At 70.4% G+C, this 114,520-nt stretch carries 96 protein-coding genes, 1 rRNA gene and 3 pseudogenes; 60 read left to right on the forward strand and 40 right to left on the reverse strand.

Features of this window, described 5'->3' with window-relative positions:
* The 3 genes and pseudogenes from rrf to ACFYPC_RS31330 all read left to right on the forward strand — a co-directional run.
* Positions 1-95: ribosomal RNA gene (rrf, locus tag ACFYPC_RS31320) — 5S ribosomal RNA — on the forward strand; the annotation flags it as partial.
* Positions 96-219: 124 nt separating this feature from the next.
* Positions 220-1,437 (forward strand): annotated as a pseudogene (locus ACFYPC_RS31325) (hypothetical protein); the annotation flags it as partial.
* Positions 1,438-1,704: 267 nt separating this feature from the next.
* Positions 1,705-2,520: a hypothetical protein gene (locus tag ACFYPC_RS31330; protein WP_391889739.1), complete on the forward strand. Its 816-nt coding sequence runs from the start codon at positions 1,705-1,707 to the stop codon at positions 2,518-2,520.
* Between the two features lie 80 nt (positions 2,521-2,600).
* Here the strand turns inward: ACFYPC_RS31330 and ACFYPC_RS31335 are convergent, their stop codons facing one another.
* On the reverse strand, positions 2,601-3,890 hold the full coding sequence (locus tag ACFYPC_RS31335) for a DUF1015 domain-containing protein (RefSeq protein WP_391889467.1): 1,290 nt from the start codon (positions 3,888-3,890) through the stop codon (positions 2,601-2,603).
* A gap of 72 nt (positions 3,891-3,962) precedes the next feature.
* On the opposite strand from ACFYPC_RS31335, the gene ACFYPC_RS31340 reads away from it, so the two are divergent.
* The 4 genes from ACFYPC_RS31340 to ACFYPC_RS31355 all read left to right on the forward strand — a co-directional run bounded on the left by ACFYPC_RS31340 (position 3,963) and on the right by ACFYPC_RS31355 (position 8,426).
* Positions 3,963-4,991, forward strand: a complete 1,029-nt coding sequence (locus tag ACFYPC_RS31340) for an HAD hydrolase-like protein (protein WP_391889469.1) — start codon at positions 3,963-3,965, stop codon at positions 4,989-4,991.
* Between the two features lie 251 nt (positions 4,992-5,242).
* Entirely contained in the window at positions 5,243-6,286 is a 1,044-nt protein-coding gene (locus tag ACFYPC_RS31345; protein ID WP_391889472.1) for a FecCD family ABC transporter permease, read from the forward strand.
* The gene (locus ACFYPC_RS31350) at positions 6,283-7,398 is read left to right on the forward strand and encodes a FecCD family ABC transporter permease (RefSeq protein ID WP_391889475.1); all 1,116 of its coding nucleotides are present in this window, start codon (positions 6,283-6,285) and stop codon (positions 7,396-7,398) included. The genes ACFYPC_RS31345 and ACFYPC_RS31350 overlap by 4 nt, the downstream gene beginning before the upstream one ends.
* A gap of 134 nt (positions 7,399-7,532) precedes the next feature.
* Positions 7,533-8,426: an ABC transporter ATP-binding protein gene (locus tag ACFYPC_RS31355; RefSeq protein WP_391889741.1), complete on the forward strand. Its 894-nt coding sequence runs from the start codon at positions 7,533-7,535 to the stop codon at positions 8,424-8,426.
* Here the strand turns inward: ACFYPC_RS31355 and ACFYPC_RS31360 are convergent.
* Positions 8,410-8,757: an SCP2 sterol-binding domain-containing protein gene (locus ACFYPC_RS31360; protein ID WP_391889477.1), complete on the reverse strand. Its 348-nt coding sequence runs from the start codon at positions 8,755-8,757 to the stop codon at positions 8,410-8,412. The two genes, ACFYPC_RS31355 and ACFYPC_RS31360, sit on opposite strands and share 17 nt — an antisense overlap.
* A gap of 42 nt (positions 8,758-8,799) precedes the next feature.
* Here ACFYPC_RS31360 and ACFYPC_RS31365 point away from each other — a divergent pair, with 42 nt between their 5' ends.
* The 5 genes from ACFYPC_RS31365 to ACFYPC_RS31385 all read left to right on the forward strand — a co-directional run bounded on the left by ACFYPC_RS31365 (position 8,800) and on the right by ACFYPC_RS31385 (position 14,260).
* Positions 8,800-9,105, forward strand: a complete 306-nt coding sequence (locus tag ACFYPC_RS31365; RefSeq protein ID WP_391889480.1) for a hypothetical protein — start codon at positions 8,800-8,802, stop codon at positions 9,103-9,105.
* Positions 9,106-9,112: 7 nt separating this feature from the next.
* Entirely contained in the window at positions 9,113-9,928 is an 816-nt protein-coding gene (locus ACFYPC_RS31370; RefSeq protein WP_391889482.1) for a TlyA family RNA methyltransferase, read from the forward strand.
* A complete protein-coding gene (locus tag ACFYPC_RS31375) occupies positions 9,925-10,830 on the forward strand; it encodes an NAD kinase (RefSeq protein WP_391889485.1) in 906 nt (301 codons plus the stop codon). The genes ACFYPC_RS31370 and ACFYPC_RS31375 overlap by 4 nt, the downstream gene beginning before the upstream one ends.
* Before the next feature lie 158 nt (positions 10,831-10,988).
* Positions 10,989-12,719: a DNA repair protein RecN gene (recN, locus tag ACFYPC_RS31380; protein WP_391889488.1), complete on the forward strand. Its 1,731-nt coding sequence runs from the start codon at positions 10,989-10,991 to the stop codon at positions 12,717-12,719.
* 413 nt (positions 12,720-13,132) lie between these two features.
* Positions 13,133-14,260: a glycosyltransferase family 4 protein gene (locus ACFYPC_RS31385; protein ID WP_391889491.1), complete on the forward strand. Its 1,128-nt coding sequence runs from the start codon at positions 13,133-13,135 to the stop codon at positions 14,258-14,260.
* A gap of 13 nt (positions 14,261-14,273) precedes the next feature.
* Here the strand turns inward: ACFYPC_RS31385 and ACFYPC_RS31390 are convergent, their stop codons facing one another.
* The 3 genes from ACFYPC_RS31390 to ACFYPC_RS31400 form a co-directional block, all read right to left on the reverse strand.
* Positions 14,274-15,908 carry a PucR family transcriptional regulator gene (locus ACFYPC_RS31390; protein ID WP_391889493.1) on the reverse strand — a complete coding sequence of 545 codons (1,635 nt, stop codon included), beginning with the start codon at positions 15,906-15,908 and terminating at the stop codon, positions 14,274-14,276.
* A gap of 74 nt (positions 15,909-15,982) precedes the next feature.
* On the reverse strand, positions 15,983-17,371 hold the full coding sequence (locus ACFYPC_RS31395; RefSeq protein ID WP_391889495.1) for an FAD-binding oxidoreductase: 1,389 nt from the start codon (positions 17,369-17,371) through the stop codon (positions 15,983-15,985).
* Between the two features lie 87 nt (positions 17,372-17,458).
* On the reverse strand, positions 17,459-19,261 hold the full coding sequence (locus ACFYPC_RS31400; protein WP_391889743.1) for a glycoside hydrolase family 15 protein: 1,803 nt from the start codon (positions 19,259-19,261) through the stop codon (positions 17,459-17,461).
* A gap of 463 nt (positions 19,262-19,724) precedes the next feature.
* On the opposite strand from ACFYPC_RS31400, the gene ACFYPC_RS31405 reads away from it, so the two are divergent.
* The 12 genes from ACFYPC_RS31405 (at position 19,725) to ACFYPC_RS31460 (ending at position 34,162) form a co-directional block, all read left to right on the forward strand.
* Complete coding sequence (locus ACFYPC_RS31405; RefSeq protein WP_391889745.1) at positions 19,725-21,401, forward strand: CTP synthase; 1,677 nt, start codon at positions 19,725-19,727, stop codon at positions 21,399-21,401.
* A gap of 127 nt (positions 21,402-21,528) precedes the next feature.
* Positions 21,529-22,155, forward strand: coding sequence for an NUDIX domain-containing protein (locus ACFYPC_RS31410; protein WP_391889498.1), 627 nt, complete (start codon positions 21,529-21,531; stop codon positions 22,153-22,155).
* A 183-nt stretch (positions 22,156-22,338) separates the two neighbouring features.
* Positions 22,339-24,420 carry a tetratricopeptide repeat protein gene (locus ACFYPC_RS31415; RefSeq protein WP_391889501.1) on the forward strand — a complete coding sequence of 694 codons (2,082 nt, stop codon included), beginning with the start codon at positions 22,339-22,341 and terminating at the stop codon, positions 24,418-24,420.
* Positions 24,421-24,592: 172 nt separating this feature from the next.
* Positions 24,593-25,708, forward strand: a complete 1,116-nt coding sequence (ald, locus tag ACFYPC_RS31420; protein ID WP_391889747.1) for an alanine dehydrogenase — start codon at positions 24,593-24,595, stop codon at positions 25,706-25,708.
* A 389-nt stretch (positions 25,709-26,097) separates the two neighbouring features.
* The gene (locus tag ACFYPC_RS31425) at positions 26,098-27,225 is read left to right on the forward strand and encodes a ParA family protein (protein ID WP_391889503.1); all 1,128 of its coding nucleotides are present in this window, start codon (positions 26,098-26,100) and stop codon (positions 27,223-27,225) included.
* A complete protein-coding gene (locus ACFYPC_RS31430) occupies positions 27,210-27,776 on the forward strand; it encodes a hypothetical protein (RefSeq protein ID WP_391889506.1) in 567 nt (188 codons plus the stop codon). The genes ACFYPC_RS31425 and ACFYPC_RS31430 overlap by 16 nt, the downstream gene beginning before the upstream one ends.
* A gap of 19 nt (positions 27,777-27,795) precedes the next feature.
* Positions 27,796-28,881 carry a segregation and condensation protein A gene (locus tag ACFYPC_RS31435; protein WP_391889509.1) on the forward strand — a complete coding sequence of 362 codons (1,086 nt, stop codon included), beginning with the start codon at positions 27,796-27,798 and terminating at the stop codon, positions 28,879-28,881.
* Entirely contained in the window at positions 28,878-29,534 is a 657-nt protein-coding gene (gene scpB, locus ACFYPC_RS31440; protein ID WP_391889511.1) for an SMC-Scp complex subunit ScpB, read from the forward strand. Before ACFYPC_RS31435 ends, scpB begins: the two co-directional genes overlap by 4 nt.
* Complete coding sequence (locus tag ACFYPC_RS31445) at positions 29,534-30,811, forward strand: pseudouridine synthase (RefSeq protein WP_391889514.1); 1,278 nt, start codon at positions 29,534-29,536, stop codon at positions 30,809-30,811. The genes scpB and ACFYPC_RS31445 overlap by 1 nt, the downstream gene beginning before the upstream one ends.
* Positions 30,812-31,610: 799 nt before the next feature.
* On the forward strand, positions 31,611-32,390 hold the full coding sequence (locus ACFYPC_RS31450; RefSeq protein WP_391889749.1) for an NUDIX domain-containing protein: 780 nt from the start codon (positions 31,611-31,613) through the stop codon (positions 32,388-32,390).
* Entirely contained in the window at positions 32,387-33,409 is a 1,023-nt protein-coding gene (locus tag ACFYPC_RS31455; protein WP_391889517.1) for an ADP-ribosylglycohydrolase family protein, read from the forward strand. Before ACFYPC_RS31450 ends, ACFYPC_RS31455 begins: the two co-directional genes overlap by 4 nt.
* 3 nt (positions 33,410-33,412) lie before the next feature.
* Positions 33,413-34,162: a DNA polymerase beta superfamily protein gene (locus ACFYPC_RS31460; protein ID WP_391889520.1), complete on the forward strand. Its 750-nt coding sequence runs from the start codon at positions 33,413-33,415 to the stop codon at positions 34,160-34,162.
* Here ACFYPC_RS31460 and ACFYPC_RS31465 read toward each other — a convergent pair.
* From ACFYPC_RS31465 to ACFYPC_RS31480, 4 genes are read right to left on the reverse strand one after another with little or no spacing between them, the layout of a single operon-like run.
* Positions 34,088-34,831 carry a DNA polymerase beta superfamily protein gene (locus tag ACFYPC_RS31465; RefSeq protein WP_391889523.1) on the reverse strand — a complete coding sequence of 248 codons (744 nt, stop codon included), beginning with the start codon at positions 34,829-34,831 and terminating at the stop codon, positions 34,088-34,090. The two genes, ACFYPC_RS31460 and ACFYPC_RS31465, sit on opposite strands and share 75 nt — an antisense overlap.
* 22 nt (positions 34,832-34,853) lie before the next feature.
* Positions 34,854-35,267, reverse strand: a complete 414-nt coding sequence (locus ACFYPC_RS31470; RefSeq protein ID WP_391889525.1) for a Rieske (2Fe-2S) protein — start codon at positions 35,265-35,267, stop codon at positions 34,854-34,856.
* On the reverse strand, positions 35,264-35,848 hold the full coding sequence (locus ACFYPC_RS31475) for a DUF6529 family protein (protein ID WP_391889527.1): 585 nt from the start codon (positions 35,846-35,848) through the stop codon (positions 35,264-35,266). Before ACFYPC_RS31475 ends, ACFYPC_RS31470 begins: the two co-directional genes overlap by 4 nt.
* Positions 35,849-35,894: 46 nt before the next feature.
* Positions 35,895-36,581 (reverse strand): hypothetical protein, encoded by a 687-nt coding sequence (locus ACFYPC_RS31480; RefSeq protein WP_391889751.1) that lies wholly within the window; start codon positions 36,579-36,581, stop codon positions 35,895-35,897.
* A gap of 288 nt (positions 36,582-36,869) precedes the next feature.
* Here ACFYPC_RS31480 and aroH point away from each other — a divergent pair, with 288 nt between their 5' ends.
* From aroH to der, 5 genes are all read left to right on the forward strand, one after another.
* Entirely contained in the window at positions 36,870-37,232 is a 363-nt protein-coding gene (aroH, locus tag ACFYPC_RS31485; protein WP_391889530.1) for a chorismate mutase, read from the forward strand.
* Entirely contained in the window at positions 37,229-38,314 is a 1,086-nt protein-coding gene (locus ACFYPC_RS31490) for a prephenate dehydrogenase (protein ID WP_391889533.1), read from the forward strand. The genes aroH and ACFYPC_RS31490 overlap by 4 nt, the downstream gene beginning before the upstream one ends.
* A 149-nt stretch (positions 38,315-38,463) precedes the next feature.
* Entirely contained in the window at positions 38,464-39,159 is a 696-nt protein-coding gene (gene cmk, locus ACFYPC_RS31495; RefSeq protein WP_391889536.1) for a (d)CMP kinase, read from the forward strand.
* Positions 39,156-39,833, forward strand: a complete 678-nt coding sequence (locus tag ACFYPC_RS31500) for a lysophospholipid acyltransferase family protein (RefSeq protein ID WP_391889539.1) — start codon at positions 39,156-39,158, stop codon at positions 39,831-39,833. Before cmk ends, ACFYPC_RS31500 begins: the two co-directional genes overlap by 4 nt.
* A gap of 76 nt (positions 39,834-39,909) precedes the next feature.
* A complete protein-coding gene (der, locus tag ACFYPC_RS31505; protein ID WP_391889542.1) occupies positions 39,910-41,385 on the forward strand; it encodes a ribosome biogenesis GTPase Der in 1,476 nt (491 codons plus the stop codon).
* Between the two features lie 71 nt (positions 41,386-41,456).
* On the opposite strand, the gene ACFYPC_RS31510 is transcribed toward der, so the two are convergent.
* The gene (locus ACFYPC_RS31510; protein WP_391889544.1) at positions 41,457-41,888 is read right to left on the reverse strand and encodes a hypothetical protein; all 432 of its coding nucleotides are present in this window, start codon (positions 41,886-41,888) and stop codon (positions 41,457-41,459) included.
* Between the two features lie 298 nt (positions 41,889-42,186).
* Positions 42,187-42,960, reverse strand: coding sequence for a hypothetical protein (locus tag ACFYPC_RS31515; RefSeq protein ID WP_391889546.1), 774 nt, complete (start codon positions 42,958-42,960; stop codon positions 42,187-42,189).
* A 534-nt stretch (positions 42,961-43,494) separates the two neighbouring features.
* On the opposite strand from ACFYPC_RS31515, the gene ACFYPC_RS31520 reads away from it, so the two are divergent.
* Together ACFYPC_RS31520 and ACFYPC_RS31525 are read left to right on the forward strand one after the other, a co-directional pair.
* Positions 43,495-44,172 (forward strand): transglycosylase family protein, encoded by a 678-nt coding sequence (locus ACFYPC_RS31520; RefSeq protein WP_391889548.1) that lies wholly within the window; start codon positions 43,495-43,497, stop codon positions 44,170-44,172.
* Between the two features lie 185 nt (positions 44,173-44,357).
* Positions 44,358-44,837, forward strand: a pseudogene (locus ACFYPC_RS31525) (transglycosylase family protein); the annotation flags it as partial.
* Between the two features lie 52 nt (positions 44,838-44,889).
* Here ACFYPC_RS31525 and ACFYPC_RS31530 read toward each other — a convergent pair.
* The 3 genes from ACFYPC_RS31530 to ACFYPC_RS31540 are packed head-to-tail and all read right to left on the reverse strand — an operon-like array spanning position 44,890 to position 48,829.
* On the reverse strand, positions 44,890-45,639 hold the full coding sequence (locus ACFYPC_RS31530; RefSeq protein WP_391889551.1) for an ABC transporter ATP-binding protein: 750 nt from the start codon (positions 45,637-45,639) through the stop codon (positions 44,890-44,892).
* Positions 45,636-48,347 carry an ATP-binding cassette domain-containing protein gene (locus tag ACFYPC_RS31535; protein ID WP_391889753.1) on the reverse strand — a complete coding sequence of 904 codons (2,712 nt, stop codon included), beginning with the start codon at positions 48,345-48,347 and terminating at the stop codon, positions 45,636-45,638. Before ACFYPC_RS31535 ends, ACFYPC_RS31530 begins: the two co-directional genes overlap by 4 nt.
* Positions 48,347-48,829 (reverse strand): hypothetical protein, encoded by a 483-nt coding sequence (locus ACFYPC_RS31540; protein ID WP_391889553.1) that lies wholly within the window; start codon positions 48,827-48,829, stop codon positions 48,347-48,349. Before ACFYPC_RS31540 ends, ACFYPC_RS31535 begins: the two co-directional genes overlap by 1 nt.
* 136 nt (positions 48,830-48,965) lie before the next feature.
* Here ACFYPC_RS31540 and ACFYPC_RS31545 point away from each other — a divergent pair, with 136 nt between their 5' ends.
* The 3 genes from ACFYPC_RS31545 to ACFYPC_RS31555 all read left to right on the forward strand — a co-directional run bounded on the left by ACFYPC_RS31545 (position 48,966) and on the right by ACFYPC_RS31555 (position 51,910).
* Positions 48,966-49,502: a hypothetical protein gene (locus tag ACFYPC_RS31545; RefSeq protein ID WP_391889554.1), complete on the forward strand. Its 537-nt coding sequence runs from the start codon at positions 48,966-48,968 to the stop codon at positions 49,500-49,502.
* Entirely contained in the window at positions 49,477-50,763 is a 1,287-nt protein-coding gene (locus tag ACFYPC_RS31550) for an ABC transporter substrate-binding protein (protein ID WP_391889556.1), read from the forward strand. The genes ACFYPC_RS31545 and ACFYPC_RS31550 overlap by 26 nt, the downstream gene beginning before the upstream one ends.
* Before the next feature lie 94 nt (positions 50,764-50,857).
* Positions 50,858-51,910 carry a helix-turn-helix transcriptional regulator gene (locus tag ACFYPC_RS31555; protein ID WP_391889557.1) on the forward strand — a complete coding sequence of 351 codons (1,053 nt, stop codon included), beginning with the start codon at positions 50,858-50,860 and terminating at the stop codon, positions 51,908-51,910.
* 43 nt (positions 51,911-51,953) lie between these two features.
* Here the strand turns inward: ACFYPC_RS31555 and ctaD are convergent.
* Positions 51,954-53,696, reverse strand: a pseudogene (gene ctaD, locus ACFYPC_RS31560) (cytochrome c oxidase subunit I); the annotation flags it as partial.
* 185 nt (positions 53,697-53,881) lie between these two features.
* Between ctaD and ACFYPC_RS31565 the strand changes: the two are divergent.
* The gene (locus ACFYPC_RS31565; RefSeq protein WP_391889560.1) at positions 53,882-54,097 is read left to right on the forward strand and encodes an I78 family peptidase inhibitor; all 216 of its coding nucleotides are present in this window, start codon (positions 53,882-53,884) and stop codon (positions 54,095-54,097) included.
* A gap of 109 nt (positions 54,098-54,206) precedes the next feature.
* Here the strand turns inward: ACFYPC_RS31565 and ACFYPC_RS31570 are convergent, their stop codons facing one another.
* Entirely contained in the window at positions 54,207-55,244 is a 1,038-nt protein-coding gene (locus tag ACFYPC_RS31570; RefSeq protein WP_391889563.1) for a phosphatase PAP2 family protein, read from the reverse strand.
* Between the two features lie 518 nt (positions 55,245-55,762).
* Here ACFYPC_RS31570 and ACFYPC_RS31575 point away from each other — a divergent pair.
* Together ACFYPC_RS31575 and ACFYPC_RS31580 are read left to right on the forward strand one after the other, a co-directional pair.
* Positions 55,763-57,370 (forward strand): MFS transporter, encoded by a 1,608-nt coding sequence (locus tag ACFYPC_RS31575; protein ID WP_391889565.1) that lies wholly within the window; start codon positions 55,763-55,765, stop codon positions 57,368-57,370.
* Between the two features lie 180 nt (positions 57,371-57,550).
* Entirely contained in the window at positions 57,551-58,741 is a 1,191-nt protein-coding gene (locus tag ACFYPC_RS31580) for an acyl-CoA dehydrogenase family protein (RefSeq protein ID WP_391889567.1), read from the forward strand.
* 65 nt (positions 58,742-58,806) lie between these two features.
* Here the strand turns inward: ACFYPC_RS31580 and ACFYPC_RS31585 are convergent, their stop codons facing one another.
* Entirely contained in the window at positions 58,807-59,247 is a 441-nt protein-coding gene (locus ACFYPC_RS31585) for a cell division protein SepF (RefSeq protein WP_391889570.1), read from the reverse strand.
* Between the two features lie 290 nt (positions 59,248-59,537).
* Between ACFYPC_RS31585 and ACFYPC_RS31590 the strand changes: the two genes are divergently transcribed.
* The 12 genes from ACFYPC_RS31590 (at position 59,538) to ACFYPC_RS31645 (ending at position 76,046) form a co-directional block, all read left to right on the forward strand.
* The gene (locus ACFYPC_RS31590) at positions 59,538-60,746 is read left to right on the forward strand and encodes a DUF5685 family protein (RefSeq protein WP_391889572.1); all 1,209 of its coding nucleotides are present in this window, start codon (positions 59,538-59,540) and stop codon (positions 60,744-60,746) included.
* A 595-nt stretch (positions 60,747-61,341) separates the two neighbouring features.
* Entirely contained in the window at positions 61,342-61,470 is a 129-nt protein-coding gene (locus ACFYPC_RS31595; RefSeq protein WP_391889575.1) for a hypothetical protein, read from the forward strand.
* A 269-nt stretch (positions 61,471-61,739) separates the two neighbouring features.
* Positions 61,740-63,410 (forward strand): FAD/NAD(P)-binding protein, encoded by a 1,671-nt coding sequence (locus tag ACFYPC_RS31600; RefSeq protein WP_391889755.1) that lies wholly within the window; start codon positions 61,740-61,742, stop codon positions 63,408-63,410.
* An 86-nt stretch (positions 63,411-63,496) separates the two neighbouring features.
* A complete protein-coding gene (locus ACFYPC_RS31605; RefSeq protein WP_391889577.1) occupies positions 63,497-64,378 on the forward strand; it encodes an amino acid ABC transporter permease in 882 nt (293 codons plus the stop codon).
* A 92-nt stretch (positions 64,379-64,470) separates the two neighbouring features.
* Positions 64,471-65,223, forward strand: coding sequence for an amino acid ABC transporter ATP-binding protein (locus ACFYPC_RS31610; RefSeq protein ID WP_391889757.1), 753 nt, complete (start codon positions 64,471-64,473; stop codon positions 65,221-65,223).
* Positions 65,224-65,337: 114 nt separating this feature from the next.
* On the forward strand, positions 65,338-66,315 hold the full coding sequence (locus ACFYPC_RS31615; protein WP_391889580.1) for an ABC transporter substrate-binding protein: 978 nt from the start codon (positions 65,338-65,340) through the stop codon (positions 66,313-66,315).
* Between the two features lie 169 nt (positions 66,316-66,484).
* Positions 66,485-67,267 carry a DUF1684 domain-containing protein gene (locus ACFYPC_RS31620; RefSeq protein WP_391889582.1) on the forward strand — a complete coding sequence of 261 codons (783 nt, stop codon included), beginning with the start codon at positions 66,485-66,487 and terminating at the stop codon, positions 67,265-67,267.
* A 439-nt stretch (positions 67,268-67,706) separates the two neighbouring features.
* Positions 67,707-68,609 (forward strand): S1 family peptidase, encoded by a 903-nt coding sequence (locus ACFYPC_RS31625; RefSeq protein WP_391889759.1) that lies wholly within the window; start codon positions 67,707-67,709, stop codon positions 68,607-68,609.
* A 164-nt stretch (positions 68,610-68,773) separates the two neighbouring features.
* A complete protein-coding gene (locus tag ACFYPC_RS31630; RefSeq protein WP_391889761.1) occupies positions 68,774-69,652 on the forward strand; it encodes a slipin family protein in 879 nt (292 codons plus the stop codon).
* Positions 69,653-69,930: 278 nt separating this feature from the next.
* The gene (locus ACFYPC_RS31635) at positions 69,931-71,004 is read left to right on the forward strand and encodes a S1 family peptidase (protein ID WP_391889585.1); all 1,074 of its coding nucleotides are present in this window, start codon (positions 69,931-69,933) and stop codon (positions 71,002-71,004) included.
* A gap of 402 nt (positions 71,005-71,406) precedes the next feature.
* Positions 71,407-74,949: a DNA polymerase III subunit alpha gene (locus ACFYPC_RS31640; RefSeq protein WP_391889587.1), complete on the forward strand. Its 3,543-nt coding sequence runs from the start codon at positions 71,407-71,409 to the stop codon at positions 74,947-74,949.
* 5 nt (positions 74,950-74,954) lie between these two features.
* On the forward strand, positions 74,955-76,046 hold the full coding sequence (locus ACFYPC_RS31645) for an ImpB/MucB/SamB family protein (protein WP_391889763.1): 1,092 nt from the start codon (positions 74,955-74,957) through the stop codon (positions 76,044-76,046).
* 21 nt (positions 76,047-76,067) lie between these two features.
* Here ACFYPC_RS31645 and ACFYPC_RS31650 read toward each other — a convergent pair whose 3' ends face one another.
* Positions 76,068-76,442 carry a cupin domain-containing protein gene (locus ACFYPC_RS31650; protein WP_391889590.1) on the reverse strand — a complete coding sequence of 125 codons (375 nt, stop codon included), beginning with the start codon at positions 76,440-76,442 and terminating at the stop codon, positions 76,068-76,070.
* Between the two features lie 82 nt (positions 76,443-76,524).
* On the opposite strand from ACFYPC_RS31650, the gene ACFYPC_RS31655 reads away from it, so the two are divergent.
* On the forward strand, positions 76,525-76,971 hold the full coding sequence (locus ACFYPC_RS31655; RefSeq protein WP_391889593.1) for a MarR family winged helix-turn-helix transcriptional regulator: 447 nt from the start codon (positions 76,525-76,527) through the stop codon (positions 76,969-76,971).
* A gap of 172 nt (positions 76,972-77,143) precedes the next feature.
* A complete protein-coding gene (locus ACFYPC_RS31660) occupies positions 77,144-78,001 on the forward strand; it encodes an esterase/lipase family protein (protein ID WP_391889596.1) in 858 nt (285 codons plus the stop codon).
* Between the two features lie 97 nt (positions 78,002-78,098).
* Here ACFYPC_RS31660 and ACFYPC_RS31665 read toward each other — a convergent pair whose 3' ends face one another.
* A complete protein-coding gene (locus ACFYPC_RS31665) occupies positions 78,099-79,139 on the reverse strand; it encodes a lytic polysaccharide monooxygenase (RefSeq protein WP_391889765.1) in 1,041 nt (346 codons plus the stop codon).
* Positions 79,140-79,387: 248 nt separating this feature from the next.
* Positions 79,388-79,522 (reverse strand): hypothetical protein, encoded by a 135-nt coding sequence (locus tag ACFYPC_RS31670; protein ID WP_391889599.1) that lies wholly within the window; start codon positions 79,520-79,522, stop codon positions 79,388-79,390.
* Between the two features lie 137 nt (positions 79,523-79,659).
* Here ACFYPC_RS31670 and ACFYPC_RS31675 point away from each other — a divergent pair, with 137 nt between their 5' ends.
* Entirely contained in the window at positions 79,660-80,295 is a 636-nt protein-coding gene (locus ACFYPC_RS31675; protein WP_391889602.1) for a class I SAM-dependent methyltransferase, read from the forward strand.
* On the opposite strand, the gene ACFYPC_RS31680 is transcribed toward ACFYPC_RS31675, so the two are convergent.
* On the reverse strand, positions 80,292-80,792 hold the full coding sequence (locus tag ACFYPC_RS31680) for a DUF402 domain-containing protein (protein WP_391889767.1): 501 nt from the start codon (positions 80,790-80,792) through the stop codon (positions 80,292-80,294). The genes ACFYPC_RS31675 and ACFYPC_RS31680 overlap by 4 nt on opposite strands.
* On the reverse strand, positions 80,773-81,702 hold the full coding sequence (locus ACFYPC_RS31685; RefSeq protein ID WP_391889605.1) for a GNAT family N-acetyltransferase: 930 nt from the start codon (positions 81,700-81,702) through the stop codon (positions 80,773-80,775). The genes ACFYPC_RS31680 and ACFYPC_RS31685 overlap by 20 nt, the downstream gene beginning before the upstream one ends.
* A gap of 73 nt (positions 81,703-81,775) precedes the next feature.
* Here ACFYPC_RS31685 and ACFYPC_RS31690 point away from each other — a divergent pair, with 73 nt between their 5' ends.
* Positions 81,776-82,144 (forward strand): GntR family transcriptional regulator, encoded by a 369-nt coding sequence (locus tag ACFYPC_RS31690; protein WP_391889608.1) that lies wholly within the window; start codon positions 81,776-81,778, stop codon positions 82,142-82,144.
* Positions 82,145-82,249: 105 nt separating this feature from the next.
* Here the strand turns inward: ACFYPC_RS31690 and ACFYPC_RS31695 are convergent, their stop codons facing one another.
* Entirely contained in the window at positions 82,250-83,344 is a 1,095-nt protein-coding gene (locus tag ACFYPC_RS31695) for a DUF5925 domain-containing protein (RefSeq protein WP_391889610.1), read from the reverse strand.
* 214 nt (positions 83,345-83,558) lie between these two features.
* Between ACFYPC_RS31695 and ACFYPC_RS31700 the strand changes: the two genes are divergently transcribed.
* Positions 83,559-84,971, forward strand: a complete 1,413-nt coding sequence (locus ACFYPC_RS31700) for a xylan 1,4-beta-xylosidase (protein WP_391889612.1) — start codon at positions 83,559-83,561, stop codon at positions 84,969-84,971.
* A gap of 59 nt (positions 84,972-85,030) precedes the next feature.
* Here the strand turns inward: ACFYPC_RS31700 and ACFYPC_RS31705 are convergent, their stop codons facing one another.
* The 7 genes from ACFYPC_RS31705 to ACFYPC_RS31735 form a co-directional block, all read right to left on the reverse strand.
* Positions 85,031-88,879: a lipopolysaccharide biosynthesis protein gene (locus tag ACFYPC_RS31705; protein WP_391889615.1), complete on the reverse strand. Its 3,849-nt coding sequence runs from the start codon at positions 88,877-88,879 to the stop codon at positions 85,031-85,033.
* Positions 88,872-89,669, reverse strand: coding sequence for a polysaccharide deacetylase family protein (locus ACFYPC_RS31710; RefSeq protein WP_391889619.1), 798 nt, complete (start codon positions 89,667-89,669; stop codon positions 88,872-88,874). Before ACFYPC_RS31710 ends, ACFYPC_RS31705 begins: the two co-directional genes overlap by 8 nt.
* A complete protein-coding gene (locus ACFYPC_RS31715) occupies positions 89,666-90,688 on the reverse strand; it encodes a glycosyltransferase family 2 protein (RefSeq protein ID WP_391889621.1) in 1,023 nt (340 codons plus the stop codon). The genes ACFYPC_RS31710 and ACFYPC_RS31715 overlap by 4 nt, the downstream gene beginning before the upstream one ends.
* Positions 90,685-91,503 carry a glycosyltransferase family 2 protein gene (locus tag ACFYPC_RS31720; RefSeq protein WP_391889624.1) on the reverse strand — a complete coding sequence of 273 codons (819 nt, stop codon included), beginning with the start codon at positions 91,501-91,503 and terminating at the stop codon, positions 90,685-90,687. Before ACFYPC_RS31720 ends, ACFYPC_RS31715 begins: the two co-directional genes overlap by 4 nt.
* 371 nt (positions 91,504-91,874) lie before the next feature.
* Positions 91,875-92,969 carry a GNAT family N-acetyltransferase gene (locus tag ACFYPC_RS31725; RefSeq protein ID WP_391889626.1) on the reverse strand — a complete coding sequence of 365 codons (1,095 nt, stop codon included), beginning with the start codon at positions 92,967-92,969 and terminating at the stop codon, positions 91,875-91,877.
* Between the two features lies 1 nt (position 92,970).
* Positions 92,971-93,399 carry a hypothetical protein gene (locus ACFYPC_RS31730; RefSeq protein WP_391889628.1) on the reverse strand — a complete coding sequence of 143 codons (429 nt, stop codon included), beginning with the start codon at positions 93,397-93,399 and terminating at the stop codon, positions 92,971-92,973.
* A 193-nt stretch (positions 93,400-93,592) separates the two neighbouring features.
* Complete coding sequence (locus ACFYPC_RS31735; RefSeq protein WP_391889630.1) at positions 93,593-94,801, reverse strand: S8 family peptidase; 1,209 nt, start codon at positions 94,799-94,801, stop codon at positions 93,593-93,595.
* A 309-nt stretch (positions 94,802-95,110) separates the two neighbouring features.
* On the opposite strand from ACFYPC_RS31735, the gene ACFYPC_RS31740 reads away from it, so the two are divergent.
* Positions 95,111-95,920 carry an SGNH/GDSL hydrolase family protein gene (locus tag ACFYPC_RS31740; RefSeq protein ID WP_391889633.1) on the forward strand — a complete coding sequence of 270 codons (810 nt, stop codon included), beginning with the start codon at positions 95,111-95,113 and terminating at the stop codon, positions 95,918-95,920.
* 34 nt (positions 95,921-95,954) lie between these two features.
* On the opposite strand, the gene ACFYPC_RS31745 is transcribed toward ACFYPC_RS31740, so the two are convergent.
* From ACFYPC_RS31745 to ACFYPC_RS31760, 4 genes are all read right to left on the reverse strand, one after another.
* A complete protein-coding gene (locus ACFYPC_RS31745) occupies positions 95,955-97,571 on the reverse strand; it encodes a serine/threonine-protein kinase (RefSeq protein WP_391889636.1) in 1,617 nt (538 codons plus the stop codon).
* Between the two features lie 57 nt (positions 97,572-97,628).
* On the reverse strand, positions 97,629-99,416 hold the full coding sequence (locus ACFYPC_RS31750; RefSeq protein ID WP_391889637.1) for a sulfite exporter TauE/SafE family protein: 1,788 nt from the start codon (positions 99,414-99,416) through the stop codon (positions 97,629-97,631).
* A complete protein-coding gene (locus ACFYPC_RS31755; protein WP_391889640.1) occupies positions 99,413-100,960 on the reverse strand; it encodes a tetratricopeptide repeat protein in 1,548 nt (515 codons plus the stop codon). Before ACFYPC_RS31755 ends, ACFYPC_RS31750 begins: the two co-directional genes overlap by 4 nt.
* Positions 100,961-101,142: 182 nt before the next feature.
* Positions 101,143-102,678 carry a DUF4331 domain-containing protein gene (locus ACFYPC_RS31760; protein ID WP_391889642.1) on the reverse strand — a complete coding sequence of 512 codons (1,536 nt, stop codon included), beginning with the start codon at positions 102,676-102,678 and terminating at the stop codon, positions 101,143-101,145.
* A 364-nt stretch (positions 102,679-103,042) separates the two neighbouring features.
* Between ACFYPC_RS31760 and ACFYPC_RS31765 the strand changes: the two genes are divergently transcribed.
* The 3 genes from ACFYPC_RS31765 (at position 103,043) to ACFYPC_RS31775 (ending at position 104,922) form a co-directional block, all read left to right on the forward strand.
* Positions 103,043-103,585 carry a sigma-70 family RNA polymerase sigma factor gene (locus ACFYPC_RS31765; RefSeq protein ID WP_391889645.1) on the forward strand — a complete coding sequence of 181 codons (543 nt, stop codon included), beginning with the start codon at positions 103,043-103,045 and terminating at the stop codon, positions 103,583-103,585.
* 151 nt (positions 103,586-103,736) lie between these two features.
* Entirely contained in the window at positions 103,737-104,537 is an 801-nt protein-coding gene (locus tag ACFYPC_RS31770) for an anti-sigma factor domain-containing protein (RefSeq protein WP_391889647.1), read from the forward strand.
* Positions 104,538-104,652: 115 nt separating this feature from the next.
* Entirely contained in the window at positions 104,653-104,922 is a 270-nt protein-coding gene (locus ACFYPC_RS31775) for a hypothetical protein (RefSeq protein ID WP_384387264.1), read from the forward strand.
* Positions 104,923-105,210: 288 nt separating this feature from the next.
* On the opposite strand, the gene ACFYPC_RS31780 is transcribed toward ACFYPC_RS31775, so the two are convergent.
* Entirely contained in the window at positions 105,211-106,419 is a 1,209-nt protein-coding gene (locus ACFYPC_RS31780) for a CaiB/BaiF CoA transferase family protein (RefSeq protein ID WP_391889650.1), read from the reverse strand.
* Positions 106,420-106,538: 119 nt separating this feature from the next.
* Here ACFYPC_RS31780 and ACFYPC_RS31785 point away from each other — a divergent pair, with 119 nt between their 5' ends.
* A complete protein-coding gene (locus tag ACFYPC_RS31785; RefSeq protein WP_391889653.1) occupies positions 106,539-108,272 on the forward strand; it encodes an amidohydrolase in 1,734 nt (577 codons plus the stop codon).
* A 37-nt stretch (positions 108,273-108,309) separates the two neighbouring features.
* Here ACFYPC_RS31785 and ACFYPC_RS31790 read toward each other — a convergent pair whose 3' ends face one another.
* Both ACFYPC_RS31790 and ACFYPC_RS31795 read right to left on the reverse strand, forming a co-directional pair.
* On the reverse strand, positions 108,310-109,092 hold the full coding sequence (locus ACFYPC_RS31790) for an ABC transporter permease (RefSeq protein ID WP_391889656.1): 783 nt from the start codon (positions 109,090-109,092) through the stop codon (positions 108,310-108,312).
* A complete protein-coding gene (locus ACFYPC_RS31795) occupies positions 109,089-110,057 on the reverse strand; it encodes an ATP-binding cassette domain-containing protein (RefSeq protein ID WP_391889658.1) in 969 nt (322 codons plus the stop codon). The genes ACFYPC_RS31790 and ACFYPC_RS31795 overlap by 4 nt, the downstream gene beginning before the upstream one ends.
* A gap of 63 nt (positions 110,058-110,120) precedes the next feature.
* On the opposite strand from ACFYPC_RS31795, the gene ACFYPC_RS31800 reads away from it, so the two are divergent.
* Positions 110,121-110,837: a TetR/AcrR family transcriptional regulator C-terminal domain-containing protein gene (locus ACFYPC_RS31800; RefSeq protein ID WP_391889661.1), complete on the forward strand. Its 717-nt coding sequence runs from the start codon at positions 110,121-110,123 to the stop codon at positions 110,835-110,837.
* A gap of 6 nt (positions 110,838-110,843) precedes the next feature.
* On the opposite strand, the gene ACFYPC_RS31805 is transcribed toward ACFYPC_RS31800, so the two are convergent.
* The 3 genes from ACFYPC_RS31805 to hmgA form a co-directional block, all read right to left on the reverse strand.
* Positions 110,844-112,025 carry a type ISP restriction/modification enzyme gene (locus ACFYPC_RS31805; protein ID WP_391889662.1) on the reverse strand — a complete coding sequence of 394 codons (1,182 nt, stop codon included), beginning with the start codon at positions 112,023-112,025 and terminating at the stop codon, positions 110,844-110,846.
* 24 nt (positions 112,026-112,049) lie between these two features.
* Complete coding sequence (locus tag ACFYPC_RS31810; protein ID WP_391889665.1) at positions 112,050-112,799, reverse strand: GntR family transcriptional regulator; 750 nt, start codon at positions 112,797-112,799, stop codon at positions 112,050-112,052.
* A 162-nt stretch (positions 112,800-112,961) separates the two neighbouring features.
* Entirely contained in the window at positions 112,962-114,299 is a 1,338-nt protein-coding gene (gene hmgA, locus ACFYPC_RS31815; protein ID WP_391889668.1) for a homogentisate 1,2-dioxygenase, read from the reverse strand.
* Positions 114,300-114,520 lie beyond the last annotated feature (221 nt).

Consider the following 114,520-nt stretch of genomic DNA (forward strand, 5'->3'; position numbering starts at 1 on the left):
AAACGCCCGGTTACATTCCGAACCCGGAAGCTAAGCCTTACAGCGCCGATGGTACTGCAGGGGGGACCCTGTGGGAGAGTAGGACGCCGCCGAACAAATCTTGAGGACCTTTGGTCCCAGCGACTCGCTGGGACCAAAGGTCCTTTTTTTGTTTTTCCGAAGCGCGCCGGGTACCTGGCTGCGCGAGAATGACTTGCGGTACCGAAGACAGGAGTCACCATGTCCACCAACTCTCCCGATGAGCGACCGGAGCGCGACCAGCGAGGCCGGGACAGTGGTGACCGCGGCGGCTACCGCGGGGGCCCGCGCCGCGACAATGAACGCCGTGACAGCGACCGCGGCGGCAGTCAGGGCCGGCGCGACGACAGGGGCGGCGGTGACCGCGGCGGTTTCCGTCGGGACGACCGTCCCAGCGCCCCGCGCAGTGACGACAATCGTCGTGATGACAACCGCGGCGGCGGCTTCCGCGGCCGTGACGACAGGCGCGAGGGCGACCGCGGTGGTCGCCCGCCGTTCCGTCGTGATGAGCGTCCCAGTAGTGGTCCGCGCCGCGATGACCGTGGAAGTGGTGGCGGTGGCGGTCGCGAGGGGGATCGTCCGGCGTTCCGCCGTGACGACCGTCCTGCAAGTGGTCCGCGTCGCGATGACAACCGTGGCGGCAGCAGCTTCCGTCGCGATGACAATCGTCGTGACGACAACCGTGGCGGCGGGTTCCGCCGTGACGACCGTCCTGCCGGCGGGCCCCGCCGTGACGACCGTCCTGCAAGTGGTCCGCGTCGCGATGACGACCGTGGGGGCAGCGGTTTCCGTCGGGACGATCGGCGTGACAGCGGCGGTGACCGTGGCGGCAGCAGCTTCCGTCGCGATGACAATCGTCGTGACGACAACCGTGGCGGCGGGTTCCGCCGTGACGAGCGCCCCAGCAGTGGCCCGCGCCGTGACGACGACCGTGGCGGTGCCCGTCGTGACGACCGCAGGGACGACAACCGAGGCGGTGGATTCCGTCGCGAGGGGGATCGTCCGGCGTTCCGTCGTGATGAGCGTCCCAGCAGTGGTCCGCGCCGTGATGACAACCGTGACAACCGTGGCGGCAGCAGCTTCCGTCGCGATGACAATCGTCGTGACGACAACCGTGGCGGCGGGTTCCGCCGTGATGACCGTCCCGTCGGCGGGCCCCGCCGTGACGACCGTCCTGCAAGTGGTCCGCGTCGCGATGACGACCGTGGGGGCAGCGGTTTCCGTCGGGACGATCGGCGTGACAGCGGCGGTGACCGTGGCGGCAGCAGCTTCCGTCGCGATGACAATCGTCGTGACGACAACCGTGGCGGCGGGTTCCGCCGTGACGAGCGCCCCAGCAGTGGCCCGCGCCGTGACGACGACCGCGGTGGTGCCCGTCGTGACGACCGCAGGGACGACCGTCCGGCCTTCCGGCGTGACGAGCGGCCCAGCAGTGGCCCGCGCCGTGACGACAACCGAGGCGGCGGATTCCGTGGGCGCGACGACAGGGGAGCCGGCCCGCGTCGTGACGACCGGGGCGGTCGCCCCGGTGGCTTCGGAGGCCGTGACGACCGGCGTGGCGACGACCGCCGCGGTGGTGGAAGCTTCCGTGACGACCGTGACCGGGACCGTGAGCCGATCAAGCGGCTGCCGATTCCCGAGGACGTCACTGGTGACGAGATCGACAAGGACGTACGGCAGGAATTGATGAGCCTCCCGAAGGGGCTTGCCGAGGATGTCGCCAAGAACCTCGTGATGGTCGCCCGGCTCATCGACGAGGACCCCGAGGGGGCGTACGCCTACTCGAAGATCGCCCTGCGTCTGGCGTCGCGTGTCGCCGCCGTACGGGAGGCGGCTGGGTTCGCCGCGTACGCGAGCCAGAAGTACAGCGAGGCGCTGGCTGAATTCCGGGCCGCTCGGCGTATGACCGGCGGCGTGGACCTCTGGCCCGTCATGGCGGACTGCGAGCGTGGTCTTGGCCGGCCCGAGAAGGCACTGGACATGGCCGGGGCGCCTGAGGTCCAGAAGCTGGACAAGGCCGGGCAGGTCGAGATGCGCCTCGTGGCCGCCGGTGCGCGGCGGGACATCGGGCAGATCGATGCCGCCATCGTGACCCTCCAGAGCCCTGAGCTCGCCTCGAACTCCGTGCAGCCCTGGACCGCACGACTGCGTTACGCCTACGCGGACGCGCTGCTCTCCGCCGGTCGGGAAGCGGAGGCACGCGAGTGGTTCGCGAAGGCCATCGAGTCCGACAAGGACGGCAGCACGGACGCCTCCGACCGGCTCGCCGAGCTGGACGGCGTCGAGTTCCTCGACGCGCTCGTCGAGGATGAGGACGAGACGGACGTGGACACAGGGACAGACGGCGTGGTGAAAGTGCAGCTGCCCGACGAGATCGAGGTCGACACAGTGCCTGAGCCCGAGGACGAAGTCGACCTTCTGGATAGCGAACAGACGCCCGACGAGGACGACGAGGACGACGAGAACGACGAGGACGACTCCAAGGGCGCGCCCCAAGGCTGACGCCATGCAGGAGACGTAGAACAAGCGAAGTAGCAGCGGACGGGTGGGACTCCGGAAGGGGTTCCGCCCGTCCGTGTCTGCTAGCCCGCGAGTGCCCGCAGTACCAGGCCGGAAGCCGGTTTCGGACCGAACGACGTCGACTTGCGGGGCATCGTGACGCCCTGGCGGGCCAGGTCGCGTACGACCTCCTCGCGGACGGGATGCATCAGGACGGCCGTGCCGTTGTCACGCTCGGCCTTGGCGACCGTGGCCGCCGTGTCGTGGATGTACGCGATGTGCTCGGGCGAGTCCTCCGGGATGCCCCAGACGTGTTCGAGGAGGGTGGCGTGCAGGACCGTCGCGTCCAGAGTGCGCCAGGCCTCGGGGTGGTCACCCGGGACCGTGCGGGCGAGGAGATCCGGGGAGGGACGGTCGACGAGGTGGAAGGCGCCGTCGCCGGCAAGAAGAAAGGCGTTTCCGTTCGCGGCCGCTGTGGCCAGGGCTTCCATGGCCTCGGGGAGGGGGACGTCGAGATGGCGTACGCGGAAGGAGTCCGAGAGGGCGGCCAGCGCTTCGGTGACCGGCAGGCGGTGCAGGAGGCGGTGGATCGCCCGGACGCGGAGCGGGTAGCGCGTGGTGTCGACCAGCAGGACCAGGCCGTAGTCCCAGGGGCTCGGGGAAGGGTGCTCCGCGCGTAGACGCAGATACGTCGCCCAGCGGTGGTGGCCGTCGGCGATGAGGGCTTGGTGGTGGCCGAGGTCTGTCTGGATCTCGGCCAGGTCGGCGGGGCCGGTGATCGCCCACAGGCGGTGGGTGAAGCCGTCCTCTGTGGTGGTGGACAGGAGCGGTGGCTGCTGGGTGGTGCGTTCGATGACGGCGGCGGTGCCCACCAGGGAACCGTTGCCGCGATAGGTCAGCAGCAGGGGCTCGAGATTGGCGGATGTGGCACGCATCAGGGCTGCGCGGTCCGCGATGACATGCGGCATCACGTCCTCGTGGGGGAGGACGACACCGTCCGACGGCTCCGACAGGCGCAGGGCGCCGATGATGCCGCGTTGCAGCATGCCGCCGTCGCGCTGTTCGTAGACGTACAGGCCTGGCTCGGTGTCGGTGGTGAGGACGCCCTCGGACAGCCAGCGGTGCAGGGTTTCGGCCGCCTGCTCGTTGCGTGCGGTGGGGGTGGTGTCCTGCGGGAGGATCAGCCGGACGATGTTGTGCGGATCGGCGGACTCCAGATGGAGCAGACCGTCCGGCCGTACGACGACGTCGTACGGCGGCGAGGTCACGGCGGCCAGACTGCCGACCCGGTCGGGGTCGTAGCGCAGGCCCCGGAAGGGGTTCAGATCAAGGCCCATGCGTGCGGGTACGTGCGTGGGACCTGCATAGTTCATTGAGGCATCGTAAGTGTGTCAGTGGCATGCGCGATGATCGGGGCAAAGGGATCGAATGAGGAGCGATGCGGAATGAGCCAGACCGTCAGGACGCGGCCCGAGGGCAGTGCGCAGGCCCTGAGTGAGGCGTACGACACGGCTCTGCTCGACTTGGACGGAGTGGTGTACGCGGGCGGGAACGCGATCGCGCACGCCGTTGAGTCCCTCGGCACAGCCCACTCGGGCGGGATGCGTCTCGCGTACGTCACGAACAACGCGCTGCGTACGCCGGACGCGGTGGCCGAGCACCTCACGGAGCTGGGGATACCGACCGGGGCCTCCGACGTCATCACCTCGGCGCAGGCCGCGGCCCGGCTCATCAGTGAGCAGGTGCCCGTCGGCGCGCGCGTTCTGGTCATCGGCGGCGAGGGGCTGCGGGTCGCGCTGCGTGAGCGCGGGCTGGAACCGGTCGAGTCGGCGGACGACGATCCGGCGGCGGTCGTCCAGGGGTTCGGCGGACCGGATCTGCCCTGGGGTCGCTTCGCGGAGGCGTCCTACGCCATCGCGCGTGGGGTGCCGTGGTTCGCGTCCAACACCGATCTGACGATCCCCAGCGCACGTGGGATCGCCCCGGGGAACGGCGCGGCGGTGGAGGTCGTACGCATAGCCACGGGCGCCGAGCCCCAGGTGGCGGGCAAGCCGCTGCCTCCGATGCACCGGGAGACGATTCTGCGGACCGGGGCCAAGCGGCCGCTGGTCGTCGGTGACCGGCTGGACACCGACATCGAGGGCGCGTTCAACGGGGAAGTGGACTCGCTGCTCGTGCTGACCGGCGTCACGGACGGCGCGCAGCTTCTCGCCGCCCCGCCGCAGCACCGGCCGACGTATGTCGATGCCGATCTGCGCGGGCTGCTCACCGGCCAGCCGGAGGTCAGCGAGGCGGACGGGGGCTTCCGCTGCGGTGGCTGGACGGCTACGGCTGGGAGCGAGCGGCTGGAGCTGGAAGGTGACGGCGAGGTACTCGACGGCCTGCGGGCGCTGTGTGCGTCGGCGTGGTCGGCGGCCGGGGAGGGGACCTGCGAGCTGGACGGGGGGAAGGCGCTGGCGCGGCTGGGGCTCTGAGAGCAGCAAGCCCGCGGTGCGGGGGTCAACCGCGCAGGCCACAGGACCCAGGTGGCACAGAGCAGGCAGGGCCCAGAACAGGTAGGGCGCAGAACAGCAGGCAGGGCACAGAACAGGTAGGGCGCAGAGCGTAGAAGCGAGGCACAGAGCAGCGCGCAGGCACAGGGGGCACAGGGCAGCGCACACGGCGCAGGGCTCATCTGCCGTGACACGGGATCGAGCCGCATGGGAGGGTAGGCTAACCTAACCGAGTGTTGGTTGACAGTCCTCCCGAAGAGCGCGCGGCGACCGCCCCCGCGCCCCCAGCCCGTCGGGCGATACGTACCTTTGGGCTTCTCGCGTCCCTGGGCGTGCTGGTGCTCGTCGCGCTGGCGAGTATCGCGATCGGTGCGAAAGCGCTGCCGCTGGATCAGGTCTGGCACGGTCTGTTCCACGACTCGGGGACGTACGCGGATGTCGTGGTCGGTGACCGGCTCTCGCGTACCGTCCTCGGGCTGCTGGTGGGCGCCGCGTTGGGGCTGGCGGGGGCTGTTCTCCAGGCGCTCACGCGTAATCCGCTGGCCGACCCCGGACTGCTCGGGATCAACGCGGGTGCGTCCGCCGCGGTCGTCACCGCCATCACCTTCTTCGGCGTCACCAGTCCGAACGGCTACATCTGGTTCGCCTTCTTCGGGGCTGCCGCGGTGGGCGCCCTTGTCTGGTTTCTCGGCGGCAGCCGGGGGGCGACTCCGGTGCGGCTCGCGCTCGCGGGTACGGCGATCACCGCCGCGCTCTACGGCTATCTGCAAGCTGTGATGATCATGGACGACGCCGCGCTCGGCAAGATGCGTTTCTGGACGGTCGGTTCGCTGGCCTCGGCCACCGACTCCACCATCAAGCAGGTGCTGCCGTTCCTGGCGGTCGGCACGGTCCTCGCGCTCGCCCTCGCCCGCCCGCTGAACGCCGTGACCATGGGTGACGACACCGCCCGCGCGCTCGGCGCCAACCTGAACCGCACCCGCGCGTTGTCCATGGCCGCCGCGACAGTATTGTGCGGCGCCGCGACCGCCGCCTGCGGGCCGATCGTGTTCGTCGGCCTGATGGTCCCGCACGTCGTCCGCTCCTTCACCGGACCCGACCTGCGCTGGATCCTGCCGTACGCGACCGTGCTGTCACCCGTGCTGCTGCTCGGCGCCGATGTCATCGGCCGGATGATCGTGCGGCCCGCGGAACTGCAGGTCGGTATCGTCACCGCGGTGCTCGGCGGCCCGGTCTTCATCTATCTCGTACGACGGCGGAGGACGGCGCAGCTGTGACGACCACACGCAAACCGGCCACACGCGATTCGGCCACACGTGAGCCGGCAACGCCCCGCCCCCCGGGCCTCCGCGTCTCCGGCACCCGAGCCGTCCGGACGGGCGGCGGGCTGTCGGTCCGGTTCGACGTCAGGGCGTTCGCCGTCGTCGTCCTGCTGCTGGCCGCCGCGCTCACCGCGAGCGTTGTGCTGATCGGTACGGGCGACTTCCCGATCTCGGCTCCGGACGTCCTCAAGACGGTGTTCGGCGACGGGACCACGATCCAGGAGTACATCGTCGACGACCTGCGGCTGCCGCGGGTCATCGTCGGTCTGCTGGTAGGGGCCTCGCTCGGTCTCGGCGGGGCGATCTTCCAGTCCGTCTCCCGTAATCCGCTGGGCAGTCCGGACGTGCTCGGCCTCGCGCAGGGCGCCACGGCCGGCGCGCTCATCATGATCGTGCTGTTCTCCGGGAGCGCGAACCAGGTCGCCCTCGGGGCGCTCGCCGGCGGACTCGTGACCGGGATCGCCATCTATCTGCTCGCGTGGAAGCGAGGTGTGCACGGTTATCGACTGGTTCTGGTCGGTATCGGTGTCTCCGCGATCGTCACCGCGATCAACGGCTATCTGATCACCAAGGCCGACATCGTCGACGCGGCCCGTGCCGTGGTCTGGATGACCGGCTCGCTCAACGGCCGTGACTGGACCCAGGTATGGCCGCTGCTCATCATGTGCGCCGTCCTCGTGCCCCTGGTCCTCGGCAACGCGCGCGGGCTGCGCATGATGGAGATGGGCGACGACGTCTCGTACGCGCTCGGAGTGCGGGTCGAGCGGACGCGGCTGCTGCTGATGCTGGCCGCCGTACTGCTCACCGCCGGCGCCACCGCAGCGGCGGGCCCGGTCGGTTTCGTGGCGCTCACCTCGCCGCAGCTCGCCCGGCGGCTGACCCGCTCGCCGGGCCCGAACCTGGTGCCCTCCATGTGCATGGGCGCGACCCTGCTGATCGTCGCGGACTGGGCCTCGCAGCGGGCCTTCGGGGCCGACCAACTGCCCGTGGGCGTGGTGACCGGAGTCCTCGGCGGTGTCTATCTGCTGTGGCTGCTGGTCACCGAGCGGAAGGCGGGCCGGATATGAGTACGGAGCGGAGGACGGCTCAGTCGGGATTGGGCGCCGAGCAGGAGGCGGATCGGCCGGAAATGGGCGCCGCCGAGCGGCAGAAGGCGGGTCGGCCCGAATCGGGCGCCGAGCGGAGGGCGGGCCAGTCGGGAATGGGCGCCGAGCGGAGGACGGCTCAGTCGGAATTGGGCGCCGCAGCCAACGAAAAGATCAAGAGGAGCACCAGCACCGTGAACCGCCTGTCCGCCGAGAACGTCACCCTCGCCTACGACCAGCGCGTCATCACGGAGAAGCTGTCGGTGGAGATACCCGACAACTCCTTCACCGTGATCGTCGGCCCGAACGCCTGCGGCAAGTCGACACTGCTGCGCGCCCTCTCACGGATGCTCAAGCCCTCCCAGGGGCGGGTACTGCTCGACGGGCAGGTCATCCAATCCATGCCCGCGAAGAAGGTCGCCAGGACGCTCGGCCTGCTGCCGCAGTCCTCGATCGCGCCGGACGGGATCACCGTCGGCGACCTGGTCGGCCGGGGCCGCTACCCGCACCAGGGGCTGCTGCGCCAGTGGTCCACGGAGGACGAGCGGGTCGTCCAGGAGTCGATGGCCTCGACCGGCGTCGCCGAACTCGCCGATCGCTATGTCGATGAACTGTCGGGCGGCCAGCGACAGCGCGTGTGGATCGCGATGGCGCTCGCCCAGCAGACACCACTGCTGCTCCTCGACGAGCCCACGACCTACCTCGACATCCAGCACCAGATCGACGTCCTCGACCTGTGCGCCGAACTCCACGAGGAACAGGGCCGCACCCTGGTCGCCGTACTCCACGACCTCAACCACGCCGCCCGGTACGCCACCCACCTCATCGCCCTGCGCGAGGGCTCGGTCATCGCCGAGGGCGCGCCCGGTGACATCGTCACGGCCGCCTTGGTCGAGGAGGTCTTCGGACTGCGCTGCCAGGTCATCGAGGACCCGGAGACGGGGACACCGCTGGTGGTGCCGGCGGCGCGCAAGGCACGCGCGCGGGTGGCCGCTACAGAAGCTTCCTGAGACGGAACAGATCGAGGACGCTCGCTTCCAGCTTCACCCGGCCCGAACCCCATGCCTTGGCGAAGTGCAGTTCTCCGTCGACCATGGCGACCAGATCGGCGCCGGACATGGTGAGCCTGATCTGGGCCTTCTCGCGCGGAGGCCCCGGCAGGGTGTCCAGCACCCTGATCCTGCCGTCCTCGAGGCGGCCGACGAAGGTGACGTCCAGATCGGTGATTCGGCAGCTCAGCGAGCGATCCAGGGCTGCCGCCTCGCGTACGTCCCCGTCGGCGCCCGCCATGTTGTCCGCAAGTCTCTCGAGCGCGCTGCGGCACTCCTCAATCGTCGCCATCGTGATCGACGGTACCGCAGCGCTTCGGGGTAGCGTCGGGGCATGAGCGACTCAGTGCCCCAGACCCCGTCTCCGCAGGGCGAGGTCCCGGAGCCGGAGGTTCCGGCCGATGCCGGCCCGGTGTTCGACCCTGCCGCCCCCGCCCCGTTGAACGTGCCCCGCACCCCCACCGGCAACGCGGACATCGATGCGCAGCTCGACCGGCTGGCCGACGCCGACCACCTCGCCGCCGACGGACACGTCCAGGTGTACGAGGATGTACACCGGGGGCTGCGCGACGCGCTCACCGCGCTCGACGCCCGCCCGGGACCTCCGGCGCCCCCGACGCCGTACGACCGCAGGAGCTGAACCGAACGTGGCAGGAGTGGCACGCCGCCGCCTGGATGCCGAGCTGGTCCGCCGGAAGCTGGCCCGCTCGCGTGAGCACGCCGGACAGCTGATCGCCGCGGGAAGGGTCACCGTCGGCAAGACCCTCGCGGTCAAGCCCGCCACCCAGGTGGAGACGGCGGCCGCGATCGTGGTGACCCAGGACGACAGCGACCCCGACTACGTCTCGCGCGGCGGACACAAGCTCGCCGGCGCGCTGGAAGCCTTCGTCCCGCAGGGGCTCAGGATCGAGGGCCGGCGGGCGCTGGACGCCGGAGCCTCCACCGGCGGCTTCACCGACGTACTGCTGCGCGCGGGAGCCGCCCATGTGCTCGCCGTCGACGTCGGCTACGGTCAACTTGCTTGGTCTCTGCAGAGCGATGAACGCGTCACCGTCAAGGACCGTACGAACGTACGCGAGTTGACGTTGGACGCGATCGATGGGGAGCCCGTGGATCTTGTTGTCGGGGATCTGTCCTTCATCCCGCTCGGCCTGGTGCTGCCCGCCCTCGCGCGGTGCACGGCACCCGACGCCGATCTGGTGATGATGGTCAAACCACAGTTCGAAGTGGGGAAGGAACGGCTGGGCAGCGGCGGTGTCGTGCGCAGCCCGGAACTGAGGGCCGAGGCAGTACGCGGTGTGGCCGCGCGTGCCTGGGGGCTGGGGCTCGGAGTGCAGGGGGTCACGGCCAGTCCGTTGCCCGGCCCTTCGGGCAATGTCGAGTACTTTCTGTGGCTGCGTGCCGGGGCACCCGAACTCGACCCGGCCGACGTTGACCGTGCAGTGGCGGAGGGGCCGCGTTGACACAGACCCGAGCTCGTACTGTTTTCCTGCTCGCCCACACCGGGCGGCCCGCTGCGATCCGCAGCGCCGAACTCGTCGTCCAGGGGCTACTACGTTCTGGGATCGGCGTACGTGTCCTTGAGGCGGAGGCCGCCGACCTGCCGCTGCCGTCGGCCGTGGAGCTGGTGAAGGAGGCCACACCGCAGTGCCTCGACGGGTGCGAGCTGCTGATCGTGCTGGGCGGTGACGGGACCCTGCTGCGCGGCGCCGAGTTCGCCCGGGCATCCGGCGTTCCGATGCTCGGCGTCAACCTCGGCCGCGTCGGCTTCCTCGCGGAGGCCGAGCGGGACGACCTCGACAAGGTCGTCGACCGGGTGGTGACCAAGGCGTACGAGGTCGAGGAGCGGATGACCGTCGATGTCGTCGTGCACCAGAACGGCGACATCGTGCACACCGACTGGGCGCTGAACGAGGCCGCCGTGCAGAAGGTGTCAGCCGAGAAGCTCCTTGAAGTCGTGCTGGAGATCGACGGGCGGCCCGTGACCGGCTTCGGCTGCGACGGGATTGTGTGCGCCACGCCGACCGGTTCCACGGCGTACGCGTTCTCCGCGGGCGGGCCCGTGGTGTGGCCGGAGGTCGAGGCGCTGCTGATGGTGCCGATCAGTGCGCACGCGCTGTTCGCGAAGCCGCTGGTGACCTCGCCGGATTCGGTGCTCGCGATCGAGGTGCTGCCACACATTCCGCCGGGGGTGCTGTGGTGCGACGGGCGCCGGTCGGTGGACTTGCCGCCGGGGGCGCGGGTGGAGGTCCGGCGGGGGGCCGTGCCGGTACGGCTCGCCCGGCTGCATCACGCGTCGTTCACGGACCGGCTGGTGGCGAAGTTCGCGTTGCCGGTCTCCGGGTGGCGTGGGGCGCCGCACTAGTCGTACGGCTGCGGGCACCCTCTGCATGCGGAGTTCGTACGGTGGCCCACTCCGGCGGGTGACAACGGGCCCTTTGTGGGTCCTTGTCACCTGCGCCTTCGCACCAGGGGGGTGGGGGCCGTCGCACATCCGGTCCCTGACCTCGTAAGGTCGGGGGCGTGTTGGAGGAGATGCGGATACGGTCGCTCGGAGTCATCGACGACGCGGTGGTCGAGCTGTCGCCAGGCTTCACCGCTGTCACCGGTGAGACCGGTGCGGGCAAGACGATGGTGGTCACCAGCCTCGGGCTGCTGTTGGGTGGGCGCGCCGACCCGGCCCTCGTACGGATCGGCGCCAAGAACGCGGTCGTGGAGGGGCGGATCACCGTGCCCCCGGGCGGGACCGCGGTCCTGCGGGCCGAGGAGGCCGGCGCCGAACTCGACGACGGGGCGCTGCTGATCAGCCGTACCGTTTCCGCCGAGGGGCGCTCGCGGGCTCACCTGGGCGGGCGTTCCGTGCCCGTGGGGGTGCTCGCCGAACTCGCCGACGAGCTCGTCGCCGTGCACGGACAGACCGACCAGCAGGGGCTGCTCAAACTGTCCCGGCAGCGGCAGGCGCTCGACCGGTACGCGGGGGACGCGGTCGCCGTGCCGCTCGCCAAGTACGCGGGCGCCTACCGTCGACTGCGCGCGATCTCGGCCGAGCTGGACGAGATCACCACGCGCGCGCGGGAGCGGGCCCAGGAAGCCGACCTGCTGCGCTTCGGACTCGACGAGATCGCCGGGGTCGAGCCGCGGGAGGGCGAGGACGTCGAGCTGGCCGCCGAGGCCGAACGGCTCGGCCACGCGGAGGCGCTCGCGTCGGCCGCCACGGTCGCGCACGCGGCGCTCGCGGGCAATCCCGAGGACCCGGAGGGCATCGATGCGGCGACACTCGTCGCGGGGGCGCACCGGGCCCTTGAGGCCGTACGCTCGCACGACTCCTCGCTCGGTGCGCTGTCCGGGCGGATCGGGGAGATCAACATCCTGCTGCGGGATGTGGCCGGGGAGCTGGCCGGGTACGCCGACGATCTCGACGCCGATCCGCTGCGGCTCGCGGCGGTCGAGGAGCGCCGCGCCGCACTCACCCAGCTCACCCGGAAGTACGGCGAGGACATCAACGCCGTCCTCGCCTGGGCCGAGCAGGGCGCCGCGCGCCTCCTCGAACTCGACGGCGACGACGAGCGGATCGACGAGCTGACCGCCGAGCGGGACGCGTTGCGCGCCGAACTGGGCGGACTGGCCCAGGGCCTGACGGAGGCCCGTACGGAGGCCGCCGAGCGGTTCGCCGCCGCCGTGACCGCCGAGCTGGCCTCGCTCGCCATGCCGCACGCGCGCGTGTCGTTCGAGATCCGGCAGACCGACGACCCGGAGGGCGTCGAACTCGGCGGCCGCAGGGTCGCGTACGGACCCGCGGGCGTCGACGAGGTCGAGCTGCTGCTCGCCCCGCACCCCGGCGCGCCGCCCCGGCCCATCGCCAAGGGCGCCTCCGGCGGTGAGCTCTCGCGCGTGATGCTCGCGGTGGAGGTCGTCTTCGCGGGTACGGACCCGGTGCCGACGTATCTGTTCGACGAGGTCGACGCGGGTGTCGGTGGCAAGGCGGCGGTCGAGATCGGGCGGCGGCTCGCCCGCCTCGCGAAGACCGCGCAGGTCGTGGTCGTCACGCATCTTCCGCAGGTCGCCGCGTTCGCCGACCGGCAGTTGCTCGTCGAGAAGACCAACGACGGGTCCGTGACCCGGTCCGGGGTCAAGATCCTGGAGGGCGAGGACCGCATCCGCGAGCTGTCCCGCATGCTTGCCGGGCAGGAACACTCGGAGACGGCCCGAGCGCACGCGGAGGAGCTGCTGGCGACGGCCCGAGCGGACGGGTAGCCACCGGCGGGCGGGGTGTCTCTCCGCCGCTCCCCGTACCCGTGCCCCGCTCCGCGGTTGCCTAGCCCCGCTCCGCGGCGTGGCTACGGACCGCTCCGCTGCTCCGATCTCCGCTGCTCCGATCTCCGCCGCTCCGCGGCGGTTTCCCGCCCGCCCTTTTGACCGCTCCGCGGTTCTTCCCGCATCCGGGCCGCGCCGCGGGCCTCACTCATGTGAGTGACTCAAGTCCTCGAGTTGGCCAGGCCGTCGTGATCCGGTTCCGGCGGCGGTGTCGGAACGCTCCCGCGGCCTGGCATCCTTGGTGTCGGGTGCGGAGCGCGACGTGCGGTACACCCCCTCTGTACGTTTCTCCGCAGGATTTTTCTGTACGTTTCCTCGTGACCGTCCGACGCCGAACCAGGAGCCCCGGCCACGTGAGCAGCCACTCACCGCACGGCCAGTCGCCGCTGCGCACCGTGCAGGTGCTCGGCGGTGGGAGCGCGCGCAGCGGTGCGCATGTGCGGTCGCTGGCCTCGGGTCTCGTTGCCCGGGGCGTGCGGGTGACCGTGTGCGCCCCCGCCGATGCCGATCACGCCTACGGGTTCACTGGTGTGGGCGCGCGGCATGTTCCCGTGCCGCGCAGCAACGACCCCGCCTCTGTGGCAGCGCTGCGGACGGCCTGCGCGGACGCCGATCTGGTGCACGCGCACGGCCTGCACGCCGCCCTGAGAGCCGTGTTGGCGCTGAGCGGGCGGCGTGTCCCGCTCGTCGTCACCTGGCACACGCGTCCGCATGCCGAGGGGGCGCGGGCGCATCTGCTGCGCATGCTGGAGCGGCGGGTCGCCAGGGCCGCCGCTGTCGTTCTCGGCACGTCGTCCGACCTGGTGGACCGCGCCCGCAGCAGAGGAGCTCGCGACGCGCGGCTGGCCGCCGTCGCGTCCCCGGTGCCGCGTGGCACCGTCGAGGACGGGGACCCCGACCGGCTGCGGCACAAGGCGCGGGCCGAACTCGGCGCCACCGACCGCCCGTTGCTCATGGCCGTCGGCTCCCTCGACCGGCACCGCGGGTACGACATCCTGCTGGACGCCGCCCGCGCGTGGCGCGACCTCGATCCGCTGCCGCTCCTCGTGATCGCGGGGGAAGGGCCGCTCCGGACAGTGCTTCAGCGCCGTATCGAGGACGAAGGCCTGCCCGTCCGCCTGGTCGGGCTGCGCGACGACATCACGGAGCTCCTCACGGCGGCCGATCTCGCGTTGCTGCCGAGCAGTTGGGAATCCCGGTCCGTGCTCGCGCAGGAGGCCCTCCACGCGCGCGTGCCGCTCATCGCGACCGCTGTCGGCGGCATCCCCGATCTGGTCGGCGACGCGGCCGAACTCGTCCCGTACGGGGACGCGGAGGCGTTCGCCGAAGCCGTCGTACGCCTTCTTCGGGATCCCGACCGCCGGGAGCTCCTCAAGGAGAAGGGCGTCCTGCAGGCGGCGACCTGGCCGACCGAGGACGAGACGGTCGCCCAGGTGCTCAGCGTCTACGACGAGTTGACCCAGCCAAGGCCTCTCGGCTGAGGAGTGTGCCCGGTCAGGACACATGCCTCCGCGCCCGCAGCGCCAGACTCAACGCGAGTACCGTCTGCGGGTCGTCCAGGTCGGTGCCCAGCAACTCCCCGATCCGGGCCAGGCGGTTGTAGAGCGTCTGGCGGTTGAGGTGCAGTTCGCGGGCCGTCTCCGCCTTGCGGCCCGCGTGGGCGAGGTACGTCTCCAGGGTGGGGAGAAGCGGCGGCCTGGAGCGGTTGTCGTGCTCGCGGAGGGGGCCGATGGCGCGGTCCACGAAGGCCGCCAGGTCCGGGTGGTCGCGCAGGCGCCACAGGAGCAGGTCGATGTCCAGACGGCGGGCGTCGTACCAGGGGCGGTCGATCAGGCCCTGCGCGGCCGTCGCCGTCTCCGCCGCGTGCCGCAGCCCCGCTGAGGCCGCCGCCCAGCCGCCCGCCACGCCGACGACCACCACCGGCGGTTGCGCGCCGGGCCGCTGCACGCCCGCGCGCTCCACGCCGGCCCGGAGCGCCGTCGCGACCCGGTCCGCGACGGCCGGGCGTTCGGATTCCGAGCGCAGGCCCAGCAGAAGCGGAACGCGGCCCTCGACAGGTCGTACGCCGAGCAGGACGGGCACCCCGACCGAGGCGAGCTCCTCGGCGACCGCGCGGGCCAGGACCGCCCAGCCGCCGCCGGGGGAGAGGCCGTCGGTGAGCCGCATCACGACCGGCAGGAGCGGGCTGTTGCCGGGCTTGAAGCCGAGCACCCGGGCCTGCGCCGGCGCGTCCTCCGCCTCGATACGGCCCTCGGCGAGGTCGGTGAGGAAGTCGCCGCGTCCGCGCGCCGCGAGCTCCTCCTCCTGGCGGGCCTGCATCAGCACAACGGCCAGGATCCCGGCGGCCCGCTCCGCCGCGAGCCGGTGCACCGGGGCGACGGGGGCGCTGACGGGCAGCATGACCAGCCGGGCCCGCACCGAGCCGGTGCCGGGGCCGCCCCCGGGCACGTCCACGAGTGTCGTTCCGGCGGGCGGTTCCTCCTTGTGCTGGCCGCGCATGCCCTCCCACACCTGGAGCGGATCGGCGCCCGCGTTGCCGGCCCCGGACCCGGCGGCGTACAGGAGCTGTCCCTCCGCCGTCTCCAGGAACACCGGATTGCCGCTGAAGTCCGCGAGAATCCCGAGCACCTGGGGTACGCCGCCCCCGCCGAGCAGTGCCTCGGTACATCGTCGGTGCACCTCCTCCGCCTGCTGGAGCAGGGCGTAGTGGCCGTTGACGATCTCGGTGTGGATCTCCTCCGTGACGGCCACGAAGGCCACCTCGCGGTGCAGTTGGACAAGCGGTAGGCCGGTGGACCGGGCCGTCTCCACGAGGGCCGCGGGCAGCCGGGTGAAGCGCGGGCCGAGCTCCACCACGAGGGCCGCGATGCCGCGCTCGGCCAGCGTGCGGACGAAGGCGCGTTGTTCGGCGGGGCGGGTGCCGAGGCCGTACCCCGTGGTCAGGAGCAGTTCGCCGCCCTTGAGGAGCGAGGCGATGTTCGGGACCTCGCCCGCGTGCACCCAGCGCACGGTGCGCTGCAGCCGGTCGGCCCCCGCGAGGATCTCCGGGAGCCCGCCGCGCAGCCCGGGCAGCTCCAGCGCCCGCTGCACGGTGATTCCGGCGCCCTGGGTGTCGTAACGGCTGTTCATGTTCCCGGACGCTACCCGCGGGCCCGGCCCGGAACATCTCCGGCCACGTCGCGCGAGCGGAGCGACCGGCGCGCTCAGCCGGGCACCGGAGCGATGTTGTGGTTGAAGCGGAAGACGTTGTCGGGGTCGTACTGCGCCTTCACGGCGGCCAGGCGGCGGGCGTTCTCGGGGCCCAGGCCGGCCATCACCCGGTCGTCGCCCTCGTCGCCGATGAAGTTGAGGTACACCGCCCCCGTGCTCCAGGGCTGGACCTCGGCGCGGACGCTCTTGACCCAGCGGATGCAGTTCTCGTCGTCGGCCGGGTCCTCCCAGACACCGAAGGGGTGCACGGCCCAGGGGGCGTCCCGGTAGGGCACCGGGAACTCGGAGGGTCCCGTGGCGATCGCGCCGCCCTGCGGGAACAGGACGTGCTGGGTGCCCGTGGGCACGGGCATGGTGTTCCCGAGGGCGCAGAAGACGTCCACGAGTTCGTCGGTCAGGCCGGTCAGGTACTCGGCGGACCAGTGGTTCCGCATGCCGGGCGGGTCGTCGAGCATGCACTGGAAGTCGGCGTACGGGAGCGCGGTGACGATCTCGGCCTCGTGCGGCAGGGCGAGGAGCGGCCCGGCGAGTTTGCGCAGACCCTCCTCGCCGCCCGCGTATGTCAGGAGGACGGCACACAGCCGACTGCCGACCAGGTGCTCGGGGAGGAACTCCTCGGGCGGGCCGGTCAGGTAGATGACGCCGCCGCTCGCCTCGGGCGGCCCCGTCGAGATGATCTCGCGATAGAGGCGGACCACCTCGGGGCCGCTCTCCGGCAGGTAGAACAGCAGGGCGACGGAGAACTCGGGCAGCTCGTGCAGCCGCAGGGTCAGAGCGGTGGCGACACCGAAGTTCCCGCCGCCGCCGTGCAGCGCCCAGAACAGCTCGGGGTTCTCCTCGGCGGTGGCCCGGACGCTCCTGCCGTCCGCCGTGACCAGCTCGACGCCGAGCAGATTGTCGATCGCCAGGCCGAACCGCCGGTCCAGCCAGCCGCTGCCACCGCCCAGCACAAAGCCGCCGACGCCGGTCGTCGAGACCCGGCCGCCGGTGGTCGCGAGACCGTACGGCTGGGTGGCACGGTCGAGATGGCTCATGAGGGCGCCGCCCTGGACCCGTACCGACTGCGAACCGGGATGGACCGTCACGTCGTGCATCGGGCGCAGGTCGACGACCAGACCTCCGTCGTTCAGGGCCATGCCGGCCACGCTGTGGCCGCCGCCGCGCACCGCGATCGCCAGGTCGAGATCCCGCCCGAACCGCACGGAACGGACGACATCGGCTTCGTTCGTGCACTGCGCGATCACCGCCGGGCGCCGGTCGATCATTCCGTTGTGGAGCGACCGGGCCTCGTCGTAACCCGGGTCGTCAGGGGTGAACACGTCACCGGCCAGATCTGCGCGGAGCGCGGCGAGAGCCGCGCCCGCCTTGGCGAGGGGAGCCATGGCAGCCGCCCCTTTCAGCAGGGGAAGGGACTGCCTTTCAGCCTAGGCGGGCACGGCGCATCCAGCGCGTTCAGGAGAGTTGATCGTTCAGCCGCCGTACGCTCCCGAAGCGGTCAGCCTGAGCGCTGTGTCGATCAGCGGGACGTGACTGAACGCCTGCGGAAAGTTCCCCACCTGGCGCTTGAGCCTGGGGTCCCACTCCTCGGCGAGCAGGCCCAGGTCGTTGCGGAGGGCGAGCAGCTTCTCGAAGAGCTTGCGGGCCTCGTCGACCCGCCCGATCATCGCGAGGTCGTCCGCCATCCAGAACGAGCAGGCGAGGAAGGCACCTTCGTCGCCCTCCAGGCCGTCCACACCCGCGTTCTCGCCGCTGGTCGGGTAGCGCAGGATGAAACCGTCCGAGGTCGACAGCTCGCGCTGGATGGCCTCGATGGTGCCGATCACCCGCTTGTCGTCCGGCGGCAGGAAGCCCATCTGCGGGATGAGGAGGAGCGAGGCGTCGAGCTCCTTGGAGCCGTACGACTGCGTGAACGTGTTGCGCTCCTTGTCGTAGCCCTTCTCGCACACGTCCCGGTGGATGTCGTCGCGCAGGTCGCGCCACTTCTCCAGCGGGCCGTCCGCGTCGCCGGACTCGATGAGCTTGATGGTGCGGTCGACGGCGACCCAGGCCATCACCTTGGAGTGCACGAAGTGGCGGCGCGGGCCGCGGACTTCCCAGATGCCCTCGTCCGGCTGGTCCCAGTGGTCTTCCAGGTAGCGGATCAGCTTGAGCTGGAGGAGCGAGGCGTAGTCGTTGCGGGACAGGCCCGTCATATGGGCGAGGTGCAGGGCTTCGGTGACCTCGCCGTACACGTCGAGCTGGAGCTGATGAGCGGCGCCGTTGCCGACGCGGACGGGCCCCGAATTCTCGTACCCGGGAAGCCAGTCGAGCTCCGCCTCGCCCAACTCCCGTTCGCCCGCGATGCCGTACATGATCTGCAGGTTCTCGGGGTCGCCGGCGACTGCGCGCAGCAGCCACTCGCGCCAGGCGCGGGCCTCCTCGCGATAGCCGGTGCGCAGTAGCGAGGACAGCGTGATGGCCGCGTCACGAAGCCAGGTGTAGCGGTAGTCCCAGTTGCGTACGCCGCCGATCTCCTCCGGGAGCGAGGTCGTGGGCGCGGCGACGATGCCGCCGGTGGGCGCGTACGTCAGGGCCTTGAGCGTGATCAGGGAGCGGACGACGGCCTCGCGGTAAGGGCCGTGGTACGTGCACTGGTCGACCCAGTCGCGCCAGAACTCCTCGGTGGCGTCGAGCGACTGCTCCGGCTCGGGCAGCGCAGGCGGCGCCTTGTGCGAGGGCTCCCAGGAGATGGTGAACGCGATCCGGTCACCGGGCGCCACCGTGAAGTCGGCGTACGTGGTCAGCGCCTTGCCGTAGGTCTCGCAGGCGGTGTCGAACCACACGGAGTCGGGACCGGCGACGGCCACCGTCCGCCCCTCGTGCTTGTGCACCCAGGGCACGACACGGCCGTAGCTGAAACGCATCCGCAGCGCGGAGCGCATCGGGACCCGGCCCGTGACGCCCTCCACGATCCGGATCAGCTGCGGCGCGCCATCGCGCGGGGGCATGAAATCGGTCACTCGGACCGTGCCGCGTGGGGTGTCCCACTCGGATTCCAGGATCAGCGAGTCGCCGCGGTAGGTGCGGCGCGCCGCCATCGGCGGTTTGGCGTCGGCCGCGTGCGCCGGGCCGAGCCGCCAGAATCCGTGTTCCTCCGTGCCGAGCAGTCCTGCGAAGACGGCGTGGGAGTCGAAGCGGGGCAGGCACAGCCAGTCGACCGTGCCGTCCCGGCAGACCAGCGCGGCTGTCTGCATGTCTCCGATAAGTGCGTAGTCCTCGATGCGCCCGGCCACGTGCAACTCCAGTCGAACGGCTACCTCGCCCCCAGCGGGGCGGTCGCTCTTTGCGGTCAAGGGAACGTTGGTGATGCGTCGCTACGAAACGTCAATAGGTCGGTGCGATTGTCGTTGCGAAACGAACTGTCGAGCTCTCGTGTTCCGGGATACGGACGGGGATGGTGCCGTGTGTCGGCCGGGCTCGGCAGCGAGTGTCCGAGCAGGATACGACGCACCTGGAAGATCCGCGTGCCGCTCCCGACAACCCGGCTCGGCCGATCGAGTGAGTGACGTGTGAGGCGCGTGGCGACGTGTGTGCGGAGCGTGGCCGGAAGCGGCCTCTCCGCGTCGCTGATACCCTGGTAGCCCGTGGACCGGTGGGAGAAAAACCCCCGAACCGCAGCGACGGCACCTCCGGAGATCTTCGGACACCACGCCGGTACGCACCCCAGACCGCGACCACGGGAGCCCCCTCTTGGCCATGACGCCCGCTGCTTTTCGAAACAACGCAGCCACGACGACAAAGCACATCTTCGTCACCGGGGGTGTCGCCTCCTCCCTCGGCAAGGGCCTCACGGCCTCGAGTCTGGGTATGTTGCTCAAGGCGCGGGGACTGCGGGTCACGATGCAGAAGCTCGACCCGTACCTGAACGTCGACCCGGGCACCATGAACCCGTTCCAGCACGGTGAGGTGTTCGTCACCAACGACGGCGCCGAGACCGACCTGGACATCGGCCACTACGAGCGCTTCCTCGACGTGGATCTGGACGGCTCGGCCAACGTCACCACCGGCCAGGTGTACTCGACGGTCATCGCCAAGGAGCGGCGCGGCGAGTACCTGGGTGACACCGTGCAGGTCATCCCGCACATCACCAACGAGATCAAGCACCGCATCCGACGCATGGCCACCGACGACGTCGACGTGGTCATCACGGAGGTCGGCGGCACGGTCGGCGACATCGAGTCGCAGCCGTTCCTGGAGACCGTCCGCCAGGTCCGTCATGAGGTCGGTCGCGACAACGTGTTCGTGGTGCACATCTCGCTCCTCCCGTACATCGGCCCCTCCGGGGAGCTGAAGACGAAGCCGACCCAGCACTCGGTTGCGGCGCTGCGCAGCATCGGTATCCAGCCGGACGCGATCGTGCTCCGCGCCGACCGTGAGGTTCCCACCGCCATCAAGCGCAAGATCTCGCTGATGTGCGACGTCGACGAGGCGGCCGTGGTGGCGGCCATCGACGCCAAGTCGATCTACGACATCCCCAAGGTCCTGCACACCGAGGGCCTCGACGCGTACGTCGTCCGCAAACTGGACCTGGCCTTCCGCGACGTGGACTGGGCGACCTGGGACGATCTGCTCGACCGCGTCCACAGCCCGCTCCACGAGATCAACCTGGCGCTGGTCGGCAAGTACATCGACCTGCCCGACGCCTACCTCTCGGTCACCGAGGCGCTGCGCGCCGGCGGTTTCGCGAACAAGGCCCGCGTGACGATCAAGTGGGTCACCTCGGACGACTGCAAGACCCCGGCGGGAGCGGCCAAGCAGCTCGGCGACGTCGACGCGATCTGTATCCCCGGTGGCTTCGGCGACCGCGGTGTTTCCGGCAAGGTCGGCGCCATCCAGTACGCCCGTGAGAACAAGATCCCGCTGCTCGGCCTCTGTCTCGGCCTGCAGTGCATCGTGATCGAGGCCGCGCGCAACCTGGCCGACATCGCGGACGCCAACTCCACCGAGTTCGACTCCGGCACCGCTCACCCGGTCATCTCCACGATGGCCGAGCAGCTCGACATCGTGGCGGGCGACGGCGACATGGGCGGCACCATGCGGCTGGGCATGTACCCGGCCAAGCTCGCCGAGGGCTCCATCGCGCGTGAGGTGTACGACGGCAAGGAGTACGTCGAGGAGCGCCACCGGCACCGCTACGAGGTGAACAATGCCTACCGCGCCGAGCTGGAGAAGAAGGCCGGTCTGCAGTTCTCCGGAACGTCGCCGGACGGCAAGCTCGTCGAGTACGTCGAATACCCGCGCGACATCCACCCCTACCTGGTGGCGACCCAGGCGCACCCCGAGCTGCGCTCCCGCCCGACGCGCCCGCACCCGCTCTTCGCGGGCTTGATCAAGGCCGCGGTGGGACGCAAGACAGGCAAGACAGCCAAGTAACACAAGGGTTGTACGGTGGCCGGGGTGTGTGCCTTCCGAGGGGTGCACCCCGTTTTCCGTTGCGGGTACCGGTAACGGTCTCCTGTGCGGGGCCGGATTCTTTTTTGCACGTGTGGAAGGACAGGGCATGACCATCAAGGACACCGCCGAGGAGTGGGAGATCAGGGCGAGCGCGACCCCCTTCGTCGGCAACAAGACCTCGGTCCGTGCGGACGACGTGGTCATGCCCGACGGATCGGTCGCCCGCCGGGACTATCAGGTCCATCCCGGCTCCGTGGCGATCCTCGCCCTCGACGACCAAAGCCGCGTCCTGGTGCTGCGCCAGTACCGCCACCCCGTGCGCCACAAGCTCTGGGAGATCCCGGCCGGACTTCTCGACATCCCTGGCGAGAACCCCCTGCACGCCGCTCAGCGCGAGCTCTACGAAGAGGCCCACATCAAGGCCGAGAACTGGCGTGTGCTCACCGACGTCTACCCGACGGCCGGGGGCTGCGACGAGGCCGTCCGCATCTTCCTGGCCCGGGACCTCTCCGCGGCCGAGGGAGACCGCTTCGAGGTCGAGGACGAGGAGGCCGACATGGAGCTGGCCCGGATCCCCGTCCAGGAGCTCGTACGGGGCGTTCTCGCCGGAGATCTGCACAACAACTGCCTCGCCGTCGGTGTGCTTTCGCTGGTCGCCGCGCAGCACGGCGACGGCCTCGACGCGCTGCGCCCGGCGGAGGCGCCGTGGCCGGCGCGGCCCTTCGAGGTCTGAGGTCCTCCTCCCCGCCCGCCTGACCCCCGCCTGACGCAGACAGTCCTACGATCGCCTGATCCGATCGGGGGATGTACCCGCCGCGCTCCGCACGGATCGTCGCAGAGCGTGAACTAGGCTCTGAAAACGCCCCGTCCGGAGTCCCGGCGGGTTTGCGCGCGCAGTGGGACGGGAGTGTGGCCCGTGACGGATCAGGCGGTGGACAACGACGGCACGAAAGTGTCGGCAGTCGGGCAGCGCCCGGCTGTCGAGTCCGCTCCTACGGAGAGTCAGTTCCTGGGTCGCACAAGAGAGTTGAAGGAACTCCGGGCCGACATCGAGCGCGCGGGACTTGACACCCTTTCGGGCCGCAAGACGCCACGCGCGCGCGTGCTGCTCATCGCGGGCAAGCCCGGCTCGGGCCGCACAGCGCTCGCCGAGGAGCTCGCGGAGCAGGTCGCCGAGAGTTACCCCGACGGCGTGCTGCGCGCCAAGCTCACCGAACCCGACGGTAGCCCGGTGCCCACCGAGCGCACCGCACGGGAACTGCTCACCGCCCTGCAGCGGCCCACGCCGCCCGGAGCGGACGCCGACGACCTCGGCGAGGCGCTGCGCGAGGCACTCGCCGTCCGCCGCGTCCTGCTCGTGCTCGACGACGCGGCCGACGCCGAACAGGTCGACGCCCTGCTGCCGGACACGCCGGACTGCCTGGTCGTCGCCGTGTCCGGCGGGCCGCTGACCGGCATCGCGGATGTCCGTCCCTGCACTCTGGGCGGCCTGGACACCACGTCCGCGCTCGAACTGCTCGGCCGCTTCACCGGCGCCGTGCGCATCACCGTCGACCCGTTCTCCGCCGAGAACCTGGTCGAGCTGTGCGCCGGCCAGCCCGCCGCCCTGGTGCTCGCCGGCGGCTGGCTCGCGTCCCGCCCGCAGTCGGCCGTCGCCGACCTCGCCAAGCACCTGCGCGCCGAGGGCGACGAGGGCTCGCCGCTGTCCCGCATGTTCCGGCTCACGTACGCCTCGCTGCCCAGCGCCGCCGCTCGGATACTGCGACTGCTCTCGCTCGCCCCCGCCGGTCTGGTCGACCCGCACACCGCGTCCGCGCTCGCCGGCTGCTCGGTGAACGCCGCCCGCACCACACTGGACGACTTCACTCGCCTCGGCCTCCTGCGCTCCGTCCGGTCGCCGCTGCCGCAGTACGAGGTGCCCGGCTGTCTGCAGCCCCTCCTGAGCGCCCTCACCGAGACCCACGACCGCCCCGCCGAGCTCCAGCTGGCCCGCGCCCGGATGCTGGAGCGGACCGTACGGCTGCTGGTGTCCTGCCGCGCCATCACCGAGACCGACAGCTCACCCGCCCGCGAGAAGCTCGCCGGAATGCCCCGCGCCCTGCGCTTCCCGAACCCGCGTGCCGCCGCGGACTGGCTGCGCATCCGGCAGCCCGCGCTGCTCGCCTCGGCCCGGCTCGCGGTCGCCGACGGCGAGCTGGACACCCTGGCCCGCCGCCTGATGGCCGCGCTGGTCCGGGCGATGGTCGCGCACATCGGCACGCAGGCCGCCGCGCCCGAGCTGTACGGCGTCCACCGGCTCGTCCTGGACGTCGCCGAGCGCCGGAAACTGCCCCGCGAGATGGCCGCGGCCCTGCTGAACCTCGCGGATCTGGACGCGCAGACCGGCCGTACGCCCGAGGCGCTGGCCCGCTACCGGGCCGCGCTCGATGCCGGACGTGAGGCGAACGACCCGTATGCGACCGGCCGCGCGATGGAATCCGTAGGCGGCGCCCACCAGGAGCTCGGGGACTACGACCGGGCCGCCGACTGGTACGGGCGGGCGCTCGCCGAGCGGCTCGCGCGCGACGAGCGCGTGGAAGCCGCCCGGCTGTACGGCCGTATCGCCACCGCGCACACCTACGCGGGCCGCTACGGCGAGGCACTGCGCAACTGGCGGGCAGCCGTCACCGGACACCGCAAGAACGGCGATGTGGCCGCCCAGGCGCGGGCGTTGAGCGAGCTGGCACGTGTCCAGGAGTACGCCGGGCGGCCCGAGGAGTCGCTGCGCACCTGCCAGGAGGCGTCCGAGTGGGCGCGCCGCGCGGACGACGTACGGCTGCAGGCGGCGCTGCAGCTCCGGCTGGCCGACACCCTGGACCGGCTCGGCGACCCGGCGGCGGCCCGGCTGCACCGGGGTGCGGCCGAGCGAATGCTGGGTGACGAGCTCCCGGAGAGCGCATCCACGAGGGAACAAGACGCTAACGCCTGCGAAATCCGTAGTACATCCGAGAAAGATTGATGCATTGAAAGGCTAGACAGAGAGAATCCCTTCATTAGACTGGCTCCGCTGCGTTCTTTCGTGGTGTCTCCCGGTGTGCTCGCGTACGTCGGGTATGACATGCAATGCCCCGGCTCGCATCGCCTCGGCATGCACAGACCCAGAACCCTCTGAGCCAAGGACTGTGATCGACGTGTTGGTCGGCATCCCCCGCGAGGTCAAGAACAACGAGTTCCGGGTGGCCATCACCCCCGCCGGCGTGCACGAGCTGGTGCGCCACGGCCACCAGGTCCTCATCGAGCAGAACGCCGGTCTCGGCTCCTCGATCACGGATGGGGAGTTCGTCGCCGCCGGTGCCCGGATCCTCGCCACCGCCGACGAGGTCTGGGCCACCGCCGACCTGCTGCTCAAGGTCAAGGAGCCCATTGCGGAGGAGTACCACCGCCTCCGCAAGGACCAGACGCTCTTCACCTACCTGCACCTGGCCGCTTCCAAGGAGTGCACGGACGCGCTCCTGGAGTCCGGCACCACGGCGATCGCATACGAGACGGTCGAGCTGCCCGGTCGCGCGCTGCCGCTGCTCGCCCCGATGTCCGAGGTCGCGGGCCGACTGGCTCCGCAGGTCGGCGCCTACCACCTGATGCGCTCGGTCGGCGGCCGGGGTGTGCTCCCCGGTGGCGTCCCCGGCACGCAGCCCGCGCGGGCCGTCGTCATCGGCGGCGGTGTCTCCGGCTGGAACGCCACGCAGATCGCCGTCGGCCTGGGGTTCCACGTCACGCTGCTCGACCGCGACATCAACAAGCTGCGCGAGGCGGACAAGGTCTTCGGCACGAAGGTCCGGGCGATCATGTCCAACTCCTTCGAGCTGGAGAAGGCCGTCCTGGACGCCGATCTCGTCATCGGTGCCGTCCTCATCCCGGGCGCCAAGGCGCCGAAGCTCGTCACCAACGAACTTGTTTCGCGGATGAAGCCGGGAAGTGTTCTTGTCGACATCGCGATCGACCAGGGCGGCTGCTTCGAGGACTCGCGTCCGACCACCCACGCCGAGCCGACCTTCCCGGTCCACAACTCGGTCTTCTACTGCGTGGCCAACATGCCCGGCGCCGTGCCGAACACGTCGACGTACGCGCTCACCAACGCCACGCTGCCGTACATCGTGGAGCTCGCCAACCGCGGCTGGGTCGAGGCGCTGTGCCGTGACGCGGCGCTCGCCAGGGGTCTCAACACCCATGACGGCAAGGTTGTTTACCGCGAGGTCGCCGAGGCTCACGGCCTTGAGCACGTCGAGCTGGAGTCCTTGCTCGGCTAAGTCATCAACGGGTAAAAAGGCGATACGTCAACACGGGTCGTCAACACCGCACACCCGGCCGGACCTTGCCCGACAAGGTCCGGCCGGGTGTGTGTCGGGTCACTTTGTGACACTCGTTCAACTCGCCACGAACGTAACTCTTTAGCCGATTCGTACACCGGTGAAACCTGCTGTGCGACGCCCTTACGCCCTTGACAGAGGGGTGTTCGGTTCCCGACACATCGGGGCCGGTCCGGCGGATTGTGTTGCTGCGGACCGGTGACACGCCATAGAGTCGCCAACCGTCGGCATGGTGCCACGCTGACCTATCGAGAAGTTTCCTGGTCACCAAGGAGGTAAGACGACTTGTGAATGAGTCGACATTTACTCCCGGGGGTGGTCAACCAGGAATGCCGACGCGGGGCCAGGGCCCCACGGGGCTCGAGGCTGTCGGCTCCGTCGCTGTCCGCACCTTCGCAGCCCAGAAGAGTCCCCGGATGACTCAGACAGCCCACCCGAGCATGGATGGCCATCACGTGAACGCCATGGCCGGCAACGGAAGTGGCGAGAACCGCACCCACTTCGCCGACTACGACGAACTGCCCGAGGGGCACTTCTACGACCCCGACGCCGAGTACGAGCCGGATCCCGAGTACGCGGCCACGCTCGCGCCCGACGCGGCCCGTCAGCGCCGTGAGCGCGTGGGTCCGACCGGGCGTCCGCTGCCGTACTTCCCGATCCCGGGCCCGCTGACCGACCACGGTCCCGCGACGATCATCGCGATGTGCAACCAGAAGGGCGGCGTCGGCAAGACCACGTCGACCATCAACCTGGGTGCCGCGCTCGCGGAGTACGGACGCCGGGTCCTGCTCGTCGACTTCGACCCGCAGGGCGCGCTCTCGGTCGGCCTCGGTGTCAACCCGATGGAGCTCGACCTCACCGTCTACAACCTGCTCATGGAGCGGGGTATGGCGGCCGACGACGTACTCCTGAAGACAGCGGTCCCGAACATGGACCTGCTGCCCAGCAACATCGACCTGTCCGCCGCCGAGGTGCAGCTGGTGAGCGAGGTGGCGCGCGAGTCCACGCTCCAGCGCGCCCTGAAGCCGCTGATGGCCGACTACGACTACATCGTGATCGACTGCCAGCCCTCGCTCGGACTGCTCACAGTCAACGCCCTGACGGCGGCCCACAAGGTGATCGTGCCCCTGGAGTGCGAGTTCTTCGCACTGCGCGGTGTCGCGCTGCTCACGGAGACCATCGAGAAGGTCCAGGAGCGGCTCAACCCCGAGCTGGAGCTCGACGGCATCCTCGCCACGATGTACGACTCCCGCACGGTGCACAGCCGTGAGGTGCTCGCGCGCGTGGTCGAGGCGTTCGACGATCACGTCTACCACACGGTCATCGGGCGCACGGTGCGCTTCCCGGAGACCACCGTCGCCGGTGAGCCGATCACCACGTACGCCTCCAACTCGGTCGGTGCCGCCGCCTATCGTCAGCTCGCCAGGGAGGTGCTCGCCCGGTGTCACGCCGAGTGAGTCTGCCGGGGGCCGACGAACTGTTCCGAACCACCGGGGGAATGGCGCTCCAGTCGTCCACGCCCTCACGCCGGACCAATGGCGAGGCCCGGGTACCGGGTCCCGCGGGTGAGAGCGACTCGGCGGCCGCCGCGGAGGACGCGCCGCAGTCGGTGCCTGTCCAGGGCGGCGACGGTGAGGGTGACGAACACGTCGCCGCTGATTCCGGTGCGGGGGGCTCCCGCAGCAGGGGCGCCGCTCCTGCTCCGGAGCGCTCCGGAGCAGGTCAGGCGGCGCAGGAAGGTTCTGCCGCCGGGCAGTCGCGCAAGCGCCGGGGCCAGGGCCAGGGGCGACGGCCCAGCGGGCGGGAGCGGCACGACGAGAAGATCACCGTGTACGTGTCGGCCGAGGAGCTCATCGATCTCGAGCACGCCCGCCTTGTGCTCCGTGGTGAGCACGGTCTCGCCGTCGACCGCGGGCGGATCGTCCGCGAGGCGGTCGCCGTCGTCCTCGCCGATCTCGAATCCCGGGGGGACGCGAGCATTCTCGTACGACGGCTTCGTGGGCGCTAGGAGGTAGCCTGCGAGCGCTATGCCCTCGTATGACGCTTCCGTTCCCGCCTCCGGCCCCGGCGCCGGCCGTCGGCGTGTTCTGGGGCGGGGGCCCGGGGCGGCTCCGCCTCCGGCCGAGGAGCCGGTGGCGACGACGGCGGAGGTCGAGCCCGAGGCTCCCGTAACGGCCGCCGTACGTGAGGCTCCCGTAGAGCCCGCAGCTCCTGCCGCACCCGCGGCTCCCGTAGAACCCGCAATTCCAGCCCTTCCAGAAGCCCCTGTAGAGCCCGAGCCCGAGGCTGACGCCGAGCCCGGCGACGGTGTTTTCAAGGTGCGGCTCGCGAACTTCGAGGGGCCCTTCGATCTGCTGCTCCAGCTGATCTCGAAGCACAAGATGGACGTCACGGAAGTGGCGCTGTCGCGCGTCACCGACGAGTTCATGGCGCACATCAGGGCGATGGGTCCGGACTGGGATCTCGATCAGACGACCGAGTTCCTCGTCGTCGCGGCCACCCTGCTCGATCTCAAGGCGGCGCGGCTGCTGCCGTCGGCCGAGGTCGAGGACGAGGCGGACCTGGCGCTCCTGGAAGCCCGGGATCTGCTCTTCGCACGACTCCTGCAGTACCGCGCGTACAAGCACATCGCGGACATCTTCCAGGCCCGCCTGGAGGAAGAGGCGCGCCGCTATCCCCGAACCGTCGGGCTGGAGGACCATCACGCCGAGCTGCTGCCCGAGGTGGTCATCAGCATCGGGGCGGAGGGGTTCGCGAAGCTCGCCGTGAAGGCGATGCAGCCCAGGCCCAAGCCGCAGGTGTACGTCGACCACATCCACGCGCCGCTGGTCAGTGTGCAGGAGCAGGCGGGGATCGTGGTGGCGCGGCTGAAGGAGCTGGGGGCGGCCAGTTTCCGCGACCTCGTCGACGACACCGACGACACCCTGACCGTCGTGGCCCGCTTCCTCGCCCTGCTGGAGCTGTACCGCGAGAAGGCCGTGGCGCTGGACCAGGACGAGGCCCTCGGGGAGCTGGTCGTGCGCTGGACCGGTGGGGACAGTGACGAGCAGCCGAAGGTGACGGACGAGTTCGACCGGCCGCCCGAGGTGCCCAAGGAGGAGAAGAAGGCGTGAGCGAGGACACCACCGAGATCCCGGCCGGGCCGCGCACCGTCGCCGACCTCGATCTCAAGCCCGCCCTGGAGGCCGTACTCATGGTCGTGGACGAACCCGCGACCGTGGAGCACCTCTCGAAGATCCTTGAGCGGCCGAAGCGGCGGATCGCGGCAGCTCTGCGCGAGCTGGCCGACGAGTACACCATCCAGGGACGCGGTTTTGAGCTGCGCCTCATCGCGGGGGGCTGGCGGTTCTACTCCCGGCCCCAGTACGCGGCGGCCGTCGAGCGCTTCGTCCTGGACGGGCAGCAGGCCCGGCTCACGCAGGCCGCCCTGGAGACCCTGGCGGTCGTCGCGTACCGCCAGCCGGTCAGCCGATCCAGGGTCTCCGCGGTCCGCGGAGTGAACTGCGACGGCGTCATGCGCACCCTCCTGCAGCGCGGTCTGGTCGAGGAGGCGGGCACGGAACCCGAAACAGGTGCGATCCTGTACAGGACGACGAACTACTTCCTGGAGCGAATGGGCCTGCGCGGCCTGGACGAGCTCCCGGAGCTCGCGCCCTTCCTCCCAGAGGCGGACGCGATCGAAGCAGAGACGCTGGAAGGGGTCCCGTCGTTCGATCCGGACGCACCGGATGCAGATGCAGACGACACGACGACGACGGAACTTTGATGCGAAGCAGTGGCAGCGGTAGTGGCAGGAACAGCGGGCGCGGCAACCCCCGCGGGACCGGTGGGGGAAGCAACCCCCGCGGATCCGGTGGAGGCGGCAGCTCCCGCGGGACCGGCGGGGGTGGTACCTCTCGCGGGACCGGTGGGGGTGGCAGCTCCCGCGGGGCAAGCGGGGGTGGCAGCTCTCGCGGGTCCGGCGCGGGTAACTCCCGCGGGTCCGGTGGGGGCGGCAGCCCCCGGGGGACCGGTGGGGGCGGCGCCCAGCCGAGGAGCGCGGGAGGGCGCGACGATCAGCCGAAGCGCGCCAGCAATCCCCGTCCCGAGGAGCGCCGCTACGACGTAGGCCCCGCCGCGTCCCACGAGGGACCGAAGTCCGGGCGCGGCAACGCGGCCCGCGGTGGCGCCAAGGGCGGTCCCCGGCAGGGCCAGCAGCGCGGCGGCCGTACGGAGCCCGCGCGTTCGCGCGAGTTGGAGACGCGGACCGAGGAGCGCAACCGGGACCGGTACGCGGGCAAGCCGGAGATCAAGACGCCCAAGACCCACCCCGGGGCCGAGGAGGAGGGCGAGCGCCTGCAGAAGGTGCTCGCGCGCGCCGGCTACGGCTCTCGGCGCGCCTGCGAGGAGTTGGTCGAGCAGTCCAGGGTCGAGGTCAACGGCGAGATCGTCCTGGAGCAGGGCATGCGCGTCGACCCGGAGAACGACGAGATCAAGGTCGACGGGCTGACCGTGGCCACGCAGTCGTACCAGTTCTTCTCGCTGAACAAGCCCGCCGGTGTCGTCTCGACCATGGAGGACACCGAGGGCCGTCAGTGCCTCGGCGACTACGTGACGAACCGCGAGACGCGGCTCTTCCACGTCGGACGGCTCGACACCGAGACCGAGGGCGTCATCCTGCTCACCAACCACGGTGAACTGGCGCACCGCCTGACCCACCCCAAGTACGGCGTGAAGAAGGTCTACCTCGCGCACATCGTGGGTCCCATCCCGCGCGACCTGGGCAAGCAGCTCAAGAACGGCATCCAGTTGGAGGACGGGTACGCGAAGGCGGACCACTTCCGTGTCGTCGAGCAGACCGGCAAGAACTACCTCGTCGAGGTGACCCTGCACGAGGGCCGCAAGCACATCGTGCGCCGCATGCTCGCGGAGGCCGGCTTCCCGGTCGACAAGCTGGTGCGCGTCTCCTTCGGCCCGATCACCCTCGGCGACCAGAAGTCCGGCTGGCTGCGCCGCCTGTCGAACACCGAGGTCGGGATGCTCATGCAGGAGGTTGACCTCTAGGAGTGCCCGCAGGGTGCTCGTCGTTTCGGCCGGTTCCGGGATTGTCCCGGGACCGGCCGATGCGTTTTCCGCTCGCCGGCGGTCTGTACCGGTGAGGGAAGGGGGCGCGCGATGGGCGCCACGAGGGAGACATGGTCGTACGAGGGGTACGCCGGGTGGAGCTGCCCGCACCGGAGCGCCACGCGTACGCGCCTGGCGGCTCTGGAGGGCCGTGTACGTCGCCGACCGCCCTCGGAGCCCGGTGGGCGGGGAAACGCGCCCGAGCAGCCTCTCAGAGCCTCTGGGACGGAGTTGCCGGCGTGAACTCCGGGGAACTGCTGGAACGCTCGCTCGCGTACGCGCTGGGCAGCGTCGCCGCCGTGGCGCCGGGGAGTCTGGGGCGGCCCACGCCGTGTGCCCGGTGGGACCTGGGGGAGTTGCTCGGGCACCTCGACGACTCGGTGGACGCGCTCTACGAAGGGGTCGCCGCTGGGCGCGTCGGCCTGAATCCCTCGCCGTGGGCCGCCGATCCCGTGTGTGCCTTCCGGCGGCGGGCGTGCGCACTGCTCGGCGCCTGGGCGGTGATGTCCGGCGAGGTGCGCTCGGCCGAGCCTTCGGCGGGCGTGGGGGACCAGTCATACCTCGCGAGAGCCACGGCCGCGTGCCGCGGTTGTCGGCAGGGGCCGTTGCGGCGGGAGCGGCGGTGGCGGCGCTGTCGCTGTCCAGACCTGCCAACAAATGCTCGAATCAGCCCACTTGAAGGGTTGTGTGAGCTCACTCACCTCACTTATAGTCGTGATGACTATTAGTCGTCATGGCTATGAATAAGGGGTGGGTGGACGTGCTCGCACGGGAAGGCCGAGCGCCCGGCGGCAACGCACCCGAGGGCTACGACAAGTACGCGTTCGAGCCCTTCGCCGTCACCGTCGACCTGGCTGTTCTGACGGTCCGCGCGGGCGTGCTCCAGGTGCTGCTCGTCGAGCGCGGGCAGGAGCCCTACCTGGGCCGCTGGGCGCTGCCCGGAGGATTCGTGCTCCCGGACGAGTCCGCGGAGACGGCGGCCCGGCGTGAACTCGCCGAGGAGACCGGCTTGTCGGACATCTCCGGGCTCCACCTCGAACAGCTGCGGACGTACAGCGAACCCCGCCGCGACCCCAGGATGCGCGTCGTCTCCGTCGCCTTCGCCGCGCTGCTCGCGGACCCTCCCGAGCCGCACGGCGGCGGTGACGCGGCGCAGGCCCAGTGGCTGCGGTACAACGCGCTCGGTCCGCTCGCCTTCGACCACGACCGGATTCTCGCCGACGCCCACGAACGCGTCGGCGCCAAGCTCGAGTACAGCTGTCTCGCCACGTCCTTCTGTCCGCCCGAGTTCACCCTCGGAGAGCTGCAGCAGGTGTACGAGACCGTGTGGGGAACCGCGCTCGACCGGCCCAACTTCCGGCGCAAGGTCCTTGCCACGCCGGGATTCGTCGAGCCGGTCCCGGGTGCCGCGCGCCTCACCGGAGGCCGTGGCAAACCCGCCGCGCTCTACCGCGCGGGCGGCGCCACCACGCTGCACCCGCCCCTGCTGCGTCCCACCCAGGAAGGACGACCCACATGACCACCACGACGCTCGCGAAACGTGCCGCCACCGGATCCCTGATCGGTCTTGCCCTCGGCGACGCGATGGGGTTCCCGACCGAGTTCAACTCCGTGCCGGCGATCCTCGCCAAGTGCGGCCCCTGGCGCGAGATGGACCTGCCCAGGCCCGCGATCGTCACCGACGACACCCAGATGACGCTGGCACTGGCGCGCGGCCTGCGGACAGCCATGGACCGCGGTCTGCTCGCCCCGCTGCGGATGGAGCGCCCGGTGCGCGAGGAGTTCGTGGACTGGTACCAGTCTCCCGACAACAACCGCGCGCCCGGCCGTACCTGCCTCGTCGCCTGCGACCTGCTGAAGAACGAGAAGCGCCCCTGGCAGGACGCCAGCCAGATCGGCTCCAAGGGGTGCGGCGCCAACATGCGGGTGGCGCCCGTCGGGCTGGTGCGCGGGCTGAGTGAGGAACAGCGGGCGGGCGCCGCACAGTTGCAGGCCGCCCTCACCCACGGGCACCCCACGGCGCTCGCCGCCGCCGACCTCACCGCGCACGCGATCTGGCTCCTCGCCAACGGAACCGAGCCGACGGGCCTGGTCGGCCGGCTGCGCTCGTACGCGTACGAGAACCGCCACAACTACCACTCCCGCTGGCTCGGCGACCTGTGGACCCGCGGCCAGGACCCCACGGCGGAGCACTTCATCGGGCGCGGCTGGGACGAGTGCCTGGAGATCCTGGACCACCTCCGGCACGCCCTGCGCACGGTCTCGCCCGAGACCGACCCGTGCCTCGCCACCGGCGGGGGCTGGGTCGCCGAAGAGGCGCTCGCCACCGGTCTGCTGTGCTTCCTGATGTTCGTCGACGAACCCCTCACCGCCCTGCGCCGAGCCGCCTGCACATCCGGCGACTCCGACTCCATCGCCTGCCTGACCGGCGCCTTCGCGGGGGCGTACCACGGCTCGGACGCCTGGCCGACGGCGTGGGCCGACCGCATCGAGTACCAGGGCGACCTCATGTCGCTGGGAGCGCTCTGGGACGCTTGAGGGATGACCGATCTTCTCGACGTCGATCTCAAGACGGTGGTGTCCGAACAGCCCGACCCGCTGCTGTTCGCCACCGTCTCCGGAGCGCACCTCTACGGATTCCCGTCGCGTGACTCGGACGTCGATCTGCGGGGCGTCCACCTCCTGCCGGCGGCCGAACTGGTCGGGCTTGGCGAGCCGGAGGAGACCCGGTCCCGGATGTGGGAGCAGGACGGGGTGGAGATGGACCTGGTCACCCACGACCTTCGTAAGTTCGTACGCCTGATGCTGCGCCGCAACGGTTATGTGCTGGAGCAGTTGCTGTCGCCCCTGGTCGTGCACACCACCGACGCCCACCGGGAACTGGCCGCCCTCGTCCCTGGCGTCCTCACCAGCCATCACGCCCACCACTACCGAGGGTTCGCGACCACGCAGTGGCGGCTCTTCGAGAAGACCGGCGAACTCAAGCCGCTGCTCTACACGTTCCGTGTGCTGCTCACCGGTATCCACCTGATGCGCAGCGGTGAGGTGCAGGCCGATCTGCGCACGCTCGTCAAGGAGACCGGGGCCCCCGCCTACCTGCCGGACCTGATCGCCGCGAAGGCGGAGCGGGAGCACGGGACGGCGGACGTGCGCCGCGCGCGCGTGGAGGGCGATGTCGAGCGGCTGCACGGCCTGCTGGACGAGGCGCAGGGCGTGTCAGCGCTGCCGGACGCTCCGTCCGCGTACGACGCCCTGCACGCGTTCGTCGTACGGGTCCGCCTGGAGGGCTGACGCCCCGCGGACGCGGACCAGGAAGTCCTCGACGCGCGCCTGGTCCGGCACGGTGGGGAGCGAGCTGTGCACGGCCGCCTCGTCCGCCTCCGCCGCCAGCCGGGTCATCCAGGTCTCGAATCGCGGCCAGGGGACCTCGCCCCGCTTGACCGCGAGCAGCGGCTCGCGCTGATCGCCTACGTCGATCGTCAGCTCGCCGGTGCGCAGCAGGTCACGGGAGCTCATCAGAAGACGGAGGAGGTGCATGGCGTGCTTCCAGCGCGGAGCGCCGTGCTGACGTACGTCGGACTCCAGCTTCTTGCGCTGGCCGAGCGCGTAGCGGGTGAACGTCTCGTGGGCCCGCCGGGACAGGAACGCCTCGCGCAGGGCGAGGAGTTCGCGGCCCGTGTCGTCCACGTACTCCACGACAGGTGAGTGCAGGCACTCCAGGATGTTCGGGTTCGCGCGCAGAGCCAGTTCGCAGAAGCGCTCCAGCTCCCAGCTGAACTGCTCCTCCGCCGGGCCCTCGACATGGGTCGGCGGCTTCTCGAAGTGCCAGAAGAGCGGGGTCGGGGCGAGGAACACGCCCCGGCGGTCCGTGTCGCTCGTGTCCGTGGCCAGGCCGAAGGCGCGTGAGCCCATCACGCAGGAGTAGATCGTGTGGTCGCGCACCAGGGCCTCGGAGTCCATGTCCGGAGCGTACGTGCCGACCTCACGCCAGGCTGATCGAATTTCCCTCGACCGTGATCTGCTTCTCGGGCAGCGGCTGGGTCGCGGGCGGGTGGGCCACCGAGCCGTCCTCGATGCTGAACTTGCTGCCGTGGCAGGTGCAGTTGATGGTGCCGTCCGAGACGTTCGCCACCGGGCACTGCTGGTGGGTGCAGATGTTGGAGAAGGCCTTGAACTGGTCCTTCACGGGCTGGGTCACCACGACCTGTTCGTCCTTGAAGATCTTGCCGCCGCCGACCGGGATGTCGGTCGTCTTCGCCAGTTCCTGCCCGGCGGATGCGCCGCCGGACGACGGGTCGCTGCTGTCGTCGCTGCCGCCGTACTCGCTGCAGCCCGCGACGAGAGCCGCCGCGCCGCTCGCGAGAAGAATCGTGCGCCGCGTCGGGCGTTGGGTCATGTCGTCACTCCGAAGGTGCGGAAGAACCAGAGTGCGGACGTCAGCCAGATGACGGTGAGGACGGTGAACACGAGTCCGCCGACGATCGGCAGCAGCCAGCCGGGCAGTCGCTCCGAGCGGAGCAGCAGCATCTTGGCACTGAAGGCCCCGAAGAAGAAGCAACCCAGGAGAGAGTGCCACAAAACGCGCGATTCGTACGTCTGGTAGCCGAGCGCGTACAGGCAGTGCACCGCCACCGGCACCGCCACCAGGAACGCGATCCGCCCCGACCAGCGGTGCAGTGCCGCCGACCAACTCGGTCCCGGGAGCTTCCCGTACACCATGAGCGCCGAGGCGACCTGGACGAGCGCGAAGGCGAACGCCACCGTCGCCAGCCAGGACTTCACGGCGCCCGTGCTGCTGAAACCGGCAAGGTTGAAGGCGGTCCCCGCGGGGTCGTGGACCTTGCCGTACACCCCGAGGCCGACCGCTACCGCCGCGGCGACCAGGGCCGGGACCAGATAGCGGGCCGGGTGCGGACGGCTGTGGGTGGGCGGGGGAGCCGGGAAGCCCTGGGTGGCGGCGTTCGGATCCACGGTCATGAACGGCTCCCTGCGCGAGAGAGGGGGCGGGTGAGGGGGCGAGGAGTCAGGGGGTGACGGGCTCGGCAGTCAGCTGCTCGCCGTCGATCGTCACGACGCCGGTCTCCGGGTCGATCTCGGGCGCCGGTGCGGGCTCGCCGTCGCGGTTGACGATCCCGACCTGATCGTCGCCGTCTCCGGGCAGGACGACCCAGCCACCGTCGACCAGGGCGCCGCGCACGGTGGCCGTCGCCCGGTAGAGCCCCGACGGCTTGACCGCCTTGTCGGCGGTGAAGCCGTAGCGCTGCCCGCCCAGGTCGACGGTGCCGCGGATCCGCCTGCCGTCCTGGAGCGTGCCGTTCAGCTCGGCCCCCTGCTTGCCGGTCAGCTTCATGGTGCCGTCGTCCTTGACGTCGCCCTTCAGCCACGACTCCTTGTCGTGGCCGTCGCAGAAGTACGCGATCGCCTTGCCGTCGCGCAGGGAGACCGCGACCGCGGAGGAGTCGTCGTCGGTGCGGCCCGCGTAGTCGGCGTTGGGCTGCGCGGGCTTCGGCGGAGTCGGCGAAGGCGACGGCGTGCTCTCGCCGGGTGCGGGGCTGCTCGGTGTCGCGCTCTGCTTGGGGCTCGGCGAGGTGGGCGCCTCCTCCTGGTAGGACGACGCGGCCTTCGTCCCCGTCGTCGCGTTGAGCGACAGCAGGAACAGGCCGAGCACCAGTCCCATGAGAAGGGTGACAACAGGTCCTGGACGCTTCATACGGGCCATACGGGCCATACGGGCCTCCCCCGAGGCGAGTCTCCCCCGGCCATGAGAGCGGATCCGCGCCCCGCCGTCCAGAGGCGCACAGGCGCGTTCTCACTACAAGTGGCGGAACAGGGCAGTTCGAGTGACATTGGCAGAGTCCGGGGCGGGGTGGTGACCGTCCGACATCTCGCGGTGCGTGCGCGGCCCCGTCTCGGCAGCCGGGCGCCGCGCACCCGCGCGTTGCGGGCTGACTACGCTGGTGTGACAAGACGTGTACGTACATCAGCAAGGAGCATCACCGTGGCGGTACGAGCGGTCCGGGGCGCCGTCCAACTGGAACGGGACGAGGCCGGCCACATGGACGAGCAGGTCAGCCAGCTGCTCACCGCTGTCCTTGAGCGCAACGGCCTCACCACCGACGATCTGATCAGCATCTGGTTCACCGCGACGCCCGATCTGCACAGCGACTTCCCGGCGGCCGCCGCGCGGGGGCTCGGCATCGTCGACGTGCCGCTGATCTGTGCGCAGGAGCTGGAGATCGAGGGCGCGATGCCCCGGGTCGTACGCGTCCTCGCGCACATCGAGTCCGACAAGCCCCGCGCCGACATCGCGCACGTCTACCTCGGTGCCGCGGGCGCACTCCGCAAGGACATCGCCCAGTGAGAACCGCCCTCGTCATCGGCACCGGCCTGATCGGTACCTCGGCCGCCCTCGCCCTCGCGGGCCGCGGCGTCGTGGTTCACCTCGCCGACCACGACCCGGAGCAGGCGCGTACGGCAGCCGCGCTCGGCGCGGGCACCGACGGGGCGCCGGACGGCCGCGTCGACCTCGCGATCGTGGCCGCACCGCCCGCGCATGTGGCCGCGACCCTCGCGGACGCCATGCGGCGCGGGGCGGCCCGCGCCTACCTCGACGTGGCGAGCGTCAAGGGCGGGCCCCGCCGGGAACTGGAGGCGCTCGGCCTCGACCTGTCGTCCTACATCGGCTCGCACCCCATGTCGGGCCGTGAGAAGTCGGGGCCGTTGGCAGCCACCGGAGACCTCTTCGAAGGGCGCCCGTGGGTCCTGACGCCGACCCCGGACACGGACACCGAGGTGCTCAACCTCGCCCTTGAACTCGTCTCTTACTGCCGTGCGGTACCCGTCGTCATGGACGCGGACGCGCACGACCGGGCCGTCGCGCTCGTCTCACACATGCCGCATCTGGTGTCCAGCATGGTCGCCGCGCGCCTGGAGCACGCCGAGGAAGCGGCCGTACGTCTCTGCGGCCAGGGCATCCGTGACGTGACCCGGATCGCCGCCTCCGAACCCGGGATGTGGATCGACATCCTGTCCGCGAACCCGGGCCCGGTCGCCGACCTCCTCGCGGACGTCTCCGCCGACCTCGACGAGACGGTTCAGGCCCTGCGCGCCCTCCAGTCCTCCGACGAGGCGAAGCGGCGCGAGGGCGCCGACGGGATCGAGGACGTCCTGCGGCGCGGGAACGCCGGCCAGGTCCGTGTTCCCGGCAAACACGGTTCCGCGCCGCGTGCCTACGAGGTCGTGGCCGTCCTCATCGACGACCAGCCCGGCCAGCTCGCCCGCATCTTCGCGGATGCCGGGATGGCGGGGGTCAACATCGAGGACGTACGCATCGAACACGCGACCGGACAGCAGGCCGGCCTGGTGCAGCTCATGGTGGAGCCCAAGGCGGCGCCGGTGCTGAGCGCCGCGCTGCGGGAGCGGGGCTGGGCACTGCGGCAGTAGCGCCTTGCCGCGAGGGCTCTGTATGCGGGCTCTCCTGTGACGGCCCAGGACGGGCCAGTAATACGGGGTCCGCGGAGCCAGTAACCTTGTGCGGGGCGCGATCGCGTCCCGCACAAGCCTCCGTCCCGCACCAGGAAGGTGTTCCCACCGTGGAAAACGGCGCCGCCCGGACCGTACCGGCTGTGATTGTCGCGATTGACGGCCCCTCCGGCACGGGCAAGTCGAGCACCTCGAAGGCAGTGGCCTCGCAGCTCGGGCTGAGCTACCTGGACACGGGCGCCCAGTACCGGGCGATCACCTGGTGGATGGTGAGCAACGGGATCGACATCACGGACCCGAGCGCGATCGCCGCCGCGGCCGGCAAGCCGGAGATCGTCTCCGGCACCGACCCGGCCGCACCGGCCATCACCGTCGACGGGACCGATGTCGCGGGCCCGATCCGTACGGACGAGGTCACCTCCAAGGTGAGTGCCGTCAGCGCGGTGCCCGAGGTGCGCGCGCGGATCACCGAGCTGCAGCGTTCGATCGCCGCAGGCGCGGAGGGCGGGATAGTCGTCGAGGGGCGTGACATCGGGACGACCGTGCTGCCCGACGCCGACCTGAAGATCTTCCTCACCGCGTCCGAGGCGGCGCGTGCCGCCCGGCGCAACGGTGAGCTGAAGGGCGCCGACATCAACGCCACCCGGGAGGCCCTGGCCAAGCGGGACGCGGCCGACTCCAGCCGTAAGACGTCCCCGCTCGCCAAGGCCGACGACGCGGTCGAGGTGGACACCTCAGACCTCACACTCCAGCAGGTCATCGAGTGCGTCGTCACCCTTGTCGAGGAGAAGCGGGCCGCGAAGTGACCGAAGCACCATCGGTACGGGGTGCCGAGGTCGGGCGCCGTATCGGCGTCGGACTGATGTACGGCCTGTGGAAGCCGCGCGTCCTCGGCGCCTGGAAGGTTCCCGCGAGCGGCCCGGCGATCCTGGCCGTGAACCACGCGCACAACATCGACGGGCCGATGGTCATGGGCGTCGCGCCCCGGCCCACGCACTTCCTGATCAAGAAGGAAGCGTTCATCGGGCCGCTCGACCCCTTCCTGCTCTCCATCGGCCAGCTGAAGGTGGACCGCTCGGTCGCCGACCGCACGGCGATCACCCAGGCGCTCGGCGTCCTGGACAACGGCGGCGTCCTCGGCATCTTCCCGGAGGGCAGCAGGGGCGAGGGTGACTTCGCCTCGCTGCGGGCCGGGCTCGCGTACTTCGCCGTACGCAGCGGGGCGCCCATCGTCCCGGTGGCGGTCCTGGGAAGCTCCGAGAAGAGCAGCCGGTTGACAAAGGGGCTGCCCCCGCTGCGCAGCCGGGTCGACGTCGTCTTCGGCGACCCCTTCGAAGCGGGCGACGGCAGCGGACGGCGTACGCGCAAGGCCCTCGACGAGGCGACCCTACGCATCCAGAAGCAGCTCACCGCGCACCTGGAGAACGCCAGGCGTCTCACCGGGCGCCCGGAAAACGCCGGGCGCCCCATCGGGCACTAGGCGACACTTGAGTAGTGGATCTCCCGATATACGGGGGGCCACCGATCACCACGATGAACTACGAGGTACGGACTTCATGAACGACCACATCCAGCCCGACGGCTCTGCAGAGCACGAGCACGGGGCGCTTGGCGATGCCGAGTACGCGGAGTTCATGGAGCTCGCCGCGGAAGAGGGCTTCGACGTCGAGGACGTCGAGGGCGCGCTCGGGGAGGCGGGCCACGGGCCGCTGCCCGTGCTCGCCGTCGTCGGCCGCCCCAATGTCGGCAAGTCGACCCTGGTGAACCGGATCATCGGCCGTCGCGAGGCGGTCGTCGAAGACAAGCCCGGCGTCACCCGCGACCGCGTCACCTACGAGGCCGAGTGGGCGGGCCGCCGCTTCAAGCTCGTCGACACCGGCGGCTGGGAGCAGGACGTCCTCGGCATCGACGCCTCCGTGGCCGCGCAGGCCGAGTACGCGATCGACGCGGCCGACGCGGTCGTCTTCGTCGTCGACGCCAAGGTCGGCGCGACGGACACCGACGAGGCGGTCGTACGACTGCTGCGCAAGGCCGGCAAGCCGGTGGTCCTGTGCGCCAACAAGGTCGACGGACTGAGCGGCGAGGCCGACGCCTCGTACCTCTGGGCCCTGGGCCTGGGCGAGCCGCACCCCGTCTCCGCCCTGCACGGCCGTGGCACCGGCGACATGCTGGACGCCGTCCTGGAGGCGCTGCCGGAGGCCCCGCCGCAGACGTTCGGCACCGCGGTCGGCGGTCCCCGCAGGATCGCGCTCATCGGCAGGCCGAACGTCGGCAAGTCCTCCCTGCTGAACAAGGTGGCCAACGAGGACCGTGTGGTCGTCAACGAGATCGCGGGCACCACCCGTGACCCGGTCGACGAGCTCATCGAACTCGGCGGCATCACCTGGAAGTTCATCGACACGGCGGGCATCCGCAAGCGTGTCCACCTCCAGCAGGGCGCCGACTACTACGCCTCGCTGCGGACGGCCGCGGCGGTGGAGAAGGCCGAAGTCGCCGTCATCCTGATCGACGCCTCCGAGACCATCTCGGTCCAGGACCAGCGCATCGTCACCATGGCCGTCGAGGCCGGGCGTGCGATCGTCCTCGCCTTCAACAAGTGGGACACCCTCGACGAGGAGCGCCGCTACTACCTGGAGCGCGAGATCGAGACCGAGCTCCTCCAGGTCGCGTGGGCGCCGCGGGTGAACGTCTCCGCGCGCACCGGGCGGCACATGGAGAAGCTCGTCCCGGCGATCGAGACGGCCCTGGAAGGCTGGGAGACCCGCGTCCCGACCGGCCGTCTGAACGCCTTCCTGGGCGAGCTGGTCGCCGCCCACCCGCACCCGGTTCGCGGCGGCAAGCAGCCGCGCATCCTCTTCGGTACGCAGGCCGGCACCAAGCCCCCTCGGTTCGTGCTCTTCTCCTCCGGCTTCATCGAGCACGGCTACCGGCGCTTCATCGAGCGCCGGCTGCGCGAGGAGTTCAGCTTCGCGGGGACTCCGATCCACATCTCGGTGCGGGTGCGCGAGAAGCGCGGCGCCAAGAAGAAGTAGGCATGTAGGCATGCAGGCATGGGAAAAGGGGCGGCTCCTCTCGTTGAGGAGCCGCCCCTTTCGCTGTCTCCTCAGAGCCCCCTGCGCGGCGCGGGCGGCAGTGCGGCCGGGACGTGGTGCATTGCGGTGCCTTGCTGTTGCTGCCGTCCGCTCGTGTGCTGCCGCGCGGAGTACGCCCCCGCGCTGTACGAGCTGTAGGAGTTGTGCGGGCTGTAGGAGCCGTTCGAGCCGTTCGAGCCGTTCGAGCCGAACGAGCCGAACGAGCCGAACGAGCCGAACGAGCTGAACGAGTTCGTGCTGTGCGGGAGGTTCCCGAAGGCCGCGAAGCCCAGCTCCTCCTCGCCGTGGCGGTCGCCGGGCAGGGCCCTGCAGGTTCTGACCCACTCGGCGTAGAGCCTGTCGTAGATCGGCGTGGCCGATGGGCCGCCCGGAGGATCCTGGGCCGGTCGCGCTGCGGGGACCGGCTGGAAGGGCTGGCGGCGGGGAACGTCGTAGGTGTGCACGTACGTGCCAACGACCCCGGCCCCGCTGCGGATGCGGCCAACGCACCGCTTTCGCAGGTCACCTGGAGGGTGCGGTGCCTGCGCGGGTGGGCGGGAAGTGCGGATCGGCGGGAGGGTGCGGGGCTTGCGCGGGTAGGACGGGAGGGTGCGGCGCCCGTGCGGGTCGGTGGGCCTGTGCGGGTCGGCGGGAGGGTGCGGCGCCCGTGACTGGGTGCGCCCGCGCGACGGAGCCGCGTATGTGTCGCAGCCCCGCGCGCGTGTCGGGCGCCGCAGCCCCCTGCCCGGCCCGGCGGAGCGCTCAGGTCCCGGCGAGCGGCAGCGTGCTGGCGACCAGCTTGCCGTTGGCGGCGGCCTTGTCCAGGGCGTCGCGCAGCAGGTCCTCGCGGGGCTGGCGGCCGATCGAGCCGGCCGGGGCCGCGAAGAGGAGCACCTGCTGGTGCTTGTTGGCGGCCGCGCGCCAGCTGTCGGCGACCTGGAGTGCCTGGTGCGCCTGCCACCAGGCGACGGGCGAACCCCCGCCGGTGCCCGGCTGGAGGATGGCGTGCAACTGGCCGGCGGCGAGCAGTACGGACCAGCCGTGCAGTACGGGGGGCACCGAGTTCAGCCCGGTCACCGGCATGAAGCCCTGCTCGATGAGGAGGGGCAGGAAGTCGTCGCCGATGTCGGTCGAGCCGGGGCGGACGATGGGCCCGGTCGGTTCGACGACCAGCGCCGGATGCAGGTCGCCGTTGATCAGGACGAGTCCGCTGGTGACACCGAGCACGGCCTGCTCGGGCCCGGTGCCCACCGGCCCGCCCTCGGCACTGATCGAGCGGACGGCGCCCTGGAGTTGTTCCTCGGTGACCTGGACGACCTGCGAGGGGAGGCAGGTCGCGTGGGCGAAGGCAAGGACGGCGGTCTCGTCGCCGATGAACAGGACGGTGCTGGTGCGCTCCTGTTCCGAATCGCCCTGGGTGCGGCAGGACGTGCAGTCGTAACTGCCCGGGGCGTTCTCTCCGGCGAGCAGCCGGTCGGCTTCTTCGTCGCCGATCTCGGCGCGTACGTCGTCGCTGACGTCGAGCATGCGCGGCACGCTGGCTCCTCGGGATGCGGTGCGTGGCGATGCCGGGCGGCCCCGGCACCTGAATCCGGGGGTCCCCGGCTCATGAAGATGACAACGGGCGATCTGTGGCCGGAGTCACGCCCGGGAGCGAACGGAATCGAACCATCCGAAGCGCAGCGTGAGGTCACCCGCGGAATCGGTCACTCCGAGCCAACATGTGGGGGTACTAGGGAAGTTGAACCGGTGAACTGGGTCACAGATCGCCAGACCGACAGGTCTATATATCAGGAAATCGCCCCATGAAGTGGGTGGCCGAATTTCGCTGATACCCCGGGTAACGGTGAACTGGCCTCGAATGACAAGGAGTTGGTTGATATCGGTCGGCGGGCTCCATAGATTCCTCCGCCGTGTGCAACGAGCACCGCTCGGGTACGTCCGCCGGCCGAACCAGCCAGCCCACAGCACAGCCTCCGGCGGACGGGGCGGAGCGCGACAACCGGCGTCATACGCGCGGGGGGTCGCGCCCTGTCCTGGGGGACCCCGGGTCCGTGGAGAGGGATATGTATGTCCGCATGTGTCCAGAACGACAGCACTCATAAAGTCCGTACGACGCGTACGACGGCGGTCCTCGCGGGGGCGGCTCTGCTCGCCCCGCTCGGCCTGCTCGCCACGAGCGGCAACGCCGCGGCGGCCGACAGCGGAGTGTGGGACCGCATCGCCCAGTGCGAGAGCGGCGGAGACTGGCACATCAACACCGGTAACGGCTACTACGGAGGACTGCAGTTCTCCGCCAGTACCTGGCAGGCGTACGGCGGCGGCGCCTACGCGTCGACCGCAGACAAGGCGTCCAAGAGCGCCCAGATAGCTGTGGCGACCAAGGTCCAGCGTGCCCAGGGGTGGGGCGCGTGGCCCACCTGCTCGGCGCGGGCCGGAGCGTCCGGCAGCGCGCCCGCGTCCTCGGGCGCCGGGTCGTCCGCAGGTTCGGCGACCAAGAAGGCCGCCCCCAAGGCCGCCCCCAAGGCCGCCCCCAAGGCCGCCCCGTCGAAGGCGCCCGAGCGTCCGTCGGGCGACCACACGAACCGGAGCTCGTCCCGCGGCGACTACACGGTCCGCAGCGGCGACACGCTGAGCGCCATCGCGGCGTCGCACGGGACCACCTGGCGGAAGATCTACGCCGCCAACAAGGCCGTCATCGGCGGCGATCCCGACCTGATCGTGCCCGGGCAGCGGCTCGACCTCTGAGCCAAGCCCCCTCCCGACGCTCCTTCCTGAGCGTGGGGTTCTGAGTACGAACTCTCGAGTGCGGGGTCCCCTCCGGCCGGTCCTCCGACCGGGTGGGGCCCCGACCCGGTCGGGCGCGGCTGGTCGGGCCGGTCTGTCGGGCTGCCTAGCGTGGGCCGATGCACCCCCTGTGGCTCGCACCCATCATGCAGAGCAAGTGCGTTCGCTACGCGGCCGTGGTCGCCGCCGCGCTCGCGCTCCTGGCGCCTTCCAGGGCGTTCGCCGCCCCACCGCCGCCGCTCCCCGGCCCTCAGGCGGCACGAGTGCCCTACGACTGCGCCAGGGACCAATGGCCCTGGGGCTGTCTCGCCGAGTGCGAGAGCAGCGGCCGCTGGGACGCGAACACCGGGAACGGCTTCTACGGAGGGCTGCAGTTCTGGCCGTCGACCTGGAAGGAGTTCGGCGGTCTGAAGTACGCCTCGCGCGCCGATCTGGCCACGCGCGCGGAGCAGATCGCGGTCGCCGAGGGAGTGTTGGCCGCCCAGGGGTGGGAAGCCTGGCCCGTCTGTTCCAGGAGGTACGGGCTCCAGGGTCGTATGCATACGGTGAAGCGCGGCGACACACTCTCTTCGATCGCCCGCCGGTATCAGGTCAAGGGCGGCTGGCAGGCGCTCTACAAGGCCAACAAACAGATGATCGGGCTCTATCCGGACCGGCTGAACGTGGGCACCCTGCTCGTCATCCCGAAGGGTTCGGGCGGCGGCGCCCGGACCTCGGACCAGGCTCTGTTCGGTCCGCCCCTGGCTGCCCTGCCGTCCCCGCCGTATCCCCTGGCCCGTGTCTCACCTCGGCCGCCTCTCCGCTGAACACGACCGCGCCGCGGCGCAGTTCGTAGACGTACGTCGTCCGGTCCGGCCTCTCGCGCAGGCCGGGCGGCAGCCGCTGTTCCGCGACCACCACGCACGCGTCGAGGTCGCTCAGGAGTTCGTACGTACGTGCCGCGACCGTCGGTGACATGCCCTGCGCGGGCTCGTCGACGAGCACCACGCGCGCGCGTGTCAGCAAGGCTCGGGAGAGGGCGAGCATGCGCTGCTCGCCGCCCGAGAGGGTGCCGGCGCGGCGGGGGAGGAGGGGCAGGAGTTGCGGATAGGCGTCGAGGGCGGGGGCGAAACCGTCCTTGACCGTGGCCAGTTCCAGGTTCTCGCGGACCGTGAGCGAGCCGAGGACGGCCCGGCGCTCGGGGACGAAGCACAGGCCGCGGCGAGCGCGTGCGTAGGCCGACAGCCGGGTGGCGTCCGCGCCGTCCCAGACGACCGTGCCCCCGGACAGGGGTACGGCCCCCGCGAGGGCCCGCAACGCGGTCGTGCGGCCGGAGCCGTTGCGGCCCAGCAGCACGGTGAGGCCAGGACCGGGGGCGACGAGGGTCACGCCGTGCAGGGCCTCAAGGGGGCCGTAGCGCACGCGTGCGTGGTGCAGGGCGATGCTCATGCGCCGGACCCCGTTTCGAGTACACGGCCGGCCGGCCCGGAGGTGACGATCCGCCCCGCCGCCATGACATGAACCGTATGGGCCAGGTCGGCGACCAGATCGAGATCGTGCTCCACGACGAGCAGGGCCATGCCGTCTGCGGCGAGGGCCCGCAGCACGCGCGCGAGGGCGGCCACTTCACCGCTGTCCAGCCCTGCGGCCGGCTCGTCGAGCAGCAGCACCCGCGGACTTGCGGCGAGCGCCCGCGCCAGCTCGACGCGCCTGAGGGTGCCGGTCGGCAGCCCCGCCGCGGGCAGCGCCCGTACCGGACCGTCGAGACCGAGCAGTCGCAACGCCCGCTCCTCGGACCCGGGATCGGCGGTCCGCCCCTGCTCGGCGCCCACCCGAACGTTTTCGGCCACGGTCAAAGAGGGGAAAACCGCCAGCTGTTGAAAGGTCCGCGCGATCCCGAGCCGGGTGCGGGCGTGTGCGGCCAGCCGGGTGATGTCACGTTCCCCGAGCAACACCCGCCCGCCCGCGGGGCGCAGCGTCCCTGCCAGACAGTGGAAAAGAGTGCTCTTCCCCGCACCGTTGGGCCCCACGACCGCTGTGATCCGGCCGGGCCGGACATCGAGGTCGACTCCGTCGAGGGCGGTGAAACCCCCGTACGTGACGTGCAGTCGGCGGGCGCGGAGAGCCGAGTGGACAGTGGGCTCCAGCGGCGGACGGGGACGTCGCGGCCGGGCCCGGACCGCGCCGCCCGGCGAGGCCGAAGCCCTCCTCGCCGTACCGGGCCGCGCTGCGGCATCCCCGCCCGCCTGCGCGGCGTCGCCCGGTCGGCTCGTCGGCTTGCCTGGAGTGGTCATCCTCTGCCGCACCGGCCGCAGTTGCCCTCGTACGTGGGTGCCCAAGGGCGTGAGTGTCGCCCGGCGGCGCAGGCGCAGTCGGGCGGCGGCGGTGCGCAGGGCCTCGTACGGGCCGCCGGGGAAGCGGCCCACGAGAACGGCCAGTACGCCGATCAGGGCCGCCGCCACCCCGCCGCGCGCCCCGGCGTCGAGTCCCACGAGCAGGGCCGCGGCGGCGAGGGCGCCGAGCACGCTGTCGGCGCCGAGGACGACGACCGCCGCGAACCAGAGCAGGCCGCGGACGGGGTCGTACGCCGTCGCGTCGAAGGCGCGCAGCCCCATTCCGAGCATGCCGCCGCCGAGGGCGGCCAGCGCGGCGCCCGCCACGAAGGCGGTCAGTTTCAGGGCCGGGACGCGGACACCCGCGGCCGACGCGCCCGACTCGTGGTCGCGCATCGCCGCCAGGGCCCGGCCCGTGCGGCCGTGGCGCAACGCGCCTGCCGCCACCAACGCACAGCCCAGCAGGGCCAGTTCGAGCAGGTAGTACGCGCGGTCGCCGTCGAAGCCCGCCGGGCGGCCGAGGGAGAGGCCCGAGGTGGCGTACGGCTGGCTGAAGACGAAGCGGCTGACGCCGACGCCCACCGCGAAGGTGGCAAGGGCAAGAGCCAGGCCGTGGCGGCTGATGGCGGGCCAGCCGGTCAGGAGACCGAGCGGGGCGACCAGGATCACCGCGATCGCCAGCGCGGCCAGTTCCGGCAGTCTGGGCAGGCCGGGGAAGCGACCCGCCGCGAGCAGGGCCGTGAAGAGGGCGCCGAGCCCCGCGTACGCCGCCTGCCCGAGCGAGATCTGGCCGCCACGGCCCGTGACGACGACCAACGACAGCAGCACCACGGCCAGCGCCGGCACCTGCACCGACGTATGCAGGTCCGAGCCAGCGAAGCCCAGGGGCAGGAGGAAGAGGACGGCCGCCACTATCCACGCCCCCGGCGGCGTCGCGATGCGGGCGGTCGCCGTGCGCGGGAGCGCGGCGCGCGTGCCGATGCCCGGAAGGACCAGGGCCGCGATCAGCAGCGCCACCACGAACAGGTTCGCGCCGACCGCCTGGAGCAGGGGCTCCTCCCAGCCGGACGGGTGCAGGCGGGTGAGCTGGCTCTGCGCGACGCCGATGCCCAGCGCCACCGCCACCGCCACCGGAAGGCTGCGCATCCGGGCGACCACGGCGACCGCGAGCACCTCCATGACGAGCAGGGGCATGCCGTACGGGTCGAGGCGCACGTACGGGGTGAGGAGCACGCCGGTCAGGCCGGCCGTGAACGAGCCGAACGCCCAGCCCGCCGCGGCCACCCGGTCCGCGTCGATTCCGCCGAGCATGGCGAGTGAGCGGTCGTCGACGACGGCGCGCAGCTCCGTGCCGATGCGCGTCCAGCGCGTGACGGCTCCGACGCCCACGGCCAGCGCGACGGCCACCGCCAGCTGCCCCCACGGATCCGCCGACACCAGCGTCGGCGCGTCCGCGCGCGCCCCCGTTCCCCAGACCAGAGCCGCCCCGCCGACGAGCAGCACGAAGACGCCGATGGACGCGACGAGCGTCTGCGCCGGGTCGCCGCCGAGGACGGACAGCGGGCGGAAGACGAAACGTTCGAGGGCCACGCCGATCGCCGGAGCCACCACCAGCAGCGTCACCGCGGAGGCGAGCCCGAGCGGCCAGCCCCACTCCACCGTGAACTGGCGCAGCAGATACGCGCACACCATCGCGATCGCGCCGTGCGCGAAGTTGAGGACACCGGTCGCCCGATGGGTGACGATCAGCCCGATCCCGGTCAGGGCGGCGGCGCTGCCGACCGAGAGACCGGCGAGGGTGAGGTCGTACGTCAGTGACGCCATCAGTCGTCCGGACTGACGGCTGACGGCTCGCAGATCGGGCACGGCCCCAGTTCCCCGCTCGCCAGCAGCAGCGAGTCCACCGGCACGGCCTCCGCCTTCCCGGCGACCAGCGGGCAGTCGGCGCGGTGCCACAGCGTGCCGCCCGGCACCGTCAGGAGCTCACCGCTGGTGGCGACGGGCGCGAGGGCCGGCTGCCCGGACTCGTCCGCGTCGGCGGCCTCCGCCGCGACCAGGAGGCCGTACAGCTCCTCGACGCGCGCCACCGCCAGGGCGTTCCTGCCGTGGGTGAGGAGTACCGCGCCCGCGATGATCAGGGCGGCGCCGGGCATGGTGCACGACGCGAGAAACGGCAGCTGCCGCTCCGCGTACCGCTCGCCCGAGATGCCGTACCAGCCGATCACGCACAACACCGCTCCGGCGGCGAGCGCGGCCCACCCCGCCCACAGGACGGGGTGCACAGTCCGCAGTCGAGCTGTCCGCATCGGGGGCTCCAACACGTCGTGTGTTTTGGTCCGTTGACTGTCCATGCCAGCCGATGGCTTGCACTATGCCTTCTGCAAGCTGACCCTGAAAGCACCGGGCGCACCTGGCCCGGTCCGACACCCGGTGGTGAGCCAGATGGTTCTCGGGAGCGACCTCAGGCGGGGGAACGGCCGGGGGGTGGCGACAGCGGCGGTCCTGTTCCTCGCCGCGGCCCTCACGGCGTGCAGCGACGAAAGCGGCGGCGGTGAAACCGACCCGCCCATCCCCTCCGTGGAGCAGTCCACCAGCGCGGAGCCCAGCCCCACGGCTCCGGCCGATGTCGCGGCGGCGGAGCGGGAGGTCAGGGAGAACTGGGAGAAGTTCTTCGACCCGGCCGTCGCCCAGAAGGACAAGACGGCCGTTCTGGAGAACGGCGACCGGATGACCCAGGTCTTGGACAGCTTCAGCGGAGATCAGCGCGGCCGGCAGGTGAAGGCCGTCGTCGAGAAGGTCGAGTTCACCTCGCCGGCCGATGCGAACGTGACGTACTCGCTGACCCTGGAGGGCGCGACCGCCCTGCCGGGCGCCTCCGGGACGGCCGTCGAGCAGGACGGCACCTGGAAGGTGTCCGTGAAGACGCTCTGCGCGCTGGTGCAACTGAGCGGCAATGAGTCGCCGGGCCCGGGCTGCTGAGGCACTCGCCGCGGGCCTGCTGCTCCTGCTGAGCGCGGCCTGCGGCAGCCGCCTCCCGGAGAGCGACTTCGAGGGCCGGTCCGCGCCCGCCCCGCAAGGAGGCTCCGCACCGATCCGCGTCGGCATCATCACCAGCGCCACCAGCCCCGTCGGAGGCTCCGCCTTCACCGGACCGCGCGACGGGGCGAAGGCCTACTTCGACCGGCTCAACGCGCGCGGCGGCATCGGAGGGCGCCCTGTCGAGGTGCGGCTCTGCGACGACGGCGGCAGCGGGGTCGGCAACAACGAGTGCGTGCACCGGCTCGTCGACGAGGACAAGGTCGTCGCCCTCGTCGCCACCACCGCCCTCGACTACGCGGGTGCCGCTCGCGTGTCCCACGCGCGCGTGCCCGACATCGGCGGGCAGCCCATCGGGCCGGCCTACGACACCTATCCGTACCTCTACGGGATCTACGGCAGCCTCGCGCCCCGGGACGGTACGGCGGGGTGGGACGGTGAGCTGTACGGCGGTACCGAGATCTACCGCTACTTCAAGCGCGAACAAGGTGCCCACACGGCCGCCGTGGTCTCCTACAACCAGTCCGCGTCGGCCGCCTACGCCCGGCTCGTCGTCCAGGGCCTCAAGGCCGAGGGCTACCAGGTCGTCACCGAGCAGGTCGACTTCGCGCTCCCCAACTTCCGGGCCGCCGCCTCCGATCTGAAGGAGCAGGGCGCCGATCTCGTCTTCGACGCCCTCGACACGCACGGCAACGCCCAGCTCTGCGAGGCCATGGACGCTGTCGGGGCCGAGGTCGTCGCCAAGGTCACCAACGTGCAGAACTGGACGTCCGCCGTTGCTTTGGACTACAAGGATTCGCCGCGGTGCCGCAACGCGCTGTGGGTCACGGGTGCCAGTCGCAACTACGAGGACACCGGGTATGCGGCCGTACGGGAGTTCCGTGAGGCGACGAAGGGGCTGGAGACGCACTCCCAGTGGCAGTTGGAGGGGTGGGCCGCCGCGATGTGGTTCTCGGACGCGGCCGAGTCCTGTGTGTCTTCGGGGGTCACGCGCGCGTGTGTCGACCGGTTCATGAACCGGGGGGAGCCCTACAGCGCTGATGGGTTGCTGGTCCCGGTCGTCTACGACCGGTTGTCCGAGCCGCCTGCGACGCGCCGTACGTGTGTCTCGGTGGCCCGTTGGGAGGACGACCAGGGCTGGGTCTCCCAAGGGGACATGAACAGCAACTGTTTCGAGGTGCCGCAGCTGGGCTATCGGCCTTGAGGACGCGAAAAGCCCACCCCCGGTCCAGCGCCACCCCGGTCCAGCCCAGCCCTTGCGGACAGCCGCTGTCCGCAAGGGCTGTCAGACTCACCCCATGTTGGAAACCTCCGCACGGCTGCTGCGTCTCCTCTCGCTGCTGCAGGCCCACCGTGACTGGTCCGGTGCCGACCTGGCGGACCGGCTCGGTGTCACGCCGCGTACCGTGCGCCGTGACGTGGACCGGCTGCGAGAGCTGGGCTATCCCGTCAACGCCAGCCCCGGCACGGGCGGCGGCTATCAGCTCGGCGCAGGGGCCGAGCTGCCGCCGCTGCTCCTTGACGACGAGGAGGCGGTGGCCGTGGCGGTCGGACTACGGACGGCCGCCGGACAGGGCATCGAGGGCATCGGCGAGACCTCCGTACGCGCGCTCGCCAAGCTGGAGCAGGTGCTGCCGCACAGGCTGCGCCGCCGGGTGGGCGCCCTGAACGCGTTCACCGTGCCGATGCTGCGCGGCCCGCAGCCGTCAGCCGTTGCCATCGACCCGGCCGTGCTCACGGAGCTGGCCAACCTCTGCCGGGACGCGGAGCGGCTGCGCTTCGAGTACCGCAGCCATGAGGGCGCCGCCACCCGCCGTACCGTCGAACCGCACCGGCTGGTGTGCACCGAGCGCCGCTGGTACCTGGTCGCCTGGGACGTCGACCGCGACGACTGGCGTACCTTCCGCGTGGACCGCATCACGCCCACGCCGCCGCACGGACCGCGCTTCACACCTCGTACGCCACCGGCCGGGAATCTGGCGGAGTACGTCTCCAGAGGCGTCTCCACGCGCGCGTACGCTTCCCATGCCGTCGTCAGGCTGCTGGTGCCCATGGAGGAGGCCGTCGAGCGGATCTCGCCCACCGCCGGGATGCTGGAGGCCGAGGGGAAGGACAGCTGCATCCTGCGGACCGGCGCCGCGAGCCTCGATGTGATGGTGCTTCACGTGATGATGACGGGCTTCGAGTTCGAGGTGCTCGAACCCGCGGAGCTCACCGGGGCGATCAGGACGGCTCGGAACCGGCTGTCCCGGGCTCTGGAGCGGGCCGAGGCGCCGACGACACCGCGGCGTACTCGGGATGGTGCAGGTCGAACGCCGGGGACTCGGAGCGGATCCGGGGCAGCGTCTTGAAGTTGTGCCTCGGGGGCGGACACGAGGTCGCCCACTCCAGGGAGCGGCCGAAGCCCCAGGGGTCGTCGACGTCGACCTCGGTGCCGTACTTGGCGGTCTTCCAGACGTTGTAGAGGAACGGCAGCGTGGAGATGCCCAGCAGGAACGCGCCGATCGTCGAGAGGGTGTTGAGCGCCGTGAAGCCGTCGGCGGCGAGGTAGTCGGCGTACCGGCGTGGCATGCCCTCGGCGCCCAGCCAGTGCTGCACCAGGAACGTCGTGTGGAAGCCGACGAAGAGCGTCCAGAACTGGATCTTGCCGAGCCGTTCGTCGAGCATCTTGCCGGTGAACTTGGGCCACCAGAAGTAGAAGCCGCCGAAGGTCGCGAAGACCACGGTGCCGAAGACGACGTAGTGGAAGTGGGCGACCACGAAGTACGAGTCGGTGACATGGAAGTCGAGGGGCGGCGAGGCCAGGATCACTCCGGTCAGGCCGCCGAACAGGAACGACACCAGGAAGCCGACGGCCCACAGCATGGGAGTCTCGAAGGACAGGGACCCCTTGAGCATCGTGCCGGTCCAGTTGAAGAACTTCACTCCCGTGGGCACCGCGATCAGGAACGACATGAACGAGAAGAACGGCAGGAGCACCGCGCCGGTCGCGAACATGTGGTGCGCCCACACGACCACCGACAGACCGGTGATGGCCATCGTCGCGGCGACCAGCGTCAGATAGCCGAAGATCGGCTTCCTGCTGAAGACCGGCAGGATCTCCGTGATGATCCCGAAGAACGGCAACGCGATGATGTAGACCTCGGGATGCCCGAAGAACCAGAACAGGTGCTGCCACAGCAGCGCCCCGCCGTTCGCCGCGTCGAACACCTGCGAGCCGAACCGCCGGTCCGCCTCAAGGACCAGCAGCGCCGCCGCGAGCACCGGGAACGCGAAGAGGATGAGGATCGAGGTGAAGAGGGTGTTCCAGGTGAAGATCGGCAGCCGGAACATCGTCATGCCGGGCGCGCGCATCCCGATGATCGTCGTGATGAAGTTCACCGCGCCGAGGATCGTGCCGAAGCCGGCCAGCGCCAGCCCCATGATCCACATGTCGGCGCCGATGCCCGGCGAGCGCTCCAGGCTGTTCAGCGGCGCGTAGGCGAACCAGCCGAAGGCGGCGGGGCCGTCGGGCACCAGGAGCGAGCCGAGGACGATCAGGCCGCCGAAGAGGAACAGCCAGTACGACAGCATGTTCAGGCGGGGGAAGGCGACGTCCGGGGAGCCGATCTGCAGCGGCATGATCTCGTTGGCGAACCCGGCGAAGGTCGGGGTCGCGAACAGCAGCAGCATGATCGTGCCGTGCATGGTGAACAGTTGGTTGAACTGGTTGTTGTCGATGAGTTGCAGTCCTGGCCGGGCGAGTTCGGCGCGCATCAGCAGCGCCATCAGTCCACCGATCAGGAAGAACATGAACGACGTGATCAGGTAGAGGTGCCCGATCTTCTTGTGATCGGTGGTGGTCAGCCAGTGGACGATCACCCGCCCCGGCTGCTTGGTCCGTACGGGTCGCGCCGCTGCCTGCGCGGTGTCCGTCCCCATCGCTCGCCCCTTCGCGATCGCCTTTCGGTCCTGCTGAAGCTCACGCCATGATGCTCGTGCCGCCCTTGGTCCGACAGAGGGCGTGCGGGGGTTGTGTGTTGGAACAGTGTATTTCCTATGCGGTGTCAGATCCCGAGGCACGCCACGGAATCGGAATGGAAAGGCGACGGAAGGTGGCCGGATCCGTACTTTCCACGGGGCTATTCGGGTCGGCATCGAGGGTGTCCCGAATTACGTTCGAAGGTGTGCGAAACGCATACCGAACCCCTCCTGAGAGTGACGGAGTTCAGTCGAAACGCCTGCTGCGATCCTGTGACAGAAGTGTGACCGGAGAGGGATAAGCGAGGCATGGTGCGGGGCCGGGCTTCCCCGGTGACGGAGAGCCGCCTAACGTGGCGTTCATGGCACCCGATCCGACTCCTCCCGCAGAGCCCCAGGACAGCACGGAACCTTATGTGGGACTGGAGGCGAGAAGCGCCGAGCGTCGTGCCCGGGAGCACGGCTGGTCCACGGTGCGCTCGCTGCCACCCGGCACGATCATCACCATGGAGTACCGCGCGGGGCGGCTGAACTTCGAGGTCAGCGACGGCAGGGTGACCCGCTGCTGGAAGGGCTGACCGGCGCCGCCGTCGACGGTGTGCGCGAAGGCCCCCGGCTCGTCAGGAGCCGGGGGCCTTCGCGGTGTGGGGAGAGGCTGTGCGTACCGGCCCCGCGGGTTCGGTGTGTTCAGGGCCCCGGAACGGGGCGGGCCGGGGGATTCGTGGGGGTGCGGGGCGCACGGTCCGGCTGCGGCGGTCGGCGGCTGCCGACCGGGGTGACCGGGGTGCGTTCGGAGCGTGTCGTGTGCGGGCCGGGAGCCAGGGTGGCCGGCGTCCGCGGCGCGCGGGAGGCGGCCGTCTCGTGGGCCGGCATGTCCTCTTCCGCACTGGTGGGCTGCGTGGCCATGACGGGTGCGCCCACCGGCGCGGGGGTGGGAGAGCCTGCCGGTACGGGCGCGGTACGGGCGCGACGGGCACGCCAGCTGTCGCGCAGGGCGAAGATCCAGACCTCCGCGCGGGCGATCAGCGGCTCGAACCAGGGCAGCGCCAGCAGGATCAGTAGACCCGCCGCCCAGCCCAGAACCACGTCGCTCAGCCAGTGCGTGCCCAGGTAGACGGTGGTCAGACCGACGCCCAGGGAGACCACGGCGGAGACCGCGGACAGCCATCTCCTGGCCCGCGGGGTCGAGGCGAGATAGGCCAGGATTCCCCAGGTCACGACGGCGTTCGCGGTGTGACCCGATGGAAATATATCGCCGCCGAGGCCCATCTCGTTCGAGCCGATCGTGGTCGCGTAGTGCGGACCGAGGCGGCCCATGCCGATCTTGGCGGCGCCGACCGTGATGTTCAGCAGGAGCAGTGAGGCCGCCAGCGTGAGCAGGGGGCGCAGGGTGTGCTGCCGCCACGAGCGCCAGCCCAGCCAGGCGGTGACCATCACTGCTGTGGGACCACGCTGGCCGAGTACTACGTAGTAGTCGAGGAAGGCATGGATCTCGGGCCATTGCTGATAAGGGCGGAAGAACATGACCTGCCAGTCGAGCCGGACCAGCCATGAGGTGATCACGACGGCCCACACGATGGCCACGTAGAAGGCCAGAGTCGCGGTGAAGAGCACGACCCTGTGCCGGTTCATGACCGGCACATCGATGTGGGCCGGTCGTTCCGGCTCACGGTCCAGCCGGGCGAACACCCGGTCAAGACGAGTCAGCAATCGTTCGGTACGCACTCAATCGACGTTACAGCGAGTGAGCTGTGTTCCAGGGCGAATCTCTCGCTTTGTGATGACGATGTGATGTGGGATTCCTCTCAGGATGATGTCAATTTCCAATGAATCGCTAATCCGCCATGCCTCGACCCTTCAATTCCATTGATCAGGTGTGAGTTCGATTTACTGCTCTTATATTTCCGTTCACCTGAAGATTGGATGAAATTACCCGCCCGCTCACCCGGTGTCACTGTGTTGATCATGGTGGCCGGTGCCTCCCGGTCGATCTTTTGTCTGCTATATGGGCCAATGTCATGAACGTGACGGCCGCTGGGGCGCGGCGGGAGCGTGGCGTACGCCACACCCAGGAGGCGGGAAGGTGAGAGGTCTACCACGCGTCATCGGTAAGAACTCGCGTACGCTGACGGCTCACTCGCCTTTGTTGCGTGGGCCGGGATTCCGCTCTCCCAGGCCGCAACCGCAGGGAGTCCCCACCCCGCGGTCCCGCCGCACGCGAGGGAACATCTGGGAGGTAGTACATGTCCGGGACGACTACGGCCGCTGCGCGATGCCGTCGGGAGAACGCGCCCGGTGCCAACCGCTGGGTCGTCCTGGTCGTCCTCTGCGTGAGCCTGCTCCTCGTCGCCCTCGACGCCACCGTGCTGCACGTCGCGGTGCCCGCCGTCACGGAGGACCTCAAGCCCGGCGGGATAGAGCTGCTCTGGATCGTCGACGTCTACCCGCTCGTCTGCGCCTCGCTCCTCATCCTCTTCGGCACGCTGGGCGACCGCGTCGGCCGCCGGCGGATCCTCCTCCTCGGGTACGCGCTCTTCGGTGTCGCCTCCGGACTCGCGGCCCTCGCCGACAGTGCGCAGGTGCTCATCGCCGCGCGCGCCCTGCTCGGTGTCGGCGGTGCGATGATCATGCCCGCGACGCTGTCCATCCTGCGGCAGGTCTTTCCCGACCGGCGCGAGCGGGCGCTGGCGATCGGCATCTGGAGCGCCGTCGCCGCCGTCGGCGCCGCAATCGGGCCGCTCCTCGGCGGATTTCTGCTGGAGCACTTCTGGTGGGGGTCCGTCTTCCTCGTCAACATCCCGCTGATGCTGGTCAGCCTGCCCATCGGGCGACTGCTGCTGCCCGAGTCGAAGGGCGACGGGAAGGGGCCCTGGGACGTCGTCGGCGCGCTCATGGGTGCTGCCGCGCTCTTCGGGCTCGTCCTCGGTGTGAAGCGGCTCGGCGGAGGCGAGGCACCGTTCAGTCCGTTCACGCTGGTACCGCTCCTGGCGGGCGGGGCGCTGATGGTCGCCTTCGTACGACGGCAGCGGCGGCGTGAGCATCCGCTGGTCGATCTGCGGATGTTCTCGAAGCCCGCGTTCACCACGTCCGTCTGCTGCATCGTGCTCGCCATGCTCGCCCTGGTCGGGCTCGAGCTGATCGCCGCCCAGTATCTGCAACTCGTGCTCGGTCTTTCGCCGCTGGAGACCGGGCTGCGGCTGCTGCCGCTCACCGTCGCCGCGATGGCGGCCGGTCTCGGCGGGGCGAAGATGCTACGGCGGTTCGGGCCCCGCGCGATGGTCTGCTCCGGGTTCTGCATCACCGCGGCCGCGGTGATCATGCTCACCCCGATGGGTGGACACGACAACACGGGGCTGCTGCTCAGCGGGTTCGTGCTGCTCGGCTTCGGGCTGGAGATGACACTCTTCGGCGCGTACGAGTCGATGCTGAGCGAGGCTCCTCCGGCGCAGGCCGGCGGGGCCGCGGCGATCGGCGAGACGTCGTACCAGCTCGGTGCCGGCATCGGGATCGCGCTCCTGGGGAGCGTGATGAACGCGGCGTACACGCCCCGGCTGTCCTCGGTTCCGGGGGTTCCGGTCGCCGATTCCAAGGCGGCGGGGCACTCCCTGGGAGAGGCGTACGAGGTCGCTTCGCGGCTCGGCGGGCATTCCGGTGCGGCTCTGCGGCATGCGGCCCGGGACTCCTTCGTGCACGGACTGCATGTGACGCTGCTGGTCAGCGCCGGGCTGCTGCTGCTCGGGGCCGCCATGGCGTTGCGGTTGCCGCGGGTCATGGAGTGCGAGGCCCCTGCGGCGGGGCAGGCGGAGATTCCGGCGCCCCGGGAGGTCGCGGCGGCCCGGGTTTCCGTGTAGATCTCCCGCCCGCGCACCGCCCGTTCAGCCTCGTTGCGAAGTGCTGGTCTCCCGTGGGGGTGATCCGCCGTCGGCGGCTGTCCGTCCGTGGGTCACTGGACGTGCGGGACACTGCGTCGTAACGTCGGCGCCGTATCCGTGACTAGCGGCGCTAGTTTTTGAGTTCCGGGAGGCTGTGCCATGTCCGTGTCCTCGAAGTTGCCCCCCTTCGACCCCGCCGATCCCCTGGGTGTGGACGATCTCCTGGACGCGGAGGACCTGGCGATCCGCGACACCGTGCGGGCGTGGGCCGCGGACCGGGTGCTGCCCTACGTCGCCGAGTGGTACGAGAAGGGGGAGCTGCCCGGGATCCGGGAGCTGGCGCGGGAGCTGGGCGGAATCGGGGCGCTCGGGATGTCGCTCCAGGGGTACGGGTGCGCGGGGGCCACCGCGGTGCAGTACGGGCTCGCCTGTCTGGAACTGGAGGCCGCGGACTCCGGGATCCGCTCGCTCGTGTCCGTGCAGGGCTCGCTCGCGATGTACGCCGTCCACCGGTTCGGGTCCGGCGGCCAGAAGGAGCAGTGGCTGCCCTCCATGGCCTCCGGCGAGGTCATCGGATGCTTCGGGCTCACCGAGCCCGACCACGGGTCGGACCCGGGCTCCATGCGGACGTACGCCAAGCGTGACGGCGGGGACTGGGTTCTCAACGGGCGGAAGATGTGGATCACCAACGGGTCCGTCGCCGGGGTCGCCGTGGTGTGGGCACAGACCGACGAAGGGATCCGCGGGTTCGTCGTGCCCACCGACGCGGCCGGGTTCTCCGCTCCGGAGATCAAGCACAAGTGGTCGTTGCGGGCCTCCGTCACCAGTGAGCTGATCCTGGACGACGTACGACTGCCCGCCGATGCCGTGCTGCCCGAGGTCACCGGGCTGAAGGGGCCGCTGGGCTGTCTGTCGCACGCGCGGTACGGGATCGTGTGGGGCGCGATGGGTGCCGCTCGGGCAAGTTTCGAGGCCGCCGTCGAATACGCCAAGACGCGCGAGCAGTTCGGGCGGCCCATCGGCGGCTTCCAGCTCACCCAGGCCAAGCTCGCCGACATGGCGGTCGAACTGCACAAGGGAATTCTGCTCGCCCATCACCTGGGACGGCGCATGGACGCGGGGCGACTGCGCCCGGAGCAGGTCAGCTTCGGCAAGCTCAACAACGTGCGGGAGGCGATCGAGATCTGCCGGACCGCCCGCACCATTCTCGGCGCCAACGGCATCTCGCTCGAATACCCCGTGATGCGGCACGCCACGAACCTGGAGTCGGTGCTCACCTATGAGGGCACCGTCGAAATGCATCAACTCGTGCTGGGCAAGGCGCTCACCGGACTCGATGCCTTCCGGTAAGAAGCCACGGCTCCGGAAGAACCCGCAAGGACCCCGGCAAGGCAGGGCCGGTGAGCGGCCCTGCCTCAGCTCTGGTTGAAGAAACCGTCGGCAGGACGGCTCGCGGCCTCGCCGCTGACGATCTCCGTGTTGGCAGGGGTCAGCAGGAAGACCCGGGTGGCGACCCGCTCGATGGTGCCGCGCAGGCCGAAGGTAAGGCCGGCCGCGAAGTCCACCACGCGCTTGGCGTCGGCGGGCTCCATGGACGTCAGGTTGATGATGACCGGGACGCCGTCCCGGAAGAGTTCGCCGATTCCGCGTGCGTCCCGGAAGCTGTCCGGGGTGACCGTGCCGATCCGGCGGCCCTTCTCCTCCGCCGTCTCGGACGCGACCTTCACGCGAGGGTCGGTGACCCAGGCGTTGCCGGTCTCCTGTCCCTCGGCGTAACTGTCGTCGTCGTAGTAACGCTCGTCATCGTTGTCGTCGACGAGGCCAAGCCAGGCACTCGCCTTGCGCACCGATCCCATGGACGCCTCCTCTCACAGCGGTCTGTCTTGCTTTCCGCATCCCCATGGTCGTCCATGATGCGGATGTAGCGCCAAGGGGATAGACGCCGCGCGGGGGTTTCGTGACGGTACTGGTGCACAGCGAATACGTCGAGAGCCCGCGTATCCCAAGGGTCTTGCTGTGTACGGCTGCTGACTGAGAGTGAAATATGATTCTCGACGGCGTTTGGGTGACGGGTGGTGCGTACGGGTGAACGGGGTGGTCGATACGATGCCGCACCTCAACTTCGTACACATCACGGGGGAGTGTCGTGTTCGGGATAGTGAGGCCTTGCAGTCATCGCCTCGGTGAAGGACTCAAGGCCCAGTGGATGGCGCATTTGTGCGGGCTGTGTCTCGCGCTGCGCGGGGACCACGGTCAGTTCGCCCGGGTCGTCACGAACTACGACGGGCTGCTCGTATCGGTTCTGACGGAGGCTCAGGCCGGGCGCGCCACGGGATGGCGGCGTACGGCGGGGCCCTGTCCCTTGCGCGGCATGCGGACGGCGTCTGTCGCGCAGGGCGAGGGCGCACGGCTCGCGGCCGCCGTCTCGCTGGTGCTGGCGTCGGCCAAGGTGCGCGACCACGTGGCGGACGGGGACGGGCTGTTGGCGCACAGGCCGGTGGCGCTCGCCGCTCGCCGGGTCGCCAGGAACTGGGGGCGCGCGGGTGCGCGCACCGGCGCGGAGGTCGGGTTCGACACCGATGTGCTGGTCGACGCAGTGGACCGGCAGATCGGCGTCGAGTCGCTGGCCGGGCTCGGGACGCCGCTTCTGACGGTCACCGAGCCGACCGAGACCGCGACCGCCGCGGCCTTCGCGCACACCGCAGTCCTCGCAGGCCGCCCGGGCAACGCCGTGCCGCTCGCCGAGGCCGGGCGGCTCTTCGGGCGGCTCGCGCATCTCCTGGATGCCGTTCAGGACAGGGAAGCTGACGCCGCGTCGGGCGCGTGGAATCCGCTGACGGCGACCGGCACGTCGCTCGCGGAGGCGCGACGGCTCGCCGATGACGCGCTGCACGGCATACGGCTGGCACTGCGCGAGGTCGCCTGGGGGCCCGGGAGCCGCTCCCCGGGAGGGCACAGCACCGGCGGCGGCAGGCTGGCGCACGTTCTGCTCGCGCACGAACTGCGGAACTCCGTGGACCGCGCCTTCGGTACGAGCTCGTGCGGACACCGGGTGGATGTATACGGTCCGCCGGTCGGACCGTACGCGCCGCCCGGCGGCCCGGCGCTTCCCCCGGAGCCGCCGCGCCGTGACCGGCGCGGGCTCATCGCGGGCTGCCTGGTGTGGGCCGGACTGGCTTGTACGTGTCAGATGTGCTGTGGCGAGTACGCGGACCCCTGGAGCCGGGAGCGCAAACAGGGGTTCTGCAGTCAGTGCAACTGTGACTGCAGTGGGTGCGGCGACTGTTGCGAGTGCTGTGACTGCTGCGGCAATTGCTGCGACGGGTGCGACTGTGGGTGTGACTGCGGCTGCTGAGGGACGCCTCCCCGTCTGGGGCGGCGGGGGCGTGCGACCTGCCCCCGCGCCGCGCCGGTCGCGACGTTCAGGCGTACAACCGGTTCAGATCGACGGACGAGAGGGGCGGAAGCAGCCCAGAGGCGCGCGAAAGCGGGCAGTGGGCAGACCGGTGGCGATGACAGATGCGAGCTGTGTGCGCGAGGGGGGCGCGGGAAAGCGCGTGTGAAGGCGTGGGCAGCGGCGCTCGGGTGGCGCCGGGAAACGCAGAAAGCGCCCGTCGGAAAGGGGCGCAGGCGGTCAGCTCAACAGGAAGAGGACCACACTCGACCGAAGTCGATGTGGGAGCGCGTGACCAGCCACTGCTGCGAATGCATGGAGCAAGTGGAACAGGCATCCGTATCCGCGTCAACTGACCTGAGACGTACCGCTCACAGTGTGGACACCCTTGACAGGGACGGGAAACGCCCCCGTACTCTCGACGGACGGCCATGCTGAGGGGCTCGGCCGTGGGGGCGTCCTCGTGACGCCCCGTGTGGTCTGTTCGGTCTCCGCGGCCGTGCGGCCCGTGTGAAGGCACCACCGTGTTCGACCTGACGCGTCACGGAGCCTTCGCATGCCGTCCGACACGCTTACCAAGGTGGCCCGCCGGCCCACCGCGCCCCCCACCCTGCTCGCCGTGCTCCGGCTCTCCACCGGCCCCGTGCGGCGGCACTGCGCCCACCGTTCGGAGCGCACCCGATGAGCGGCGGGCGGCCCTCCCTGGTGATCGTGGGTGCCGGGCCCCGGGGGACCGGTGTCCTGGAGCGGATCGCGGCCAACCTGCCTGAGCTGTACGGCGGTTCGGGCGTGCAGGGCGCATATGGCTCGGTGAGTTCCGCGAGTTCCGCGAGTTCCGCGAGTTCCGCGAGTTCCGCGAGTTCCGCGAGTTCCGCGAGTTCCGCGAGTTCCGCGAGTTCCGCGAGTTCCGCGAGGTCCGCGAGGTCCGTGAGGTCTGCGGAGTCCGGGGGGTCCGTGGGTTCTGTGGGCTTCGACATCCATCTCGTCGATCCCTATCCGCCGGGCGGCGGACGGATCTGGCGCGAGGAGCAGTCACCGCTGCTGTGGATGAACTCGCAGGCCCAGGACGTCACGATGTTCACTGATGAGACGGTGGACATGGAAGGACCGGTGTCCGAAGGCCCCACGCTGCACGAGTGGGCAGGCCTCGGCGGGCGGCTCTTCGCGGACCGGCAGCGTCAGGGCGCGTATCTGCGCTGGGTGTACGAACGTGCGGTGGCCGCCCTGCCGTCGGGCGTCCGGGTCCGGCACCATCCGCGCCGCGCCCTGCGCGTCGAGGGACCTCGCGGGGGCCGTCAGCAGGTGTGGCTGGAGGGTCTGGCGCGGCCACTCGACGCCGACCTGGTGGTCCTGGCGCTCGGTCACCTCGACGCCGACCTCGACGACGAACAGAGGGAATTGGCGGCGTACGCCGAACGCCACGGGCTGGTGCACCTACCGCCGGCCTTCACCGCCGACAGCGATCTGTCCGCGCTGGAGCCGGGCGAACCGGTTCTCGTGCGCGGCTTCGGGCTCGCCTTCGTCGACCTGATGGTGCTGTTGACGGAGGGGCGCGGCGGCCGCCACGAGGGGGAGACCTACATACCGTCCGGGCGTGAGCCGATCCTGTACGTCGGCTCTCGACGCGGGGTTCCCTACCACTCCAAGATCGGTTACGACTGGGAGGGTGAACGGCCGCCGCTGCCAAGGTTCTTGGGGCCCGCGGAGATCGACGGGCTGCTCGCACGGCCGGAGGGTTTCGACTTCCGGCGGGATGTCCAGCCGCTGGTCGAGAAGGAGCTGGGCTTCGCGCACTACCACCAGTTGTTCACGGCCCACCCGGAGCGGACGACGATGGCCTGGACGGACTTCGAGGAGAAGTACGCGGCCGGGGAAGCCGCCGAGATCCTGGCACTGGTGACATCCGCGGTACCCGATCCGGCCGACCGGCTCGACCTCACCGCCCTCGACCATCCGCTGGACGGGGTGCGGCACGCCTCGTACGAGGAACTCCAGACGGGCCTGCGCGCTTATATCGAACGGGACTTGACGCGGCGTCACGACCCGTCGAACAGTCCCGACCTGGCCGTCTTCATCGGGCTGCTCTCCGTGTACGGCCAGTTGGTCCGGCTCGGTGACATCGGCCCGTGGTGGCACGGCTTCTTCAGCTCTCTCGCCTCGGGGCCGCCCGGACCCCGGCTGCGGCAGATGCTGGCGCTGTCGCGGGCCGGGATCCTGAAGTTCGTGGGCGCCGACATGACCGTCACCGCCGAGGACGGCGTCTTCCGGGCGGCCAGTGCCACCGTGCCCGGTGCGACGGTCGAGGCCCGTGCGCTCGTCGAGGCACGGCTGCCGCACCCCACGGTCGAGCGCACCAGGGACCCGCTGCTGCGCGAGCTGTATGCCGACGGGGCCGCCGCGACTCCCGAGGGACTGCTCGCCGTGGACCCCGCCGACGGCCGGGTCCTGGACCGCTCCGGCACCCCCCACCCCCGGCGCTTCGCGCTCGGCCCGCACACCGATGCGCGCGGCTCGGGGGCCTTCACCCGGCCGCGTACCGGAGGGCCCGCCTTCCGGCAGAACGACGCGGCGGCGCGTGCCGTACTGGCGTTCCTGCACGCGCTCTCCTGTCGGGCCGCGGCCTGAAGCTCCGGCCCTGACGCGTCTTCGGACCCTGCCGCTCCACCCGCCCGGTCCTCCGCTCACCTCCCATCACGCCCCGAGGAACCCTCATGTCCCTGACCAGTGATCCACCCCGCACGAAATCGGCCCCCGAACCCGAGGATCTCGGCGCGCTCAAGGTCGTGCCCGTCCGGCACCCCTGGCGCTGGGCCGCCGTGGTCGCGACCGCCGTGCTGCTCGCGCAGTTCGCGCACGGACTCGCCACCAACGCCGGCTGGGAGTGGAATGTGTTCGCCGAGTACTTCGCGGCGGACGTGGTCCTCAAAGCGGTCTGGGTCACCCTCCAACTGACCTTCTACGGAACAGCGTTGGGCTTCGCGCTGGGTATCGTGCTCGCCTTCATGCGGCTGTCGGCCAGCCCGTTCCTGAAGGCCGTGGCCTTCGCGTACATCTGGGCGTTCCGCTCCATCCCGCTGATCGTGCAGCTGCTCTTCTGGTTCAACCTGGCCTACCTCTACCAGGAGTTGCAGTTCGGCATCCCGTTCGGGCCCGGCTTCTTCTCCTTCCCGACGATGGACCTGGTCGGGGCGATGAGCGCGGCCGTGCTCGGGCTCGCACTGCACCAGGCGGCGTACGCGGCGGAGATCGTGCGCGGAGGCGTACTGGCCGTGGACAGCGGGCAGTTGGAGGCGGCTGCCGCGCTCGGCATCCCGAAGCTGCGGCAGATCCGGCGGATCGTGCTGCCGCAGGCGATGCGCTCGATCCTGCCGAACGCCGCCAACGAGGTGATCTCCCTCTTCAAGGGGACCTCGATCGTCTCCGTGATGGCGATCGGAGAGCTCTTCTACCAGGTCCAGGTGGTCTACGGCCGCAACGGCCGGGTCGTCCCGCTCCTGATGGTCGCCACCGCCTGGTACATCCTCCTGACCACCGCGCTCTCGATCCTCCAGTACTACGTCGAACGACACTTCTCGAAGGGGGCCACGCGATGAGCGTCACGGTCGCGCAGGACGAGGGCACGCAGGACAGGGGCACGCAGGACAGGGGCACGCAGGACAGGGGCACGCCGGTCCTGACCGGGCCGATGGTCGACGTCAAGGCCGTGCACAAGAGCTTCGGTTCGCTGGAAGTGCTCAAGGGCGTCGACCTCGAAGTGCGGACCGGAGAGGTCACCGTCATCCTCGGCCCGTCCGGGTCCGGCAAGTCGACGCTGCTGCGCACCATCAACCACCTGGAGAAGGTCGACCAGGGCTGGATCAGCGTCGACGGCACCCTGGTGGGCTACCGGCGCTCCGGCGACAAACTGTACGAACTGCGCGAGCGCGAGATCCTCAGGCAGCGCACCCGGATCGGCTTCGTCTTCCAGAACTTCAACCTCTTCCCGCACCTCACCGTGCTGGACAACATCGTCGAGGCGCCGGTGTCCGCGCTGAAGCGGCGCCGAAAGGACGCCGTGGAGACCGCGCGGAAACTGCTCGTCCGGGTGGGGCTGTCCGACAAGGCCGACGCCTACCCGAAGCAGTTGTCCGGCGGTCAGCAGCAGCGGGTCGCCATCGCCCGCGCGCTGGCCCTGGAACCGAAGTTGCTGCTCTTCGACGAGCCGACCTCCGCGCTCGACCCCGAGCTGGTCGGTGAGGTCCTCGACGTCATCAAGGACCTGGCCCACCAGGGCACGACGATGATCGTGGTCACGCACGAGATCGGCTTCGCCCGCGAGGTGGCCGACACCGTGGTCTTCATGGACGACGGCCGTGTCGTCGAGCAGGGCGCCCCCGGCGACGTACTGGACAAGCCGCAGCACGAACGGACCCGGACGTTTCTGTCCAAGGTCCTCTGAAGCCCCGTCTCTTCTGACCCGTCTCTTCTGGCCCGTTTCTTCCGGCTCGTTTCTTCTGGCCCGTCTCTTCTGATTCGTCTCTCGAAATCCCTTGACTCTCTTAGGAGTTCGCCCATGTTGTCCCGACGTACCTTCGCAGCCTCCATCGCCGCCCTTGTCACCGCTCCGCTGCTCAGCGCCTGCGGTGGTGACAGTGACGCGGCCACCGGGACGGGCGGCTCGGACGCCAAGAAGGTCGGCAACATCAACATCAGCCCCGACCAGAATCGCGTCCGCGGCCAGAAGGTCGACTCGATCGCCGCGCTCGTGCCGGCGGCCGTCCGTGAGCGCGGCACGCTGAAGCTCGGCCAGAGTGCCGACGCCTCGCCGCCACTCGGGTTCTACGCGACCGACGACAGAACCCGGATCGGCTCGGAGATCGACATCGCCACGCTGGTCGCGGACATCCTCGGTCTCGAGCTCGACAACGAGGAGGTCTCCTGGGAGAACCTCTTCGTCGGGCTCGACAGTGCCAAGTTCGACGCCGTGTTCTCGAACGTCACCGTCACCGAGGAGCGTAAGGAGAAGTACGACTTCGCGACCTACCGCCTCGACAACATCTCCTTCGAGGCGAAGAAGGGCGTCGACTGGACGGTCAAGGAACCCGAGGACGTCGCGGGCAAGACCATCGCCGTCTCCTCCGGCACCAACCAGGAGAAGATCCTCGTCGACTGGAGCAAGCAGAACGAGGACGCCGGGCTGGAGCCCGTGGACATCAAGTACTACCAGAAGGACACGGACTACTACCTGGCGCTCCAGTCGGGACGGATCGACGCGTATCTCGGCCCGAGTCCGTCCGCCGCGTACCACGTCGAGTCCGCCGGCCAGACCGTGATCGTCGGCACGCTCTCCGGCGCCGGTGACAAGCTCCAGGGCAAGATCGCCGCCACCACGAAGAAGGACAGCGGCCTCGTGGACGCCTACGCCGCCGCCCTCGACCACGTGATCGAGAACGGCCAGTACGCCGAGGTGCTCAAGCGCTGGGGGCTGACGACCGAGGCCGTCGAGAAGTCCGAGATCAACCCTCCCGGTCTGCCGAAGACCGAGTCGTAGTCCACCCACGGGCGGCGGGATCCGCACCGATCCCGCCACCCCCCAGGGGTCGTTCGTATCACCCCGGGGTCCCCGCTGAAAGGTCCCACTCAATGCCGTACGGAATACACAGGCACGACGCTGCGCTCACACCTCGGGTTGCCGGATCCGGTGTGGAAGGGTTGATCACATGACGACCGACGCATCCGAGGACTGGAAGCACTGGCACGAGCACCGCAGCGAGACGGTGTCCGCGCCCTATGGACCGCTCGCGCTCACGGGCACCTACTGGATCGAGGACTATCCGGAGGGGGAGCTTCCGGGCATCCCGGGGCGCTGGGCCGCCGGTGACGACGCGGTCGTACTGACAGCGACGGCCGAGGACGGTCTCACTCTCGGCGGGGAGCCTTTCACCGGCGAGGTCACGCTCGGCGCCGACCTCGGTCAGGCGGGCGGGGCCCGCGTCGGGCACGGCGAGCGCCGGTTCGTCGTGCTCGTGCGGGAGGGGGTCTGGGGCGTCCGCGACTTCGACCCCGGCTCGCCCGCGCGGGGGGCCTTCAAGGGCATCGAGGCGACCGATCACGATCCGCGCTGGTCGGTGCCCGGGCATTTCACGCCGTACGGCGAGAGTCGCACCGTACGCGTCGAGAACGCGGACGGGCGGGCGCGCGGTCTGGGGCTCGGCGGGGTGCTCGCCTTCACCCTCGACGGACAGGACCTCACGCTCCAGGTCTCGGTGCAGAGCGACGGCTCGCTGTGGGCCGTGTTCGCCGACTCCACGAGCGGGGAGAGCAGTTACCGCTTCCGCTTCCTGCGGCCCGCGGCGCCCGACGCCGAGGGGCGAACCACGGTGGACTTCAACCGGGCCCTGCTCCCGCCGTGCGCCTTCGCGGACCACTTCATCTGCCCCTTCCCGCCGCCCGGGAACACTCTGGGCACGGCGATCGCGGCGGGGGAGCGGAACCTGCTCTGAGCCGTCCGGTTCCCGGTCCGCGCGCGCCGACGGTGGTCTTCGTCGGCGCGCGTTCGCGTGGTCGGACGTATCTCTCTGTGAGACGGCTGCGTACATGACAGGAACACGCCATTCTCGGCCAGTGCCCCGCTCGCCCGGTGGCTGTGCCCGCTTCGGGGGGCGATCATCGGTGGCCACTGCGGTGACATGGTCAATGCCGGTCGACACGCGTAGCTCGGGGCTGCCGTCGGCGCAAGATCAACCCGCCTGTGTCACCGGACAGTTGAACCCTGCATGACTGAAAGGTGCCCTTGCGGACATCGGTCGCACGGTCGAATACTCCCCCACAGCGCTTCCCAGGAGCACGGCTTGTCCGGAATCCGGGCAGGGGTGTCCCTGGCTGCGCCTCACGGGCCCCGACCCCACGCGGGCCCCCGACACCCCCCTCGGAGGGATGAACGTGAGGATCAAGCGCACCACCCCCCGCAGCGGTATTGCGAGACGGTTCCGGCTGATCGCCGTCACCACCGGACTCGTGGCCGCAGCTGCTGTCACCATCCCCGCCTCCAGTGCGAGCGGCGCGGAGCCCTTCAGCGCGTCCGAGCTGAAGAGCGCCGGTACCTCGGTACTCGAGGCCGATGTTCCCGGCACCGCCTGGGCGGTCGACGCGAAGACCAACAAGGTCGTCGTCACCGTCGACAGCACCGTCTCCGCGGCGGAGATCGCGGAGATCAAGGCGACCGCGGGCGACAACGCCGGCGCCCTGCAGATCAACCACGTCCCCGGCAAGTTCAACAAGCTGATCCAGGGCGGCGACGCCATCTACGCGACCAGCTGGCGCTGCTCCCTCGGCTTCAACGTCCGCAGCGGCACCACCTACTACTTCCTGACCGCCGGTCACTGCACCGACGGCGCGGGCACCTGGTACTCCGACTCCGCCCGTGCGACGGTCCTCGGCTCGACGGCCGGCACCAGCTTCCCGACCAACGACTACGGCCTGGTGCGCTACACCAACACCACGGTCGCCAAGGCGGGCACCGCAGGCGGCGTCGACATCACCAGCGCGGGCACCCCGGCCGTGGGCGCCACGGTCTACCGCGACGGCTCGACCACCGGTACGCACAGCGGCCGGGTCACCGCCCTCAACGCGACCGTCAACTACGGTGGCGGCGACATCGTCTACGGCATGATCCAGACCAACGTCTGCGCCGAGCCCGGCGACTCCGGCGGCTCGCTCTACTCCAGCTCCGGTATCGCCTACGGGCTGACCTCGGGCGGCAGCGGCAACTGCACCTCCGGCGGCACGACGTTCTTCCAGCCCGTCGTGGAGGCCCTGAACGCCTACGGGGTCAGCGTCTTCTAGGCCTGCACACCCCCGGCGCCGACACTCGCACGACCTGACCTGCAGCCGGCAAGCAGGCGAGCCCCCGCACGCAACTGACGTGCGGGGGCTCGCCCTTGTCCGGGTGACGGAGTTACCGTCGACGTACATGCCTGATGCGCCCACTTCGGACCCTGGGGGCCGTAATGGTGGAGGAGCTGGTGGCGGCGGGAGTCTCCGTCGCGTCCGTGGGGCTGGTCTATGTGATGGCCGGGGCCCGTGTCGTCAAACAGTACGAACGGGGCGTGGTGCTGCGGCTCGGCAGGCTGCGCTCGTCGGTACGCGGCCCCGGGTTCACGATGATCGTGCCCTTCGTCGACAAGCTGCGTAAGGTCAACATGCAGATCGTGACGATGCCGGTGCCCGCCCAGGACGGCATCACCCGGGACAACGTCACGGTCAGGGTGGACGCGGTCATCTACTTCAAGGTGATCGACGCGGCCGACGCCGTCATCCAGGTCGAGGACTACCAGTTCGCGGTCTCGCAGATGGCGCAGACGTCGCTCCGTTCGATCATCGGCAAGAGTGATCTCGACGATCTGCTCTCCAACCGCGAAAAGCTCAACCAGGGCCTGGAGTTGATGATCGACAGCCCGGCGGTCGGCTGGGGTGTGCAGATCGACCGCGTCGAGATCAAGGACGTGTCCCTGCCGGAGACGATGAAGCGGTCGATGGCCCGGCAGGCGGAAGCCGACCGCGAGCGGCGGGCCCGGGTCATCAACGCCGACGCGGAACTTCAGGCGTCCAAGAAGCTGGCGGAGGCCGCCGGGGTGATGTCCGAACAGCCCGCCGCGCTCCAACTACGGCTGCTGCAGACGGTGGTGGCGGTCGCGGCCGAGAAGAACTCCACGCTCGTCCTGCCCTTCCCGGTGGAGCTGCTGCGGTTCCTGGAGCGGGCACAGCAGGGTGCGCCGGGTGCGCCACCTCCGGCGGCAGCGCCTCAGCAACCGGTGCAGGAGCAACTCCCGTCCGGCGAGTCACCGAAGGAATCTGGCCCCGGGGGGTCGAAAACCGGACAGGGTTAGACCTCGCAAGGTGCACAACGGGTACGCGCATTGCAGTGTTTGCACCGGGAACCAGGTGGATGGACCACGCATAGTCAACACATAGGGGGCGTACGCCCCTTGGCGCGCGCGAGTCCTGAAGTCGACCTTGTGTGCCCCCGGTACGCCTCGGAATAGTGGGCGTCGGAACTATTGGCATGGACGCGGCTTTTTGCTGTACTGCGGCTTCATGTCCGTACACCTTCCGGCTGATGAGGTCCCCACAACCTCCCGGCCGACCCCCCACAGGAGGACGTAAGTTGAAGCACCGACACATATCCAGGAGGCGTGCCGCCATCGCGGGCGCAGGCGTCGTCGCACTGGTCGTCACGGGAGTAACCTTCCAGACTGCGAACGCCAGCGAGACCCCGGCGCTGCGGACGTTCTCGGTCGAGGCGGCCGGAAAGCTCGCCTCCACCCTCGGCAAGGACCTCGGCGCCGACGCGGCGGGAACGTACTACGACGCGAAGACCAAGAGCCTCGTCGTCAACGTCCTCGACGAAAGCGCCGCGCAGACCGTCCAGGCGACCGGCGCCCAGGCGAGAATCGTCGAGAACTCCCTCGCCGAGCTGACGAGCGCCCGTGCGACGCTCCAGAAGGACGCGACCATCCCCGGCACCTCATGGGCGACCGACCCGGAGACCAACAAGGTCGTCGTCACCGCGGACAGCACGGTCTCCAAGACCGAACTCGCCAAGCTGACCGAGGTCGTCGACGGGCTCGGATCCAAGGCCGAACTCCAGCGCACGAAGGGGGAGTTCAAGCCCTTCGTCGCGGGCGGCGACGCCATCAGCGGCAGTGGCGGCCGCTGCTCGCTCGGCTTCAACGTGGTCAAGGACGGCGCGCCGTACTTCATCACGGCCGGCCACTGCACCGAGGCGATCTCCACCTGGTCGGACTCCTCCGGCAACGTGATCGGCCAGAACGCGGGATCGAGCTTCCCGGACAACGACTACGGCCTCGTCCAGTACACCTCCGACGTCGCCCACCCGAGCGAGGTCGACCTCTACAACGGGTCCGCGCAGGCCATCACTCAGGCGGGCAACCCGACGGTCGGCCAGTCGGTGACCCGCAGCGGTTCGACGACCCAGGTGCACAGCGGCACGGTCACCGGCCTGAACGCCACCGTGAACTACGGCAGCGGCGACGTCGTCAACGGCCTCATCGAGACCAATGTCTGCGCCGAGCCCGGTGACAGCGGCGGCTCGCTCTTCTCGGGCTCCACCGCGATCGGACTCACCTCCGGCGGCAGCGGCGACTGCACCTCGGGCGGCACGACGTTCTTCCAGCCGGTCACCGAGGCGCTTTCGGCCTTCGGGGCGTCCATCGGCTGACGGTCCAGGCATGTGCCGGAGCCCCGTTCCCGCTACTGCGGGGGCGGGGTTTTCGTCTGAGTGGCGTCCTGGCGTCCTGGTGTCCCACGGGAGTTGAGGGGCGGCTGTCCCGGCGTCCGCTTGAGCGTCAATAGCGGCCCCCCGAAGGTACGAACACACCCTGATTTCTTCACGCAAAGTAATTTGACCATCGCCATCCGTCACTCATCCTCCAACTGCTCTGCCCCGCCAGGGAGATGGCGGGGCAGTCCTGTTTTGGTCGACGCCCGCCTCGCCAAGGAATCGCTGATGTGTTCGAATCGAGTCGCTGACCGGTGCTGATGGGGTTAGAGTAATCGAACGAGCGTACGATGAAGATATCGGGCGTATGGCTGAAAAGGGGCGGAGTGATGGAGGTGCGGCATGGCGGGCTTCGCCCATCTGCACGTCGCGTCCGGTTACTCCGCCCGCTACGGCGCCTCGCACCCCGAGCAGCTCGTCCGGCGGGCGGCCGACCGCGGCATGACGTCCCTCGCGCTCACCGACCGGGACACGGTCACCGGTGCCGTCCGGTTCGCGCACGCCTGCGAGAAGGAGGGGGTCAGGCCGCTCTTCGGCATCGACCTCGCGGTCGAGGCCCTGGCGCCCCCGCCGCCGGCCCAACGCCGCCGCACTCCGGCACGCGGCGGCGCGCATGTCGTCGAGCCGCCGCTGCGGTTCGTGCTGCTCGCGCAGAACCGGGCGGGCTGGGCGCGGCTGTGCCGCATCACCTCGGCCGCCCACGTCGGCGCCGTGTCCGGTACGGCACCCGTGGTGCCGTGGGAGGCGCTGCGTGAGTACGGCGGCCCCGGTCTGACCGTGCTGCTCGGTCCGCTCTCGGAGCCTGTGCGGGCGCTGTCGGTGGGCCGGGAGGACGTCGCGATGAAGCTGCTGGCGCCCTGGCGGGAGGTCTTCGGGGATGGGGTCCGATTGGAGATCGCCGCACAGAAACGTTTCAGCACCGGGCCGGGATCCCTTCGCCTGGCCGCCCGCACCCTGGCGCTGGCCGACCGCACCCGTACCACCGCGGTGCTCTCCAACGCCGTCCGCTACGCCGACCCCGGCCAGCACCGGCTCGCCGATGTCCTGGACGCGGCGAGGCTGCTGCGGCCGATCGACCGGCGTCGCCTGGACAGCGGGCAGCGCTGGCTCAAGGACGAGCGAGGAATGGAGACCGTCGCGCGAATGATCGTCGAATGCGCCGGAGGGGACATCCGTCGGGCTCGCCGTCTGATGGCGGACACCGTGAACACGGCGGCCGCGTGCGCCGTCGACCCCCGAGCCGACCTCGGCCTCGGCACACACCACCTCCCGGAACCCTCGCTCTTCGGCGTCGAGCCGGGAGCGGACGGCGCGGCCCGGCTGCTGCGCCGGAGGTGCGAGGACGGTCTGGTCCGACGCGGCCTCGACCGCGACCGGGCGGCACTCGACCGGCTGGACGAGGAACTCGACGTGATCTCCCACTGGAACTACGACTCGTACTTCCTCACCGTCGGACAGGTCGTGGCCGACATCCGGGCCAAGGGCATCCGGGTCGCGGCCCGTGGTTCGGGCGCCGGCTCGCTGGTCTGCCACGCGCTGGACATCGCCACCGCCAACCCGCTCGACCATCGCCTGCTGTTCGAACGGTTCCTGAGCAAGCGCCGCGAATCGCTGCCGGACATCGACATCGACGTGGAGTCCGCCCGCCGCCTGGAGTGCTACGACGTGATCTTCGACCGGTTCGGTAAGGAGCGGGTGGCGGTCACCGCGATGCCCGAGACCTACCGGGCCCGCCGGGCCCTGCGGGACACCGGACTCGCCCTCGGCATCGCACCCGCGGACGTGGACCGGATCGCCAAGAGCTTCCCGCACCTGCGGGCCTCCGACATCACCGGCGCGCTCGCCGAGCTGCCCGAGTTGCGCCAACTGGCGGCCGAGGCGCACCGGTTCGGGCCGCTCTGGGAGCTCGCCGAAGGCCTCGACTCCCTGGTCCACGGCATGGCCATGCACCCCTGCGGCGTGGTCATCAGCGACGCGACACTCCTGGACCGGCTGCCGGTGCAGCCCACACCGCAGGGCGACTACCCGATGGCGATGGCGGCGAAGGAGGAGATCGAGGCGCTGGGCAACATCAAACTCGACGTCCTGGGTGTACGGATGCAGTCCGCGATGGCCCACGCCGTCGCCGAGATCGAACGGACGACCGGCAACCACATCGACCTGGACGATCCCGAACAGGTGCCGCTCGACGACGTCTTCGCGTTCAAGCTCATCCAGGAGAGCCAGACCCTGGGCCTGTTCCAGCTGGAGTCGCCCGGCCAGCAGGACCTGTTGTCCCGGCTGCAGCCCCGAGACCCGCAGGACGTCATCGCCGACATCAGCCTCTTCCGCCCCGGGCCGGTCGCCGGCGGCATGCCCGAGCGCTACATCGCCGCCCGCCACGGCGGTACGCCGGACTACGCCCACCCGGACCTCGAACCCGTGCTCGCCGACACCTACGGCGTGACCATCTGGCACGAGCAGATCATCGAGACGCTGCATGTGATGACCGGCTGCGACCGGGCCTTCGCGGAGATCACCCGGCGGGCCCTCGGCGACAAGGACCAACTGCCCGGGATCAAGGACTGGTTCCACGAGCGGGCACGCGCGCGTGGCTACAGCGCGGACGTCCGGGACGAGGTCTGGAAGACCGTCGAGGCCTTCGGCGCGTACGGATTCTGCCGGGCGCACGCGGTCGCCTTCGCCGTACCGGCCCTGCAGAGCGCCTGGCTCAAGGCCCACCACCCGGCGTACCTGCTGGCGGGGTTGCTCGAACACGATCCCGGGATGTGGCCCAAGCGTGTCCTGGTCTCCGACGCCCGTCGACGTGGCGTGCCGATCCTGCCCGTCGACATCAACCGCTCCAAGGTGAAGCACACCGTGGAGAGGACCGACGGGGAGCAGTGGGGCGCACGGCTGGCGCTGTCCGCGGTGCACGGCATCAGCGAGGAGGAGTGCGCGCGGATCGAGGAGGGGCAACCGTACGGATCACTGTCGGACTTCTGGCAGCGGGCCCACCCCAGCAGACCGATCGCCGAACGCCTCGCGGAGATCGGTGCGTTGAGCCCTCTCCATGACGGGCGTCTCACGCGGCGCGACCTGCTGCTTCAGATCGCCGAACTCCATCGGGCCTCCCGCGCCCGGTCCGCGGGCAAGGGCCAACTGCCCATCGATGCGGGCGCCGTTGGGGGAGCGGAGCCGAGCGGTCTGCCGGAGATGACCGGACGTGAGGCCCTGAGTGCCGAGTTGGGCACCCTCGGCATCGACGTCTCCAGGCACCTGATGGAGCATCACCACCGGTTGCTGCGGGAGATCGGCGCGACCGACGCGGCGCACCTGGCAGGGTTGCGTGCCGGTCAGCAGGTGCTGGTCGCCGGGGTGCGGGCCTCGACCCAGACCCCGCCGATCGCGAGCGGCAAGCGGATCATCTTCGTCACCCTGGAGGACGGCTCAGGGCTGGTCGACCTCGCCTTCTTCGAGGACTCCCACCCGGCCTGCGCGCACACCGTCTTCCACAGCGGGCTGTTGCTGGTCCGCGGCACGGTCCAGGTGCGCGGCACCCGCCGTACCGTCGTCGGCACCATGGCCTGGGACCTGGACGAGATCGCCACCGCCCGCCGGGACAACGGCCCCGAGGCCGCCCTCGCCCTGCTCGGCACCGACCGCCCGCACCCGACCCCCGCCCAACCGACTCGGGGGCGGGCGCAGGCTCCGGGGCAGCCACAGCCCGCCCCTGCCCGGTCGGCTTCGGGACGGCCGCAACCAGCCCCCGCCCAGCCGCAGCGGACCCTGGCCAACGGCACCACCGGCGCCCGCCTGCACCCGTACGCCGACCTCCAGCCCGCCGGTACCCGTTCGGCCGACCTGAAGAAGTTCGGCCATCGCAGCCCAGGGAGCGCGGGATGACTGGGATGACCACACGGCAGCGGCACATCGCCCACCTTCATCTGCACGCCGCGCTCACTGAGGATCAGTACGCAGACATCATCGAACTGATGTCCGGCGTCACGCCTCACGTCCAGGCGATCCCGCCCGACGCCGTCCAGCTCGACCTGACTTCAGCACTCAGGTACTTCGACCTGTCTCCCTATGACGTGCTCCAGACGGCGATGATGAGGCTGCGGGCCCACTACGGCATCGACAGCAGCGCAGGTCTCGCGAGCAACCGCATGCTGGCGGCCATGGCGGCCGACGCGTCCGCGCCCGGCGGGACCACCTGGGTCCCGGCCGAGCAGGCCGCCGACTGGCTCCACCCCCGCCCGGTCACCGCACTGCCCGGGATCGGCCGCGCCACGGCGACCACCCTCACCCGGTACGGCCTGCACACCATCGGCCAGATAGCCGACATACCCGCGGCGACCCTGCAACGCCTCCTCGGCGCCGGTCAGGCACGGCTGTTGGCCGAGCGGGCCCGTGGCCACGACCTCCGCCCGGTCATCCCCGCGGAACCGGCGACTCATCTCGCCGCCGATCTCCTGCTCGACCGGGACTGCCTCGATCCGGCACAACAGCACCGAGCCGTCCTCGGTCTGGCCGAACGGATCGGCGCACGCCTGCGCGGGGAGAACCAGGTCGCCGGCCGGCTCACGCTCACCGTCCGGTACGCCGACCGCAGCTCCACCACGCGCACGCGTCCGCTGCCGGAATCCACCAGCCACTCGCCCGCCCTCGCCGCGGCTGCCCTGGGCCTGCTGGCCTCCCTCGGACTGCAACGGGCAAGAGTCCGCGCCTTCTTGATCCGTGCCGACGATCTGCTGCCGGCCGTCGACGCCCACCGCCAACTCACCCTGGACCCCGGTGACGACCGTGCCCGCGCCGCCGAAGCGGCCGCGGACCGGGCCCGCCGCCGCTTCGGGCCGGAGGCCGTACATCCCGCGGCGCTGGCCCGTACCCCGCTCCATCGGGGTGACGATCGAATGGCTCGACTGCCCAGAATCCCGCCCGGCTCCGACCGCCCGCCGGCCACTGACCCGGCGTCCCGTCGCGAGTGCCGTCTCGCGTAGAGCGGGGGCGCCCTTGCGGGGTCAGTTGGCCCACGGCGGAGTGAGGACCGAGCCGTCGGCCAGCTCCGCAGTGAGGCCGATGGACGTGGTGACCCAGGAGATCGCGGTCTCCCGGGTGGGGTTCTCGACGCCGAACACCGCGCCCGGGTTGATGATCACGGTGTCACCCGCGGTGATCCGCTCGGCCCGGCCGTCGAGTGTGATCAGCAGTTCGCCGGAGAGGAGATGGAAGATCTCCTCGCGGCTGACGGTGTGGACCGTCGCCTTGGTCCCCGCCGGGATCTCGCCCCGCCAGGCGCACAGCTCCTTGCTGCCGCTGAGGGGGGTGGCGTACGAGACGAAGCGGACGCCGTGTATCTCGTGGACGACGGCCTGGGACGGGCGGATGACGGGCATGGCTGGTCTCCTAAGTGGTCAAGTAGCTTGACTACATGGTCAGCCTTCTTGACCACTTCGTCAAGGGTGTTTCAATGCTGTCGTGCAGAACTCCGAGGTCATGGCCCTGTCCGCCGCGCTGCTCGCCGCCGCCGGTGAGCTGACGAAACGTATCAACGAGGGTGTCGTCGCCCGGGGGTTCGAGGGGGTGCGGCCCGCGCACGGCTTCGCGTTCGCGCGGCTCGCACCGGGCGGGGCGACGGTCACCGAGCTCGCCGCGCACCTCGGGGTCACCAAGCAGGCCGCGAGTCAGCTCGTCGACGAGGTGGTGCGCAGGGGGTACGTCGAGCGGCGGCCGCATCCCGATGACGCGCGCGCCCGACTGCTCGTGCTGACCGAACATGGCTGGGCCTGCACGCGTGCCGCGGAAGAGGCGGCGATGGAGGCGGTTCAACCGTGGGTCGAACTGCTCGGTGAGGGTGAAGTCCGCGCGTTGCGCGACCGTTTGGTGCGCATTGCGCCCTACGGTCCCATCAAGCCCGCCTGGTGACGTTTAGTCGGTTTCTTTATCACGGCTTCTGACTATCACTGAAAGTTTTTACTGACGCGTAACTTCACACTTGGACTACTCACTCGTAACTTGAAGGGTGAACAGCACCTCGTGATCCGGGTCACAGGGCGTATGTCGTCGCAACCCCCTTGAGCCGCAAGGAGATCACTCGATGCTGCCCTGGAAGCGCCTGATCAGACCGCTGGCCGCGGTCCTGCTCACCGCCACCGTCGGGATCGTCCCCGCCACCACCGCCGAGGCCGCCGCGCCGAGCAGTGGCTGGAACGACTACTCCTGCAAACCCTCCACCGCACACCCCCGCCCCGTCGTCCTCGTCCACGGCACTCTCGGGAATTCCGTAGACAATTGGTTGGCCCTGGCGCCCTACCTGGTGACCCGGGGCTACTGCGTCTATTCCCTCGACTACGGCCAACTGCCCGGCGTCCCGCTCTTCTACGGCCTCGGCCCGATCGACAAGTCGGCCGAGCAGCTCCAGGTCTTCGTCGACAAAGTGCTCGCCGCGACCGGCTCCGCCAAGGCAGACCTCGTCGGCCATTCGCAGGGCGGCATGATGCCCCGCTACTACCTCAAGTTCCTCGGCGGAGCCGCCAAGGTGAACGCCCTCGTCGGTATCGCGCCCAACAACCACGGCACCACCATGAGCGGCCTCACCAACCTGCTGCCGTACTTCCCCGGTGCCCAGGACCTGCTGACCACCGCGACCCCGGGACTCGCCGACCAGGTCACCGGATCAGCGTTCCTGGCCAAACTCAACGCCGGCGGCGACACCGTCGCGGGCGTCCACTACACGGTCATCGCCACCAAGTACGACCAGGTGGTCACGCCGTACAGCTCGCAGTTCCTCACCGGATCCGACGTCCACAACGTCCTGTTGCAGAACCTGTGCGCCCTCGACCTGTCCGAGCATGTGGCGATCGGCCTGCTCGACCGCATCGCCTTCCACGAGGTGGCGAACGCGCTCGATCCGGCGGGCGCCACCCCGACCACCTGTGCGTCCGCGCGAGGCTGAGGCCGAGGGCGAGCGCGCGACCGGGGGCTGTCCGGCCTGAGCCGCCGGACAGCCCCAGGAGTCCTTCCGTCCTTCGTCCTACGTCGCTAGGGGACCCCTAGCGGCCGTGGCGTCCGCCGCTCACCGCGCGGCGGCGGACCGAGGCGAACAGGGCCGCCGCGCCGAGCGCCAGGGCGGCGGCGCCGCCGACCGCGAGGTACGGGGTGGTGCCGTCGCCGCCCGTCTCGGCGAGGTTCTCCGAGGTACCGGCTGCCTGGGCCTCGGCCTGGTTGGCCGCCGCGACGGTTTCCGGGTCGTCGGTGCCCGGCTCGCCGGTTTCCGGGTCCGTGGCGGCCGTGGTGGGTTCCGCCGACGTACTGGCGTCGTTGTCGCCGTGGCCGTTGTGCTCGACGGTCGACTTGTCGGCACCGGCCTCGATCTGCTCCTCGGAAGGCGCGGAGGCGGTCGGCGCGGGAGCCGGGGAGGAGTTGGTGGTCGTACCGCTGCCGGTAGTAGCACTGGCGCCGCCGTACGTGATGTCCGAGCAGGAGTAGAAAGCCTCCGGGCTGTCCGAGCGCTGCCAGATCGCATACAGCAACTGCTTGCCGGAGCGCTGCGGGAGGGTGCCGGAGAACGTGTAGAACCCGCCCGACGCGGCCGGGTCGGTGGCCGTGGCGACCGGATTCTCAAGGTCCAGATCGTCCCAGGCCAGCGGCTGCGACGGGTCGTAACCGGCCTTGGTGACGTACACCTTGAAGGTGCCCTTGTGCGGCGCGGTCACCCGGTACTTGAAGGTGTACGAGCCGCTGCTCACGCTCGTGGCCGGCCAGTCCCCGCGGGCCAGGTCCAGGCCCTTGAACTCGTCGCTGTTCGCGCTGCACAACTTGCCGTCCGGGATCAGCGCCTGATGCTGCCCGTTCGCGTCACCGATGCGTATGCCGTTCCAGTCGTAGAGCGCCTGGGTGCCGCCCGCCGCGACGGCCGCCTTGCAGGCGGCCGACTCGGGGCTCTCCGGACCCTCCGCATAGCACTGGGAGACCCGGCTGACCGGGTCTCCCATCGTGCCGTGCGCGGCAGCCGGTACGGCGGCGAGCGCGGCCAGGGCGAGCGGGGCGACACCGACGACGGCGATCGCGGCGGCCTTGCGGCGAACGGGCAGGGCTGCGGTCATGGGGGAACTCCTCGAAACGGTCCCGGATGCTTGGGCTGAACCCGTGGGGGCGATCAGCAAGCTAGCCCGAGGAAACCGCGAAATCGCCTGCTGGAAGCAGGAGAAGGAGATCCTTATGACGGCCTTAAGGGAGCGCTGAGACTGCGATCAGGTAGGCAGCGTTCGCGTCGTGGTGGTGGCGTGTGGGGACCGGCTCCACGCTCGGACGTGCTCATGCCGGGGCGGGCATGTGCCGCTCACCCGTCCGGCCACCATGTGCGGTGGATGTCCTTTCGGACCTCCGGACGCTCGGCCGGGCGCTCGTCGGCTTCGTCCCGCACGCGGCGGGAGTCCGACTTCCTCAGGGGCTTCTGCAGGGTTACGCGGCGCATGGCTGCCTCCTTGCGTCTACCTATGTCCATCGTGATGTGGAGGTAGACCCTTTCGGGGAGAGTTCCTCATCGGTCGCGATCTGTCTGTGGTGCCAGTCACGATTCGACTGTCAGTGGCGGGTGTCACCCTGGTGCGCATGGCAAGTAACAACGAGATGAATCCGCTGATTCCGGGGGCTGACGTCGACTGGGACGCCGAGTCCGTCACCTTCGACGAGGAGCCTGACCACGGGCTGCGAGATCCCGTCGTGCGGGAGGCCTGGGCCGCCCGGCTGCGTACGTGGCTGCCGGCGCGGCCCGCGGATGTCCTCGACCTGGGCTGCGGCACCGGCAGCCTGTCACTCCTCGCGTCAGAGTGGGGGCATCGCGTCACCGGGGTCGACTCCTCGCCGGGCATGGTCGACCGTGCCCGCGCGAAGCTCGCCGGGCGTGACGCGGTGTTCCTGGTCGGTGACGCCGCGACACCGCCCGTCGGTGAGCAGCGGTTCGACGTACTGCTGTGCCGCCACGTGCTGTGGACGCTGCCCGACCCCGGGCGCGTCCTGCGGCACTGGTGCGGACTCCTCCGCCCAGGGGGGCGGCTCGTTCTCGTCGAGGGCGTGTGGGGGACGGTGAGCCCGGTCGGTATATCCGCCGACCGGCTCACCGCCCTCCTCGAACCCCTCGCGGCGGACATCCGGGTGGAGCGGCTTTCCGACGACTCACGGTTGTGGGGGAGAGAGGTCGAGGACGAGCGGTACGCGATGGTGGCCCTCGTCCCCGACCTGTCCTAGCCGAGCAGGCCCTCGAAGTCACCCTTCCGGGCGAGGAGTTCGAGTTCGTCCAGAGCGTTCTCGGCGGCGGCCGCGGCCACCGGATCCGTGGTCGCCAGGCCGCTCGCCGCGAACTCGTCCTCGTCCAGGCGGAGTACGGCCGTGCCGTCGGCGGAGCGCCACAGGTCCAGGTCGAGATCCTCGACGACCAGCTCGCTGCCGGCGACGACGGCCGGGCGGGTGATGTCGCAGTACCAGCCCTTCAGGGTGCCCTCGGCGTCGCGGACCTCCTTCACCGCGTACCACCGGTCCCGCCAGTAGTACTCGGTGAAGACATCGCCCGGCTCGAAGCGTACGAAGCCGAAGTCGCGGACACCGTCGCCCGCCCACGGCGCGCGGACGGTCACCCGGGTGCCGTCGTCGGCGAGCAGCTCGGCGGGGTAACGGATCTTCGTACGGCCCGCCTTGACGAGGACGATCTCCACCTGCCGGTGGGCGTCAGCCGAGTTCGCGGAGATAGCGCACCTCCGTCGCGCAGATCTCGTAGCCGAACCACTTGTTGATCGCGATCATCGGTTCGTTGCCGGCGTCGTTTCCCGTGAACGCCTCCGTGAAGCCGGCGGCGCGGGCGCGGTGCAGGGAGTCGGTCTTGGCGAGCTTGGCGAGACCGCGGCCGCGGTGGGCGCGGGCGGTGCCCGTCATCACGGTGCCGTAGCGGGTGTCGCCGTCCGTGCGGGCCGCGCTGAACGCGGCGGGGCGGCCGTCGACGACCGCGATCGAGGTCAGCTCCGGGCTGAAGAGGGGGTGGTCCCAGGTCTCCCGGAGCCAGGCCTCGTAGTCCGTGAACTCCTGGTCGACGTCGCTGGGTTCGTCTGCACTGGTCTCCGCGTCCAGATCGAACAGGGGGCGCGGATCTGCGGCGTAGTCGGAGCCCTTGCGGAGTTCGACACCTGGGGGGAGGGCTTGACGGGGTGGCAGGGTGGCGCCCGCCAGGTCCAGGCGGAGGAAGTGCGCGGAGCGGCTCGCGCGGTAGCCGTGCTTCTCGGCGAAGGCACGGTTGGTGGGGGAGTCCAGAACCCAGGCGAAGAGCTTGGTGGCGCCCAGGCCGGCCAGGTGTTCCTCGGCGGCGCGTACCAGGAGCGAGCCGGCGCCGCGGCGCGTGCGGTCCGGGTCCACGTACACGTTCACGTAGCCCTGCCCCGGTTCCGGGCTGTCATGGACGATGCCGACGTTGGCCGTGCCGATCGGTTCGCCGTCCTGCTCGGCGAGCAGAGGCCGGTAGTGGGCGTCGGGGTGAGCGTGCGTGATGTCGTGGACGACGGAATCGGGGGAGTTCAGCATGAAGGGGAGGGCGCGGGTGCGGACCCCGGCGAAGCCCTCGGCGTCCCGCCGGTCGCCGGGGCGGACATCGCGAACGATCACTGTCATGAAGTCTCACGCTACGCGGGGGCTGCGTGCGGGTGCCTCTCATTTTTCCGCCGGGTACGGGAGAATCACCCCCGTGACGCTGAAGATCCACATCGATGAGGGGACCGCGCCCTACGAGCAGGTGCGCGCCCAGATCTCCGAGCAGGCCCGGTCCGGAGCGCTGCCGGTCGGCTACCGGCTGCCCACCGTGCGGGGGCTCGCCGAGTCGCTCGGCCTCGCGCCCAACACGGTCGCCAAGGCGTACCGGGCCCTGGAGGCGGACGGGGTGATCGAGACACGGGGCCGCAACGGAACCCTTGTGGCTGCCGCCGGTTCGGCCGCCGAGCGCGAGGCCGCGGTCGCGGCGCAGGCCTACGCCGAGCGCGTACGCCGCCTCGGTCTCACGGAGTCCGCCGCGCTGGACGCGGCGCGCGATGCCCTGCGGGCGGCGTACGGGGAGTAGGGCCCTGCCACGGCCCTGCGGCAGGAGTACGGGGAGTAGCGCCTCTCGCGGCGCACATCAAGAAGTGAGCCCGCGCTCCGGTATACGCCCACGCCTCGACGCCTCCTACAGATACAGCCCCGCGTCCGCCCCCTCCCGCGGATCCGGTACCTGTGTCGGAGACGTCCCCCGGCGGAGCGCATACAGCTCTGCCAGGGTCGCGCCCTCGCGGGAGACGCCCTTCTCCGTGCCGAGCCAGTTCACGGCCTCGCGGCGGGTCAGCGGGCCGACCTCGATACGGGCCAGGCAGCGGCCGGGCCGGACAACGGCGGGGTGGAGGCGCTCCAGGTCCTCGTTGGTGGTGACGCCGACCAGGACGTTGCGGCCCTGGCCGAGCAGGCCGTCCGTGAGGTTGAGCAGGCGCGAGAGGGCCTGCCCCGCCGTGTGTTTGGCCTCGCCGCGGATCAGCTCGTCGCAGTCCTCGAGGAGGAGCAGCCGCCAGCGGCCCTTCCCCGTGCCGTCCTCCTCGCCGATCGCGATGTCCATCAGATATCCGACGTCGGAGAAGAGCCGCTCGGGGTCAAGGACGCAGTCCACCTGGCACCAGTCGCGCCAGGAGCGGGCCAGGGTGCGCAGGGCCGAGGTCTTGCCCGTGCCGGGCGGGCCGTGCAGCAGGAGCAGCCGGCCGGCGATGTCCTGAGGCGTCGTCTTCATCAGGGTGTCCATCGCGTCCGCGACCGGAGTGGTGTAGTTCGGCCGGATCTCGTCCCAGGTGCCGGCCGAGATCTGGCGTGTGGTGCGGTAGGGGCCGCGGCGCGGGGACACGTACCAGAACCCCATCGTCACGTTCTCCGGCTGGGGTTCGGGCTCGTCGGCCGCGCCGCTCGTCGCCTGGTCGAGGACCTTCTCGGCCAGCTCGGTGCTGGTCGCGGTGACCGTGACGTCGGCGCCGCGGTTCCAGCGGGAGACGAGCAGGGTCCAGCCGTCGCCCTCGGCGAGGGTCGCGCTGCGGTCGTCGTCACGGGCGGAGCGCAGCACGCGGGCGCCCTTCGGGAGCAGCGTGGCCCCGGACCGTACGCGTTCGATGTTGACCGCGTGCGAGTGAGGCTGCTCGCCCGTCGCGAAGCGGCCGAGGAACAGCGCGTCGATGACGTCCGACGGCGAGTCGCTGTCATCGACGTTGAGCCGGATCGGCAGTGCGTCGTGTGGGTTGGCAGACATGCCGCCATGATCCGTCACCGAGGGAACCTGCGCACGGGATTTCCGCTGCCTGGTCCGGGTGTCCTTCGCGAGGGGTCCCAGCTCAACCGGCTTTCGGTCGGGTGTCCGAGAGGCCGCGGCCCGGTCGCCGGCGGCAAGGCCGCCGGAAAGGAGAGACCGGGGGACCATCCGGAACCTGTTCCACCGGCTGTCCCCGCCGTTACTGTTGCCCTTGATGGCACGTCATGGGTGGAATTCGGGGACTCGGCGGTGGCGGCTCACCGCGGTGCTCGGCGTGGGAGCGGTCGCTCTGGCCCTGCTGGTGACCCTGCTCAACACGCTGCCCGGGGACGGCGCGGGCACCGAGGGAACGACCCGGGACGGGGACAAGGTGCACGGCACGCCCGCCCCGGCGAAGGCGGCGGAGCCGGAGGTCGGCTGGGGCTTCACGCACACCCAGTTCAGCGCCGACGACGGCAGCGCGACGGCCACCGGGCGCGTGGAGGGACTGCTCGCCGAGCAGCCCATGCCACAGATCCAGCACATCATGGGCTGGGGAGCCGGCAACCCCGAGCCCGTCAAAGGGCGTTACGACTTCGTCGAGATGGACCGCCGTATCGACTTCATGCGCGCCTCGGGCGGCACACCGGTCGTCACCCTGTGCTGCTCCCCGGACTGGATGAAGGGCGGCGAGTCCGGCGACACCGACTGGGGCCAGGCCGCCCTGGAGACCGCCCCGGACCGCGCACACTACGACGACTTCGCCGCGCTCGCCGCGACCGTCGCCAAGCGCTATCCGGACGTACGCCACTTCATCGTCTGGAACGAGTTCAAGGGTTTCTGGAACGACGAGAAGGCCCGCTGGGACTACGAGGGTTACACCGAGCTCTACAACCTGGTCTACAAGGCGTTGAAGAAGGTCGACCCGGACATCATGGTCGGCGGGCCCTACCTCGGCATGGACAGTCTCGACCCGCGTCAGACGCACGACGCCTCGCCGACGGTCAAGGGCACCTGGGGCACCATGGACCAGCGAGTCCTGGACGCCTTCGACTACTGGAACAAGAACAAGGCGGGCGCGGACTTCGTCGTCGTGGACGGCTCCAGCTACACCAAGGACGACGACCTGCTGCCGGACGAGTTCGCGGCCACCGGCAAGTTCACGGCCGTCGGCGAATGGGTACGGGAGCGGACGGCTGATCTGCCGCTGTGGTGGGCGGAGTACTACGTCGAACCGGCCGACGGCAACGACGAGCGCAAGGGCTGGTCCGAGACCCGCCGTGTCGCCGTCCAGGCCTCCGGCCTGATCGCGATGGCCCGCGGCGGCGCCACCTCCGGCTTCTACTGGAACCCGGAGAAGGAGAAGGGGCCCGACTGCGCGGGCTGCCTGTGGACACCGACCGACAGTGGTGGCGGGGGCGAGGCGATGGCGATGTTCGGCCTCCTCTCCCGGTTCAGCGCGGAGTTCCCGCCGGGGACCGTGTACCGGACGGTGTCCGTCGCCGCCGCCGACGTGCCCCGTGTCCGTGTCCTGGCCACCGACACGACGGTCCTCGTCGTCAACACGCTGGACCGGTCGATCAGCGCGAAGATCGACGGGAAGCAGGTCGAATTGGGCGCCTACGGCGTGAAGTGGCTGGCACGCTGAGCCACTTCACCCCGTACGCCTCCGAAGGAACTACACCCTCCTTGTGCGCCTTCAAGGAACTACTTCATCGTCAGGAACCGCTGCACCAGTGAAGCCAGCAGTACCGCCAGCAGCGGCAGTGCGAACCAGAAGCTGCTCTGCAGCCACCGCAGTTGCCGCACGCCCGGCGGTACCGCGACCCGTACGATCTCCCGCGTGGTCAGCATCAGGATGAGCGCGACGGCCGCGAGGCCGCCCACCACCGACCATGGTGTCCACGTCACCTGAGGCCCGATCGGCCCGGGATCGGCTTTCGGGATCTCGCCCGCGGGCTGCTCGCGCAGCGCGTACACCGTCGCGTCGTCGTTGTCGAAGACCTTCTTCAGTTCCGGTCGTTCGTCGAGGTTCTTGAGGAGCCGCGTCTCCCAGGTCGGCGAGTAGCCCACGTCCAGCTGGAGGTAGACCACCTGGCTGCGGTTGATCATCAGATACGAGTTGGGGCCCGCGTCCCTGAGGGCCTTGACCAGGCTCGACACCAGGACCGGGTCGACGGGGGCCAGGGTCGGCAGGTACTCCACCTTCTCCATGTCCCGGGTGCCCCACGGCATCGCGGGTGTCACGTTCTCGACGGTGTCGTTGCTCATCCACAGCAGGCGTGCGGTCGGATCGTCGTGCGCGTACACGTAGTTCATGGCGGCGACCTCGCCCGGTCTGATCCGCTCGAAGGACTCGTTGCCCCAACGGGCCACCAGGAAGCCGCCCATGAGGACCAGGCCCGCCATGAGAGCCGCGAGCGGTGCGAGGCTGACGCGGTCCCTGTCCCGTTCCTTCGCGGTGACGCCGGTGCGCGGGAACAGGGCGAGCGCGGCGAGCAGGGCCGCGCCCGGGAGGGCGAACATGAAGACGCGCAGGGCCATTTCGCCGCCGTACGACTGCATGCCGAAGCCGAGGAACGGCACGAAGGTGAGGACGAGCAGCGAGCGTTCGCGGTACTTGTTCTCGCGGCGGCGCCACCAGCCGTAGCAGGCCAAGGTCATCACGCCGCCGGCCAGCAGCACACGCGCGTAGAGGACGAGTTTGTGGGTCGAACTGCCGCCCTCGATACGGCCGGAGACCGACGAGGACACATTGCCGCCGACTCCGCCGATCCCGCCGAACAGCTCGTCGAAGTGGCCCGACCAGTACGGCTCGGCCATGAAGCCGACCCAGACGGCGACCAGAACGGCGAACAGGATCGGCAGGCCGCGCAGTTCGGAGCGGCCGACGAGGACGAGGACCGCGAGAACGCCCAGCATCACGAACGGGGTCAGCTGGTGCGCCGGGACGGTCACCGCGAACAGACCGATCAACACCATGAGCAAAACGGCCTGCTGCCCGCGGTTCGCCGGTTCGACCTCCGCCTCGCCCGGCCGTCGCTTCGTCCAGAGCACCCGCGGTGCCCGGAACCAGACGAGGAGGATCGCCACGAAGACGAGGTACAGCAGGTAGGTGAAGCCTTGCGGCGAGAAGTAGTCCTGGCCGACCCAGCCGCTGAGCACGAAGATCCAGATGCCGGTCCACTTCGCGCGCCAGCTCGCCCGCATCGAGCGGACGAGCAGGAACATCGGTGCCAGGTAGAGGACTTGCATGGTCAGCGGCCACCAGCGGATCACCTCGGTGAGGTCGGTGACCCCGCAGGCCTTCGCGACGAAGGCGGCCGCCGCGAAGAAGCCCGGCCAGCTCCAGCGGGCGTCCAGGTCGGGTACGGCGGATCCGGTGCGGTCGATGTAGTCCAGGAAACCGAGGTGCTGCCAGGCCGTGGCGAACCGTGGCTCGGTCTCGATCACCGCGGGAAGCGCGTGCAGTGAGACCACGGTGGCGAGCAGCGTGACGAGCAGCAGCCCTTTGTGCTCCCGGCCCATCCAGAGCAGCGAGGCGAACACGGTGACCAGGAGGGCGGCGCCGACGAGGGTCGGCAGGGGCAGCACCGAGATGAGCCCGAGCCCGCCCATTCGGTCGAGGGCGCCGTCGTTGAGAGTGAGTGCGGGGACCCAGTAGAGGAGCAGGGCCGAGACCAGCAGACAGCCGAGGACCACCCCCGGTCTGGTCGGGGGTGTCAACCGCCTGCGCGGGGAGGGGGGATCCGTCCCGTCCGTCGGAAGCGGGAGCACCGTGGCCGGTCGTGCCCACCCGGCCGAGTCGCCGGATGGCTCGCCCCTGGCCTTTGAAGGGGTGCTTTCCGAAGGTGTGCTGTGAGCCGCCGCCGTCTTCTCGAAGGGCGCGTCTGTCTCCGGAGCCTCGGCCGGGCCCAGCGATGCCTCCGAACCCGGCTCCCGCGCCTCGACGGGCAGCCCGACCGACGGCCTGCCCAGCGCCCACGTCGGGCGGTGGTCCGGCCGTACCTTCGGTGTCCCCGTGGGCGGTGTTCCCGGACCGGGCCGCACGTCCGGCCGGCGCTCCAGGTGGTCGAAGTCGACGTGGACGCCCAGGGCGAGGGTGTCCGAGTCCAGCGCCCACGTGGGCCCGCGCTTCGGTGTGGGCACCTCGCGCGCCCCCAGGTCGGCGAGGTCCCCGTCGGGTGCGGCGCCCGCGGAGACCTCGGCGGGCGCGGTCCGCAGGATCTTGTACAGCCGGGGCGCGGAGATCGCCACGATCACCGCGAGGCTGGCGACCTCCGCGATGCCCGCGCCGGTCAGGCCCATGCGGGGGAGGAGGACCACCGTCAGACCGAGCACCAGAGTGCACAACAGGCCCTGGAGCCAGGCGAGTCCGGCTGTCCGGCTCTGGGCGCGCAGGACCGCGAAGTACGTCTCCATGACGACCCGCAGCAGCCCGCCGACGGCGAACCAGCGCAGCAGTGGCGTCGCCGCGTCCGCGTAGCCCTGGCCGAAGACGCGCAGGATGAACGGCGCGCCCAGGAACAGCAGCGCGCCCACCGGCAGCATGATCCGCGCCATCCGCCTGAGCGCGGCCCGGGTGTTGGCGGCGAGGCGTGCCGGGGCGTGCGAGCCCTCGACGGTGAGGGAGGCGCCCATGTTGATGGCGAGCAGATTGACCGTGCCGCCGATGGTCGCGGTGATGTAGAAGTACGCGTTGTCCGCGGAGCTGACCTGCGAGGCCACGATGACCGGGACGAGGTAGACCACGGCCAGCGAGAACAGCGACCCGGTGTAGTCGCCCGCGAGGAAGCGCCCGATCTCCCTCACCGAGGGCGGTTTCGTGTCCTCCTTCGTCGCCTTCACATGGCGGGGGACCAGACGCCGGAAGACCAGCCAGCCGAGCGGCACCGCGGACATGGCGATCGCCGCGACCCACGAGACGAAGACACCCGTCGCCGGGATCACGGAGGCCAGGGCGATGAGCAGCACCAGCTTCACCACGGAGAACACCGTGTTGCCCACCGGCACCCACAGGGCGCTGCGCAGTCCGGTCAGCACCCCGTCCTGGAGCGTCAGCAGCGACCAGGCGACGACGGCCACGACGAAGCCGAGGCCGGCCAGCGATCCGTGCAGGAACCGGTACGAGGGCCCCCAGCTGCTCAGCGTCAGCAGGAAGACGCCGGCGGCCAGCGCGACGACCACCGAACTGCCCAGGTACGTACGGAAGATGAGGCGCCCGGTGGCGCGGCCCGCGACCGGGATGAAGCGGGCCAGGGCGCCTGTCAGCGTGACCGCGGTGAGGCCCGCGAGAAGCTTCATGGCGGCGATCGCCGCGGAGCCCTGGCCGACCGCCGTCTCGGTGTAGTAGCGAGCGGCGATCAGCCAGTAGCCGAGCCCGAGCACCGCGGAGATGCCGGTGTTGAGCATCAGGGCGTAGGCGTTGCGGAACAGCTGGTTTCCTCCGCTCCCGCCCTTGCCCCGGCCGGGCAGGCGGAGACGGCGGCCCGTGCGCTGTGCGGGCGCCTCGGTGGTGGGCGATGAAGCCTGGGCGGCGGTGGTCGTGTCAGACACGGGAACTGATGGCCTTCCGGCGGACCTGGCGAGCTCTTCGGACCATGGCGTACCCCTTGGTGAGGGCGCGGTCCCTGGCGAAGTTGAGGGTGATCGCGCGGCCTTCGACCAGCCGCTCGAACTCCTCGATACCCGTGCTCCGGCGCACGGTGACGCGCCGCAGGGCGTACGGCCCCTGGCGGCGGCGGGCGAGGGCGTTGCCGACGGCGAGCGACTGGGCGAAGCCCGCCTCGCGCACCGCCGCGCGCACCCGGCGACTGGAGTAGCCGTACGGGTACGCGAACGACGCCGGACGGGTGCCCACCTCACCCGTGATGATCTCCCGGCAGCGTTGCACCTCGAACCGGAGTGCCGCGTCGGAGAGCTGGTCCATCTGCGGGTGCGTATGACTGTGCCCGCCGATCTCCACCTGCTCCGCCGCGAGCTCGCGCACCTGGTCCCAGTCCAGCATGGTGCCGAGCCTGCCGCCGGTCTCGTACGCGCCCCTGATCCAGCCCGTGGACACGAACAGCGTGGCTGCGAAGCCGTACTTGGCCAGCACGGGCAGGCCGTGCCGGTGCACGCCCTCGTAGCCGTCGTCGAAGGTGACCAGGACCGGCCGCTTCGGCAGCGGTGCGCCGTCCCGCCAACTCGCCCCGAGCCGCGCCGTGTCGACGGGGGTGAACCCCTGCGTGTCGAGGAGCGCCATCTGCTGGGCGAAGGCGTCCGGGGTGACGGACAGTCTGCGCGTCGCGTCGCCCGGCCGCGGCGCGATCGAGTGGTACATGAGGATCGGCACCGGTCCGTTCATGCCGCGGCCCCCTTGTCGTCGGCTGCCGGAGAGACCCCCTCGATCTCCGCGACGGAGAAGGCGGCGCCGCCCCTGCGCGCCCGGATGCTGCCGAGTGCGTACCCGCCCGCCGCTGTCAGCACTCCGGTGACGATGGCGCCCGCGCGTCCGGCGCCGCCCGGGCGGCCCAGCAGCGCGTCCCGCAGGCCGCGGGCGATCCCGGCGGGCAGCACGCGGGTGGCGTATCGGCGCTCGGACTCAAGTCCCTTGTCCGCGCCGACACTTCGTGCGACGAGGGCTTTGGAGAGACCCTCGGCGTACGCGCGCGTGCGGAAGTACGCGAAGTGTTCGCGCACCTTGGGTACCCGGTGGTGGATGACGGCGCGGTCGTCGATCAGGAGAATCGCGTCCGGCCGGGCGCGGGTGAGACGGATGCACAGCTCCGTCTCCTCACAGCCAAGCGGACGCTTGTCGCCGTCGCGGCCGATGCCGGTCGCGAAACCGCCCGCCGCGTCGAACGCCGTACGCCGGAACGAGGCGTTGCCGCCCAGGACGTTACGGACCCGGACCCGGCCGGGGGGCAGCCCCTTGTATGTGCAGCCCACCACCCAGTCGAACTCCTCGGGGAACCACGCCGGCCGGCGACCCGACGCCCAGATCGGCATCGTACGGCCGCCGACGGCCATGACCCGCGGATCCTCGTACCCCGAGGCGAAATGGAGCAGCCAGTCCCGCTCGGCCACGGCGTCGTCGTCGAGGAACGCGATGATCGCGCCGCGCGCGACGGCGATCCCGGTGTTGCGGCCCGCGGACAGGCCGCGGGGGCCCGCGTTGGCGAGCACCCGCACCCCGTCGGTCTCCTTGTACTCCCTGGTCAGCCGGTCGAGGAGCGCGGCGTTGTGGTCCACGACAAGGAGTGTTTCCAGCGCGGGCAGGGACTGCGCCCGCACCGAGGAGACCGCCGCGAGGATGTCCTCCCAGCGGTCCTCGGTGTAGACGCAGACGACCACCGAGATGCGCGCGATGTCCTGTTCGCTCAAGACACCTCTCCCCGACCCGAGTTGAGCTGGGAGGCGTGCGGCCTACGGCGCAGCGCACGCCGGTTGGAGCGCTCCTTGAGGATCACCTTGAGCACCCGGATCCCGTCCCGCACGGCCCGCAGGTTGCTCGATCCGTGGATGCGGAGATACTCGTGGCTCGGAATCTCCTGGACCTTGAGACCTGCCTTGACGACCCGGATGTTCATCAGGGTCTCCACCTCGAAGCCGGTGCAGTCGAGGTCGATCTTGTCCAGGCAGTGCCGCCAGAACGCGTTGTAGCCGTAGCAGAGGTCGGTGTATCGGGCCCCGAACTTGGCGTTGACGGCCGCGCACAGCACATGGTTGCCGAGCTTGCGGATCGGCGTCATGTCGGAGGTGCCGCCGCCGTTGGCGAACCGAGAGCCCTTGGCGAAGTCCGCCCCCGACACCAGTGCGGACACATACGACACGATCTCGTTGCCGTCGGCGGAACCGTCCGCGTCGACCATCACGATGATGTCGCCGGTGCACGCCTCGAACCCGGTGATCAGGGCATCCCCCTTGCCCTTTCCGCGCTGCTTCACGACTCTGACGTCCGGCCACAGGTCACGGGCCACTTCGACGGTGTTGTCGGTGGAATTGCCGTCGACAAGAACCACTTCGTGTATCCAGCTCGGAAGGGTCTTGAAGACGTACGGGAGATTCTCGGCCTCATTCATGGCCGGAATCACGACGCTCACCGGCGGCGCTATGGCCAGGTGAGAGGAGATCGGCCGGTACCTGCCGGCCGTGGTCGAATCTTCGCCCGAAACAGCTGGGCGCAGGACTGAGCTCATGAGTCTGGTCCCTCTCGTCCGGTGGACCGCCCGCCCCTGGGCGGTCCGGCTCTTTGTCCGGTTCGAAAGGGGGGTTCTCACTTACGGCACAACGAAATAGATCTCCGTGCTTGCCGGGTGAGCTGGCAAAGCTGCCGGCTTTCGGAAAAGACGAAAGCCGGTCGCGCGGACGACTCGGCACAACTGGTCACCGAGCACGGCACCCCCCTACCGCGCCCCGCGCCGGGCCACCGTCGCGATCTTGAGCCCTCCCCTAGATCGCATATACGTTGATGAACCGATGCGGGTGAGATGTACGACGGTATTGATGAATGAGACCGTATGGCAAGACCTGGAACGAGGCCTCACGTTTTTGTTGGTTTGACCGTTACCTAACGCCTCGAACGGATCTTTCCCATCCGCTTGAGCATTCTGTCGGCCGACTCGAACAACTCCGGCCTGGCCAGTACCGCGTTTCGCAGTGCCCGGACCGGCGCGCGGCGCGCCCTGTGTCCGACGGCGATCGGATGACGTCGTGTCACCCACCCTTCGGAAACGGTGAGTTCCCGTGTCTTCAGGGAGTCCTTGTATTCCTTCTGGCCCCGCCCAAGATCCAGATAGGCGATTCCGTCGGCGGCGGCCGCCTCGGCCATGCGCAAATGCAGGATCAGACCCGGCGAGTATTTCGAGAACGCCGGGTCGTACGCGGGGAACCAGCAGGCCAGTACCCGCTCCGAGCGCAGCCCGAAGTGCGCGGCGACCGGTTTGCCCTCGGCGTAGAGCACCGACAGGATTCCCGCGAACTGCTCGGAACGGGTGTGGAAGAGCTGCTCCACCAGATGGCTGATCCAGGGGTGCGCGAAGCGGTCACTGCGCCCGGTCCTGCGGTACTGCGCGGACTTCCAGTCCATCAGCGTGCGCAGCGCCTCGGGGTCGCGCTCGTCGTGGACGTAGCGCATCCCGTCCGCGTCCCGGCCGAGCTTGCGCTCCTTGGCCAGCGTCGACTTGGTGAACTTCGGTGATCGCTCCCGCAGTTGGCGCAGGTATGTCTCGTAGCCCTGGTCGACGTCGATGACCGGGGAGGGGAAGCCGACGGAGGCGGCTGCCTCGAACGGCGCCTGCCCTTCCACCAGGTGGTCGAACTCCCACACGGAGAGCCCGCAGGACCGCAGCAGTTCGTGCGCGTCCCAGGTGAACCCGGGTCGGTGCACGACTCCCTGGCAGTCGGAGACCCCGAGGCCGACGGCTCGGCCGATACCGGTTCCGGTGCGCTGGAACGGGAAGTATGCCGCGGGCTCGCCGTTCTCCCGTGCGACAGCGATCCGCACGCCCCGTCGGCAGCGGCCCGTCGCGAGGGCGAACTCGGGTGACAGGAATGGGTTCGCCAGCCCCGGTGAGCCGTTCAGATGGGCCTTCGCCTGGAAAGCCGTCCACGCCGCCCGGTCGGCGGCGGTCAGCTCGCCCGGGCGGTACACGCTGATGTCCACGTCAGGAAGCCCGCCTTCTCGCGGCACGGCCACGCAGGCGCCGTACCAGTACCAGCAGGAGCAGGACGGTGCTGATCGCGGTCACGGCCACCACCCCACCGGGCACCGACCACTGGTGCAGGGCCAACATGCCCTGGGCCACCAGCATGTTGACAGCGATCCCTCCGGCGACGGACACCAGCAGGCGGCCGAAGTGTTCCAGGCCGCGCAACGCGGCCGCGATGGCGACCGACGGCGCGGCGAGCAGGAAGAACAGGGTGAACGGACCGCGCAGCGGCGAGTCCACGTCGGCCAGCGCGAGCACCGCGCCGACTGCTGCGACGACCGTCGCGGCACCGCCGAGCAGTGGCAGCAGGTCCCTCCCCGGATCCCGCCCCGTCCCCTCCGTGGTGCCCGCTGAAGGTTCCTTGATGCGTCGTATGGTCTGCATTGGCGACTTTGCCCCCCGAAGCGCCGGATGCCGGGCTTCAATGTCGCGCAGCGTACGGCGGGCCGTCAAGTGCGGAAGCCGTTCGGACGGCCGACCCCGCCCGCGACAACTCGGCGCCTTCCGTGAACGGCAGTTCCCCGGAGGCGCCGACTGCCTCCGGGGAACTGTCACTCGGCTCGGCCGAGCCGACGTACTACGGGACGAGCTTGAGGAGCTTGTTCGGCGAGCCGGTGCCCGCACTGGTGACCACGTTGGACGTGGCACCGTTCACCAGGGCCGTGGAGACCTGCGCCGGGGTGGCGGAGGTGTGGCTCGCGAGGTAGATCGCGGCCGCGCCCGCGACGTGCGGTGTGGCCATCGACGTACCCGAGAGCGTGGCCGTGGCGGTGTCGCTGGTGTTGTAACCGGCGACGATCGAGGAGCCGGGGGCGAAGATGTCCAGGGTCGCGCCGTAGTTGGAGTAGCTGGCCCTGGCGTCCGTGCTGGTGGTGGCGCCGACCGTGATCGCCGCCGCGACCCGGGCGGGGGAGTACGAGGAGGCGTTGGCGTTGCTGTTGCCCGCCGCGATCGCGTAGGTCACGCCGCTCGCAATGGAGTTCGAGACGGCCGTGTCCAGCGTGGTGGAGGCGCCGCCGCCCAGCGACATGTTGGCGACCGAGGGGCCGCTGTGATTGCTGGTCACCCAGTTGATGCCGGCGATGACGCCCGCGGTGGTGCCGGAGCCGGCGTTGTCCAGGACGCGGACCGCCACGATGTTCGCCTTCTTGGCGACGCCGTAGGTGGCGCCCGCGATGGTGGTGGCCACATGGGTGCCGTGCCCGTTGCCGTCCTGGGCGACGGTGTCGCCCTCGATGGCGTCGTAGCCGTTCGTGGCGCGCCCGGCGATCTGGGTGTGTGTGATGCGTACGCCGGTGTCGATGACGTACGCGGTCACACCGGCGCCCCCGGTGTCCGGGTAGGTGTAGGTCGTGGAGAGCGGCAGCGACGTCTGGTCGATGCGGTCCAGGCCCCAGGGAGCACTGGTCTGCGTGGTGTCGGTGAGGTGGACCGTCTGGTTCTGCTCGACCGTGGCGACCGCCGGATCGGCCGCGAGTCTCGCGGCCTCCTGGGCCGAGAGCGTGGCCGTGTAGCCGTTCAGCGCGGCGCCGAACGTCTTCTTCACCGTGCCGCCGTACTCGCTGATCAGACCCTTGCCCTCGCTGGAAGAGGCCTTGAAACCGGCCGTCTTCTTGAGCGTGATGATGTAGCTGTCCTTGATGGCCGTGGGGGAGCCGGCGGCGAGCACCGTGCCCGTGGCCGGGGCGGCCTGGGCAGGGAGCGCGGTGAATCCGCCTACAAGGGCGGCGGTCGCCACGGAGGTTATCGCGGCGATCCTGATCTTCTTGCTACGGAGTTGTGCCATTACGAGGGAGTCCTCCTCGGGCGGCGGGCGCCTGGGTGGGGCGCGCGCGGTGTGGGGGTGCACTTGATCCGGCGCACAGCCCGGAGCGTCGCGTTCCACTCCGGGCTGAAGTAAGACTCGGTGATCTCCCTCTGTGACTCAAGGGAGTTGACCTCTTGTCACGACGCTGTCATGCACACGTAATCAAATTCAAGGTAAACGCACAGGGTGGGGCCCGGAAAGCGCCCGAAAGTCTTGGCATGGACACTTCCTGTCAACACGCGTAGCTGGTACGAAAGTTATGCAGAGATCCTGCTAAAGGGAGGTTCCATGAGACGTTCCCGAATTACGGCATACGTGACCTCGCTCCTCCTCGCCCTCGGCGTCGCCCTCACCGGGGCAACGACGGCGCAGGCGTCCCCCACCCTTGCGGCCACCGGCTATGTGGCCCTCGGCGACTCCTATTCCTCCGGTGTCGGCGCGGGCAGTTACCTCAGCTCCAGCGGCAACTGCAAGCGCAGCACGAAGGCGTACCCCTACCTCTGGGCGGCCGCCCATTCACCCTCGTCGTTCAACTTCACGGCTTGCTCCGGCGCTCGTACGGGTGATGTCGTCGCCAACCAGCTGACCCCCCTCAACTCCTCCACCGGCCTCGTCTCCGTCAGCGTCGGCGGCAACGACGCGGGCTTCGCCGACGTCATGACGACCTGTGTGCTCCAGTCGCAGAGCTCCTGCCTCGCACGGATCGCCACCGCGAAGGCGTACGTCGACTCGACACTCCCCGGCAAGCTCGACACCGTCTACTCGGCGATCAGCGCGAAAGCCCCGTCCGCCCATGTGGTCGTCCTGGGCTACCCCCGCTTCTACAAGCTCAACGGCAGCTGCCTGACCGGCCTCACCGAGGCCGAGCGAGCCGCGATCAACGGCGCCGCCGACTATCTGGACACCGCGATCGCCAAGCGCGCCGCCCACCACGGCTTCACCTTCGGCGACGTCAGGGGCGGATTCACCGGCCACGAGATCTGCTCCGGCAGCGCCTGGCTGCACAGCGTGAACCTGCTGAACATCGGTGAGTCGTACCACCCGACCGCATCGGGACAGTCCGGCGGATATCTGCCGGTGCTCAACAGCGTGACCTGATCACCCAGGACAGGTTCTAGGGGCCCTAGGGGTCCTAGGGAGACTCGGAAGCGGAGGCCTCGCCTGTCGGGGTCTCCGTCACACATGTCACCGAGAACGGCACCGAGTCGGACGTCGCGTGTACGGGGCTGCGAATCTCCACACCGATCTCGTTCTCGTACGTTCCCGACTCGTCGTACGTCGTCACGATCACCGTCTCCTGCTGGGTCCTGCCACCGCTCGCGGGGAATGAGAGGGTCTTCCAGCCCGGATCCGACACCTCGCCGGTCTCCGTCACCCAGCGGTATTCGACCTCGGCCGGCACCCGGCCGACCGTGAACGTCGCCGTGAACGTGGGTGCTTGCGCGTCGGGTGGCGGGCAGGCGCCGGAGTACTCGGTATGCGCACCCGCGACCGTCACCTGCGCCGTCTGGGCGGGCGGAGGCGTGGTCGTCCGGCTCTCGGTGGGTGTCGCACTGGTGGAGGGGCTCCCGCTGCTGGTGCCCGGGTCGCTCCCGCTGCCGCTGGTCTCCGGGTTCGAACTCACGCCGCCCGTACCGCTGCTGATGGCGGCCCCGCCGCCGTCCCCGTTGTCACGGTTCAACAGGGCGTACGTCAGTCCTCCCAGCGCGAGGGCGAGTGCCACGATCCCGGCGATCAGGACGACGGCCGCCCGGCGATTGCGGTCGGGCTCCGCGGTTGTCGTCCCGGCCGAGGTGACGGTGGCGTCGGCCGGCCCGTACGGCATCGGCGGTGTTGATCCGGGGGAGGTCTGGGGGAGTCCGGCGAGTGTCGGCGCTTGCGGGATCAGGGGAGGCGGACCGAAGCCCGGGCCGGCCAGGGTGCCGCCCGCCGCGACGATCCGCAGCTCGTGCTCGGCCTGCTCGGCGCTCAGCCGCCCGGCCGGGTCCTTGGCCAGCAGCCCCTCGATGACGGGGGTGAGCGGACCCGCGCGCCGCGGTGGCGGCAGCGGCTCGTCGACGATCGCGCGCAGGGTGCTCAGCGGAGTGTTCTGACGGAACGGGGAGTTGCCCTCGACCGCCGCGTACAGCAGCACCCCGAGCGACCACAGATCCGACTCGGGCCCGGGGGTCCGGCCCAACGCCCGCTCCGGGGCGAGGAATTCGGGCGAGCCGATGACCTCGCCTGTCATGGTGAGCGCGGAGCTGCCCTCGACCATGGCGATACCGAAGTCCGTCAGCACGATCCGTCCGTCGTTCGCCATCAGGACGTTGCCCGGCTTCACATCGCGGTGCAGCACCCCGGCCTCGTGCGCGGCACGCAGCGCGGTGAGCACCTCGGCGCCGATGTGCGCGGCGCGCTGCGGGTCCAGTGGCCCCTCGGCGTCCAGGAGATCGGAGAGGGCGAGACCGCGGATCAGCTCCATGACGATCCAGGGGCGGCCGTCGTCGGTGGCCACGTCGTACACCGTCACCACGTTGCGGTTCGTGATGCGGGCCGCCGCCCACGCCTCGCGCTCCAGGCGCGCGTACATCCGCTCGGCGTCGTACGCCGGGATTCCGCCGGGCGCGCGGACCTCCTTCACGGCGACCTCGCGCTGGAGCACCTCGTCGCGGGCGCGCCACACCGTGCCCATGCCGCCTTCGCCCAAGGGTGACAACAGGCGGTAGCGCCCGGCGATCACACGTTCACTGCCCGGATCTTCGGACACGGGTGTCCCCCCATTGGTATCCGCTGCGCATCCGCGTGATTTCCTCCCAAAAGTAGCTCAGCCGAGTACGGATGCAGCCCCCCTGAACACCAAGCCGGCCCCAAGCGCCACGACCACCAACGCCGATCCCAGCGGTGCGGTCCTGCGCAGCAGGGCCGCGGCCGGGCCGCCGGCCCACCGCGGGCGCCCGGCGAGCACCCGGTTCACCCCGTCGCCCAGCTTCACGACGGCGAACCCGGCCGCAGTGAGCGTCAGGGCGAGCCCGACGCCGTACGCGAGGACGAGGAGCAACCCGAACCACGCCTGTCCCAGCGCCGCGGCGCCCACCAGGACGACCACGGCGGACGGACTGGGCACGAGCCCGCCGGCGAATCCGAGCAGGATCGTGCCGCGGAGGGTGGGAGCGACGGGGTGGGTGTGGGTGAAGCCGCCGTGGGTGTGTTCGAGAGCGGTCCGCTTCTCCTTTGGGGCGGAGGCGTGCGGGTGGCTGTGCCGACGGACGGGGGGTTGGGGGTGCGGGCGGGCTTCCGCGGACGCGTGGGCGTGGGCGTGCGCGAGGACCAGGGGGCGTTCGTGCCGCTCGGCGTGGGGGTGCTCGTGCGCATGCTCGCGCTCGTCGTGCGGGTGCTCCGAGTGCGCGTGGCTGTGGGCGTGGTCGTGGCTGTGCGCGTGGTCCTGGTCGTGACTGTGTGGGTGGTCATGGTCATGGTCATGGCCGGGGCTGTGCGCGCGGCCGTCTCCGTGGTCGTGCGGGTGCCCGTTCCCGTTCCGGTGGGAGTGCCCGTGGGAATGCCCGTGCCCGTGTGCCCGGTTGCGCCAGGCGCGGCGTACGAGTGTCGCGCCCGCCAGCGTCACCAGGAGCCCGCTGGTGACGCCAAGCCAGGCGATCACGGAGGGGGCCGCGGCCGAACCGGCGGTGATCAGGAGGCCGAGGGCGACCACGCCCAGGGTGTGGGTGACCGTCACCGAGGCGGCGAGCGGCAGGACGTCACGCAGGCCCGCCCGGCCGCCGCGGGCCGCCGCCGTCGCGGCCATCAGGGTCTTGCCGTGGCCGGGTGCGAGCGCGTGCAGGGCGCCGAGGCCCACCGCGATGAGCAGCGCGAGAGCGGCGAAGCCGAACGTCAGGTCGTGGCCGGCCACCAGCGAGTCGAGTGCCTGGGTCCAGCGGTCGGCGCCGCGCGGCAGGACCGAGTCGGCGGGCGCGGCGCGGCCGTTGTCGGCGAGCGCGGGGCCACCGGCCCGCACCCGCAGGGACGCGGACGCGGTGTCTGCCGGCGACGAGAGCAGTTCCTGTGGGTACTGGGTGAGCTGCCGCGACACCGATTCCGTCGGTACGTCCGAGGAGGCGAGCGTCATCCGGTCGCCGCGCGCGGTGATCTCCCGCCAGCCCGGCCCCTTGTCGGTCCCCGCGCCCCGGAAACCGACGTCCACGGCGTCCAGTTCGGGGAGCGCCGCCGTCAACCGGCATTCCACGCGGAGGGTGTTGAGCCCTGCCTGCCCGGGTCGCACCCGCGCGACGCTCGTACCGACGGTGAGCGGGACCTCGCTGCCGCCGACGGTGACCGCGCTGTCCCGCGCGGCCGTCTCGCACCGCTGACGGGCCCAGTCCGTCAGCCCGAGCTGCTCGATCTGCGGCTCGGCCTGGGTGGCCGGGATCTCCGCGAGGTCCTCGACATGGTCGACCCGTAGTTCCCCGGGAGCGGCGACGAGACCGTCGTACCGGTTGACGGTGAAGTTGCCGAGTGGGTGGGCGCTCGCCTGTCCGGAGGGGACGAGGACGAGCGCGCAGGCGGCGGCGAGGACGGCAGCCGCTGAGCCGATCGCGCGGCGGAGCGTAGGGGTCACTTGCCGGCCTCCAGCGCCTTGCGGGCCTCGGTGGTACCCAGCGGCGAGAAGCCCGGGTTGAGGTCGAGGGCCGCTTCCAGCGAGGCGCCGGCCTCCTTCTCGTGGCCCGTGGCGCGCTCGATCATGCCGCGGTGGTAAAGGAAGGAAGCGTTGCGGTAGCCGGTGGCCGTCGCCTCGCGGGCGTACGGCAGCGCTTCCGCGTCGCGGCCGTTGACGTGCAGCGCCCAGGCGAGGGCATCCGCGGTGTGCACGGTGTGGCGGCGGTCCCACTCTGCGCGGGCCGCCTTCAGCGCGGCCGCCTTGTCGCCGTGGTCGGCGGCGGCCAGGGCGGTGTCGAGGTCGGCGTTGACGCCGTTGGCGCGGGCCAGCGAGACCCAGGCGTTCACCAGTGCGTACTGGTCGCGGGCCTTCTGGGCGTCGCCGTCCTCTCCGCGTGCCTCGTACAACTCGCCGAGCTCCACGAGTGGTTGGGGCAGTGGATACCGCTCCACGACCTGCTCCATGCCGCTGATCGCCGCCGCCCGGTCGCCCTGCGCGGCCTGCGTGCGGGCGCGGCCTTCCAGGGCGGGGAGATAGGTGTCGTCGGCGGCGAGCGCGCGGGCGTAGAACGTCAGCGCCGACTTGTAGTCGCCCTGGTTCCACGCGAGTTGGCCGAGGGCGGTGGCCACGTACGTGACGTCGCCGCGGGTCGTCGCCGAGTCGAGCGCCTGCTCCAGGACGCGTCGAGCGGTCTGTGCGTCGCCGCTCAGCTCGCTGACGTACGCGTACCGCGTGAAGACCGGGACGCCCGGGCGGCGCGAGTCGGCCGTGTCTGCGGCCTTCGACGCCTCCTCGTAGCGGCCGAGTTCGACCAGAGCGTCGATACGGGAGGCGAGGGCGCGCTCGCTGTACGGGTTCTGCTTGAGCGCCTGGTCCGCGTACTTGAGGGCGCCGGTGAAGTCGTGCCGCGCGGCGGCCAGGGCGGCAAGGCCGGCGAGCGCGGGGTCGTTGTCCGGGCGCAGCGCGAGGGAACGGGCGAGCGCCTGCTGTGCCTGCGGGTACCGGGAGGGATCGCCCTTCGTGCGGGCCTGCTCGATGTACGCGAGACCGAGCGTCGACCAGCCGCCGAAGTCCTTTGGCTGGGCCCGGAGATGAGCCTGCAGCGAGGTGATGCTCGCGTCGAGATCCGCGCCGGAGAGCAACTGCGGCGAGACGCCGGCGGGCGCCGCCGCGAAGGTGGCCGCGCCGCCGTCGTCCTGGAGAGCCCCGACCACTATGGCTCCCGCGGTGAGAGCGACGGCCAGCGCCGATGCGCAGAAGGTGAGTTGGGCCGCACGCCAACGGCGCCCGGACGCGGAGAGCCGTCGGACGGCGGCGACGCGGCGCTCGTCGGCCGATTCATTGGTGACCTCGTCGGCCACGTCACCGGCGACCGGGCCCGGCGCCTGGGCGTCGGCCGCCCCGGCACCCGCGGGATGATCCTCGGGCACGGCCTCCGCGGCACGGTCAGCGGGCTCGATGCCGCGTTCGCTCTCCGGCGCGCTGTCGTTCGTAGGCGGGGACATGCCCTCTCCTCGAAGTCCTTGGTTCCTTGGCGGAAACGGTCGTTGCGGGGCTGAGCGGCGCGGCCCGCGCCGTGGGGGATGAGTACGTGCGAGCCGCGCCAGTCGTTGAGCCGGGCCGGGCAGGCCCGGCCGGGGGACCGGGCGGCCGGGTCGGTGGCCCGGCCGCGGATCCGTGAGCCTGGTCAGTAGGCCCGGTCGTTCATCCTTCGGCGCCACCACATCAGGCCGCTGCCGATCAGCAGGAAGCCGGCCGCGCCCGCCGCGGCGGAGGCCGCGATCAGCATGGTGTCGGTCTCGCCGGAGGCACTCGTGGGCTGCAGCGCGTCACCGAGCTGGTTGCGCACGTCGGTCCCGCTGGTCGTGCCCTTGGCGAGCGTTCCGCGTGAACCCGCGGCCGGGATGGCCAGGTAGGGGAAGGTGTTGCCGAACTTCTTGTCGTTCTTGTCGACCGCGTCGCCCAAGTCGTTCTTGGAACCGACCAGTTCACCCTCGACGACCTGCAGCGCGATGTCGAGCACGTCGTCGCTGAGCCGGCGTCCGTTCGGGAAGCCCGCGGTGTCGCCGTCCAGCACACCGAGCCGCTTGGGCGAAGCCACCGGCTTGATCGAGGTGTTGAGCCGCAGTTCCTCCGCCGGGGTGACGTTGGGCGGCTGGTTGAGGCCCTCCACGCCCTTCAGGAACACGTCGACGAGGTCGTTGCGCGGCTCCGCCGGCGCCGGGATCTTGTAGATCGCCTCGATGAGCTTGGGCAGCTCCGGGTTGGTCACGTTCTTCAGGAAGTCGCCGTCGTTCCAGGGCGAGGACGCGTTGAACTTGTCCTTGTCCTTGATGGGGTTGACGACCTCGTTCACCAGCGGCATGCCCAGCCGGGAGACCTGCGTCCAGTCACCGGAAGCGTCCTTGCGCTGGGTGGTGGACCAGATGCCGACGATGGGCTGCTCGGCCGACTCCTGGATCATGTGGCTCGGCACCTGCAGGGCTATCGAGTTGACGTTGTAGCCCCTGAGGGTGTCCCGCCCGACCTCGGTCAGGTTGCCGCCGTACAGCAGGTCGAAGACCCGCAGATCCAGGAAGAACGGGTCGTCGGCCTGACCGGCGAACGTCGTCGAACCGCCCGCGAGTTCGTGGACCGCCTGGTCGCGCAGCTTGGCGTAGTCCGGCATCGACGCCTTGCCGACGTTCGACGGCGCCACGGGGACATCGTCCGCGACCTTCGTCTTCGACACCTGCTTCTGGTTCTCCAGCCGCAGCAGATCGATGTCGTACGTCTGCGTGATGTTGAGGTCGGGGTCGTCGAGACTGTCGACCGCACCCGTGTTGTAGAGGAAGGTGTCGCCGTTCTTGACGTGCGTCTTGAAGGTGTAGCGGTAGAGCAACTCGCCCTGCGCGTCACCGTTGTTGTCGATGTGGATGTCGTACTGGGCGTCCTCGGCGAACGTGAAGAAGTTCGGTCCGCCGGCCGGTTCCTCGAAGGGGATCCAGTTCGCCACGATGGTGGTCGTATCGGGCTTGTCCGGGCTCACGAACGCGTACACGTCCGTGTTGTCGTACTGCGGAGCCCCCGAGATCAACGGGGCCTCCCGATGGCTGGAGGCGGAGGCCGCCCCCGGTACCAATGCCGTCACGCCGGCGGCTGCGAGCCCCCCGGCGGCCAGCGCACCACAGACGAGGGTCGCGAGACTCCTGCGTCCCGCGCCACTCCTGAAGATAGGTGTCATGCCGTCCGTCCTCACGTCCCAATTGCCTGACGCACGCCATTCGGAGCGGTCGCCGGGGTGGATTGGTCAAATCCCAAACGTATCTACGGCGGTTTTCACAGCTTGTTTCAGCGACGGGCTCAGTTTCTGTGGCCGGCTGCGCGGTAGGCAGACCTGTTTTCCGCTGATGCCGCCTCGGGACAAGCCCGTTGAACCCACGGCGGCCTGACTCTGCGACAGACCTGTTGTCACGCAGACCCGTGTCCCGTTTCCTGGCTGCGGACCCGCATTTTCGGTTCGCCGATCCGTAACCCATCCGGGAGCGTGCTCGCTGCGAACACGTAAGTGACGGGACGGCCCTGCGGGGCCGGAGAGGGGGGAACACGTGGAGGCGGACGAACTCCTGGTGCTCGTGGCCGGAGGCAACCAGAAAGCATTCGAGGAGTTGTACGGACTGGTGTCCGGGCCGGTGTTCGGACTGGTGCGCCGCGTGGTGCGGGATCCCGCTCAGTCGGAGGAGGTGGCCCAGGAAGTGCTGCTCGAACTCTGGCGCTCCGCCGGGCGGTTCGACCCGCGGCGGGGCAGCGCCCTCTCCTGGGTACTCACTCTCGCGCACCGCCGGGCCGTCGACCGGGTCCGCAGCGCCCGCGCCGCCACCGAGCGCGAGCAGCGCGAGGGACAGCGCGCGCACCGCCCCGCCTTCGACCAGGTCGCCGAGGAGGTCGAGGCCGGGCTGGAGCGCGAGTGGGTCCGCCGCTGCCTCGACCGGCTCACCGCCCTGCAACGCCAGTCCGTCACCCTCGCGTACTACGACGGATACACCTACCGTGAAGTGGCCGAACGGCTCTCTCTGCCGCTCGGCACGGTCAAGACCCGTATGCGCGACGGACTGACGCGGCTGCGTGACTGCCTGGGAGGTCTCGCATGAGTGTTCCCGACCGCCTGCCCCACCGACTGCCCTACCGTGTGCCGGACCGCCTGCCCCACGCACTGCCCCACCGTGTGCCCGGCCGTCTGCCCGACCGTGATGCCCATGGACGACCGCACGGAGATCCGTGTGTACGAGAGGGAGGTGCCGGATGAGCCTCCTCGACCGGTTGCTGCGCCGCGATCTGCACTCCCTCGCAGCCCCCTACGCGCTGGACGCCCTCGCACCCGACGAGCGCCGCCGCTTCGAACGCCACCTGCGCGACTGCCCGCTCTGCGACGACGAGGTCCGGGCACTCACCGAGGACGCGGTGCGCCTCGCCTGGTCCACCGCGGCACCGGCGCCGGCCGCGCTGCGCGACCGGGTGCTGACCGCCGTACGGACCACACCGCAGGAGCCGTCGCCGCAGCTCGCGCCACACGGGCGTGTCCCCCACCAGCCCGCGCATCAGACCGCCCGCGGGCGTGCCCCCCGCTTCCGCCCGCTCCTCGCCCCGCTCGCCACCACCACGGCCGCCGCGGCCCTCGTCGTCGCCTCGCTCTTCGCCGTGCAGGCGACGCGGACCCAGGACCAACTGGACGTGGAGCGCGCCCAGGCTCGTGAGATCGCCCACGTTCTGGCGGCCCCCGATGCTCGCGCGGCCGGCGACCGGGACGCCCAGGGACGCGGTATCGGGGTGGTCGCCTCCGCCGCCGAGCGGAGCGCCGTCGTGACACTGAGCGGGTACGGGGCCCCCGCCCAGGGGGGCGTGCACCAGCTCTGGCTCATGCGCCCCGATGAGAATCCGCGCTCCCTGGGGCTCTTCGACGGCGACACGCCCCTGGTCGTCGACGGACTGAATACGACCGCGACGTCACTCGCTGTCACCGTCGAGCCCGAAGGTGGCTCAGCGCAGCCCACTACCGCACCAGTTGTCCAACTCGCCCTGGATTCGGTCGGATTCGGAGAGTAATCGTCAACACCCTTATGGGGAAGGTGAATCATGTGCCTGCGATACCGGAGTGCCACGAGGGGGCGATAGGGTTAGCCTGCCCGGGCCGGGTGGACTCGTACGGGTGGGGAGTGACATGGAACAGATAACAGTGCGCAGCAGGGCACGTGTCCCTGCGATCACGTGCGGGAGCAGTGCGACCAGCTCGCGCCTCGACCGCCATCTCGCGGTGCTGGGCGGTCCTCCCATCCCGCAGCGCGAGACAGCCGAGGCGACCTCGCTGATGCGTGAACTCACCTCGCGTGACACCGCGCACGAGAGCAGCAGCAGGGTCGCGCGAGTGAGGCGGGTCTCGCTCTTCGCGCCGCTCAAGCGGCTGAGCCGTTCACTGTTCGGCGGTCGCTGAGCAGGGCGGCGACACCGGCGTTCCCGACCCGCGCTCCGGCGGTCCCACCGACCCGGCGCAGCGCCGCTTTTCCGCGTCCGTCACCCCCCACGGCAGGCGGCGACGCCCGGTGTATCACCGGGCGCGGGTCAGGTCATACTCAAACCGCTCGGCGCCCGCGTGTCAGCTGCCTCTCCGCCCGGCGGCAGGAAGCGCGCACCCCCAACTTGGTGCGCCCTACGAGCGCGGTGCCGGCCCAGCTCAAGTGAGCCCGCCACCCCCACGGTTAAGAGCCCACCCCCTTACCGACTACAGAGCCACACCGTCCCGCAGCAGCTCCGCGACGTCCTCCTCCGTCAGGCCCACCCCCCGCAGCACCGCCCCGGTGTGCTCTCCCAGCTCGGGCACCGCCCCCATGCGCGCCTCCCCACCACCCGGCAGCGTGATCGGCGGCAGCAGTGCCCGCAACGGCCCCGCCGGTGAACCCACTTCCCGCCACCGGTCCCTGGCCGCCAGCTGCGGATGCTCCGCGACCTCCCGTACGTCCCGCAGGCGGGCGCACGCGATGCCCGCGCCTTCCAGACGGGCCACTGCCTCATCGGCGACGAGCGGACCCAGCGCCTTCGCCACCAGCGCGTCCGTACGCTGCCGGTTGGCGACCCGCGCCGCGTTCGTCGCGTACGCCGGATCGTCGGCCAACTCCGGTTGGTCCAGCACCTGGTGGGCGAGCCGCTGCCACTCGCGGTCGTTCTGCACCGACAGCAGTACCCGGCCGCCGTCCGCCGTCGGATACGCGTCGTACGGCGCGATGACGGCGTGCGCCAGACCTGTGCGCGCCGGGGGAGTTCCTCCGTGCATCACATGGTGCAGCGGATGCCCCATCCACTCCGCGAGCGCGTCCAGCATGGAGACCTCCACCGGGCCCCCGCGCCCCGTCGTACCGCGCCGCACGAGCGCCGCGAGCACCCCGGAGAACGCGTACATGGCCGCCGCGATGTCGGCCGCCGGAATCCCCGCCTTGACCGGCTGCTCCGGCGTCCCCGTCACCGACACGAGCCCCGCCTCGCACTGCACGAGCATGTCGTACGCACGTTTGCCGGCGTACGGCCCGCTCGGCCCGTACCCCGAGATGTCCACGGCGACCAGCCGCGGATGCGCGGCGCACAGCGTGGCCGCGTCCAGGCCGAGCCGCGCCGCCGCGCCCTGCGCGAGGTTCTGTACGAAGACGTCCGCGTCCGCGACGAGCCGGCGTACGACCTCGAGGCCGCGTGGATCCTTCAGGTCGAGGGCGACGGACTCCTTGCCCCGGTTGCACCACACGAAGTGCGAGGCGAGACCGGCCGCCGCGGTGTCGTAGTCGCGGGCGAAGTCCCCGCCGTCGACCCGCTCGACCTTGATCACGCGGGCGCCGAGGTCAGCGAGCTGACGGGTCGCGAAGGGCGCCGAGACGGCCTGCTCGACGGCGACGACGGTGATGCCGTCGAGGGGGAGGGGCAGTGGCTGCATGCGGGGGATCATGTCTCTCGCGTAACACCTTTGTCATCCCGGGATGTTGACGGGGCAACGTCATGGGTCCAGGGTGGCTGATCGTTTACCCGATCCGTTTGGCCGATACACCCAACCTCAATCCCGGGAGGATGCGCGTGTGTGACCTGCACGATCAACACGAACACGAGTCGCCGGCCGCGAACGGCCAGGTGCTGAGCCGCCGCCGCATCATGCAGCTGCTCGGCGCCGCCGGTGTCACCACGGCCGTGATGACGGCCGAGGCGGACCCCGCGATGGCGGCGTCGGCCGACTCCTTCGAAGCCGAGTACACGGCGCCGGAAGGTCTGGCCCAGGACAGCCCCGCCAAGACGGCGGCCCTGGACTGGATCACCTCCCACACCGACTCCATCACCGGTCTCAACTCCGAGATCTGGGACCACGCCGAACTCAGCCTGCGCGAGTGGAACTCCTCGCTCGCCGAGGCCGGCTTCCTCGAAAAGGCCGGATTCCAGGTGAAGTTCGGCACCGCCGGCTTCCCGACCGCGTTCACCGCCACGTTCTCCTGCGGCAGCGGCGGCCCGGTCCTCGGCTTCAGCGGTGAGTACGACGCTCTGCCGGGCCTCTCGCAGAACAAGGGCGTCGGCCATCACGACCCGCGCGAGTACATCCACGATCCGTTCGCCCCCAGCTACGGTCCGGGACACGGCTGCGGACACAGTGCCCTCGGCACCGCTGCGGCAGCGGCGGCCGCCGCCGTCGCCCAGGCCGCCAAGAAGCACAAGCTGCCGGTCACCGTGAAGTTCTTCGGCTCCACCGCCGAGGAGACGCTGATCGGCAAGACCTACGCGGTCAGCCGGGGCGTGTACGAGGGCCTCGACGCGTTCCTCGACTGGCACCCCTCGACCTCCAACGCCACCGGCTGGGGCTCCACCACCGCGATGACCGCCGTGACCTTCACCTTCCTCGGCGTCGCGGGGCACGGCGGCACCCCGCTCGGCAACAAGAGCGCCCTGGACGCCGCCGTGATGATGGCGACGATGTCGGAGTTCCTGCGCGAGGAGAACCTGGCGCCGAGCGGCCGCCTGCACTGGGTGATCAACAACGGCGGCGACATCCCGAACGTGACCCCGGAGATCGCCGAGATCAGCTACTACGTACGGGAGGGCAGTCCCGCCCGGGTCCAGGTACTCCTCGACAAGGTGATCGCCGTCTCGGAGGCTGCGGCGAAGGCCTCGCAGACCTCGGTGAGGCACCGCATCACCTCCGCCTGCTGGAACCAGCTGCCGTCCAAGTCCTTCGCCGAACTGCTGCACGCGAACATGAAGCAGATCGGGCCGCCCGAGTTCACCGACGAGGCCCATGCGTTGGCGAAGGAGCTGCAGGAGTCCCTCGGTCTGCCCCAGCAGGGCATGCACGCCTCGATCGCCGAACTCACCGCGCCCAACCCGGTGTTCCTGGGAGGCGGTTCCACCGACGTCGCCGACATCAGCTGGAACGTGCCGACCGTGTCGATGGGCGCCGCGCTCGCCCCGATCGGCACCAAGATGCACACCTGGTCCACCGCGTCCTGCGCGGCGGCCGCCCCCGGCCAGGCCGCCGTCATCGCCGCCGCCCGCTATCTCGCGGCGACCGCCGTCGACCTGCTCACCCAGCCCGAGCGCCTCAAGGCGATCAAGGACGAGTTCAAGGAGCGCACCAAGGACGTCGAGTGGAAGACGGCGCTCCCGGACGGCTATGAGCCGCCGATGTACGAGCCGCCGGCCTGGTTCCTGAAGAAGACCGGCCAGAAGTGGCCCCCGGAGAACATCACCTGGCCCCCGCAGCGGGTGGTGTCCCAGGAGAAGTTCTCCTCGCTGGGGCCCGAACTCACGCCGCAGAAGTAGGAGTTCGCCGACCGGACGGGGGCGCTCCTGCCGCGGTTCACCGTCCGCCGTGTGTGTAGCGGCGGACGGCGAGCGGCAGGAACACCGCGATGAGCAGCGCGCACCAGGCCAGCGACCCCGCGACGGGATGGGTCACCGGCCAGGCGCCGTCCGTCGGCACCGGGGCGTTCCCGAAGAGGTCCCGCATCGCCGTGGCGACCGCGCTGATCGGGTTCCATTCGGCGATCGTCCGCAGCCAGCCAGGCAGATTGTCCGTGGGAATGTAGGCGTTCGACAGCAGTGGCAGCATGAACGTCGCGGCGCCGAGCTGACCGGCCGCCTCCTCGCTCCGCGAGGCGAGCCCGAGCAGGATGCCGACCCAGGTCATCGCGAACCGGAACAGCAGCAACAGGCCTACGGCACCGGCTACTTCCAGCGCCGATCCGTCGATCCGCCAGCCCACCGCGAGCCCGACCAGCATCAGCGGAAGCATGCCGACGGTCGTGACGACCAGATCGGCGGCGGCCTGGCCCAGTGGCACCGCGGCCCGGCTCATCGGCAGCGTCCGGAAGCGGTCCATCACACCCCGGTGCGAGTCCTGGGCGGCCTGGAACATCCCGGTCATGATCCCGTTGGCGGCGGTCGCCACCAGCAGCCCCGGCACCAGGAAGGCGCGGTACGCCTGGCCGGGTGTCGCGAGTGCGCTGCCGAAGACATAGCCGAAGAACAGCAGCATGTTGATCGGCATGGTCTGGGTGAGGATGAGGAGGCCGGGACTGTGCCGCATCCGCTGCAGGTTCCGGCCCAGGATCGCGGTGCCGTCGTACGCCAACGCACTCATGTCACAAGCTCCTTGTGGTCGGTCATGCTGTCCGTCCTCTCGTGGGTCAGGCGCAGGAACACGTCGTCGAGTGTCGGCGGACGCAGGCTCGCGTCGAGCAACGGCACTCCGGCCGCGTCGAGTTCGCGGACAAGCCGGGGAAGCGTCAGCGTCGTGTCGGTGGTGACCGCGCCGACCGTGTGCCGCTCCTCGTCGAACGAGGGCGCGTTGCCGGTCAGTTGGTCGAGGACCGCCGCGGCTCCGGGCAAGGCCTCCGCGTGGGCGACGACCACCTCCGCGTAACTGCCGATGAGCGCCTTGAGTTCGGCGGGCGAGCCGGTGTGGGCGACCCTGCCCCGGTCCACCAGCGCGATGTCGTCAGCCAGTTGGTCGGCCTCCTCCAGGTACTGCGTGGTCAGCAGCACGGTCGTGCCCTCGTCCTTGAGCGCGCGCACGGCCGCCCAGATCTGGTTGCGGCTCGCGGGGTCGAGCCCGGCGGTGGGCTCGTCCAGGAAGAGCACCTCCGGGCGCCGGATCAGACTCGCCGCCAGGTCGAGGCGGCGGCGCATTCCGCCCGAGTACGTGGACACGGGGCGGTCGGCGGCCTCGGTCAGCCCGAAGCGGTCGAGGAGTTCGGCCGCCCGCGCTGCCGTCCCCCGCACCCGGAGCAGCCGCGCGAACAGCCGCAGGTTCTCGCGCCCGGTGAGGTCGCCGTCCACCGAGGCGTACTGCCCGGTGACCCCGATCGAGCGACGCACGGCTCCCGGCTCGCTCACCAGATCGTGCCCTGCGACACGCGCGGAGCCCGCGTCGGGTCGCAGCAGGGTGGTGAGCAGCCGTACGGCTGTGGTCTTGCCCGCGCCGTTCGGCCCGAGAATCCCGCAGACCGTGCCCTCGGCCACCGCGAGATCCAGCCCCCTGACGGCATGGACCTCTCCGAAACGCTTCTCCAGACCTTCACTAAGTACAGCGTACGTAGTTGTCATAGGTAGACCATAGCGCACTACGTACGGTGTACGTAACTACGATGGTTGCGAGGTGATCGACCAATGTCAGGGCGCAGTGCCGTACCCGAAGTGATCTGGGCTCGTCCCGAGCGTGCGGGCCGTGGTCCGCGGCCGGCCTACAGCCGTGCCGACATCGCGGCCGCCGCGGTGCGGATCGCGGACGCGGAGGGGCTCGACGGAGTCTCCATGCGGCACGTCGCGGCCGAACTGGGCTGCGGCACCATGTCGCTCTACAACTACGTCCCCCGCAAGGAGGATCTGTACGAGCTGATGGTCGACGTCATCAGTGGCGAGCACGAGCTCCGGGAACCCTCGGGCGACTGGCGTGCCGACATGCTCCGGATGGCCCATCAGGGCCGCGCCCTCATGCACCGACACCCCTGGCTGCCGCGTCTGATGTCCCCGGTCTACGGCTTCAGCCCCAACGCCCTGCGTTACCTGGAGCACTGTCTGACCTGCCTCGACCCCCTTGACGCGCCCTACGGCACGAAGTTCGAGCTGATCGCGATGCTCAACGGCGTCGTGACGACGTACGTCGGCAACGAACTGGCCACCGCCGAACGGACCCGCTCCCTGCCCTGGTCCGAGGAGCAGGAGAACGCGGTCCGCATCGGCTATCTGGGCGGCCGGATCGCGACGGGTGAGTACCCGCGGTTGGCGGCGGCGTTCATGGAGGACGCCGGTCCGATCGACCTGGAGGCGGTGCTGGAGCGGGCGCTCGGCCGAGTCTTGGACGCATTCGAGCCGAAGGGTCGGTAGCGAAGGCTAGAGCAGCGCGAACTGGCCCTCCGGGCCTTCCTCGTGGTGGTCGAGTACCGACGCCGGCCGCCGTGCCCCGCCGGGCACCGGAAGTACGCCCGCCGTGCGCAGCTCGGCCGCCGTGACCGGGGCCTGCATCTTCAACTCGGCCTGTTGGGGTCGTAGTTCCGCGAGCAGCGCCAGCACGGTGACGATTTCGAGCAGCTCGGACGTCCAGGCCGGGGGCCAGGTGCTCGGCCGGATCGACTCCAGGGTGCCCGGCTCGGGCGGCTGCGTCCGGGCCGCGAACCACTGCTCCAGTACGCGGACGCCGCCCACCTCGAAGTCCCAGGCCTCCGGCGGAACGGGCGAGATCCGGCCCTCGTCGAGGTGAAGGGCCTCCTCTTCGCGCTCGTACTGCACGTCGACCGGGAGCGCCGGGAGCGGAGAGCGGACGTAGGGGCGACGGCCCCCGGGGAGTTTGGGCCGTTCGCCGTCGCGTCGCATCAGCCACAGCATCCGGCGCCCCAACTCGACGCCCTGCGACCAGAGTCCGGGGTCGGCGGTGAGGGGGACGGCGAGCCCGGCACGGCCCGCCCGGGTGACCGCCACCGTCCAGGCGAGGACATCGAGTGGATCGGGGGAGTGACCCAGGCGGGTGCGGAGGTGCTCCAACAGGCCCGGCGCCAGGTTCGGTTCCAGAGCGTCGGGACGACGGTAAAGGGGACGGACGCGGCCTCCGCGACCGGAACTCAGCGGAAGGAGGGAGGCGACCAGCAGCACCGGCCCCGACGACTGGGGCACCACCGTCTGCTCGACCGCGAACAGTTGCCGCTCGTCGGCGACCCGCCACAACTCCGGGCGCGCCGCGTCGATCAGCCGATGGTCCGGGATCAGCCACTGCTCGTCGAAGGGACCGCCCAGCACACGGACCGGCTCCGCGCAGGGCCCCGACTCACGCGCCAGCCGCCCGGTCCCGCTCGCCTGCCCGGGCAACTGCGTCACCGCCGAATGCAGTGTGCGCGAGCGGGTGACGCCGAACAACGCCTCGCGCTCCGCGCCCTGCGCCTTCACCAGCGCGTCCCACCGAGCCTTCAGGGACGCGGCGTCGGGAGCCGTCGGCCACCTCCGGCCCAGCCTCGGCGGAGCGGCCGACCACGGCATGAGGTCCGCAAGCAGCGGAGCGTCGTCGTGCGTCACGCTCGGCATCGTACGACGTGGTCCAGGAGCCGGTCAGTGGGCGTCGAGGGTGACCGTGAAGGAGAAACGGTCGCCGCGGTAGTGGATACGGGCCACGTCCAGGGCGCGGCCGTCCTCCCCGTGGATGACCCCCGTGTAGTGCAGGATCGGGCTGAGCAGCGGGACCTGGAGCAGCCGTGCCGTCTCCGGATCCGCGAGCGTGGCCTCCACGGTGTCGGTGATCCGGCTGATCCGAACGCCCACCACATCGCGCAGCACCTTGGTCATGGGCCAGCGCACCAGGTCCTGCGGATCGATCAGCGCCGCGAGTTCGGGCCGCACGAAGTTGCGCGCGTGGTTCGTCGGCTCGCCCGTCTTCTCGTCTCCGCGCAGTCGGTGGTACGAGCCGACCTCGGCCAGATCCGGGAAGTACTCCGCGAGTTCGGCGGACACCGGAGCCGTGCCGTGGGCCAGCAGTTCCGTCGTCATCCCCGATTGCTGCGCCACGATCGTGTCGACCGAGCCGAGGAGCCGTACGGGCGCGCCTCGTTGAGCGCTCGGTTCGATGAACGTGCCGCGCCGGCGGTGCCGCGTGATGAGCCCCTCGTCCTCCAGCTCCTTGAGCGCCTGCCGCATGGTCAGCACGCTCACTCCGTAGTGCTCCGCCAACTGCTCCTCGGTGGGCAGGCGCAGCGGGTCCTGGGCGGTGCGGCCGAGTATCGAGGCGCGCAGGGACTGCGACACCTGATACCAGAGCGGCAGCTTGCGGTTCAGGACGATCGAGTCCGGGGCGAAGGAGGTCACGAGGGATATCCGTACCGGTCGTGGGCGTTCAGTGCAATGTGCGAGGGGAAGAGCGCGACGGACGGCGGCGGGCGGTGTGACGGGCGGCGGCGATCGGAAAAACGGGCGACGGCAGGCAGTGTGACGGGCGGCGGCGGCGATCGGAGGAACGGGCGAGGGTGGTCAGCCGTCCCGGCGAAAGTTCCGCTGAAGGCCCTGCCACACATCGTCGTACGCCTGTTGCAGGTGCTCCGCCCGCGCCGCTTGTGCCGTGGTGGTCACCGGCCAGCGGGTCTCGAACATGAAGGCCAGCCCGTCGTCGACCTTCTGCGGCCTGAGTTCGACGGCGCTGGCCCGGTCGAAGGTGTCCCGGTCCGGCCCGTGCGCCGACATCATGTTGTGCAGCGAACCGCCCCCCGGCACGAAGCCCTCGGCCTTGGCGTCGTACGCACCCTCGATGAGCCCCATGTACTCGCTCATCACGTTCCGGTGGAAGTACGGCGGCCGGAAGGTGTCCTCGCCCACCAGCCAACGCGGCGCGAAGACCACGAAGTCCACACCGGCGAGTCCCGGGGTGTCGCTCGGCGAGGTCAGCACCGTGAAGATCGAGGGGTCCGGGTGGTCGTAGCTGATGGTGCCGATCACGTTGAAACGGCGCAGGTCATAGACGTAGGGCACATGGTTGCCATGCCAGGCGACCACGTCCAGCGGTGAGTGGTCGTACGTCGCCGTCCAGAGGTTGCCGCAGAACTTGTTCACCACCTCGACCGGGCCCTCGACGTCCTCGTAGGCGGCGACGGGCGCGAGGAAGTCCCGGGCGTTGGCAAGCCCGTTGGCGCCGATCGGGCCCAGGTCGGGCAATTGGAAGGGTGCACCGTAGTTCTCGCACACATAGCCGCGGGCACTCTCGTCGAGCAACTCCACATGGAAGCGGACACCACGGGGGACGAGCGCCACGTGGCCGGGCTCGACATGGAGCAGCCCGAACTCGGTGCGCAGCAGCAGCCCACCGCGCTCCGGCACGATCAGCAGCTCGCCGTCGGCGTCGCTGAACACCCGCTCCATCGAGGAGTTGGCGTAGTACAGGTGCACCGCCATTCCGGTGCGCTGGGCGGCGTCGCCGTTGCCGCCGAGAGTCCACAGGCCGCTCAAGAAGTCGGTGCCGGCCGGGGGTTCGGGCAGCGGGTTCCAGCGCAGCCGGTTGGGGTCCGGCACGGTTTCCGCGAAGGGAGCCGTGCGGAGCGCGCCGTTGTCGGTACGCGTGAACCGGGGGTGCGCGGCCGACGGACGGATGCGGTAGAGCCACGAGCGCCGGTTGTTCGCCCTCGGCTCGGTGAACGCGGAACCGCTCAGCTGCTCCGCGTACAGGCCGAGCGGCGCCTGCTGCGGCGCGTTACGACCGATCGGCAGGGCGCCGGGAACCGCCTCCGAGCTGTGCTGGTTGCCGAATCCGGAGAGGTGGGCGAGCCCCTCGGCCGTCTTCCTCGCGTCCCCGCCCAGGATCGCCGCGTCCCCGCTCATGAACACTCCCTCGGACTCGATTCCTATGCTTCACCATAGGAATCGAGCCCGAGGCACGCAAGAGGCGGTACGACGCCGGGTCGAATGACTCCGGTCGCGGTCGGACCCGGCAGCTGTCCGGGCCTGGTCCGGTCGCGGTCCGGCTCAGGGTCATACGGGTCGGGGAACCCTGCGACTCGGGCGGTCGTACACCTCAGGGATCGGCCCGCGGTCCAGGAACC

The sequence above is a fragment of the Streptomyces sp. NPDC005808 genome, assembly GCF_042871385.1.
Classification (GTDB): domain Bacteria; phylum Actinomycetota; class Actinomycetes; order Streptomycetales; family Streptomycetaceae; genus Streptomyces.

Excerpts from the sequence above, each read along its gene's own strand:
- ACFYPC_RS31595 (WP_391889575.1), top strand. The coding sequence starts at position 61,342 with ATGCCGTCCGACACGCTTACCAAGGTGGCCCGCCGGCCCACCGCGCCC.
- ACFYPC_RS31530 (WP_391889551.1), bottom strand. The coding sequence starts at position 45,639 with ATGAGCATCGCCCTGCACCACGCACGCGTGCGCTACGGCCCCCTTGAG.
- ACFYPC_RS31540 (WP_391889553.1), bottom strand. The coding sequence starts at position 48,829 with ATGCGGACAGCTCGACTGCGGACTGTGCACCCCGTCCTGTGGGCGGGG.
- ACFYPC_RS31575 (WP_391889565.1), top strand. The coding sequence starts at position 55,763 with ATGTCCGGGACGACTACGGCCGCTGCGCGATGCCGTCGGGAGAACGCG.
- ACFYPC_RS31675 (WP_391889602.1), top strand. The coding sequence starts at position 79,660 with ATGGCAAGTAACAACGAGATGAATCCGCTGATTCCGGGGGCTGACGTC.
- ACFYPC_RS31630 (WP_391889761.1), top strand. The coding sequence starts at position 68,774 with ATGGTGGAGGAGCTGGTGGCGGCGGGAGTCTCCGTCGCGTCCGTGGGG.
- ACFYPC_RS31775 (WP_384387264.1), top strand. The coding sequence starts at position 104,653 with ATGGAACAGATAACAGTGCGCAGCAGGGCACGTGTCCCTGCGATCACG.
- ACFYPC_RS31395 (WP_391889495.1), bottom strand. The coding sequence starts at position 17,371 with ATGGCTCCCCTCGCCAAGGCGGGCGCGGCTCTCGCCGCGCTCCGCGCA.
- ACFYPC_RS31785 (WP_391889653.1), top strand. The coding sequence starts at position 106,539 with ATGCGCGTGTGTGACCTGCACGATCAACACGAACACGAGTCGCCGGCC.
- ACFYPC_RS31770 (WP_391889647.1), top strand. The coding sequence starts at position 103,737 with ATGAGCCTCCTCGACCGGTTGCTGCGCCGCGATCTGCACTCCCTCGCA.
- ACFYPC_RS31755 (WP_391889640.1), bottom strand. The coding sequence starts at position 100,960 with ATGTCCCCGCCTACGAACGACAGCGCGCCGGAGAGCGAACGCGGCATC.
- ACFYPC_RS31685 (WP_391889605.1), bottom strand. The coding sequence starts at position 81,702 with ATGACAGTGATCGTTCGCGATGTCCGCCCCGGCGACCGGCGGGACGCC.
- ACFYPC_RS31790 (WP_391889656.1), bottom strand. The coding sequence starts at position 109,092 with ATGAGTGCGTTGGCGTACGACGGCACCGCGATCCTGGGCCGGAACCTG.
- ACFYPC_RS31610 (WP_391889757.1), top strand. The coding sequence starts at position 64,471 with ATGGTCGACGTCAAGGCCGTGCACAAGAGCTTCGGTTCGCTGGAAGTG.
- ACFYPC_RS31335 (WP_391889467.1), bottom strand. The coding sequence starts at position 3,890 with ATGAACTATGCAGGTCCCACGCACGTACCCGCACGCATGGGCCTTGAT.
- ACFYPC_RS31780 (WP_391889650.1), bottom strand. The coding sequence starts at position 106,419 with ATGATCCCCCGCATGCAGCCACTGCCCCTCCCCCTCGACGGCATCACC.
- ACFYPC_RS31695 (WP_391889610.1), bottom strand. The coding sequence starts at position 83,344 with ATGTCTGCCAACCCACACGACGCACTGCCGATCCGGCTCAACGTCGAT.
- ACFYPC_RS31730 (WP_391889628.1), bottom strand. The coding sequence starts at position 93,399 with ATGCAGACCATACGACGCATCAAGGAACCTTCAGCGGGCACCACGGAG.
- hmgA (WP_391889668.1), bottom strand. The coding sequence starts at position 114,299 with ATGAGCGGGGACGCGGCGATCCTGGGCGGGGACGCGAGGAAGACGGCC.
- ACFYPC_RS31565 (WP_391889560.1), top strand. The coding sequence starts at position 53,882 with ATGGCACCCGATCCGACTCCTCCCGCAGAGCCCCAGGACAGCACGGAA.
- ACFYPC_RS31645 (WP_391889763.1), top strand. The coding sequence starts at position 74,955 with ATGACCACACGGCAGCGGCACATCGCCCACCTTCATCTGCACGCCGCG.
- ACFYPC_RS31605 (WP_391889577.1), top strand. The coding sequence starts at position 63,497 with ATGTCCCTGACCAGTGATCCACCCCGCACGAAATCGGCCCCCGAACCC.
- ACFYPC_RS31740 (WP_391889633.1), top strand. The coding sequence starts at position 95,111 with ATGAGACGTTCCCGAATTACGGCATACGTGACCTCGCTCCTCCTCGCC.
- ACFYPC_RS31365 (WP_391889480.1), top strand. The coding sequence starts at position 8,800 with ATGAGCGACTCAGTGCCCCAGACCCCGTCTCCGCAGGGCGAGGTCCCG.
- ACFYPC_RS31535 (WP_391889753.1), bottom strand. The coding sequence starts at position 48,347 with ATGGCGTCACTGACGTACGACCTCACCCTCGCCGGTCTCTCGGTCGGC.
- ACFYPC_RS31760 (WP_391889642.1), bottom strand. The coding sequence starts at position 102,678 with ATGACACCTATCTTCAGGAGTGGCGCGGGACGCAGGAGTCTCGCGACC.
- ACFYPC_RS31355 (WP_391889741.1), top strand. The coding sequence starts at position 7,533 with ATGGGCGCCGAGCGGAGGACGGCTCAGTCGGAATTGGGCGCCGCAGCC.
- ACFYPC_RS31585 (WP_391889570.1), bottom strand. The coding sequence starts at position 59,247 with ATGGGATCGGTGCGCAAGGCGAGTGCCTGGCTTGGCCTCGTCGACGAC.
- ACFYPC_RS31640 (WP_391889587.1), top strand. The coding sequence starts at position 71,407 with ATGGCGGGCTTCGCCCATCTGCACGTCGCGTCCGGTTACTCCGCCCGC.
- ACFYPC_RS31720 (WP_391889624.1), bottom strand. The coding sequence starts at position 91,503 with ATGAGCTCAGTCCTGCGCCCAGCTGTTTCGGGCGAAGATTCGACCACG.
- ACFYPC_RS31405 (WP_391889745.1), top strand. The coding sequence starts at position 19,725 with ATGACGCCCGCTGCTTTTCGAAACAACGCAGCCACGACGACAAAGCAC.
- ACFYPC_RS31805 (WP_391889662.1), bottom strand. The coding sequence starts at position 112,025 with ATGCCGAGCGTGACGCACGACGACGCTCCGCTGCTTGCGGACCTCATG.
- ACFYPC_RS31455 (WP_391889517.1), top strand. The coding sequence starts at position 32,387 with ATGACCACCACGACGCTCGCGAAACGTGCCGCCACCGGATCCCTGATC.
- ACFYPC_RS31700 (WP_391889612.1), top strand. The coding sequence starts at position 83,559 with ATGGCACGTCATGGGTGGAATTCGGGGACTCGGCGGTGGCGGCTCACC.
- ACFYPC_RS31615 (WP_391889580.1), top strand. The coding sequence starts at position 65,338 with ATGTTGTCCCGACGTACCTTCGCAGCCTCCATCGCCGCCCTTGTCACC.
- ACFYPC_RS31465 (WP_391889523.1), bottom strand. The coding sequence starts at position 34,831 with ATGGACTCCGAGGCCCTGGTGCGCGACCACACGATCTACTCCTGCGTG.
- ACFYPC_RS31480 (WP_391889751.1), bottom strand. The coding sequence starts at position 36,581 with ATGAAGCGTCCAGGACCTGTTGTCACCCTTCTCATGGGACTGGTGCTC.
- ACFYPC_RS31450 (WP_391889749.1), top strand. The coding sequence starts at position 31,611 with ATGAATAAGGGGTGGGTGGACGTGCTCGCACGGGAAGGCCGAGCGCCC.
- ACFYPC_RS31735 (WP_391889630.1), bottom strand. The coding sequence starts at position 94,801 with ATGGCACAACTCCGTAGCAAGAAGATCAGGATCGCCGCGATAACCTCC.
- ACFYPC_RS31670 (WP_391889599.1), bottom strand. The coding sequence starts at position 79,522 with ATGCGCCGCGTAACCCTGCAGAAGCCCCTGAGGAAGTCGGACTCCCGC.
- ACFYPC_RS31470 (WP_391889525.1), bottom strand. The coding sequence starts at position 35,267 with ATGACCCAACGCCCGACGCGGCGCACGATTCTTCTCGCGAGCGGCGCG.
- ACFYPC_RS31360 (WP_391889477.1), bottom strand. The coding sequence starts at position 8,757 with ATGGCGACGATTGAGGAGTGCCGCAGCGCGCTCGAGAGACTTGCGGAC.
- ACFYPC_RS31545 (WP_391889554.1), top strand. The coding sequence starts at position 48,966 with ATGGTTCTCGGGAGCGACCTCAGGCGGGGGAACGGCCGGGGGGTGGCG.
- ACFYPC_RS31475 (WP_391889527.1), bottom strand. The coding sequence starts at position 35,848 with ATGACCGTGGATCCGAACGCCGCCACCCAGGGCTTCCCGGCTCCCCCG.
- ACFYPC_RS31445 (WP_391889514.1), top strand. The coding sequence starts at position 29,534 with ATGCGAAGCAGTGGCAGCGGTAGTGGCAGGAACAGCGGGCGCGGCAAC.
- ACFYPC_RS31340 (WP_391889469.1), top strand. The coding sequence starts at position 3,963 with ATGAGCCAGACCGTCAGGACGCGGCCCGAGGGCAGTGCGCAGGCCCTG.
- ACFYPC_RS31435 (WP_391889509.1), top strand. The coding sequence starts at position 27,796 with ATGCCCTCGTATGACGCTTCCGTTCCCGCCTCCGGCCCCGGCGCCGGC.
- ACFYPC_RS31460 (WP_391889520.1), top strand. The coding sequence starts at position 33,413 with ATGACCGATCTTCTCGACGTCGATCTCAAGACGGTGGTGTCCGAACAG.
- ACFYPC_RS31555 (WP_391889557.1), top strand. The coding sequence starts at position 50,858 with ATGTTGGAAACCTCCGCACGGCTGCTGCGTCTCCTCTCGCTGCTGCAG.
- der (WP_391889542.1), top strand. The coding sequence starts at position 39,910 with ATGAACGACCACATCCAGCCCGACGGCTCTGCAGAGCACGAGCACGGG.
- ACFYPC_RS31795 (WP_391889658.1), bottom strand. The coding sequence starts at position 110,057 with ATGACAACTACGTACGCTGTACTTAGTGAAGGTCTGGAGAAGCGTTTC.
- ACFYPC_RS31710 (WP_391889619.1), bottom strand. The coding sequence starts at position 89,669 with ATGAACGGACCGGTGCCGATCCTCATGTACCACTCGATCGCGCCGCGG.
- ACFYPC_RS31650 (WP_391889590.1), bottom strand. The coding sequence starts at position 76,442 with ATGCCCGTCATCCGCCCGTCCCAGGCCGTCGTCCACGAGATACACGGC.
- ACFYPC_RS31520 (WP_391889548.1), top strand. The coding sequence starts at position 43,495 with ATGTCCGCATGTGTCCAGAACGACAGCACTCATAAAGTCCGTACGACG.
- ACFYPC_RS31390 (WP_391889493.1), bottom strand. The coding sequence starts at position 15,908 with ATGAACAGCCGTTACGACACCCAGGGCGCCGGAATCACCGTGCAGCGG.
- ACFYPC_RS31660 (WP_391889596.1), top strand. The coding sequence starts at position 77,144 with ATGCTGCCCTGGAAGCGCCTGATCAGACCGCTGGCCGCGGTCCTGCTC.
- ACFYPC_RS31800 (WP_391889661.1), top strand. The coding sequence starts at position 110,121 with ATGTCAGGGCGCAGTGCCGTACCCGAAGTGATCTGGGCTCGTCCCGAG.
- ACFYPC_RS31425 (WP_391889503.1), top strand. The coding sequence starts at position 26,098 with ATGCCGACGCGGGGCCAGGGCCCCACGGGGCTCGAGGCTGTCGGCTCC.
- ACFYPC_RS31550 (WP_391889556.1), top strand. The coding sequence starts at position 49,477 with ATGAGTCGCCGGGCCCGGGCTGCTGAGGCACTCGCCGCGGGCCTGCTG.
- ACFYPC_RS31330 (WP_391889739.1), top strand. The coding sequence starts at position 1,705 with ATGAGCCTCCCGAAGGGGCTTGCCGAGGATGTCGCCAAGAACCTCGTG.
- ACFYPC_RS31620 (WP_391889582.1), top strand. The coding sequence starts at position 66,485 with ATGACGACCGACGCATCCGAGGACTGGAAGCACTGGCACGAGCACCGC.
- ACFYPC_RS31410 (WP_391889498.1), top strand. The coding sequence starts at position 21,529 with ATGACCATCAAGGACACCGCCGAGGAGTGGGAGATCAGGGCGAGCGCG.
- ACFYPC_RS31580 (WP_391889567.1), top strand. The coding sequence starts at position 57,551 with ATGTCCGTGTCCTCGAAGTTGCCCCCCTTCGACCCCGCCGATCCCCTG.